Origin of the sequence: Pseudomonas sp. Irchel 3A5 (assembly GCF_900187575.1) — a bacterium.
Lineage (GTDB): Bacteria > Pseudomonadota > Gammaproteobacteria > Pseudomonadales > Pseudomonadaceae > Aquipseudomonas > Aquipseudomonas folii.
On sequence record NZ_FYDU01000014.1, the window covers coordinates 114,149 to 218,821 of the forward strand.

A 104,673-nucleotide genomic window follows, 5' to 3' on the forward strand; every position below is an offset into this window, starting at 1 on the left:
GCCCGTGGGTACCCGGGTTGAAATAACCTACGTCACCGCCCGCCCAGCTCCAGAACGAAACCTCGTTGATGGGCGAGAAAAACGGTGCGTCCACGCCTTCGTCTTTCATCAGTTGGGCAACCGCCCCTGCAAACCGGGCGAAGCGTTCCACGAACTCGGGCCGCCAGATATCAAGCCCGTCGGGATAACCGTAATGACACAGATCCCACACCACCTGCACGTTGTGATCCCGCGCCGCGCGTAGCATCGGCAGAAAACTGCTCCAGTCGTAATCGCCCGGCCGGGACTCGATCAAATGCCAGCGCAGTCCGTCGCGGGCGCAGGCAATTCCCAGTGCAGCCAGTTGGGCGTAATCCTTGTCGACGCCTCGGGCGTGGCCGGTTTCGGCGAGCATGTCCAACCGCCGACCATCCCGGCGGCGGTGGGAGGAACACTCATAACCAGCCATGACAAAAGAATTGAACAGCCGAGCGCTCGTCATTGCGGCCACCTGTGAAAACACTCCTGGGGCCACGCCTGCTGGCAGCGCATCAGAGGGACTCGACTGCGTGGCTTTGCGCCACGTTAGACTCCTTTTCGATACGTTGATAAAGCGCCAGCGCCTGCCCAACCACTTGATCCATGTTGTAGTACTTGTAAGTACCCAGTCGACCCAGAAAGGTGACCCCTTCGGTTTCATCCGCCAACGCGCTGTAGCGCTTGTACAGCTCCGCATTTTCCGGACGCGGGATCGGGTAATACGGATCGCCCTCAGCACACGGAAACTCATAGCTGATGCTGGTTAACGGGTGCGTCTGGCCGGTCAACTGCTTGTACTCGGTAATCCGCGTATAGGGCACGCTCTGATCGGGATAGTTGACGACGGCCACCGGCTGAAACTGCTCGACAGGCAACGTCTCGTGCTTGAACTCAAGGCAGCGATACGGCAATCGACCAAAGCAGAAGTCGAAATATTCATCGACCGGCCCACAGTAGATGATCTCCCGATAGCTGACCTGATCCCGGGCTGCTGTGAAGTCAGTGTTGAGAAGCACGTCGATGCGCGGATGATCGAGCATGTTTTCGAACATCCTGGTATAGCCATGCAGCGGCATCATCTGGAAAGCGTCAGTGAAATACCGATCATCATCATTGGTGCGTGTCGGCACACGGGAGGTGACTGACTTGTCCAGCTCCGAAGGGTCAAGGCCCCACTGCTTGCGGGTGTAACCCTGAAAAAATTTCTCGTACAACTCGCGCCCGATCTGGTTGATCACTACGTCTTCGGAGGTGCGAATATCCGCGACAGGCTCCGCACGTTCTGCCAGAAAGACCTCCGCTTCGTGCTCGTCCATTGCCCGGCCGTACAGCGTATTCAAGGTGGTCAGATTGATCGGGATCGGCAGCAGATGCTCGTCGACCTGCGCCAGCACCCGATGCTCATAAGGACGCCATTCAGTAAACAGAGACAGGTAGTCGACAATGCGCTTCGCATTGGTGTGGAAGATATGCGGTCCATAGCGGTGGACCATTACTCCGGCTTCATCCGTATGGTCATAGGCATTGCCAGCGATGTGTGAGCGCCGGTCGATTACCAGCACATTTTTACCGAGACCTTCCGCCAGACGTTCGGCTATCACCGATCCGGCAAAGCCTGCGCCGACGATCAGATAGTCGTAAACGCGGTTCTCGCCCACCTGCGACGGACCTTTTTTTGCGTTCTCAATGGTTACCGTAGGCATTCGATCTGCTCCTTCATGACGGCGCAGGTTTTATCCCACGACATGCCATCCAGCACTGTGTCAGCGCTTCGGTTGAATGAGACGTCAGCCTTGGATGTCAGCGCTGCCTCAATTCCTGCAATGAATGCCTGTGGTGAATCGGCGATGGTCACGACACCTGAATCGCCGTAGCCGCTGATTACATCGCGAATCGGCGTGGATACCACCGGACAGCCGCCCGCCAGGTATTCCGGAGTTTTGGTGGGACTGATAAATCGCGTCGACTCGTTGATTGCAAACGGCATCAACGCCACGTCCCATCCCGACAGATACACCGGTAATTCGGCATAACTCTTGGGCCCCAGATAGTGAATATTGGGCTGACGCGGCAATGAGTCAGGGTCGATTTTTACCACCGGGCCAATCAGCACGATTTGCCAGTCAGGCCGTTGGCTGGCCAGCTCGCTCACCAGCTCAATGTCGAATCGCTCATCGATGACGCCGAAGAATCCCAGTCGTGGATAGCCAATACCCGACTGATCCGCAGGTTCGGGCAACCTGTCGCGAGCCGCTGCGAAGTGTGCAATGTCAACGCTGCTGGGCACAGGGTGAGCGTTGCCATGCTGAAGTTTTTTCGCCTCCCACAAACTGTAACCGCCGGTGAACACTACATCGGCCCTGGCCATCAACTGACGTTCTTTATCCAGCAGATCCGACGGTGCACCTTTGAAAGCCGACAGCTCATCCATGCAGTCAAAAATCGTCACGCGAGCCTTCAGGTGCTCGGTGAATGACAGGCTCATGGGCGTGAGATACCACAGCAATAATTCTTCGGCCGCATGCTCGGCCAGATACTCGTCAAGCAATTCGCGCTGCAGTTCCACCGCCTGCGCCGCGCTGGTGCCATGGGCAAAACGCGGCACGATGACAGTAATCCCCGTTGCCGGTTGCGAGACGTCGAGTGTCGGCTGAGGTGTGTCAGTGAAGATCGGCTCTTCAAAAAACAGCACGTCGTAATCCTTGGCCAAACGCGACATGACGTGTTGCGGTCGCTGATACACGAACCCCCAGCGCAGATGAGACAGGCATAGCAAGGTAGGTCTGGCCAGACTGATTGCCCTTGATGGGTTATCAATCTGCACCAGCGAAAGGGCGTCGTCAGGCTGCTCTGGAAAATTCATGTCGGATTCCTTTTGAAATATGGATCCGAGACTGAAGCCAGCATGATCGCGGCTTCGAAGACACTCGTCTGTTGAATGAAAGGCGGCCCGGTGATTCAGCATCACGTTCTGCGCGCTTCATGACTTTGAGGCCCGCCGTTCACGCAGCGTTCAACACGCCCGCAGGTAAAGCCGATGAACAGCATGTACCAGTGAGCAAACACCTTTGAACTCCTGCCTCGCCCGAGGCCCATAACCTCATACGCCTCACCGCCACGTCTGTGACAGTGGGCCGAACAACAGGCTCGGCAGGTAAGTAGTCGCCGTTCACACAGTGAATAAATGAGGCGAACTATGATCCTGGTGACGGGCGGTGCAGGCTATATCGGTGCTCACGTAGTGCTGGAATTGATGGAGCACGGCGAAGACGTCGTGATTCTCGACAACCTCTGCAACAGTTCACGTTCGGTCGTGGACCGGATCGCCAAAATTTCGGGACGACGACCTGTATTTATTTTTGGTGACGTCCGAAATCGCGGCCAACTCGACATGCTGTTCAACGAATACGCCATCGACGCCGTCATTCATTGCGCCGGTTTGAAAGCGGTCGGTGAAAGCGTGCGCGAACCGCTGCGGTATTACGACACGAACGTGGGCGGCAGCGTGACGCTGTGTCAGGCAATGGCAGACGCCGAAGTGTTCACGCTGGTGTTCAGTTCATCAGCGACGGTTTATGGCGACTGCGCGGTGATGCCCATTGATGAAAGCTGCGCCACGGGTCAGCCCTCCAACCCTTACGGCCAGTCGAAACTGATGGCGGAAAACGTCATGAACAGCATGGCAGCATCCGACCCTCGCTGGTCGGTGGGGCTGCTGCGTTACTTCAATCCGATTGGTGCTCATGCTTCGGGGGAACTCGGCGAAGCACCGAACAACACTCCGAACAACCTGCTGCCTTATCTGCTTCAAGTCGCCAGCGGCGAACGCGCAACCCTGGGCGTTTATGGCAATGACTACGCGACGCCTGATGGCACCGGCATCCGCGATTACGTGCATGTGATGGACCTTGCCGAGGGGCATCTGAAGGCGTTGCAGGCGTTACGTCAGTTACATGGCGTGCGGGTGTGGAATTTCGGCACAGGTCAGGGTTATTCCGTGCTGGAAGTCGTCAAGGCGTTCGAACGTGTCAGCGGTGTCACCGTGCCGCTGACTTACGAACCTCGCCGTGCCGGTGATATTGCGCGTTGCTGGGCAGATCCGGGCAAGGCCGCTGATGAGCTGGACTGGCGCGCCGGTCGCTCACTGGACTGCATGCTGGCCGATGCCTGGCGCTGGCAGTGCAGCATTCAGCCGGAGCGAATTGAAACCTTGGTGGGTTAGGTCTGTGCGTTGAGCCATTGGACTTAATCGAATTCAAATGCGCAGGCAGCATTGATTCCGCGTCACGGCGCTGGCAGGGTAGTCCACCTGAACTGACGTGGCGGCTGCCTGCGCCTCGTTTTCGAATCGTATAGACCGGGAGATTCGCGCATGAGCAATGCACCTTACGTTCCGCCCAAGGTATGGAAAAACGAAGCAGTGGGCGGCCAGTTCGCAAGCATCAACCGGCCCATTGCCGGGCCGACTCACGAGAAAACGCTGCCCAAGGGCAAGCATCCTTTGCAGCTCTATTCCCTGGCGACGCCCAACGGCATCAAAGTGACTATTTTGCTCGAAGAGCTGCTGGCGCTGGGGCATACCGAAGCGGAATACGATGCGTGGCTGATCCGCATCAATGAAGGTGATCAGTTCTCCAGCGGCTTCGTCGATATCAACCCCAATTCGAAGATTCCGGCCCTGGTGGACTACAGCGCCGAGCCGCCCATTCGCGTGTTCGAGTCGGGTTCGATCCTGCTGTATCTGGCCGAAAAGTTTGGTCGCTTCCTGCCCACCGATCCTGCGGGCCGCACCGAGACCCTGAACTGGCTGTTCTGGCAAATGGGTGCAGCGCCGTACCTTGGCGGTGGGTTCGGACATTTTTACGTCTACGCGCCGGAGAAAATGGAATATCCGATCAACCGCTTCACCATGGAAGCCAAGCGTCAGCTGGACGTGCTGGATCGCCGCCTGAGTGAAAGTACCTATCTGGCGGGTGATGAATACACCATTGCCGATATCGCAGTCTGGTCATGGTACGGCCAGGTGATTCTGGGCGGCCTGTACTCGGCGGCTGAGTTTCTGGCAGTGCATGAATACACCCACGTGCAGCGCTGGGCACATGAAATCGCCAAACGTCCGGCTGTTGTTCGGGGTACCCGAGTCAACAGAACATGGGGCGATGAAGCAACCCAAGTACCGGAGCGGCATGACGCTGCGGATCTGGATTGAGGGTGGCATCCATCTGAAGGGTTAGGAATTGCTGTAGGAGCTGCGAAGGCTGCGATGGCGTTGAATCAGGAGGAATGCTTCGCAGCCTTCGGCAGCTCCTACAGAAATGCATCCCAAGCAGGTTAATTCGTGGCGGGATCCTGGCTCACCCCTTCGCCGCCATCGCCGTCACTTCCACGCGCATGCCTTCGACTGCCAATGCAGCCACGCCTACGGCAGCGCGTACCGGCCAAGGCTTGGCGAAGAAGCGTTTGTATACGTCGTTGAATGCGGCGCGGTCGGCCATGTCGGTGAGGTAAATGGTCAGGTGCAATACCCGATCCATGGAGCTGCCGGCCTTTTCCAGCGCCACTTTCAGCGCTTGCAGTGTGCATTCGCTTTGCAGCGTGATATCGCCCAATTCCAGACTGCCGTCAGCATGAGTCGGGATCTGCGTGGAGACCAGCAAGCCACCAAAACCGGCTACGTCAGAAGAGATGGAATCCGAATCAGGGTCCGGGACGAAAGTAATGTCGTGGTTTGCCATGAAGGTCTCGTATCTGGAAAGTAAAAAGGTCACTGACTCATTTGCGTGAACAGTTTACAGCCCGACAGGCATAAAACGCAGGCATGAAAAAACCCGCCGAAGCGGGTTACTTTTCATCAATACCATTCCAACATCCTGTCAGTAGCCATCCGGGCCATGGTGGTCATCCTTTACCTCCGAAGCGCTTCCTGCGTTCCGGTTGATGGGTTTAGATTGCGCTTATGAGATCGATGGGTAAATGGACGATCGACGGCACGCGATGTAAGCCTTTCGCCATTAGTGGCGCTGTTTTTTCTTACATGATGGCACTGCCGGTTACTCCACCCTGTCCCAATAAGGCGGTGTACCAATCGCATTCAAAAAGTAATCCCATACGACCCGTACTTTCTGTGAGCGAAGGCGATTCTCGGGCGATATCAGATGGATCTGACTCGACAAAGGCTCGACACAACCTTCCCACTCGGGCAATAGCTGGATCAGCGCCTTGCTTTTGAAATGCTCCTGATTGAACAGCCACGACGGAAACAATACGATCCCCCTGCCCGCCAGCGCAGCCTCCATCAGCACCTGACCGTTATTGCTCCGTAACGGCCCGTCGACATCGATGACCTCTTCGGCATCATGTCCGGGATGGCGGAAATGCCAGCGCTGGATGCCGCTCACGCCCTTGTAAACGAGACAGGCATGATTGCGCAGATCCTGTGGCGAGGTCGGTTGCCCGTGCTTTTCCAGGTATTCGCTGCTCGCACACAACAAATAGCGCTGATCGCAGATTTTGCGGCCTATCAAGCCCGAGTCCGGCAGTTGCCCGACCCGGAAAATGATATCGGTACCCTCCAGAACGGGATCAATGAACGCATCAGTGACATTCAACTCGACACTCAGCTCTGGGTACTTTTCGTAGAGGCCATTCAACAGTTTCACGATGTGCAGATGACCAAAGGCGACGGGCGCATTGATCCGCACCAGGCCACGAATGTCGCCGACCTTGCCGTTGACCTCCTCGTCCGCCGCGTCCAGCAACTCCAGAACTTCACGAATCTGCACGTAGTAACGCTCGCCCGCATCGGTGAGCTTCACTGCCCGGGTATTCCGATACAGCAGCTGCTGCCCCAGGTCCCGCTCCAGCGCGGCAATGAAACGGGATACCGAAGAAGCAGGCACCTGAAAGTGCCGCGCGGTTGCGGAAAAACTGCCAGTGACGGCGACCATAGCGAAGAATCTATGGGCTTTGAGGTGCATGTGGAAAACTCAGGCGGCGCCTTTAAAAAAGACCTACAACTATCTGATTTGGAATACCTTTCTGAGCTCACGAGCACCGCGAGGCAGCGATGGCGTCCTGCCTGACACACCGCTTTCGCGGCCTCGCGGTGCTCGTGCGCTCCTACAGGTCCCATGTTTGCTGCGCGACAGCGCTGTGTCAGGGACACTGAGGCAACGCCTGCAGCCTTACGAAATTCAACAGATCTGCGCAAGGCGAATCCTGTCAGTTAAACCATCAATTGCTAAAACAGCAATAGTATTTTGCTTTTCAGCTCAATTGTGGCTTCTTTAGCAACAACCTACCATGGAGTCACTTTCATCTGCCGGGAACGCCCTGTACTCGCGGGCTTCTCGCCGGAACCAGATTCTGTCCATGGAGACTTTGATTCATGACTAACCTTTTTGCCTCCTATGACCTCAGCGGCCTGACGCTGAACAACCGTTTCGTCATGGCGCCAATGACTCGCTCACGCGCGCCGGAAGACATCGCCAACGAACAGATCGCGCTGCATTACACCCAACGCGGCACCGCAGGCCTGATCGTTTCAGAAGGCACGCCAATTTCTCGCGAAGGTCAGGGCTATCTCTTCAACCCCGGTATTTTCAGCGATGAGCAAATCAAGGGCTGGAAGCTGGTGACGGACTCCGTCCACAGCGTCGGCGGCAAAATGTTCGCCCAGCTCTGGCATGTTGGCCGGGTTTCCCACACCTCGATTCAGGTCGATGGCAAAGCCCCGGTAAGCTCCACGACCCAGCCAGCCCGTGGTGGCAAGGCGTTCGGTTATACCGAGGACGGCGAGCCCGGCTTCGTTGACACGTCTATGCCGCGCGCACTGACCACTGAAGAAGTCGGTCGAGTCGTTGGAGACTTCGCTCAAGCGGCTGCAAACGCCATCGATGCCGGTTTTGACGGTGTGGAAATTCACGGTGCGAATGGCTATCTGCTGGAGCAGTTCCTGAATCCGCAGGTTAACGATCGTACGGATCGCTATGGCGCGAAAAACCTCGATGATCGTCTGCGTTTCGTGTTCGAAGTGGTTGATGCCGTCAGTGCCAGAATTGGTAAAGACAAGGTCGGGATTCGTATCTCGCCGTACGGTCAGCTGTTCGATATGCCGATCTATCCTGAAATCGATGAAACCTACGCGGCACTGTGCGCGGGTATGAATGAGCGCGGCATTGCCTACGTCCACGTCATGGACCAGACCCACTTCTTCATGGCCGGTGAAAGCTCCGCGGCACAGGAAGAAGCGCTGCGGGAATTGCTCAAGGATTGCAAAGCCAAACTGGGCAACACCGCACTGATCCTCGCAGGCGACATGACCTTGGAGCGCGCTCAGGATCTGGTGGACGCCGGCTTGATCGATCTTGCTGCCTTCGGCCAACCCTTCATCGCCAACCCGGACCTCGTCGCCCGTCTGAAAAATGGCTGGCCGCTGACCACTCCGGATCGCGACACCTACTACGGTGGCGATGCCAAAGGCTATGTGGATTACTCGCCGTACCAACCGGCCTGACGCAGCAAACGAAGGACCTGTGAGAGCAAGGCTTGCCCGCGATAAGAACGCCGCGGTCTATCTGATAAACCGCATTGCCTTTATCGCGGGCAAGCCTCGCTCCCACATGAGACGGCATTTTTTCCGCGGGACCGGCTTTAGCCGGGAAAGCGATATTCCTGACAATACACATCTGTCGGCTGTACCGGCCTCTTCCCGGCTAAAGCCGGTCCCACGACATAGCCCCCGTACTGAGATCACACCTGTGGGAGCGAGGCTTGCCCGCGATAAGAACGCCGCGGTCTATCTGATAAACCGCAATGCCCTTATCGCGGGCAAGCCTCGCTTCCACATGAAATCGCATTTCTTCCGTGGGACCGGCTTTAGCCGGGAAGGCGATATTCCTGACAATACATCTGCAGGCTGTACCGGCCTCTTCCCGGCTAAAGCCGGTCCCACGACATCGCCCCCGTACTGAGATCACACCTGTGGGAGCGAGGCTTGCCCGCGATAAGAGCGCCGCGGTTTATCTGATAAACCGCATTGCCTTTATCGCGGGCAAGCCTCGCAGAGAATGCATTTCAACAGTGAAATCCATTCCAATCCAGAAAGTAGCAGCACACTGCCGACGCGCCGCCATCGCGCAGCAAACTCACTCCACCTTCGCCAGACCCGCTGCATCGTAACGCTCACGAGCCTCACGAAAACCCTCCGCATTGCCCGCCACCCACATCCACAGCGGAATCATCTGCACCAGCAATCCGCGACCTAGCTCAGACAATTCGTAGTCGACACGTGGCGGCACTTCATTGTGATCACGACGTAAAACCAGACCATCCCTTTCAAGCTGACGCAGGCTGCGGGTCAACATCCGCTGTGTCACGCCATTCATGCGTCTGGCGATTTCCGCATGCCTCAGCCGCCCGTCCACGCCCAGCGTGTGAACAATGCCCAGTGACCAGCGATTACCCGCGTGGGTCAGCACCTCTCGCTTCAAACCGTCGTCTTGCGCACTCAGCGCTTCGCAGGCCGCTTGCGATTGTCTGATGATTTCTTCGTTGTCCATTAGCCCCCCCCAGGATCACTCGTGTGCCTACTTATGGCCGCGTCTCAATGGTGACAGGATAACAACCACTCGCCTTTGAGCCGCTATCCGGAGGAAATTCATGCAACTGACCACGCCCGTGAAAACCGACAATATTCTTGTACTGGGAGCCGGGGAACTGGGCACACAGGTCTTACGGGAGCTGGCTGCGATGACCGCTGACAGCGGAAAAGCGCGCATTACCGTTCTGCTACGCCCCTCCGCTGTCGCCACTCAGGACAGCTCGAAAAAATCTGCCCTTGAAGAGCTCCAAACCCTTGGCATCCATTTTTTGCAAGCCGACGTGATCAACGATTCTGTCGAAGCACTCGCCGAGCATTTCCGGCACTTCGATACAGTCATCAGCTGTGTTGGCTTCGTTGCGGGCGCTGGCACCCAACTCAAGCTCACTCAGGCGGCGCTCAAAGCTGGCGTAAAGCGCTACGTGCCGTGGCAGTTCGGCGTGGACTATGACGTGATCGGTAAAGGCAGCCCGCAGGACCTGTTTGATGAACAGCTCGAAGTCCGCGAACTTTTAAGAGCCCAGCGCACAACCGAATGGCTGATCATTTCCACCGGGATGTTTACCAGCTTCCTGTTTGAGCCCGCCTTTGGTGTGGTCGATCTGGCCGAAAACACGGTTCACGCTTTGGGCACCTGGGACACGCAAGTCACCGTCACCACACCAGAGGACATCGGCAAGCTGACGGCAGAAGTCATCTTTGCCGAACCCCGCCTGGTTGATCAGGTGGTGTTCGTCGCAGGGGATACGCTGAGCTATCGGCAACTGGCGGACATGCTCGACGAAAAGCTAGGGCGCACGCTGTCTCGCGTGGAATGGAGCGTCCCGCAACTGAACGCCGCTCTCGCCGCTGCGCCGGACGATTCGCTCTGCAAATACCGGGCGGTGTTTGCCCAGGGTAAAGGCGTCGCCTGGGATAAAAACCGCACGTTCAACGCCACACACGGTATTGAACTGACCACAGCGGCTGACTGGATCGAGCAGAACCTAGTGTCAGCCAAGGGCGCGCTTGTGTAGCACCTGCCTTAAAAGGTCGTGACCACTCACCAGCAGAATCCCGGCGAGCACCAGTGCCGAGCCGATTACAAAGGAGGATTCCAGCGTTTCGTCCAGTAACCACACGCCAAACACCACGCCGAATAAAGGCGTCATGAACGACAGCACGCCCAGGCGAGAACCAAGATAGCGGCCTAGCAGCCAGAACCAGACGAGGAAACTCAGGAATGAGACGCCGATGGTCTGATAAGCCAGGCTGCTGACCGCAACGGTAGTCAGGTTGATGCCGGTTTGTCCGGTTGCCAGAGCCATCATCGCAAGGATCACGAAAGCCCCTGCCAACTGATAGAACAGCGTCAGCGGTGCGGGTGCATCTGACAGTCTGGAGCCGCGAATGGTGAGGGTCGTACCCGCCCAGAGAATAGCCGCCAGCAGACCCAGTCCGTCGCCAACCCGCTGATGCAGCACTGATACGCCGGGGGCTGCGGGGGCGTAGAACGCCAGGACGACGCCAGAGAATGCAATGAGGATTCCGATCCATTGCAGCAACGTCAGGCGCTCACTGCGAAACCGAAAATGCAGGCCGATGGCGACAAATATCGGCGCGGTATAAAGGAAGATCACCATGTGCGCAGCCGAGGTATAGAGCAGCCCTTCGCCTACCGCAAGGTACTCCAGCGCAAACAGTACACCGACCATGATCCCGGCCTGCCAGGTGCCGCGGCGTTTCATCTGCTGCCAGCGCAGCATCAACAACACGCCCACCATCAATGCCGCAAAACCTGAACGCAGCGCGATCTGGAAAATCGGCGCAATGTCCGGTGCTGCAGCCTTGATCGCGACTTGCTGCAGACCCCATACGGTACACAGCACGGTCATCATGACCGCGGCCTGACCGTCGATGGGTTTACGAATATTCACGGGGCTCGATCTCACGCTGTATTGACCGCGGCATTATGAGGTTTGGCAGAAGGGAAATGTGAAGATCTGAATTGATTGCCCTGCGGGTGACTCGAGGTTTGCCTGCAAGCGCTGATCGTGGGACCGGCTTCAGCCGGGAGAGCGGTATTTCTGCAGATGAAGACTCAGCGTCTGTCATGGCCTCTTCCCGGCTAAAGCCGGTCCCACGTCATCAGTGATTGCCGTGGGAGCTGTGCTGTCGCGCAGTAGCCATCGGATCTGTAGGAGTGAGCTTGCTCGCGATGACGTCAGTTCAGGCGATAAATTCGCAGACCCAATGACCGGATCGCGAGCAAGCTCACTCCTACAGGATCCCGCGTTTGCTGCAACACTGGGCCAGCTCCCACGGGGATTTAAGCTAGCAGGCCAGCATAAAATCTCCCAAAGAAACCACATGATGCCACACCTACCCCCGATCAACCCGCCCGGCATAACACCCTCTGCGCGCGTTATGAACATGGATGTAGCTCACATCGGGATTGGCAAATATCTGCTCAATCACCGCTTCCATCGCTACACCCTCCACGACGTCAGCCTCGATCATCATTCCTTCAGCGTCATAGCCCCGCAGCGATAGCAGGCGGATACGCATCGACTCAGGCACTTGATTGATCGTTTCGTAAGTCTGGCTAGCCCCTTCGCGTATGAAAATCGCGTGTGTGGCTCGGTAAGGGGTCATGGCTGGCTGGCAGACGTGATTCAGTAACAGGACCGTCTGGCCAACTTCCGCATCCAGCAATTCGATGCGGTCAGGGAAGCCTGGTTTTTTGTCGACGTGGTAGCGCATCACGCCCAACGATTTCAAGGCGTCATCGGATAAACCAAAAAGCGCCTGATAAGGTTCCGGGGAGAGGCCTGTGATCCGAAAAGTCATGCTGAGCTCCTGCTGAGTGGGAGCCTTTATCAAGCCCGCAACCCAAGAGCATCACACCCCGCTTCTTGCTGTCCAATCCGTATTGCAATCAAAGTGACATCTCACCATTCACGGCTTTTCCCCTGGCTTGTGTGATAATCCCCGATTCGCTCACCTTCCTCCTTACAGAGAACTGCGCATGTCCTATCGGGCACCTCAGGACTTGGCCCTCGACCTTGCACTCTCCGCCCTGCTTGAAGCCCAGGTGCGTGATGGGCATTACGCAAGTCTTGAAGATGCACGTCAGGCGACTCTGCGGATCATGCAAGTTCCCGAGGCCGGAGCCCGGGATGTGACGGCCGAGCAAATCGGTGAGACGGCGCTGCATGACTCCATGGACTTTGCTCGTCTTGCCCTTTCGGCGGTAAGCGGCGTTGGTGTCTGGACCTATGAAGTGGCCAGTGACTGTTTCTACTGCGACGCAGGCATCAGCGAGTTGTACGGCATTGACCCGGTACGGGCGGCGAGCGGCATCAAACGTCAGGATTTTCTCGCCAACGTACACCCCGACGACCTGGCCGCCCTGCGAAAGACCATGGCGGGCGGGCTGGTCAACAGCGGCGATCTCGAACTCGAATACCGCATCGTTCATCCTGACGGCTCGGTCCGCTGGGTGCTTTCTCGTGGCCACACCTATTTCAGTAATACCGGCGAACCGGTGCGGCGCACAGGCGTTGGCATCGAGATGACGGCCCAACGGTTGCTCGAACAGCAACTGCGACAAAGTCAGAAAATGGAAGCTGTCGGCCAACTGACGGGTGGTCTGGCTCATGATTTCAACAACCTGCTGACCGGGATCATCGGCAGCCTGGAGATGATCAGGCTGCGGATCGCGCAGAATCGCGTCGGCGAAATGGACCGCTACCTCGACGCGGCTCAAGGCGCCTCGCGTCGAGCGGCGGCGCTGACCCATCGACTGCTGGCCTTCTCGCGCCGCCAGACCCTGGAGCCCGTCGCAACCGACGTCAACCGGCTGGTCGCAAGCATGCTTGAGCTGATTCGCAGCACGATCGGCCCTGCCGTGCAGGTGCAAGTCCACAACGACACCCATCTGTGGCCGACTCAGGTCGATCCAAACCAGCTGGAAAATGCCCTGCTCAACCTGTGCATCAATGCCCGCGACGCCATGCCCGAGGGCGGCACGCTGACCATCCGTACCGGCAATTGCACCCTGCAGGCCAAGGCCGCCGCCGAACGGGATTTGCCGGTAGGCGAGTACCTGACCTTGAGTGTCTGCGACACCGGCAGTGGCATGAGCAGCGACGTGATTGCCCACGCGTTCGACCCTTTCTTCACCACCAAACCCATGGGGGAAGGCACCGGCCTGGGCCTGTCGATGATCTACGGTTTCGTGCGTCAGTCGGGCGGCAGCGTGCATATTCATTCGATCATCAATGTGGGCACTACCATGACCTTGTACCTGCCAAGGTCCCGGGCCGAGGCCGCGCCATCCGATACGCCGTTTGCCCTGGCCACACCGCCGCTGGCCAAACGCGGCGAAACGGTATTGGTGGTTGATGATGAACACACTGTACGCATGCTGATTCGCGAAGTGCTGGAGGATCTGGGCTATACCGCCATCGAAGCGGAAGACGGAGCCAGTGGGTTGCAAGTGCTGCAATCCAGTCGACACATCGACCTTCTGGTCACTGACGTCGGCCTGCCTGGGGGCATCAACGGCCGTCAGGTAGCAGACGCCGGACGCAGCCTGCGTCCCGACCTGAAAGTGCTGTTCATCACCGGCTATGCCCATAATGCACTGGGCTGGGGAGAGCAACTGGAACCGGGCATGCATTTGCTGACCAAGCCGTTTTCCATGGATGAGCTGACCAGTCGCATTAAAAGCGTCATTACCGACTGACGTTCTCTGCCGGTGCTTTACCAAACCTTTACCTGATCCAGACCTCCGCTTACATGAAACGGGTGTTTCATACGTCCATGGCGAACCCACTTACTTTCGCCAAAGGAGACACCATGTTTTCGAAGATGACCCAAGTCCTGATTCTGTCCGGTAGCCTGCTTGTTGCCGGGGCCGCTACCGCTAATGAACGCGACGTGATCGTCCCCGTTATCGCCGGTGCAGCCGTGGGTGCGGTGTTGGCTACCGTGATAAGCCACTCAAGCCGGGATCACGACCGCCCGCGCTATCAGGAATACCGGCCACAGCCGCGTTACCAGCCGCAATATCAGGCGGTACGTTATGTCCCGGTGCGTCCGGTTGAATACCGCCGCTACGACCCGCCCCGTGGCGGCTATTACGACCACGGTCCCCGCCGGGATTATGATCATGGCCGTGGCCGTGACCGCTGGTAAGGCTTGATCTGCAAGCCGCTGTCATCTGGCAGCGGCTTTTTTCATTCTTCGCATTCCGTCTCCGGGATCGCCTGTGTATGATCGCCACAGGCCAATGCTGCCTGCCGCTCGCTCCCATCGGGAAAGGTGAAAGCATGTTTTCTTCCGAATCCTGCCGCATCTCTTGATAGTCCAGGTTTGGCAACGCGAGCACCAGAAAGCCTAGACTCCAGGAGCTTTCATGTTTTCCATCGAACAAGCCAAGCAAATGGCCAAGCGTCTGCGCGCTGATCTGGCCACGTCCAGTCAGGAAATATCCCACTCTGCCGCACTCGAACTGGTCGCCCATCAATTGGGCCACAAAGACTGGAACACCGCGTCCGCGCTGCTCACCCAGGAAGTTGCCCCAACGGGCATTGCCTTCGACAAATCGATCCCTATCCTGCGATCGTTTGACGAAACCAAAGCACGGGAGTTTTACCTGGACTTCCTCGGTTTCAGCGTTGAATTCGAACACCGGTTCGAAGCAGACCTGCCGCTGTATCTGGGGATAACCCGCTACGGCCTGCAATTGCACCTCTCCGAACACCACGGCGACGCCAGCCCCGGTTCGACGGTATTCATCCCGATGCAGAATATCGAACTGCTTCGCGATGAACTGCAGGCCAAGCGCTATGGATACGGTCGGCCGGACATCGTCGAGCAAGGCTGGGGCAAAGTGCTGGAGGTTTACGATCCGTTCGGCAATCGGCTGCGGTTTTGTGAGGGGTGAAACAGGCAGCGCCCTAAAATAGACATATAAACTTCTTACTGAAATATCCTTTGTGTAGGAGCCAACTTGTTGGCGAGGCAGCGTGTCAGTCATTACGTCTCGCGAACAAGTTCGCTCCTACCAAGGACGGGGTATGCCAGATTTATAGCTGATCAACAGTCCTCCCCCTCACCCCAAAAACACACCACCCGTCCTGCTCTTTACACATTCTTGGAATTTATCCGGGAGCCCCCGCCTCAGACCTACATACCAAGAACATTTGTAGGCTGCCTTATGAACTCTCTGCGCAATTTTGCTGATCGCCTGAACCCGGCAATGCATTCAGATGCGGATGCCAGAACCCTCTACCACCAGCTGTTGAGCGATCCCCAGCAGGTGGATACCCGTACGCTTCGCCAGTTTCTCGAAGTCCACCTTCACGAAGCCCGGCAATGCTCGGTGGATCTTCCTGAAAATCTCAGCGACATGCCCGCGTGGATGGAGGGCAAGGCCAGTGTCGTCGCCAGTGCGTACAGAGAGTATCTCGAAGGGCGACATGCCGGAGCTGGCAGACAGTTCTTCGGAAACAAGGCTCACGCCCTTTATTTTCTGCGCCAGGTAGCGCCCACCAAGCTCGTGGACGGGGCCTGGCTGTATGCAGCGATAAAACACACGGACGATTGGCGCTATCACGGCCTGATCCGTACTTATCTGGAAGAACTGGGAGACGGCGATCCCGCGCTGAACCATGTGGTTCTGTACCGCAAGCTTCTGGCCGATCACGACTGCGCGCCGACTGAACCACTGGAAGACGTGCTGTACGTACAAGGCGCGATTCAGCTCGCACTCGCACAACTGGGCGACGAGTATCTGCCAGAGCTGCTCGGGTACAACCTCGGCTACGAACAGCTTCCGTTGCACTTGTTGATTACGTCGTTCGAACTCAACGAGCTGGAAATCGATCCGTACTATTTCACGCTGCACGTCACCATCGACAACGCCAGTAATGGGCACGCTCACAAAGCGGTACAAACCGTTCTTGACCTGTTGCCGACCGACGACACCCGGGATGAATTCATTGAGCGGCTGCGCGCTGGCTATGCCCTGAATGAACTGGGTACCGGCACGAAAGAAGTCATCGCCAGCTTTGATCTGGAGAACGAAGTCGTGGCCATGCTGGAACGCAAGCGTTCCTTTGGTCAGTACATGCACTCCGATTATTGCCGCCTGGACGGACTGACCATCAATCAATGGCTTGGCGAGCCCGGACGTAGCCGAGCGTTCCTCACCGTTCTTGAAAACAAAGGCTGGATTAAACGCAATCAGGACCCGACCCAAAGTCGCTTCTGGCAACTGATCGACGGCCCGGGAGCGGTGATGTTTGGCGTGTTCAGCGGTTATGAAATGCAACTGCTGCGGGACTGGATTGCTGGGGATTGGGCTGACGAAAGTGCATCGGCCAACAGCAATCCGTTTCGCGCACGGTTCCGACGTCGGGCGACTCCCGCCTCGGTATCAACAAAGCAGCCCAAGGCCAACGGTTCAACTGAACGACTGATCAGCCTGCTGTCTCCTTCTCAACATTCAACGCCTGATGGGCTGATTGCCACCCGGGCATACTCCAGTCAACTTGCTCAAGGATCTTTAGCGTGATGGACCACACCACTGCATCGTCGTCGTTTACGGACGCCACCAATATTGAAGAGCAGACCCATGATCTGGCACTTGTCCAACTGGGTCGCCGACTCCAGGCCGACGAGTACAAATTCGTTACCGTGACGCCGCTGACCCATCAGCGTAATAACGAGCGCGAGCAAAACCGCAAGGCGCGTGACCTGCGCGATATCTTTGGCTGGAACCGGCCGTTTGAAACGCAACTGCTGCCAGAGGCGGAAATTAAAGCGCTATTGGCCAGCGGGATCATCCGCGCACATGCTGGTTTGTTGCTCAGCGAGGTGCGCTGGTCGAGCTTGCAGGACCTGCTTTTCGTGCACTCAGGTTTCCCGACCATTTCAAACGATGCTGTCTTTTTCGGTCCCGACACCTACCGCTTCGCCCAAGCCATTGAAGAGCATCTGAGAACCTCGATGCACCCCGTGCGAACGGCAGCAGATATTGGTTGTGGTAGCGGTATGGGAGCCATCCTCATCGCCAAATCCAGACCCCACGCGCAGGTGCTGGCACTGGACATCAACCCGACGGCTCTGCGGTTTACTGCGGTTAACGCTTCGCTGGCCGAAATCGAGAACGTGCACGCCTGGCACAGTGATTTGCTGGAAAGCACTTCCGGCGAGTTCGACCTTATCGTCGCCAACCCGCCCTACATGCAGGACAGCCAGAAACGAGCCTATCGCCATGGTGGCGGACGCTTGGGTTCAGAGCTTTCGGTGCGCATCGTTGAGCAAGCGATGGACCGGCTGGCGCTGGGCGGTAGCCTGCTGCTTTACACCGGCACGCCGTGGGTCGATGGGGTGGATCTGTTCCTGGAGCACGCCCTGCTGTTGATTGATCGCCCAGGTTTCGCGTGGTCATACCGCGAGATGGACCCGGATGTATTCGGTGAGGAACTGGAGACCGAAAACTACGCTCAGGCAGAACGAATTGCTGCAGTGGTGTTGACGGTTACCCGGACGGCGTGACCGATCCTGGCAAGACGGAGATTGTTGCGTGGGGCCGGATTCATCCGGGAAGGCGTCGTTCCTGATCACGCAAATGTTGTGAATGTAACGGCCTCTCGCGAATGAATTCGCTCCTACCGGTTGGGCGTGGCCTCGGGTTCGCGATGAGTCCGTGGACCTGACTTATCCGGGAAGGCGGTGTTCCTGATTACGCAATCTTGTGAATGTACCGGCCTCTCGCGAATGAATTCGCTCCTACCGGTTGGGCGTGGCCTCGGGTTCGCGATGGGTCCGTGGACCTGACTTATCCGGGAAGGCTGTGTTCCTGATTACGCAAATCCTGTGAATGTACCGGCCTCTCGCGAATGAATTCGCTCCTACCGGTTGGGCGTGGCCTCGGGTTCGCGATGAGTCCGTGGACCTGACTTATCCGGGAAGGCGGTGTTCCTGATTACGCAAATGCTGTGAATGTACCGGCCCCTCGCGAATGAATTCGCTCCTACCGGTTGGGCGTGGCCTCGGGCTTGTGATGGACTGGTGGGACCGGATTTATCCGGGAAGGCGACGTTCCTGATCACGCAAATGTTGTGAATGTAACGGCCTCTCGCGAATGAATTCGCTCCTACCGATTGGGCGTGGCCTCGGGTTCGTGATGAGCCCGTGGGACCGGATTTATCCGGGAAGGCGGCGTTTCTGATGAGCCGCTCAATCATAAATAATCTTCTGGTAGACCGGGGTTTGCTTAGCACTGTGTTTGATACGCCGCACCGAGCTGCCGGTGATCAGTTGCCCGCCCAGAAGAAGATTGCCACAAGGCGATCGCGGTTCGAAGAGGCGCTGTCTTAATACCCTGATTGCTTCCGCACCCAACTCATCGCGAGGAACGTGGAGTGTAGTGAGAGGTATGTCGTTGATGTCAGCCAGATTGAAGCCATCCATGCTCATGACCGAAACGTCCTGAGGCACCTTCAAGCCCGCACTCTGTAGAGCTTTAACAGCACCGGCTGCCATGAAGTCGCCACCGGCAAGAATCGCGGTAGGTCTGTCATCGGGTGCGCAATCGGCGATAAATGCCGCCACCCGCGCTTCCGCCTCGGCACTGCCGAAGCCCTCAGTAATGATCTGATGGTTCGCGTCGACAAACTCGAGATTTTGCTCCTTCCAGGCATCGCGAATGCCGCGCATGCGCAGGTCCATCGTGTAGCGCCTGAGGCACTGCAACGTCAGTACGTTTCGATGGCCCATCTGAAACAGATAATTGATCGCAAATTGACCGATCAATAAGTGGTCGGGCGATATGGAAGGCAGGCGCATGCTGCGATCAATGCAGTTGATCAGCACGGCAGGCTTACTGAGATCAGCTGCAAGTTGGTGAATATGTGGATCATCAATCCCGATCAAAATCGCCGCATCGGTTTCTTTCTGATTCATCTTCTCCAGAAACAGCAATGCGTCGCTGTCGACTTCCTCAAGTTCGCAATAACGAACTCGAACATCATGCTGTGCAACCGCCTGCGTGATGCCTTGGATAACCTTGTAGTAGAAGATATCCGAGCGGACATTGAAGGCACGCGAGGGTGCAAAGATGGTCAGCCCGTTAAGCAAAAAACGGCCATTGGCGAGGTCTTCCATTACTCCACGCTGACGCGCCACCGCCAGCACTTTCTGCCTCGCCGCTGCGCTGGTATTTGATTTACCGGCAAGCACTCGGGAAACCGTCGCGATCGACAATCCCGTCTGCGAAGCGATCTCGGTAATGCGCAACTTTCCCACCGCGACTGATCCATTGAGACAATTTATGTAAAAGCTTTCATATCAGAAAAAGGCCAAAAGTCCTAGCGTGCTTTGATATCAGCCAATCAACCCGCCATGAAAATGTAAATTTATACATCATTAATTCTGTACGGGGCACAAGCTGTTGCCCTAGCGTAGAGCCTCAAATAAAAACAAAACGCCGGAAAATCCGGCACAGGCGAAGAATTGATGACCATCGATATCGACCGCAATGCTCGACTTTCGGCCAAGCGAAAATTCATCCCGCACCTGCGTTGGTGGATGCTCTCTCTGTTTCTACTGGGCGTCACCGTCAACTACATCACCCGCAATTCACTGGGCATATTGGCTCCGGAACTGAAATCCACGTTTAGTATGTCGACTGAACAATACTCGTGGGTGGTTGCCGCTTTTCAACTGGCTTACACCCTCTTCCAACCGATATGCGGATGGTTGATCGATGTTATTGGGTTAAAACTCGGCTTCGTGGTGTGTGCCGTCATATGGTCGGTGATGTGCCTTTTGCATGCCGGCGCAGCGAGCTGGGTACATCTGGCGATCCTGCGCTTCTTCATGGGTGCCTCGGAGGCTGCCGCCACACCCGCGAATGCCAAAGCAATCGGCGACTGGTTCCCCAAAAAGGAACGGCCTATCGCTGCAGGCTGGGCTGGTGTCGGCTTCTCATTGGGGGCCATGTTAGCGCCGCCCATCATCTATCTCGCCCACGTATCGCTGGGCTGGCAGGGGGCATTTTTAATTTCCGGTGGCATCGGTCTGGTGTGGGCCGCCCTCTGGGCCTGGCTTTACCATGCTCCCGCCATCCACCCTCGCCTTTCGCCCTCTGAACGTGAACACATTCAACAGGACGGCGAAAAAACCGGCCAGCAAATGCCGTTTTTCAAAGCGCTGAAAAAGATCGGTCGGGACAAGCGGTTTTACGGTATCGCCCTCCCCGCCTTTATGGCCGAACCTGCCTGGGCAGTCATGAGTTTCTGGGTGCCGCTGTACCTGGCCAGCGAACGAGGCATGGACCTCAAGCAAATCGTCCTGTTTGCCTGGGTGCCCTTTCTGGCAGCGGACCTGGGCAGTATCGCCAGCGGTTATCTATCCCGCGCCTACCTCCGAATATTCAAATGCACGCGGGTCAACTCAATCGTTGCGAGTTCGATCACGGGCGCGTTTCTGATGTTTTCATTAGCCGTCATGACTCAAGTGAAAGACCCCTATGTGGCGATCGCGCTGATTTCAGTCGGTGGTTTTGGTCATCAGATTATCTCCTGCATGTTGAGCGCACTGGTGGTGGAGACCTTTGATCGGGACGAATTGGCGACGGTTAACGGCATGCGGGGTTCTTGCGCCTGGATTGCCAGCTTTATCTTCTCGCTGATCATCGGGGTCAGCGTCGACAAAATAGGCTTCAACCCACTATTCATCGCCATGGGGCTCTTCGATTTTATAGGGGCAATTTTCATGATTATGTTTATCGCGGACCGTAGCCAATCCAAACCCAAACCCAAATCTGAAGTGGTGCACCCACAATGAAATCACTCAAAACCTGGAAGTTGCACGCTCAGCAACAAGGCTATGTCGAGCTGCTGGTCGAGGGCCGACACGTGTTCCGCATCTATATGCTCGAAGACGGTTTGGCCCGTGTCCTGCTGATGCGCGAAGGCTCATTGGCACTGGATAGAACCTGGAGCATTGCGCCGAAAGAAGATGTCGCCTGGGAGGGACGCTCTCGCGACTCTGTAGCCGATTTTTCCTTGCCCGCGTATCAGGTCGAAGCGCTTCAGGACCGACTGATCATCACCACCCAGACACTGCGCGTCACCGTGCATCAGCCGCTGTGGTTGCAGTGGGAGTTCCACGACGGACTGGCCTGGAAGCCACTGGTTTCGGATCGCCCCACCGGTGCCTATTCGCTCAACGCCCATGGTGATGGTGTGGAGCATTTCCAGTTGCGCGCACCTGAACACCGCTACTATGGCCTCGGCGAAAAAACCGGCGATTTGAACCGCACCGGCAGACGTTTCGAAATGCGCAATCTTGACGCCATGGGCTACAACGCGGCGAGCACCGACCCGCTTTATAAACACATTCCCTTCGTCATTACCCATCAGCAAGACGCAAGCTTCGGGATGTTTTACGACAACCTGAACACCAGCCTCTTTGATCTGGGCAACGAGCTGGATAATTACCACCGTCCCTATCGCCGCTACAAAGCGGATGCGGGGGATCTCGACTATTGGGTCCTCGCAGGCCCCCGCGTACTCGACGTGACCAAGGCCTTCGTCCGCCTGACCGGACGCACATTGTTCCTGCCTAAATGGAGTCTGGGCTACAGCGGCTCAACCATGCATTACACCGATGCCGACAACGCTCAAGAACAGCTACTTGGATTTCTGGATCTCTGCCGTCAGCACGAGATTCCTTGTGACTCATTTCAGCTGTCGTCCGGGTATACATCGATTGGTGACAAACGCTATGTGTTCAACTGGAATTACGACAAAGTCCCGGCACCAAAGGCGCTGGCGCAAGCGTACCGTAATGCTGGCGTCAGACTGATTGCCAACATAAAACCGTGTCTGCTGCAGGACCATCCACGCTACTCCGAAGTGGCCGAGCAGAGGCTGTTTGTGACCGACTCGGAGTACGACCAGCCAGAACGGTCGGTTTTCTGGGACGACGAGGGTTCGCACCTGGACTTCACCAATCCGGAGGCGATTCGCTGGTGGCAGTCAAACGTCACCTCACAGCTTCTGGAAATGGGCATTGATTGCACGTGGAACGACAACAACGAGTATGAGGTGTGGGACGGCGAGGCACGTTGCCAGGGTTTTGGCCGCGAGATAGCGATCAAACATATCCGGCCGGTCATGGCGCTGTTGATGATGAGAGCCTCGCTAGAGGCGCAGCAGCGATTTGCTCCGTCAGAGCGCCCTTACCTTATCTCTCGCTCGGGTTGTGCCGGGATGCAACGCTACGTTCAGACCTGGAGTGGCGACAACCGGACCAACTGGAACACCATCCGCTACAACACCCGTATGGGTCTGGGCATGAGTCTGTCGGGGTTGTACAACGTAGGGCACGATGTCGGCGGGTTCTCTGGCAATAAACCAGATCCCGAGCTGTTTGTTCGCTGGGTGCAGAATGGCGTGATGCACCCCCGTTTCACGATCCATTCCTGGAACGAAGACGGCACTGTAAACGAGCCATGGATGCATCCCTCGGTAACTGATGCGATCCGGGACGCCATCCGCCTCAGATACCGGTTGATGCCTTATTTCTATACCTTGCTGTGGCAGGCGAGTCACGAAGACGAGCCCATCCTGCGGCCAACCTTTCTGGACCACGAGCACGACCCGCAGACGTTCGAAGAGAACGACGAGTTCCTGCTGGGCCGGGACATACTGGTTGCCAGTGTCGTGGAGCAAGGTGCACGCCAGCGCGAGGTGTGGCTACCCATGAATGAGACGGGCTGGTGCGACTGGCACACCGGTGACTGGTACGAAAGTGGCCAATACGTGTCTCTCGATGCGCCGCTGGAGTGCTTGCCATTGCTGGTACGTGGAGGCGCTGCCATCCCCGTCGGTGAATGCCATCAGCTTAACGACTCATCCCTTGATCGGCATCGCGAGCTGGTGATTTTCCCTGCACCTTCAGGCTCCGTCAGCGGGGTTTTGTTCGAAGATGACGGCATTAGTCATGGGTGGAAAAACGGCAGCCGCCTGATGATCAACTGGACCCTTGAATATGGCCCCGATTTCATCGATTTGCAGATCGCTAAAACAGGGAGTTTTCGTCCAGCGTGGGAGCAGCTTGAGGTGTCGCTGAAGGTTGCGGATGCAAGAACTTTGAGGATCAATGGCAATAGCCGAACTACTTTAGGATTGGCCGAAATTCCGGATCACGAACTTCATTGATCCGCTGAGATACTGCCCTCTCGATCCAGGAGGGCGGACTCAAATGGAATGTTCAAGACTTTCTTATCGTTGCATGACCTTCCCGCAATGAATGCCGACTCGCGAGAAAATCTATCGCTCAAACAAACTGATCAGCGATTGTTCTGAACCACGTTGAAATAATCGCTTCGGCGCAATCGCAAACTGTAGACCCATACCACAACCAGAAGAAGTGCCTGCCCGGCTGATGGCAGCACATATATGACCCTGTTGAACATGCCTGAATGTCGATAAAAAATCTCCGGCATCATGACGGGGGCCAGGAACACACCGAAGAACAGGGCCACCAACAGATACCCTGATGATTTTTTGCTACGAGCCCACAACAGCACACTACCCACCATCAACAAGATGAAGATCATCACAACCGGAAACAGCTGGTAGATGGGAAAATCGCCAAACCACGCACTTTCCCAACCCTCGGTCACCAACCAGTAAGCGATCTTGAACGCAATAAAAAAGCAGTAGAGAACGGCGACAGCAACCAGAATTGGCCGCTGGGTTCTTCGTGCCGGTTGCTCGGTAAGGTCCATCTTATTGATCCTGATAATGCGAGGGGCACCCATTATGAAACGACATTACGGTTTTGAAAATCCAAAACAGCGATTGCGTACCAGACGCAGGCTGTGAATCCCTCTCGTCTTGAGGTCTGTTCTGGCATATCTGATATGGACGAGCAGCATATGCTTAACGCGACGCTAACGGCCCAGGCTGGCACTTAACGCCTGACAAAGAAGTTATCTACCCGGAAAGCAGCAACGAACGCAAAACCCTCTACTTCGAAGAGCGCTAGAGAGGCTCCGATTACAACCGTTCACACCAGGACCCTGGGTAATACGGCATGGCGATCATTCAGGACGAACGCATTCGTAGACTCCAGCTCAAGAAAATACCAATGTATGAATTGATCACTTTTCTGAGTGAGCTTGCTCGCGATGCGGGCTGTCATTAACACCCGATTGCCATACAGGACAAAGCTTAAAGCCAGATCGGCACAACAGACGCAACCAGCAACGCCCCCAAAGCCCCATTCAAGACTCGCCACTGACGCTCACTCTCCAGCAACCTTGACAGGGCCAACCCAGCAAAGCACCACAACGCCAGCGACCCCATCGAAAACACCCCAAATATCAAACCCAGCAACAGCGCCAGCGACCCCGCTCCTTGGGTCAGTGAAGCAAACGAAGCAGCAGCACTGAACGTCATCGCCCAAGCCTTGGGGTTTTGCCAAAGCAGCCAGATGCCCGCAAGAAAACTCCCAGGCCTTTCACTAGTCCCTGCTGTGCCAGGCTTACCCCGCCGCGCGACCTGCCAAGCAAGCCAGAGTAGATAAAGCGAGCCAACCAGTTTCATTGCCAATTGCAACGAGGGTGCAGCCAACACAAGACCACCCAAACCGCCCGCCGCTGCTACAGCCATCGTAGCCAAACCAAACGATATTCCGCATAGCAACGGAAGCGAGCGCACCCAGCCAAAGTTTGCACCAGATGCCGTCGCCAACGTGGTCGCACCACCCGGGCTAATAGTGGCGACCAACACAAAGAGTAAAAGCGGCAATAGAGGTTCGAACATAACGAGTCTTCCTGGAGGGTCTCGACTTAATACCGAGTTGCCGACTAGCATGGAAGCTAATGTTTCTAATCCATTGCATTACGAGTGCTTATGCCATGCGTGCTCTAGACCTTGTGCTCCTGCGCAGCTTCGTCGTAGTTGCCGAACAACGCAGCATGACCGCCGCAGCTCAACTGCTGCACGTCACCCAAGGCGCCGTCAGCCAACAGATCAGAAGGCTCGAAGAAGTGCTTGGCGCAGCACTACTCATCCGCGACCGACGCGGCATCCGCCTCGCACCTACGGGAGAGCGCCTGTTCATCAAAGCCCAGCAAATGCTCGCGCTTAACCAGCAGATCTGGGCCGACGTAAACAGCGGTGCCATACAGGACCAAGTACGCTTGGGCATGCCTTACGACCTGGCAGGTGCCTGGATTGCGCCGGCGCTCAAATCGTTTATCGAAGCCCATCCCCAAGTGGAACTGTCCTTGAAATGCGGCGCGTCAACAGACCTGAAAACCGAAGTCGACAACGGCTCACTGGATCTGGCGATCATCGAAGAAACCGTCGCCGACGCTAGTGGCGAATGCCTGTCGATCGAACGTCTTGTCTGGGTCGGCGCCAGCGGAGGAACCGCCTTTCTTAAAACGCCATTAGCGGTATCTCTGGTTGCGGATACCTGTGCGTTTCGCGAGCCAGTAATTGCAGCACTCCGGCAGCAGGAACGGTAATGGAAGATGGTGTTTGAAAGCGGGAGTCTTGAGACTACTGTGGCGATGGTTAACAGTGATTTGGCGGTGTCGGTATGGTTGAAGTCTGCGGTGCCACCGGGCTTGGAGATTTTACCGATGGAGGCGCGGCTGCCAGAACTACCGGGGTTTGTGATTTCGCTGCTCCGACCCAAAGGGACTGCGAGTGCCGCAGTTGAGGAGCTTGTTCGTTGTGTTCACGGGCGAGTCCGATCTGGGTGACAGGAGCCTGGGGCTGAATGCAAAACCCGATTGACCCAAGCCCCTTTGGAGGTTTCAGGATTCGCCGCCGAGTCGAGACAGGCTTGCCGCAAGTTCGTCCTTGCGGAACGGTTTGGAAAGTCTCGGAATATCGGCATCAAGCCCCTCACGTTCGGCATAACCCGAGACCAGAAGAATCGCAGTTCCAGGCCGGGAAGTACGGACCAGTCTGGCCAGATCGGTGCCACTGATGCCTGGCATCAGGTGGTCCGTGACGAGCAGGTTGAATGGCTGTCCGGCGTCGAGTAATTGCAAAGCCTCCTCGCCTGATGCGGCCTCAATCACGCGATAGCCCAGGTCCGCCAGCATGTATGAAGTGCTTGCGCGTACCAGTTCTTCATCGTCGACCAACAGCGCAACGCCGCGCACCGATTGTCGCTCCGGCGCCTCGACGATGCGCAAGGCTGCTGCCGGTATGGTCATACTGCGCGGTAGCCAAAGCTCAACGTTCGTTCCAAGGCCGGGCAAGCTCTGAATCGTGAGCGCGCCGTTCAACTGGGATGCCAGTCCATGCACCATCGAGAGGCCGAGACCCGTTCCTTTGCCGACGCCTTTCGTCGAAAAGAACGGCTCCACAGCGCGGGCGAGCGTCGCCGCGTCCATCCCCGTGCCGGTGTCTGCAACAGACAGGCAAAGATATTCGCCAGTCGGAAGCCTCGAGCGGTGGCCGGCACTGACCCACTCAGTGCTTGCAGATATCCGCATCGTGCCACCCTCAAGCATCGCATCGCGCGCGTTTACGGAGAGGTTCAGGAGCGCCATTTCGAGCTGGTTCGGATCCGCCATCGCTGCTGGCAGATTCTCCGGAGCATCGACGACGACCTTGATTTGCGGACCCGTGGTGCTGGCCACAAGATCGCCCATGTCGCTGACCAGCTTCGAAACGTCCACTGGAACCGCCTGCAACGGTTGACGACGCGCGAAGGCAAGCAACCGCTGCACGAGTGTTTTCGCACGATCCGCTGATTGCAGGGCACCTGAAATCAGCCGCTGTTCTCGCTCGCCGCCTACGGCTCTTCGCTGAAGCATGTCGAGAGTGCCAACGATCGGGGTGAGCAGGTTGTTGAAGTCGTGAGCTACGCCGCCGGTAAGCTGCCCCATTGCTTCCATCTTCTGACTCTGGCGCAACGCTTGCTGGACTTCTTCCCGTTCGGCGATGGCCTGGGAGATCCTCGCTTCGAGCGTCGCATTGAGCTCTCGCAACTCCTCCTCGGCCGCCTTGCGGGCGGTCACATCAACCACGGTGCCGGTAAAGCGCAGGCAGCGGTCGGCCGCATCAAATACCGCCCGGCCCTTGGCCGCTACCCAGCGAACAATGCCATCCTCGCAACCAATGGTGCGGTAGTCCACTTCGTAGAGGGCACGGCGCTCAGGGTCGACGGCTGCTGCGAAGGCCTCGCTCGTTGCTTCCCGGTCATCGGGATGCAAGCCGTCATAGAAGTTCTGCAACGTGACCGGCACATCAGCGGAGATGCCGAACATGGCCTTGGTCTGTGGCGGCCAGATGAGCGTGTCATGAACCAGGTCCACGTCCCAGAAGCCAATATCAGCATTTTCCACGGCAAGTCGCAGTCGCTCCTCGCTTTCGCGCAGGCGCATCTCGGCGCCCACCCGTTCGACATGCGCCCAGCAACGCTCGACGACTTCCCTGACCAGGGATATTTCGGACAGCTGCCAGTCCCGAGGCTGATCTTGATGAACCGCCATCATTGCCGTCAGTCGGCCGTCCTTCACAAGCGGACAGCAAATGATTGCGTCGATGCCGATGGCTCGAAAGGTCTCAAGGCCTTCACCGCGGCCAAGCTCTGCGACGACGTCACGTATGATCAACGTGCAACCCGCACGCATGTCATCCGCAGCCCGAGGCCCAAAAAGGTCGAGGCTATAGGCGCCAACCGAACTCTGAATACCGGGCGCATTGTAGTCGCTGCGAATCCAGAACCGGTCGTGGTCGATGTCCACATCCGCATAGGCGCAGCGCGATACGTTGAGCTTGCGGCCGAGCAATTCGGTCGCGGCAAGCATCGCGTCTTCGGCATGCTGGATATTAAAAAGCCGGTTGTCGAGTTCATCGAAGAAGCGCAATCGCGACGCGCTCTCTTGCAACGCCGCCTCCGCCTGGTGCTCGGCCGTACGGTCGCGGAAGATTTTCACAAAGCCGCCATGGTCCATGGCGAGGGGCATCATCAATCCCGATCCCCAGAAGCGCGTACCGTTTTTGCGAACGTGCCAGCGTTCATTGACGGCACGCCCCTGCTCCCCGGCAACTTTGAGTTCATTGTGGAACACCCGCCCGGCCTGATCGGTGTCTGTGTAGAAAAAGTCGCCATTGCGACCCTCTACCTCCTCGGCGTCGTAGCCGACCACACGCTGGGCACCGATATTCCAGCTCGATATCGTCCCGTGCGCGTCGAAGGTGATAATCGCGAAGTCCTCTGCACCTTCAACGATCTGGCAGTATCGCGCCTCACTGACCCGAATCGCAGCCTTCGCCCGGGCACGGTGCACGACGATCCCCACTGTCTGGACAACGAAGTCAACGATCTGAATATCCGACGACAGCGGCTGACGCGACTCATGGTGATACATGACAAAAGCGCCGAGCTCATTGCCCTGCGCCGAGCGTATAGGGAATGACCAGCAGGCGTGCAGGCCATGTTCGATGGCCTTCTCCCGGAATCCGGCCCACAACGGGTCGTTCGCGATGTCGGACGTAAGCACTGGCTCGCTCCGAAACGCCGGAGTGCCGAAAGAACCCGGGTTGCGGCCGACAATGACGTCTTCTACGGCGTCATTGTAGGCGTCGGGAAGGCTTGGGCCTGCGCAATGCTGCAACTGCTGCCCTTTCTCATCCAGAAGCAGGATGCTTCCCAGGAAACGGGATGTGGACAACGCTTCCACCTCGCGAACGATCGCATCCAGTGCGACGTTGAGAGGCGTCTCTTCGACGGCCAGTTTCAAAATACGGTTCTGTGCATCGCCCAACGCAGCAGCGCGATTGCGTGCCTGGGTGAGGCGCGCATTCTCAATGGCAATCGTCGCCAGGCGCGCCAGACTTTCCAGCCTTTTGATCGTATCGGGATCGTGGTCGCGAACATCCGACCAGTAAGCGCCAAGCGCCGCGACCGAAACAGGTTGGCCTATAGGCACCATCACCATGCTGCGGACGAAAGTTGGTGAATAGGCGTCCTGAGGGATGCGCGGATCGAGCCGGACGTCACGGATGGCGACCGTCTCGCTGTGATGCATGACCCACCCCGAAATGCAGTGGTCCACCGGGAAAGTGAGACCTTGCCAAAGCGGTGACACTGCATCTTCCGCGACATAAGAACAGCGTCCGTCATGTTCAATGACGACCGCAACGCCTTCCGCTCCGACAGCGGCACGCGCCGTGTCGCGAAGCACGGCGACGACCTCTTCTACAGACCGCGCCATCACCAGTCGTTCACTGGCGTCCAGCACATGTGACAAGCGCTCATCGACGCCTGGAACTACCGGAACAGATGGCAAACGGATCTCCCAACGACGGCCGCAAAATCTATGTTCCACGGACGGGATTAAAATGAATGATGCTAAAGAGACACTATATAGACCATCCCGTCTCGTCGTGCAGAAATGCGACCATCGAGCATCTCGCTAACGTACTTCCAGTCTTATGCCCCGGTAAGCGCAGCCGCGATAGCCTCGTTGAAGGCCGGGATATCATCCGGAGTACGTGAAGTGATCAAGGTCCATCCATTGGCTTGGCATTGCTTGACCTCGGCATCAACCCACCCTGCCGCACCGGCATTTTCCAGATCGAGCTTGACGCTAGGGTATGAAGTGAGGGTCTTGCCAGCGATCACACCAGCGTTGATCAGCAACCACGGCCCGTGGCAAATCGCAGCGATGACCTTACCCGCATCCGCGAATTCCTTGACCAGACGCTGAGCATTCTCATCCAGTCGCAGCGTATCAGCATTGACCGTGCCGCCTGGAATCACCAGCGCATCAAAATCCGACGCCTTCAGCCCGGCCAGCGCAGTCTGCGACTCGACAGTGCGATCTTTCTCGGTGTCTTGAACAAATGTCTGGGCAGTACCGCCTTCACTCGAGCCATGGGTGACCGAAGCACCCTGAGCTTTGAGCGCTTCCAGCGGTTTAATCAGTTCGTCCCGCTCGATCCCCGTGTTGGAGGTGATGAACAATACGTTTTTACCTGCCAGTTGGTTACTCATAATGGTCACTCCGTCCTCTTATCAAGGTAATGAAATTGAGGCGTGCGGGTGGTGATTCATCCGACGCGTTGAAGATGGGAGGCCAGAGCGGTTTTGAAAGTTCAGCTGGATTTATATTGGTGTGATTGGGCGGGCGAAGCTTGAAGACAAAGTCCCGGTTAACTGTGCGGCGTGTGGTGTGGTTTTCGACACGCACATTGACCAGCGTCCAAACCTGCGCAACGATCTGGTACTACTCACTGCCGAGGCAATGAACGTTGAATCATAAAAAATTACTGGGCTATCTGCCTGACGATCTGGTTGAGCCGATCACCCATGACGTTGCGCGGGTGACTGCATGGGAGATGCTTGGCCCTGAAAAAATCCCCCATGAGCTACTGACTGCCCAGGTGCTCAAGAAGGTGTTCCTGCGTTGGGATTGTGTGTTGCAGGGCCCTCGTGATGAGGCCGGCCCACACTACAAAGACCTGGTGGGCCTGACGATGGCGGCCGTGCTTCATCGTCATGGATTTCACGACGAGGCATTGACCCAAGCTGCGCTGGAGGCGGTCGACAGGCTTAATGAGCAGGTCGTGCTGAGCGATACCTTCGAACGTAACAGCGATGCCATCAAGGCGCTGCTGACTTCGCCACCGACACCCTTGGTACGACGCCCGTCGTTCGACAAAGACGTCACGTTCTTGCGAGAGGGCGACGTCCTGTCAGTACAGATCGGCGAATGGTTTTATGCGATCTACGTCCATAGCATCCTGGGTAATCACGAAGCCCCGGTGGTCGAGATTTACGATTTCGCCTCACGCCAGCGGCCAGGGCCTGAAGACCTCCGGCAATGCAAGGCCAAAGGGCAGCGCTACAATGACGGCACGATGCGTATCGCACAGCACGCGCCTTATGGGCTGCGGGATGTGCCGGACAGGGCCAGGCAGTTTCAGATCATCGCCAGCGGCTTGCCCGCGCCCCGTGTTGATCATTTACAACCGTCGATTGGTTTGTTCGCCGTAAGCGACCCGTTCACCCTCCTGGAAGATATCCAGCGCGCCTTCGGTCACGATTGAAAGCTCCCAGATTGAACAGCTCCCTTAGCGTTGCATCGCCTCCAGGCCAACGCCCGCGACGTAACGCACCTGCTCATCGGTATCCTGTGTTGCCCGACGTAGCGCCTCGATGGCCCGACGCGCGTCGTCGGGCAGCAAGCCACGGTTATTCAATCCACTCACCGCATGACGACGAATAGCAACGTGGGGTGAATCCAGTCCGCGCAAGGCTTCGGTGACATCAGCAGTAGTGGTATCGATTTGGTGGTAGAACTCTTCAAATTTCTCTTCAACCGCAGCCCGAACCTCAGGACGTTGATCAAGCAGACGCTCAAGGGGCCTGTAATCCAGCACCGGTGGCTGCACGCTCCGCCAGCGGAAACCGTCAAGATTAGCGCAAATCCCCGCGACTGCGACGTCGGGCGCTTGCTGCATAAGCCAGTCAAAATCCTCAAGGTAACCCAAGGCCGTCGCGCACCAGTTGCGGGTCGGTTGCTCAGGGGCTTCAATTGCCTGTCGGCGCAGGGCCTGGATCACGGGCTCATCAGCAATGCCGGCCAGCCCGAGAATTCGCGCGGCAGCGGTAGGTTCTTTATGCCTGTTGAGCTCCTCGATAAGCGCTGCCTGTGCGGGACGGCCGTTGGCAATCAACCACGGCTCTGCGTCTTCCCCGGAAACACCATCAAAACAATGTAAGCGGCTGACGTAAAACGCGGCCTGCTCGGCGAGCGGCAAGGCAGCGACTTCGCGCAGCTGGTTTTCAATGGCCAGTTCGACAGGGAAATTCTCCTCGAACTGCTGGCGCGTCATGCTGCGCTTGGCCAAGGCGGTATAGCCACCAAAGTCATGAAAAATCACCACGAAGCCGGGCGTCACACCAGGGTGCCCACTGAAATGGCGGCCCAGCGCCCTGGCGGCACGGCTGACCGTGACCAGAAAGCGTCGCTCCGCCGCTTGCCATTCGCGCGGACGAAGCCAATTGGCATAGGCTTGCAGCTCATCATCAAGCGGCTTGAACTGCTCAGTCGCGCAGATTTCCCAATCCCAGCGCCAGTCCGCCGGGTTCCACTTCACCGAACTGAAGCTTTCATCGTCGTCATCAGGGAAGTCTTCGCTGAGCGCCTGCAGGCTGTTTGCCCCAAAGCTGGGCAGCGACAGAACGCCTTCTTCTTCCCGGTAGCTGGCATGAAACGCTGCGGCGTACACAGGGCTGCCGCCTTCATCGAGCAGCGTTTGCAATGTTTGTCTGGCGGCGTCGAACAGCGCCTGTTCCAGAGCTTTCCAATTCATCATTCAGGTCCTTGCTGACAAAGTGAGTTCAGCCCAGCAGGTCGAGCATGCCCTCAAGGGTGCTTTCCAGACGGGCTAATTCGATATGCGTGCCATCGCCATATTCGGCGGTACGCAGCGCACATTCAATAATCACCGCGAGCCCCAGAGGTGCTCGATGGCCGGGGTATTTGCGCAGCCTGAGTTCGACCCGGGTCGGGCTTAGCCAAGTGCTGCGGTCTGCTGACCACAGAGGATCCTTGAAGCCAAACACCACGTCGCCGTTTTGGGTATCGATGATTTGCGGCGGGAACAGCCAGTGCGAGTTGCCCGCTTCCCACGGGGTCGCCTGGACTTGATAGCGACCGTCGGGAGACAGGGACAGTATTTCAATGTCGCTCATGAGTGTGCTCCTGCAACTGTGCCTGAGTGACTGGAATCACGGCGCGCCGAACATCATCGTCCAGTACATGCCGGCTTCGCTGTTCGATTTCGAGGGAGTGCTGGTATTGATTGAGCTGACCAAAAACGTTAATAGAATCAAGGTCTGTGGCCGGTAGGCTTACCTTGGAGCTTGAGTTGTCTCTTTGTTCATCAACACATTCGACGCTCCTTTCGGCCAGAAGTGGACCTTCGATTTCAAAGGCAAGCATCTGCCGTAGTAGGATGCAGCTTTAAGCAAACGTAGCCTCGTCATGGATGTTAAAGCGCTCGAACAAAGCAACGTCTTATCGATCACAGTGGATCAGGCCCATCGATATTTCGAGATGGTTGTTAGCGCGGACGACGAGACCAAATACAAGCTGATGGCATGGAACGCCGACGGCAATGAGCTAACCATCCGGCTTGGCGCTCTTCATGTTAACAATTCGAGGGTACTTGGAGAGCTTGAAGGGATAAACATTGTTGAGAACGTTCTATTCCTTGAGGGGGATTTTGGGGATATGGCTATCCATGCGACTACGGTTTTGGTCGAAAAGCTGATGTGACTATTTCGCGAGAGGCCCGTTTTGGCGGAATGCAGCTCTCCGTCTGCGAAAGCACTTGTCCTGACACACGCCAGCCTTTGGCAGTTTGTAGCAAACAACACGTAACCATCTCAGCTTCCCCAGATCCCGTGGGACCGGATTCATCCGGGAAGGCGGCATTAAAAGCGACGATGATGTGGCGGATGTACCGGCCTCTTCCCGGATAAATGCGGTCCCACAGGTCTGAACGGCCGCAAGATCTCTTATAAAAAATCACGTATTAACAGCGGTTTCTTAGTCGCAAACGTCGACTCATAAATAGCGTCATCCCACGCACCACGAGCGAGGAATGCATTTGCGCTGAAGGCTCGGGCTTTGCCCAGTTGATTTAGAGAAGCGCTTTCCATAGGTCAGTCTAAAAAGCAGACATTGCGACAGATCGACACCGGCCACCGTACGACTGACAGACACCAAGCCTGCCAATCTCCGGTGAATCCGAAGCATTAGTGCGCTGACACGCAGCGTCCAATGCTTCGACAGCGATAGCTAACTTCAGCCTGCGCCGTCAATTGCAGCTACCACGTCAGATGAGTGTCAGGCTCAAGCCTGCTCATCCTGTTCGTCTTCATCATGCTTGAGCGCAGGCTTCATACCTGGCTGAGGTGCGTGCTCGGCATTCGGCGCGATTTCTTCGCCGTGATTCTTTTTCTCTTGCTGAACTTTTTTGTCGTGGGCAACGTTACGTGGGTCGGTCATGGGGTTTCCTTGATTGGGCAAATGATTCAAATACCCATCGACGCGAAAAGCTGAATCTGAGCGCCCGGGCAAGATTTGGAGTTCGCTGGGGATAGAGCGTTCAGTGCAATTCAACCCCGTAACTGCCGAGCAATGCCAAGAGAGCAAAGATCAAATCAGTGCCACACCGTCCCAAGGTCTTTAAAGATTGCAGAAACCTTAACGCTTTATTCCGCGAGCAAGTTTTCTGCAATCCAGTTGCAAATCATCCAGGTATGGACTGATGCTCGCCAGTTCCATTAGATCCAGAAGCCCTGCGGAGGCTGTCCTGATCGGCCGCCACTCGTCATGATCAAATATAAGTCGATCGTGACAGTGGAAAGCAGCCTCGGTAAGGCTATTGCATCGCTCCCAAATGTCTCGCAGTCGTGTATTGATCTGCGCCGGTAACGCGCTGCCACAGATTGAAAGAAAGTCCTTCAACGGAAGTATCATCAGTGTGCAGCTACCCAACAGAGAGCAGGGAATCAAAATGGCTGAATACCGTTACACGAGCGCGGACAGATTGAGTCAGCTCAAGACGCTGGAGTCAGCGCTGACCGAACTGATACGGGTCATTAACTCCACACCGGCGATGACTTACGTTGACGATTATCGTCTGGCGCTGGCGAAGACCGTTGAGCTTCAAAAGGAGGGCTTTAACCAAAATCAACTGTCAGCCTTGGCACGAGGCATACCGGATGTTTTCAATCGACATAAGGAATGGATACCTCCCATGCATCAGATTGAGACGGGCGAATGGGTTGAGCACGAATGGTGGAAGTTGCTTGATGAAAAATTACAACCTGTCCTGAGTCTTGCCAAAACGTTGAAAACGCTCGGGTACTACTAATTACCCAGACAACAATGTGGATTTATTCGCTTCCGATTTTGATGGCTTCGTTTTTATACCCGCTCGCGGCCAGAATCATTGATAGCACTTCCTCTGCAATCAGCCGCTTTCGATGGGCCTCCTCAACCGCGCCCTGAACGTCATGCCTTGTTCCGAAGTCATAAACAATACTTCAGTCATGCTCCTCAAGGTGCCTTATGAGTTTGATACCCGAACTGAACAGCGAAGCTCATGTGCTGATATGCGGAGCCAGTCGAGGTATCGGCCTGGCACTGTGCGCGGCCTTGCTTGCTCGCGATGATGTGACTCAGATATGGGCCGTAGCGCGAAAAGCCAGCTCCTCCAAAGAACTGGCAAGGCTTGCGGAGCAATATGGCGACCGTCTGCAACGAGTCGACTGCGACGCGCGTAATGAGCAATCTCTCGAAGCCCTCGTGAGCGAGACGCTTGAAGGATGTGATCACCTGCACCTTGTCATCAGTGCGCTGGGCATTCTTCATCAGGACGGCGCAAAACCAGAAAAGGGTCTGGCACAACTGACCCTCGCGGGTATGCAAGCGAGCTTTGCGACCAACACGTTTGCGCCAATCCTGCTGCTTAAACACCTGCTCCCGTTATTGCGCAAACAACCCTCTACCTTCGCGGCGCTCTCCGCCAGGGTTGGCTCGATTGGCGATAACCGATTGGGTGGCTGGTACAGTTACAGAGCCAGCAAAGCGGCGCTCAACCAATTGCTGCACACGGCCAGTATCGAACTGAAACGCCTGAACCCTGCCTCTACTGTTCTGGCAATACACCCAGGCACGACTGACACGGATCTGTCCAAGCCCTTTCAGGCGAACGTACCTGACGGCCAACTGTTCGAGCCGGCTTTCTCGGCGGATCGTATTATCGAGTTGGTAGGCGCACATGGACCGTCCGACAGCGGGACCTTTTGGGCGTGGAACGACCAACCCATTGTCTGGTGAATTTTTTCACTCACAATCCAAGACTATGAAGACCTGGCGACATATGAATTTGGCCCACGAAGGCATCCGAGAGTTTCTTATTAATGGCGTCGTTGTGGGTGATCTTCCTTTACCCACGCACTATGCCCAATTGGATCGTCTTGATGATTTTCAGGCTGGCTTCCGGACCCACGGGAATACCGGCGAAAGCCTGGTATCCGACACTGAAGGCGAATGGAATCCCGACTGGTATGTCCTCGCGCTGACCGGGCTGGATGATCCGGTTTTTATTGCAGCGACCGAAGCTTCAAGGGGCTATCCCGTCTATACCGCAGTCCACGGCGCAGGCCGGTGGGACGCGATACAGATAGCGTCGAGCCTCGTGGCTTTTCGCCGTTTGCTGGAAGCATTGGCAGAAGTGAAGGATGACACCGTCGAATTCAATCGCTTGATCATGGCCGAGATCGGCTCTGGGAATCGGTACTGGCGTGAAGTCATCGATGCGCGTCAGGAAGCAGAGCTGCTGGAGCAATCCACACCCGAAATCAGTGCCTATGATCCGGCTGATTTTGAAAGCGGCGACTTGATCGTTACTGCCTTTGGTCCTCATAAGCTCAAGGTCATTCAGTTGATCAGCAAAGCGGGCAAATTGTCATTGAAGGAAGCACTGGCACTTGCCGACGCGCCTGAATTCAAGGCAGGAAGAGGCAAAAGACTTCAACTGCGCCAATTGCGCGACCATCTGGAGGCCTTGGGCGCAACAGTGGAGTTTCGGCCCGATTGACAGCTAAGCGTATTCCCGACTCGCGCACGTCCATCGGCCGTCAACGTCATTTAGCTTTCGAAGAATGGGATCGAGCGATGTACGTATTTGTGGTCAGGATGTATCGGGAACACGATTGCCCTTGCACGTCCTTATAAGCGCTCATTCGTTCAGTATTACCTCAGCCAGTCGCGACTAATGGCTCGTCGTTGAGCTAAAACCAGATACGACCCTACAAACCGTTACGGAGAAAGCCAGATGTCACGCCGCATACTCATCACAGGAGCCAGTATCGCAGGCTGCGCCACCGCTTGGTGGCTGGCCCGGCAGAACTGCGATGTCACGGTCGTCGAGCAGGCGCCAGCCTTTCGGGACGGTGGGCAAAATGTAGATGTCCGGGGTCCGGCCCGGGAGGTGCTGCGCCTTATGGGGCTTGAGCAAGCGGTTAGAGATCACAATACTGGCGAGCGTGGAATAGCGTGGGTCGACGACCAAAACAAGACCATGGCTCGTATTGACCTGGCGGATATGGAAGGAGACGGCCCTACCGCCGAGCTGGAGATATTGCGCGGCGATCTGGCCCGTATTCTTTACGAAGCATCATTGCCTCACACCGAGTATCGCTTTGGGGAGCGCATCACTGCTGTTGTGCAGGATGAGAAGGGAGCGATTGTCAGGTTCGAGGGCGGCACCGAGGAACGCTTTGATCTGGTTATCGTAGCCGAAGGCGTTGGCTCAAACACCCGCGATATGGTGTTCCCCGGGGAGAACACACCACGCTGGATGGATCTGGCGACTGCATTCTTCACCGTGCCACGCGCCTTGACTGATAGCGAGACCGCACGTTGGTATAACGCTCTCGGCGGTCGAAGCGCAGGCGTTCGCCCCGACAATTGTGGTACCACCCGCGCCTTCTTCAACATTCAGGGGCAACGACACCTGGCAACCGTCAGGACTATCGCCCAGCAGAAGGCTTTTCTGAAGACGCATTTCCAAGATGCGGGATGGGAAGTGCCACGCTTGCTTTCGGGCATGGAGGCAGCCGACGACTTCTGGTTCGACGATCTGCGCCAGGTAAAGATGAAGCGATGGTCGGCTGGTCATGTGGTTCTCACCGGCGACGCTGCCTGGTGTGTCACCCCACTGGGAGGGGTTGGTGCTTCGCTGGCCCTTGTAGGTGCATACGTGCTGGCTGGCGAACTCTCGAAAAACGATAGTCATTCTGCTGCGTTTGCAGCTTACGAAAGCATCCTGCGACCCGTTGTCGAAAAGTCGCAGAGCATCCCAAAGATCGTCCCCCGCCTGACCCACCCTCGCAGCCGCGTGGGGATCACTTTGCTCCGTGCCGTGCAGCGGATTGTTGCAAGTCCTGTTATTAGCAAGCGTGCAGCGAAATCGCTTACTCCAGCTCTACAATCGTTCAAACTCCCGCGCTATTAGCCGCACTCAGAGTTTTTCCTGTGCATGCAAAAACACTCTTCACTGGCTGCATTGGGTCGATTCTGTTGAAAAAGTCGGCCATGGTTTCCTCAGCAAAAAAGTATGCGTCCGAGATTGAAATTTTCACTTTCGGCAGAAGCTTCCGGACTCAGATTTCACGTAGCAGCGTGCAAAAAAGGCGTTTCACCAGTCAATGGTCAGGCCGTTTTGGGCGGACCGACTTTTTCAACAGAATCGGCCAAAAGCGCCCTGTCGCGATCAGAAACGTTTGACGACAACACGTCCCTCTCGCACTCTGCTTTACCCCTTTCGCTCACCAGGCTCCCCATGACACTCCCGACCGTAGTGCTGCTCGACTCCTGGCCACAGCCGGGTACATCGCCCGAACCCGTGGTGTTCGCCACGGACACACAGCTGTGTTTACGGTACTGCACCGATGGGGAGGACATAGTTGTGATTCATTTCCCCTTGGTAAAAAAAATCCAGTTCGGCTGGCCAAACGACGAGGCTTTGGGCGGCCATCCACTTATTGGACTTGGCCTCAAGCATTACCAGATTCATCGAATAGATAATTCGCCCTGGCTGGCAGAGCTTGAGCAGAGAAACGCCATTCATCCGCGACACGATAAGCAACTGTTTGTAGAACATGCCATCCATTATGTCTTTACGTTTCAGGACTCAACTTTGGAATGCATCGTAACTGAGGAGCCGTTCTGGCATCCAAAGGTACAAGTCTTTACTTCGGAGCAGGAGGCAAGGGATGGCTGGCGCAAACTGATAAATGAAGTGGGAACATGAACTCAACAGTCAGGAGCGGATGACCGCTCTCGGTTGGAAGTAGCCATCCGTGAGGCAGCAATCGGCCAATAGCAGACAAAGGACGGAAAATAAGCTGTCCGTTATTCCTACGCGTACGACAGAATGTGACCTTCCCTTATACTCTTAGGCCTTGCACTCCATGGACGACAGTCGTTTCACCCCGCAGCAGGTGGCGTCGCGATCTGGTAATGCTCAGCTGGATAAGGATGTAAGGCAATGGCTAGTGGGCCTGCCAATCGCTGAGAGACTCGATTTTTTAAAGCAACTTTGGCCACTGAACTTCCGGTATTCACTCAGACTGCTCCAAGCAGCACAGCTACCGAGGCAAGAAAACGAATACATGTTCAGGCACTGGCTGCGTGTTGGCCATCACAATACGGCGCAGGAACTCATCAAGCGGTTACAGCCGGTTCTTGGGGAAAGAAAATTCTGGCAGATTGCTTCACAAGAGACGCTTTCACCGACTATGCGCGAATTCATGAATTACTACAGCCTCGGACGCCTGAACTCGCAACCCGAAGGAAAATAAACCTTTAGCCTTCTAGAAAATCTGTTTTCGGCGCCCCGGATACTACGGCCATTAGTGGCGACTGTTATCCGCTGGGTTGATTTATGCTCTTGGTGATAGGCAACCATCAGCAATCGGGGGGAAGATGAACGAAGAGTTCAGCTATGTCTGGCTATTGCCGCTTCTTGAGAAACCTTTCGAAACGGCTGCACTCGATTTGCCAGATGCGGTAAGCGCTCTTAGCAAAAAATATAAGCGACCTGCCGACATTGCGTTGCAGCCGCTGGTGATCACAGCCTTGACGTCGCATTCCGAATATTGGTCAGGACTGGCGCTTAAATGGCTGGAGGATGGCTTTCCTTTAGACATTGCGCTGACCGCGATCTTGGCTCAGTGCACCGAGGACAAAACGCTGTCTCAGTCCCGCCGTCATAGAGCACATAGACTTGTTAGCCGGTAAAAATCATGGGACTGAATCCTATGTCTGGCTGTTACCGGCCGAGGCTGTGTAAAAACGTTTTCGAGTGCGACCGGTCCTCAAAACCGGACTGAAGTGCGTCCGGATCGGTTACAGGAGCGAGACACACCGCGGTGTTGGGCCGAATGGCCCGAAGAATATCCACAAGGCGCCACTCTGCAAATGCCCCGCTACCTTAATGCCTGGCGCCTGGCGCCTGGATGATCTCAGAAGCGGTCATCTAGGTTGAGCGCTATCCGGACGACGTCAAACCTGCTCAACAATGCGGTGCCGTCAGTGACACCAAGAATCTGATCGATTGCATTCGCTGGATAATTGGGAGTGTCATCGCCAAAACTTCCACCAAGGACGAACTCGTTTCTCATCCATCGTTGTGCTTGTCTGCCTGTAAACAGCAGTTGCGATCGCATGAGTCTGCGCCGCCATCTCATCTAACCAATCTTGAGGCCCGATCCAATGATCGTGAACTGCCTCCAGAAACTCCCGATCCAAAGGCAGCCCGGAAGCATCGCCAACGACCGTACTGAAAGCCTCGCATTTTGGACACCATGCCGTGGTCTCAGTAAAGCGTGTCACATCAGCCGAAGGAAATACCGCATAGCAACCAAAGCAAGCGCAATCGTTGCTGATGAGAATTTCAGCCTGATTGCGGTTCGCGTGATCATGCGCGCTGTAAGTGTCGGGCATTCATGCCTCCATCGCAGTGCGCCAGATTAATTGAGCGGCGATCACAAGGCAGTCAGGCGATCAAGCTGCTCTGCTGAAGGAAATCCTAGTGTCCGATAGCGAGGTGGATAGCCAGCTTCTGTAGTCAGCAGATCGCCAAGCTCGGATTCAAGTTCGCTCCATAGAACGGTTTTGACTGTCGGTTCCCCACCCTCAAAGGGTTCAACCAACACGATGCAATCACTCTTGGGCAATAGGGTCGGCACACCTTTTGTCCAAGTGCTCATCGATACGGTTTTGCCGTTCTGGTCAGACAGCTCGTAGAGAAGGTACGAGGCAACAAACACATCGACGCTCGTTTCCAGATTGACCTTATCGAGCAACTCTTTCTGATTACTGTAGCTACCCTGGAGCAGCAGATGTTCCAAAGTGGCCAGACGGCTATTGACCGCTTCATCATCAGGGTGAAATGGGACGATATCGCGCCCGTCATAGGTATAAATGTCGGTGGAGACTGCCCTGCCCCTCTCAAGCGCTTTGAAGCCAAGCTCGACCATCTGACGGATGCCTTGCTCGTCCTTGTCGCCCGTGACCATCAAGACGTCACGACTGGGGATCATGAACACCGGTCGACCTTTAACGGGTGCGCGCTGTAGAACATCTGGCAACAAGACTCTGCTGCTGTCGTATCCGTCCGCCCACTCCGCGGAGTAAAGCCCAGGGATAATTTCACCAAAGGCCTCGGGCGTAGCATCGCGCAAGTTCTCAATGGAGATCGCCACTGCCTCATCCATTGTGACACCCCACTGCGCTTCAGGGCCGCTGGTAAGGGTGGCGGTGGACTCGGGAGAGTCGACGGCAAGCATAATCACACAGTCGCGGCCCAAGGGCTGATAAACGACATCGTGCCGCTTGTCGCTATGATTTCTGGCGTGCTCCAGTCGAATTTCCTCAAGCATGGCAAGATTTCGAATCACCGGACGTAATTGCGATTTCACGTTTTCAAAGACCGTCCCGGTTCTCTGGCCAGACACCAACAGCGTCGATACGTACCCACTCAGAATTGCGACCTTCTGGGTCTTGTCTCCATTTTGATAGTCGTGAAAGGCGTTATGAAGATTGAAGTAAGAGCCATTGTTATGACGGATGCGGAACTCGCTAGCCTGAAAGTCCATGGCCTCGCTGTAGCCAGCCTTGCGGGCTGAATCGATAAATTTTTTGGCAAATTCTTCCTGAGTCAGAGGACGACTGAAGATTTTGTCGAGCAGGGATTTGAGCATGCACAGGATCCTTCGTGTCAGCAGGCATTTATAAACCGAGTGGGTTGGGCGCGGCTAAACTTGTTCACAGCTTGAAAACGGCTGCTTTCTATATCGACGGGTCTCAGATGAAAAACAGGGTCGTACACCTGGAGCTAGTTTCATGAATCCTACAACCCGGACGGGCGTTATTTTATTGTAAATGCCCGCCTTTCACGACAGGCAGACACCAGCCAGAAACTGCCCCCCAGAAAGCTAACGCCGAGCGGTCACTCGTCAAACAACGTCCAGCCATGGCAAATGCCGACAAAGTCTTTCGCCGTAAAAAATAATGTCAGTTCCTCTGGGTTAAATTCTTTGTAGAGCCAGTGCCCGGGTACCGGGCCTCTCGTTATCACGTATTCCAAGCGGTATTTCTGGACAGCTCCAAAACTGCAGGAGCGTGAGTTCAACTCAAACCTGTCACCTCTGTTGAGCGCCCATAGCTTTTCAACAAGGCAATCATCAAGCGCCGCCTCTCCAGCTATCTCAATGAGATGCTGTGAATGAAGTTTCTTTTGAAGCCTAACGCTTCTGGCCATGCATCAACCTACCTATTAATAGTCCGGGCATCGGCATCATGATACCGGGACATGATGAACGATTTGGTTAGAAGCGGGCATTTCGGATGTCGCTTGATTTGGGGGGATTTCACTCCGTGGGTGGTTCTCGGTATCGTGGGAAATTTGGCGGTTCTCGTTATTACGGTCCAGTGAGACTCCTCGTGGTGATGGGCAATATGATATGTACTAACAGGCGGTTCGCAGCCATGAGCCGTTGACAGCGAAACGAATCCCGGAAGTAAGTGAGTATTTTTATGAACGAAGGTTGGCAAAACGACGATTACCTCATCGTCCTCACGCAGGATGAAAGCTTTGCTGCGATGAAAGCCTACCGGTTTGACCATTATCTGCCGGGTTACACGCTACTGGGCCTGAGGAGTTGGGACGATTTTATAGTCATGGACTCTTGCGGTGTAATCTTCACGCTGCCGACCCTGCCGCTCGATGCGTCCTGTGTTGCGCCGTTTGAGCTGCCCCAGCAGATTTCGCTGGAGCCTGACGAGCAGTTCACAGGGAAGATCAAGTGGTATGTGAAGCCGTTAATCTTCGGGGGAGATCCAACAGACAAAACGAATATGGCGTGGGTCACTCATGAACAACATGCTGAACTTGTGGCTTGGTGGAACGAACAGTACAAGCGCGCCAGAGCGGAGCATTTGAGCGATAACGTTTAAGCCAAAATCCGAGTCCTCGACCTTCTGCGCAAAACACTGCTTTCAATCTCAGGGCGCGGGCTTTTCTACTGTGGAAACGATGCGGATTTTTTCAGCAGAACGGGCCAGAAGCTGCCTGATTTGCAAAGGATTCAGTGCACTCTCAACATTAGGTATCAGGAATGATCAAGCGCGCTGCAATTACGATACTGGCCTTTCTCATCGCACTCCCATCATTCAACTGGTTATTTGGTGAAGCGGCAGTGATGTTTGAAATGGCAAACACGGGAGCCACATCAAGAACAGAGCTGGCAGACGACTTCGGTCTTGGCATCATTGGAATCATGGTTGTCTTGCCAGCAACCATAATCGGCGCAGTCATCACAGCCTCATTTGTCTGGTGGAAAATGAGGCCCCGAGAGTGAGGCTAAATGCCTGGCCAACCCACAGAGCCGAATCGCTAAAGCGAGCGGCTGAAAGAAGCGCTTCACGAGGCGATTTTCCTTTAGATCCGAATGTTGGTTGCCGCTGTGAAAATAGTGAAATCTACCCGTTTTGACGATGTCGACCTCGATCTGGAGTATGAGTACTGTGGCTATAATTACAGCGTGCAGCACGAAGCGGATATGTTCCTGATCAGAACTTACGATGATGAGCCTGGGCGGGCGATAGTCATAAGTCCGGCTACGATGCATAGCAACGATCATCTTGGACAGCTTGTCTCTTTCTTGCAGACGGAGTTAGGGGTCTCCAGGATCAGGCTCTATAAGAAAGACTTGGGGAGCTACGCCGAGATCGATCCTGAGACGTTAGCGTTCCTTACCGTTTGAGTTCGGCAGCGATTGCACGGTTTGGGGAGGTGAAGCGGACACTTCGGACTACTCAAGGGCTACGCAGACCTGTTCGAACCACGCCGCAAAGGTTGGCCAGCTTTCGTCTGTACTTCCGTTGTGTGACCAGTATCGAACAGCACCCGCCTGCGAGATGCAGAAGTAGTCGCTGTTATCCTCAATGAAAGGCAACCAGTCCCGCGACAATCCCTGAGCCCAGGCGGCTTCGGCAATTTCAAAGATATCCAGATGGCTGCATCCGCTCAAAATCAACGCGGGTTCAAATACGGCGTTTGCGACATCACTGCCACCTTTCAGGAAATGGATATATTCATCAGGAAAGCGAAAATTGAGCCTGCTCTGCGCGTCAGCAATTTCAGCATCTGTTGGAATACGAAAAGGATTGTCTGTCATTCGTTCAAGTCCGGGTGTTGATCAGTATGGTGCGGTGGGCTTATCAATCAGAACGTGCAGGAGTCCGCTTTGGGTCGGGAATAGCCTTTCCTTGCGTGACAAGCAGAAATCGGCGATTTACTGCCTGTCGATGGAAGAACGGATGATGTTTACCCATCGCCTGCACGACCGATATAAATCGCTGGTGGATCGCTACGCGGACAGCAAGAAGAGTGCCCAGCGCTCAAGGCCCTGGTAAGCCAGCATTCAATTTGAGCTCAGCACACCTCTACAGATTACGCAGTCAGTAAAGGCCTGTGGCACTATCAGGTTCAAATACCGGAACCTGGTGCACGCTGACCATGTTGTAGTTGAGCAGGAAGCCGACGCCGCCCTCGGACTCCATCACTTCAGCCACCCAGCCAATAGGGTTGATGAACAATGAGTTGTCGTGGTTCAGCACCCCGATAGCCGCAGTGGTCTCATCAAAATCCCAAGCGACATCGCCCCAGTGCCAGCCCTGCCCTTTTACATACTGGTTGCCTAGCAACGCGCCAAGCGCAAATATTTCACCCTCGGGCAGCTTGGTGCCACTCGCCTTGCAATCACGCACCCGCTCCGTAATCGCTTCAACCACATCAACCGGAGCATGATCCTCAGTAAGGTTCAGTAAGCCGAGCCCCTGTTGGGTCAACATTTTGAGTTCCTCTGCCAACTCGGCAGGCACCTTGGTGATTTCAGCCATTTCTATTCCTTCGTTTGAAAACCCGCATCCATTTCAATATTCGCACAAAGTATTGGTTTTTACTTGTCAGCCTAATCAGCGGATACCGAGTACTCGAAAGGTTGCAACAGGTCGGTTGCTGCCCAATGCATCAGGCAACAATCGGTCAAAGGCGACCGGTCATTCCCTCCTGATAAGCCGTACTTTTGAAGATACTTTTATTAGACGTCAGGCTTCAGAGCCGTTCATCCTTGAGTAATCGCTTGATCAGTTGTTCCGTCTCATACATTTCAGCGAGAAAGTGCTGATCATGATGACTGGTGGTTTCCAGGTAGCCTCGCGTGCAGTTCAAGAGCCCCTTCAAACTCACCACCAGTTTCTGTTTTGAATCCGTATCGATTAACGCAAGGCTTGTCTCGTACCGCTTCAAGTAATCAGCTACGGCGACTTCATCAGACACGATGCATTTGTCTCGAATTGCCGCGATGGTTTTTTCGATTTGCTGTTTCACGTTCCGCAAGCTGTCTGAAAGCACCTTTTACTCCCGCTACTGTTCACCTGTGGTTTTCTGACCAGAAGGGCGAAAATGCCAGCAACTGCCTGACTACCGTATTCAATTCCGTTATCGGCAATGGGAATTGCCGCCAAAAAAAAGATCGAATTCCGCGCCAATCTTCGCAACGCTCTCTATTTAACCAGACGCTAAGTTTCACCCCCACCCAACCCCTCATACCGCTCCTGAATCCGCCCCAACTCCCCCGACTTCCGCAGTTGCTCCAGCGCCCTCCTCCACCTCGCCACTAAATCATCATCACAATCCAGACTAAACGCGATGTACAACGAAGACCTATACACCTCCACCGGTATCTGCCTCAGCGTACCCGGCGGGATTTTCAGTTGGCGGGTGTAGTAAGCGACGCCTGCATCGGTGTCGCCGACAATGATGTCGGTGCGTCCGGCGAGGAGCATGCGGTAGAGCTGAGGGCTCTGGGTGGCGGTTTTGTCGAGGTTGGTGAAGTTGAGGGATTGCAGGGTGTCGGGCACAAGACCGGCATGTCGGGTAGTGACCATGGGCGCCTGGCGGAGTTGTTCCAGGGTATTTAACGGCGGAGCATCGGCCATTTGGTAGGGGTGGATGGATTCTTCGACGATGGGCCCGACCCATTTGTATAGCGGCTCGCGCTCGGCGGTGCGAAACATGGAGTACATGATGGTTTTGGGACGGGAGTTCAGTGCGTAGCTGGCGCGCATGCTGGGTAGGAGCACGAAGTCGAAGTTGTCCCCGGTGAGGGCCATGATTGCCCGGACGATTTCAGTGGTCATGCCGGTAAGCTGGTTGTTTTCCACATAGTTGTACGGCGCCCACTCCTCGGTCACGACCTGATAGTGATCGGCCCTGGCGGGCGTGCCGAATAATAAGCAGAGGCAGAGCATTGTTGCGTTGAGTATTGAATGTCTCACGTGTTCTGCCTGGTAGGCTGTGCGCGGCACGGATGACCTTGTCTGGAAGGTCAAACTCAGCATAGACCCTTCCAGGCATCTAACCCCTTTAACCACGCCGCAAACGGTGAGATTCATCACGTTTATTCAGTCATAAAACTGGATATAGCGGGTTGAGCACCTCGCAGGAATACGGACTTCAGGCGGGTAAAAACAGCGTAAAAACAGTCCCGGTGCTGTCACTCGTCACGGATACCTGTCCGCCATGGGCTTGCATGATTGAACGCACGATAGCGAGGCCCAGTCCGCCTGAGTCGCCCGGTTGGTTGCGGGAAGGATCGCAGCGATAAAAACGCTCGAAAAGATGCGGCAGATGTTCTGCGCCAATAGGCTCGCCGATGTTGTGGACGTATACCTCTAAACCGCCCGAGCTCAGCGTGCTGCCGATGGTCACGGGGGTGTTCGATGTGGCGTAGCGCAGGGCGTTGGCGATCAGGTTGGCCAGCGCACGGCGCAGTAATTCCGGGTCGGCGTTTAGCGTGCCCTGGCTCTTATCAAACACGGAATAACTATCTGAATAAACCTGGTCTTTCTGTTGGAGCGAGGCTTGCCCGCGAAGAACGATAGCGCGGTGTGCTTGACTTACCGAGTCGACGGCTTCGCGGGCAAGCCTCGCTCCAACAAGCCCATGTTTGCTGCACGACAGCGCGGTGTCACTGACACTGGGGCGGCTCCTATTGATCAGCTCAATACCGCGGTCTTCGCCCATGCCTTCGAAGTAATCACACAACTGTGCGACCAACGCGTACAGGTCGATCTGTTGACGGTTGATCGAGGCTTTGGGCTGTTCGGTACGCGCCAGGAACAACATGCTGTCGATCATGCGCGCCAGACGTTCGTATTCTTCCTGATTGGAAACCAGCAGCTCCTGATAGACCTCGGGCGAGCGGCTGCGACCCAGTGTTTGTTGGGTTTGCCCCATGAGGTTGCTCAGCGGCGTGCGCATTTCATGGGCGAGGTCTTCGCTGAATCGGGTGAGCTGGGCGAAGCCGTCTTCCAGACGGGCGAGCATCTGGTTGAGGGCGTGACTCAGGGTGCTCAGTTCGTTGACGTCCTTGAACGCCTGCAACCGCAGGTGCAGGTGTTGCACGTCGATGCTGGCCGCGCGTGTCGCCAGTTGTCGAACCGGACGTAGCCCCCGCTGACTGACCATCCAGCCCAGCAGGAACGCCGATACCGCGCCGACCAACAAGGCTATCCAGATCTTCATGCGGTAGGCGCCGAGCATTTGTTCGCGCTCGTTGACCAGCTTGCCCGCGATCAGAGTGAGGTGTCGCCCGCTGCTCGGCACATCGAACCACGCCAGTCGCAACGACTTGTCACCCGGGCTATCACCCAACTGTGGCGAAGACGCTGGCGGCAACTCCGGCACAGGCAGGGCCAGCGGGTTGACGTCGATAAGCAATTGGCCCACGTCATCGACAATCCACAGCACGTTGTCGCGATTGCCCAGCATGTTTTCGTAAAGCTGCGGGCGTCTGCGCAGGGTGTCGATGCTGTCGCTGTCAGTTATGAGGGCCTGCATGCGCTGCACGCGCCCAAGGAGCGCTTGATCATCGCGCCAGGTGATTTCGCGTTGCAGGGATTGATAGAGGTAAAAACCGACAGCCCCTAAAAGCAGCACGCTGACCAGAGAGAACATAAAGGCCAGGCGCAGGCTCAGCGTTCGCGGCCACAGGGTCATTGTTGCAGCTCCAGCAGGTAACCGATGCCACGAACGGTGTGGATAAGTTTCGCCCGGTAAGGGTCGTCCACCTTGGCACGCAATCGCCGGATCGCGACGTCGACCACATTGGTGTCGCTGTCGAAATTCATTTGCCAGACATGGGACGCAATCAGCGCACGGGACAGGACTTCACCTTCTCGACTCAGCAGAAGATGCAGCAGCGCGAACTCCTTGTTGGTCAGGTTCAGGCGCTCGCCATTGCGGGTGACTTTGCGCTTGAGCAGGTCGAGGTGCAGATCGGCGATCTGAAACTGTTCGACTTCACGGGGCGGACCGCGACGCAGCAAAGTGCGAACCCGGGCCAGCAGCTCCGCGTAGGAGAAGGGCTTTACCAGGTAATCGTCGGCACCCAGTTCGAGGCCTTTGACGCGATCTTCCACGGCATCGCGTGCGGTGAGGAACAGCACTGGCGTCTGCCATTTACGGCGAATGATCTGCAGCAGTTGCCAGCCATCGAGGCCGGGCAACATGACATCGAGGATGATCAGGTCGAACTCGCTTTCCTGGACCAGATGCAGCCCATCCAGACCGTTCAAGGCCACTTCCACCAGATAGCCGGACTCCCCCAGCCCTTTGCGCAGGTAATCCGCTGTTTTCGCTTCGTCTTCAACCACCAGGATACGCATTAAGTCCTCCGCCACTGATGCATAGCGTAAGCCGATCCACCGCTCTATCTCATTACAAATACGTAATCCGCAGGCAATCAGTTTGTGCGGAAGGCTTGGGCAGTATGGCTGGCAATTGCTCAGCCGAGCCTGAACCGGAGATTTTCATGCTGATCCGAAGCGTCACCTTTTCTTTACTGACATTGGCCATGGGGTCCGGCGTTGCGCTGGCTGACATGCAGAACGTCGCTCAGCGTCCGGATGTCACCTTGAAGCTGACCAATGACCTGCTGAATGCGACGCTGGCAGCCTGTCATTCCGATGGCAAAACCGCCGTCGCCGCGGTGGTTGATCGCGGCGGCAATCTGGTTGCAGTGCAGCGCGACGATAACGTCGGCCCGCACAACACCCTCGCAGCGCAACGCAAAGCCTTTACTGCGCTGTCGACCAAAACCCCGACGCGGTTGCTGTCCGAACGCGCTCGTAACAATCCCGAAGCCGAGAACCTCAACACCCTGGATGAGCTGCTGCTGTTAGGCGGTGGTGTGCCGTTGAAAGTGGGTGATCAGGTCATCGGAGCCATTGGCGTTGCCGGCGCTGGCGGTGCGGAAGTCGATGAAGGCTGCGCGCTGCAAGGCATCGCTCACGTTTTACCCAACCTCAAATAATCTGGAATATCTCGTATGAACATGCTGAAAACACTGATCGCGGGCGCTGTATTGAGCAGCCTTTCGTCCATTGCACTGGCGGCGGGTAATCCGCTGAGCGTACACGTGCTGAACCTGCAGGACGGCCTGCCCTCCTCCGATGTCAGCGTGACGCTGGAAAAACAGGAAGGCCAGGGCTGGAGCACGCTGAACAAGGGTGTAACCAACGAGCAAGGCCGGATTACCGGGCTGTACCCGGAAGGCAAGACGCTGGAAAAAGGCACCTATCGCGTAACGTTCAAGACTGGTGAGTGGTTCCAGAAGCACCAGACGGCAAGTTTTTTCCCGGAAGTGCCGGTGATCTTCAACGTGGACGGCAGCTTGCCGCATTACCACATTCCGTTGCTGATCAGCCCTTACGGCTTCTCGACGTATCGCGGGAGCTAGTTTGCGAGACATCAGATCTGCGTAATCAGCACTCGCGTCTCGCCAACAAGTTGGCTCCTACCGGGATCCGGCCCCCCCTGTGGGAGCCGGGCTTGCCCGCGATTCAGGCGCCGCGGTGTATCAGGCATACCGCGTCATCGTTCATCGCGAGCAAGCTCAGCTCTAACGAAGCATCGCATTCCCTTGTAGGAGCTGCCGAAGGCTGCGAAGGCACTTCCTGACACACCGCTATTCGCAGCCTTTGGCAGCTCCTACAGGGATGTACGGGGATTAATTACAAAGTAATGGCGTCAACAAAACGTCTAAAAAACGCATTCGCTGCACATCACTTTTGCCAACCGCCGAACGGGTGACGGTTTCCCGACACACGGTCACAACTTTCACGCGACTCCGTGTCATATCAGAGTGCTGGCCGATTGGAAATTGGCAGACAAGCAAACTTAGCCTGTGACCGGAGATAACCCCATGATTTTCAACGTCCAAAATTTTGGCGCCAAAGGAGATGGCGTCACGGATGATACCGCTGCCATCCAGAAGGCAATTGACGCAGCAGCAGCGGCAGGCGGTGGGCAGGTTTACATTCCGCCGGGGACGTTCATTGTCAGTGGGGGTGAGGAACCGTCGGACGGCTGCCTCATGCTCAAAAGCAATGTGTACATGTATGGCGACGGGATGGGTGTTTCGAACATCAAGGTGGCTGACGGCTCGGACACGAAAATCACCGGTATCGTCCGCTCGGCCTATGGCGAAGAAACCCACGACTTCGGTCTCAGCAACCTGACCCTCGATGGCAACCGGGATAACACCACCGGCAAGATCGACGGCTGGTTCAATGGCTACATTCCCGGCCAGGAAGGTTACGACTCCAACGTCACCCTGGACGGCGTCGAAATCAAGGACTGCTCCGGTTACGGTTTCGACCCCCACGAACAGACCGTCAACATGGTCATCAAGAACAGCGTGTCCCACGGCAATGGCCTGGACGGCTTCGTGGCTGACTTTCTCAGCAACAGCACGTTCGAGAACAACGTCGCCTACGACAACGATCGTCACGGCTTTAACGTAGTCACCAGCACTCACGACTTCACCCTGACCAATAACGTCGCCTACAACAATGGCGGCGGCGGGATCGTCGTGCAGCGCGGCAGCGAGAACATTCCTTCGCCCAGCAATATCGTCATCACCGGCGGCGAGGTTTACGGCAATGGCGCTGAAGGCGTGCTCATCAAGTTGTCCAGCGATGTCACCCTCAGCGGCGTGAATATTCATGACAACGGCAGCGCCGGGGTGCGGATCTACGGCAGCAACAACGTTGATGTTACCGATAACACCCTCAGCAACAACGCGCTGAAAGGCGGTGTACCGGAAATCATCATCCAGTCCTACGACGATACCCTTGGCGTCTCCGGCAAGTATTTCAACGGCAGCGACAACACGATTCAGGGCAACACCATCACCGGCAGCAACCTGTCGACCTACGGCGTGGCAGAACGCAACGAAGACGGCACCGACCGCAACGCGATCATCGGCAACACCATTGGCCATACCACCAAAGGCGAGACACTGGTGTACGGCGACGGTAGTTACGTAAGCGCCACCGTTCCAGTAGTCACTGTTCAGGGCACGGAGGGCAACGACACGCTGATCGGCAGCAACGCCAATGAAATCCTTTACGGTGCAGCCGGTAACGACGTGATCAATGCTGGTGCCGGAGCCGACATCCTGGTCGGCGGCGCGGGCGTCGACAAGCTCACCGGCGGTGCGGGCGCGGACACCTTTCGCTTCGCCAGCCAGTCCGACAGCTATCGCACTGCGACTAACAGCTTCGTCGACACCATTACCGATTTCGATGTCACCCAGGACAAGATCGATCTGGCCGACCTGGGCTTCACCGGTCTGGGCACCGGTCGGGGCGGCACCTTGCAGGTCAGCTACAACGCCAGCACCGATCGCACCTACATCAAGGATTACGACGCGGACGTCAACGGCAATCGCTTCGAGTTGATTCTGAGCGGCAATCTCACCAGCACCCTGACCGCCGATAACTTCATCTTCAACCGGACAGTGACCGGCACCAGCGGCAATGACACGTTGCAGGGCACCGCTGCGGCAGACACCCTCCTCGGCCTGGCCGGTAACGACAGCCTGGCTGGCGGCGCGGGCGATGACACGCTCAATGGTGGCGCGGGCATGGACACCCTCAGCGGCGGTGCGGGCGCGGACACCTTTGTGTTCTCCGAACGCACGGACAGCTACCGCAACTACAACGCAGGCGGCGCTAACCTGGGTGACCTGATCACCGACTTTGATCGCACCGCCGACAAGATCGACGTCTCGGCACTGGGCTTTACCGGTCTGGGCGATGGCAAGAACAACACGCTGTATCTGGTGCTCAACGACGCCGGAACCAAAACCTACATCAAGTCGCTGGAAGCCGATGCCAACGGCAACCGCTTCGAGATCGCGCTGGATGGCAACTACCTCGACAAACTGACCAACGCTAACTTCGTCTTCGCCACTGCGCCTACCACCAATCAGGCTCCGGTAGTCGCGACGCCGTTGCTGGATCAGAACGCGACGGAAAATACCGCCTTCAGCTATGTCGTGCCCGCCACCAGCTTTACCGATCCGGACAACGACAGCCTCAGCTACACCGCCTCCCTCGCCGACGGCAGCGCCCTGCCCGGCTGGCTGACCTTCGACGCAGCCACTCGCACGCTGAGCGGCACGCCGGACAGCACCGCTTCGGGCAACTACTCAGTGAAGATCACTGCGACTGACGGCAGCAACGCCACAGTCAGCGACAGTTTCACACTGGCGGTGCAGGACGTTCCGGGTGCGCCGATCATCATCAATGGCACACCAAACAACGACACGCTGACGGGCACTTCGGCCAACGAGCAATTGCTGGGCGGCGCAGGTAACGACACGCTCAACGGCGGCGCGGGCAACGACATTCTTGTCGGTGGTGCCGGTGCGGACAAACTCACGGGTGGTGAAGGGGCTGACGTTTTCCGCTTCACCTCGAAGATGGACAGCTACCGCACCAGCACGACCAGCGCCAGTGACCAGATCCTCGATTTCGATGTGGCCGCCGACAAGATCGACGTCTCGACCCTGGGTTATACCGGCCTGGGCGATGGCCTCAATGGCACGTTGCAGGTGATTTACAACGCATCGAACAACCGCACTTACCTCAAAGACAACGCGGCTGACGCCAACGGCAACCGTTTTGAGGTTTCAATGGCGGGCAATCTGGTCAACAGCCTCACGGCCAGTCATTTCGTGTTCGCCGACCAGAACACGCCGAGCAATGTCGCGCCAGTGGTAGTCATCCCGCTGCTGGACCAGAACGCCACTGAAAACACCGCGTTCTCGTACACCGTGACCAGCAACAGCTTCGCCGATGGCAACAAGGATGTCTTGAGCTACAGCGCCACCCTGGCAGACGGTACAGCGCTGCCTTCCTGGCTGAGTTTTGACGCCGTCAACCTGACCTTCAGCGGCACGCCAACGGGCACAGCGGCGGGCAATTACGACGTACTGATCAAAGCCACTGATCCTGCAGGCGCGTCGGTCAGCGACACCTTCGCACTGGTTGTGGCGGATGCACCAGGCAATACCATTGCGGGCACCGACAACGCTGAAACCCTGACCGGTACGTCAGGCGCTGACCTGATTCTGGGTCTGGGCGGCAACGATACAATCCGCGCCGGTGCCGGGGCGGACATCATTGACGGCGGCGCCGGACGTGATTCCCTTTACGGCGGCGAAGGTGCCGACACGTTCCGCTACAGCAACGTGCTCGACAGCTACCGCGACTACGACGCAGGGGGCATCACGGCCACGGACACGATCTATGACTTCACCCAGGGTGTGGACAAGATCGATGTCTCGGCTTTGGGCTTCCTCGGGTTGGGCGACGGCAGCAACGGCACGCTGTACATGACCCTCAATGAGGCGGGCGACAAGACTTACGTTAAATCCAGCGTACCTGACGCCGATGGCAATCGTTTCGAGATCGCCCTCAGCGGTAATTACCTCAACACGCTGACCGCCGACGACTTCGTTTTCGGCGCACGTGCCCCGCAGGACATTCTGTACCTGCCGACACTCGGGCAGTCCAACGCGCGACTGCTGCGCATGACCGAGGACGATGATCAATCCGGCACGTCAATGCTGGTCAACGACCTGAGCAAGTACACCACTTACGACGTGCGCAGCCAGTTCAACGATGCTGATGGCAATGGCATCGACATCGCAGTGGGTGGCAGCACCGTTAACGGTATGTCCACACTGGGCGCTGAAGAGCTGAAATTGTGCTGGTGGTTGTCCGACACCAACGAGCCAGGCCCGGCACTGTTGCGTGCCGTTGCGCTGCTGCAGAACCAGCTCACCGAGCTCAAGGCCATCGATAACGTCAAGATGGGCATCATCTGGGGTCAGGGCGAAGAAGCGGCGCAGGAGATTGGCCGGGCAACTGACAAACAGGCAGCAGCGGCTGACTACAAGGCGGCAACGCTGGCGGTGTTCGACTACCTGCACGCGCAGGTCGGCAGCTTCGATGTGTACATGATGGAAACCGGTCACTACGACCAGGACGCTGCCCGCGCACGGGGTTATTCCGAAGAGAAGATCGCGCAGATTGTTGAGGGTGTGGACTATGTTCGCGCCACTCAGGAAGCCATCGCTGCGGAGCGCACCGACGTCAAACTGGCTGTCGATTACACCGACCTGCCCTTGCGTCATGAAGTCGATCCGCTGGTGTATCCCGATGACGTCTGGCACTTGCACGAAGAGTCGGCAGAAATCGTCGGCCAGCGTCTGGCCGACTACATCGCCGATGACCTTGGTTTCAAGGGCAACCCGAACGACAACAACAGCGTGCAGGACATCTTCGACAACGCTCATAACGAAGGCGGGATGATCTTCGGCACCGATCAGGCCGACACGCTGGTTGGCACCTCGGGCAACGACACGCTGGATGGCGACCTGGGCGCTGACACCATGACCGGTGGCGACGGCAACGACATTTATGTGGTCGACAACGCCTTCGACAGCGTGGTGGAAACCAACACCTCGCCTGCGCAGATCGACACCGTGCAGGCCTCGGTCAGCTGGACCCTGGGCGACAACCTGGAAAATCTGGTGTTGACCGGCGTCTCGGCAATCGACGGGACAGGCAACGCGGTCCGCAATTTCATTACCGGTAACTCGGCCAATAACGTGATCAACGGTGCGGCCGGCGCGGACAGCATGAGCGGCGGCAACGGCAGCGACACCTATTACGTGGACGACATCGGCGACAACGTGATCGAGACCAACAGTGACAAGGTGTCGGGCGGTACCGACAGCGTGCACAGCAGCCTGGCGACGTACACGCTCACGGCGAACGTTGAAAATCTGTATATCGACAGCAATGCAGCGGCCAACGGCATCGGTAACGCCCTGGACAACATCCTGTTTGCGGGTGCTGGGGATAACGTGCTGGAAGGGCGTGACGGCAACGATACGGTTTCGTTCGAGCGCGCACTGGCGGGCATCACTGCAACCCTGTCGACCTCAGCGCAACAGAACACTGTGGGCTCGGGGCTGGATACCCTCAAGGGCATCGAAAACCTGACCGGCAGCGCCTATGCCGACACCCTCTCGGGCAACAGCAGCGCCAACGTGCTGAATGGTGGCGCGGGCAATGACACGCTGGTGGGCGGCGGGGGTAATGATCGATTGATAGGCGGTGAAGGCACGGACAGTCTGACGGGCGGAACAGGCGCTGATACTTACGTCTTCGGCTCGCTTTCTGACATGGGCACCGGTGCATTGCGGGACGTCATCAGCGGCTTTAAAACCGCCGAAGGTGATCAACTGGACTTCACCGGTCTGGACGCCAACCCTCTGACCACCGGGATGGACGCCTTCAAGTTCATCGGCAGCAACGCCTTCGACACCGCAGACGCCACCGGCCAGATCCGCTTCGCCGACGGCATCCTCTACGGCAGCCTGAACGCCGACGCTACAGCGGAGTTCGAAATCCAGCTGGTCGGCGTCAAGGAGCTGCACGCCAGCGACTTTACGGCCTGATCAGTAAGTGGAATCCGGTGTGGCTTCTGATATCAGGGGCTGCATCGGATTTCTACACATTGGTCTGTAGGAGCTGCCGAAGGCTGCGAAGGCGTTTTGCCTGATACAAATCGGTTCGCAGCCTTCGGCAGCTCCTACAGGTTTCAGCGTAAATCAGGCAACACATAACTATCTGAATGAATACTATCCCTGTGGGAGCCGGGCTTGCCCGCGATAAGGTTTCGGTAACCTGTCTACCAGATCTCGGTGCCTGTATCGCGGGCAAGCCCGGCTCCCACAGGATGATGCGATCCCAATATTGGCGCGATGTCGTGGGACCGGCTTTAGCCGGGAAGAGGCCGGTACAGTCGCTGCACCTATGTCGTCAGGTATGCAGCTTTCCCGGCTAAAGCCAGTCCCACGTCGTCACATCAACCTGCGCGCAAACCAGGATCTACCACCTGGATCTGCGCGAGCTGGAAAATGGCGCCACCCCTCAAAACAACCGCTGCACCTGCTCCATAACGCCGCGATTCATCAGGCCGGTGTGGGTATGCAGGCTCACATAGCTCTGCAACATGTCGAGCTTGGCGTTGAGCAAATCACGACGAGCCTGAAACACGCGCTGTTGTGCATCGAGGATATCCACGGTCGAGCGCACACCGCCCTGAAAGCCTTTCTCGGTCGAGGTCAGCGCTTGCTGGCTGGACTCCACCGCCCGCTGCATGGCCTTGCTTTTGGCAAACCCGGCGACTACTCCCACGTAATCCGTCTCGATGTCTTCCGCCAGTTGCTGGCGCTGCACGTCATAGTCCGTTTGCGCGCCAGCCAGTTGCGCCTCGGCCTTTGCCACCGACGCTCGAGTCGAGCCGCCGCGATACAACGGAATGTCCAGCTGCACGCCCACGTAGTAGGTGTCCTGACGGGGATCGAGGTCCTGATACTGGCGGGTTTCTCGACGCGTCAATTGAGTGGTCAATGACAGCGTTGGATAATGCCCGGCACGCTGTGTGTCAGCCTGTGCCTCGGCCACTCTCATGGCCGCCAGACGTGCTGCCAGTTCCGGGCTGGCGTCCTTGGCAATGGCCGTCCAGTAAGGCAGATCCTGTTCAGCCGGGATCGGGCTGGCGGCGGCAAGCTCTTCGCGCATGGGCTGGATATCGTCAATCGGCACACTTGCTCGACCGGACAACGCTCTTAGCGCTGCGGTTCGCCGCGCCACGGCCTCTGTCTCCTGCGCCTCGACAAGGTCCAGACGGGACTGCGACTCATAAATGTCGGTGATAGCGCCCTGCCCTGACTTGAACAGTTTTTGGCTTTGCGTCACCAGACCGCTGATCGCAGCTTTTTGCTGAGCGATCAGCTTGATCTCGTTTTCGGCACGGGCGACATCGAAATACCCTTTGGCAACCCGGTCATAGAGACTCTGATTGGCGACGTCGAACTGCTGCGTACCCAACACCCCTCGTGCCTTGCCCTCTTGATAGGCGGCCCAGCGGCCTTTGTCATACAGCGGTTGTTGCGCGGCCAGCGTGACGTTGTTGGCCTGGTAATCATTGCTGTTCACATAGCCGTTATCGCTGCCGCCATCGGTGCGGCCGCCATTGCCATAGCGCGAGGTCAAAGACACCTGCGGAAGAAGACCGCCACGACCGATCGCCTCTTCCTGCTGTGATGCGTCATAAGCATGGCCGGCCGATTTCAGAGTCGGGTCATTAAGGCGTGAGGCATCGTAGGCCTGGGTAAGGCTCAACCCGGCCTCAACGGCCCATGCAGGATTGAACACCACACAACCAGCCCAAAAACCTGCCACTAAAAAGCAACGGGAACGGCGAGAACACGGGATCATGCTCATTCCTCTTTGAACGCAGCGAGCATTCGTTCGCGCAGGGGCTTCATCAGGTAATTCATCAGCGTGCGCTCTCCGGTCACCACCGTGACATCGGCAAGCATGCCGGGACGCACCAGCAACCCGGCATTTTGCAGCGCGACCACCGTCTCGGCAGGGATCTCGACCTTGGCGGAGAAATACGGCCGACGGGTCTGTTCATCAAGCAACTGATCTGCCGAAACCGTGCTCACCACGCCTGTTACAGTGGGCGTATCAACCCGTTGCAGCGCCGTGAAATGAACATTCACCGGTAATCCCGGGCGCAATTTGTTCGCCATCAACGGTTCGAAACGCGCCGTGATTGCCATCGGCGCGTTCAGCGGCACCACTTGCATCAGACTTTGCCCGGCCTGCGCGACACCGCCCACGGTATGAATCGTCACGTCCATGATCTGCCCGGAAACCGGTGCACGAATGGCACCGCTTTCAACTTCAAACTGCAAGGCACTGATCTGATCGGCAAAACCTGCTGCCTCGGCGGAAACCTCACTGAGCTGGGTCTCGGCATCGCGACGAAACTCCTGTTGGGTCTGAAGCATCTTGAGTCGGCTTTCATTGATAGCCTGACGGGTTTTGCCCACATCACCCTGCCCGGACGAAATCTGACCTGCCAGCAATGCGCCGTTGCGCTCAGCTTCGTAAAGCTTGCTGCGCGGCACATACCCTTCACGCGCCAGCTCGCGCAGGCCTTCGAGCTCCTGTTGCTGGAACTGCATCTGCGCATCGAAATTGCGCTTCACGCCTTCGTAGCCGCGTAGCTGCTGCTGCAACGACTCGACTTCGTGCTCGATGATTTTCAGGCGGCTGGCCAATTCAGCGCGACGGGTCTCGAACAACTGAGTTTGCAACGCCATGGCCGCCTTGATGCGTGGCTCTTGGGCACGCTCCAGCAATTCAGGCGGCCACTCGATGGTCGGGTTACCCAGGCGCTCGGCAATCAACCGCGCTTCCACCGCACGATCATTGAGTAATTTGCCTTGGGTGACATCCAGTTGCGACTGCGCGCGCAAGGTATTGAACTGCACCAGCAATTGGCCCTGACTGACGTGATCGCCGTCGCTGACCAACAGCTTCTCCACCACGCCACCCACCAGGGACTGCACGGTTTTACGTTCACCCGCGACCACCACCGTGCCGCTGCCCACAACGCCCTGATCCAGCGGCGCAAGGCAGGCCCACAATAGAAAACTGCCCAGCGCGACACAGAGAAAGATGACCCCGTAACGCGCAGCGCCGCCCGCGTCGGTACTGGCCTTGGGCGCTGTGCCGGGATTGCGCACGCTGACGGGACTGTCGACGCGCACGTTGGCGCCTGGATCAAGATCACGCATCTTTATTGGCCACCCTGACCGGAGCAGGTTTATCGGCAGGCATCAATGCCTTGAGCACCTGATCCCGTGGACCAAAAGCCTGCTGGGCACCGTCCCTGAGCAGCAAAATGTGATCGACCACGGCCAGAATGCCGGGTCGATGGGTAATCAACACCACCGTACTGCCCGCAGCCTTGAGTGCCTTGACCGCCTGGATCAGCGCCAGCTCACCCGCTTCGTCCAGATTGGAATTGGGTTCATCGAGGACAATCAATGCAGGGTTGCCATACAGCGCACGGGCCAGACCCAGGCGCTGCTTTTGACCGCCGGACAAGCCGAGCCCGCCGGGGCCCAGTGGTGTGTCGTAGCCTTGGGGAAAACGCAGGATCATGTCGTGAATGCCCGCATGACGGCTGGCCGCGATGATTTTGTCTGCGTCCTGCTCACCGAAGCGGGCAATGTTGTCCGCGACGCTACCGGCAAACAGCTCGATGTCCTGAGGCAAGTAGCCCAGATGAGGGCCTAATGCATCGTGAGTCCACTGACTGATTTCGGCGTTATCCAGACGCACCGAACCGCCCAGCACGGGCCAGACGCCGACCATCGCTCTGGCCAGCGTGGACTTGCCGCTGGCACTGGCGCCGATGACTGCAAGCACGTCGCCTTTGTTGAGGGCGAAATTGATCCCGCGCAGGATCGGTTGCGACGCCCCCGGAGGTCCGGCATAGAGTTGTTCCAGCCGCACAGCGCCAGTGGGTGGTGGCAACGGCATGCGCAGTCGTTCGCGGGGATGCTGAGTCAACAGCTGACTCAAGCGCTGATAACTCTGGCGCCCTGAGCTGAACTGCTTCCAGGAACCGATCGCGATTTCAACCGGAGCCAGCGCGCGACCGAGCAACAGCGACATCGCAATCATCATGCCCGCCGAAAGCTGGCCCTCAAGCACCAGCAATGCGCCCAGCCCCAACGCCAGCGACTGCCCGGAAATACGTACGAATTTGGTGGCCGACGTGATCTGTGCGCTGCGGTCGCTGGCTTGCGACTGGGCGGCGATGATCCTTTGTTGCAGCAGACTCCAGCGCTGGCGCAACGGACCGAGCATGCCCAGCGCCCTGATCACCTCGGCGTTCTGCAACGTGCTGTTGACGTACCCCGCCGAACTCACGCTCACGCGGTTGGCTTCACCCAGACTGGCCCGCGTCGCCAGTTCGCCCCATAGCGCAAGCCCAATCAGCACAAGGGCGAGCACCAGGGTCAGTAGACCGAACCAAGGGTGAATAACGAACGCTACCAATAGAAAGATCGGCAGCCATGGGGCATCCAGCAAGGCAATCAAGCCCTGCCCGGTGATTACCTGGCGAAGGCTGGTCAGATCGCTGAGGACTTGCGCCGGATTGGCGTTGTGCTCTTGCAGGCTGCGGGCAAATGCGGCATCGAACACACGCTCGCCCAGCGCCTCATCCAGACCCGCACTCATACGAATCATCACGTGGCTGCGCACCCACTCGATCAGCCCGCTGAACATGAACAACGCCAGTGCAATCAGGGTCAGCATGACCAGTGTGGTTTCGTTCCGGCTGGTAAGCACCCGGTCGTAAACCTGCATCATGTACAACGACGGTACCAAGACCAGCAGGTTGATCACGCCACTGAACAGCGCCAACGACCAGAACACCCGGCGATAGCAGAGCAAAGCGGCATCAATGTCATGACGCGGATCAAGCAGGAAGCGCATAGGGTATCGACCGAAAAGAAGAGTCAGTGTATTGATCGCAATCCATGCGATCGGGTTTTAGCTGGACGTAAACCCAATCCTGTAGGAGCTGCCGAAGGCTGCGAAAGCTTTCAGCCTGCCACACCGCTATCGCTGAATTGGAATGCTTTTTACCTGTAGGAGCGCGCTTGCCCGCGATCGCGCCAGCACAGTCGACATCTCCATCAACTGACAGACCGAATCGCGGGCAAGCGCGCTCCTACAGGTCCTATGTTTGCTGCGCGTCAGCGCGGTGCCATTGACACCAGCGTAGCGCCTGCAGATTCAATGTTCGCTGCGGCGCGTCAATGTCCCGGCAATCCGCAAGTGATTGACAGCACTTGGCCAGCTTAGTGCCTGTTTGGTGGGCTTTTTTCTGCGGGATTTGGGATAAGTCGGGCAACACACTGATCGCGAACAGGCAGGTCCGAAGCACCTTCAGCCAGGGACCTGCCGTTCATTGTGTGACTTAGAGGAAGGTAAACACCGATTCGGCCGCCAGACGTGACTTCGGCAGCGTGGCGTTGAAGTCGGTTTCGCTGCGATAGCCCAGGCTCACGATCACCAGGCTGGTGAAACCCTGAGCGCGCAGACCGAGCTCTTCGTCGAGTTTCTTGAAGTCAAAACCTTCCATCGGCGTGGCATCCAGCCCAAGCGAAGCCGCGCCCAGCAGCAAGGTGCCCAGCGCCAGATAGGTTTGTTTTTCCATCCAGTGCTGTACGTCTTTCTGGTCATAGCGATGCATATCGACATAGCCGCGACGGGTTTTGTCCTGACCAGCCCTGGCCTCGGCATTCTGAAAGCGACCGTCCAGATCCTCCTGATCCAGCACAGCGTGCAGGTGAGCCTCGGTCATCTCGGTGCGGGTGCAGAGCACGATGACGTGAGACGCGTTGAGGATCTTTGCCTCGTTATAGGCAAAACCATCCTGCGCACCTTTGGCGATGCGCGCCTTGCCCTGTTCGTCGGCGGCCACAACAAAATGCCAAGGCTGCGAATTTACCGACGAGGGGCTGAGGCGCAGTTGATCCAGCAGCGTATCAATGCTGGCCTGAGGGATTTTGCGGGTCGCGTCGTAGGACTTGGTGGTGTAACGGCTCTTGGCGAGGCTGGCGAGTTCCATGGTGTTCTCCGGTCAAAAATGCTTAGCGAGTCGGTGCTGGCGCTGCGTTGATTTTCACCCGCAACAGGCTGTAAGGCTTCTGACGAAGGTCTTTACCCTCTTGGAAACCGGCCTGGCGATGCAACTGGTTGGCGGTGAAATACAGATAGCCATCCGGACCGATGGACAGGGTATCCGGCCACAACACCCGAGGATCGTGAACGATGGTTTGCCAAGTGCCATCCGCAAGTCTCTTACGGATGCCGTTGTGCTCGTAATCAGTGGCATATACCGCCCCGTTCGCGTCCGATTCGAGGCCATCGGAGGCACCTTTTTCACCAAGATCCTGAACAGCTGCGTCTAGTGCCTTTTCGCTGACGCTTGCATCACGCAAGAGCCTGGTCGGTACGGAATACAGATGACGGCTGGACAGCGGACTGAAATACAAAGTCTGGCCATCTGGCGACAGTGCGATGCCATCAGAGGCGACCCCTGGCGCTTTCTTCTTGCCATCAGCGCCCTTGGTCATGAGGGCCTGCCCCTCGACGACGGGGATGAACGACGGATCAACGGACGTCGACTTCGCACCGCTCAAACGCCGTGTCGCCTTGCCGGTAGCGATGTCCATGACAATGATTGCTCCTGGCCCACTCACGGACGAGTCGGTGACATACACCGTGCCTTCCTTGCCGGTGCGGAAATCAAAGCGCATGTCGTTGACGTAAGTGCTCGCCAGAATGACGTTGGCCGGGAAGACCAGCGTTTTCACCACCTTGTTACTCGCCAGATCGACCGCTACCAGTTTCGCGCCTCCAGGCTTGGGGGCGGCAAAGCCGGGGGCAGCCGTGTCCAGCAACCAGACGCGACCCTGCCCGTCTGCAACCACGCTTTGCACACTGATCAGGCCCTTGGCCGGATCTTTGGGATCCTCCTTGTTGATCTGCGCGTTCGGCCAAGCCTGCACGTTGCCGTCCCGAATTTCCGCGACGGTAAAGGGCACCTCATCGCCCCAGCGCGGGAAGTTGACGAAAATACGGCCGGTTTCGCTCACAGTCACGCCCGTGGGCATGGCGTCGTGGAACGCGAAGACTTGCTGCAATTGGCCAATGGACTTGTCGGCCGGCGCGCTTGCAGAGAAATCGCCTGCCGGTGCCGCCAACGCTGTTTGAGCCGTCATGGCCACACCGAGCGCCAAGCCAGAAACAGCGAAAAAGGACTTCTTGAACACGAGCATTCTCCCGACTGCCTGCTGAACGCAGGCAGCCACTGACATATTGATAAAAATCAGAAGCCTTCGAGGACGATCTTGCCCTTGGCTTTGCCGCTTTCTACAACAGCATGAGCACGACGCAGGTTGGCGGCGTTGATCGTGCCGAAATGCTCGCCAAGGGTGGTTTTGAGTACACCTTGATCAATCAGGTCCGCGATACGATTCAGCAACTCGTGCTGCTTGATCATGTCCGGGGTTTCGAACAGGGAACGGGTAAACATCAATTCCCAGTGCAACGACAGCGCCTTGCGCTTCATCGGCACCACGTCGAGGGTCTTCGGGTCGTCGATCAGGGCCAGTTTGCCTTGCGGACGCAACGCTTCGATCAATTGCGTGAAGTGGCTATCCGTGTGGGTCAGGCTGGCGACATGAGTGACCTGGCCAACGCCAATCTGCTCCAGCTGCGCCACCAATGGCTGGCTGTGGTCGATGACATGATGCGCGCCGAGCTGCTTGATCCACGCTTGAGTTTCAGGACGTGAAGCAGTGCCGATCACGGTCATTTTGGTCAGTTGACGGGCCAACTGGACGAGGATCGAACCAACTCCACCCGCTGCGCCGATGATCAGCAGACTTTCGCCTTCGCCACCGCCCTCTTCCACACCCAGGCGATCAAAGAGCAATTCCCATGCAGTAATGGACGTCAACGGCAGTGCAGCCGCGTGGGCGTTATCGATGGATTTTGGTTTGTGGCCGACAATGCGCTCGTCTACCAGATGGAATTCGCTGTAGCTGCCGGGGCGCACGATCGAACCGGCGTAGAACACTTCATCGCCCGGCTGAAACAGCGTCACCTCACTGCCCACTTCGCGCACCGTACCAACGGCGTCCCAACCGACAACCTTCGGTTCGGTCGCCCCTGAACCGGCGCGGATCTTGGTGTCCACCGGGTTGACTGAAACAGCGCGGACTTCCACCAGCAAGTCACGAGGGCCAGGCGTGGGTTTGGGCAGGTCCATGTCGAGCAGAGCGTCTGGATCTTCAATCGGCAGACCGTGTTGGGTAAAGGCGATAGCTTTCATGGGAAATCCTCTGAAGCAGGTTTTAAAAACGTGGAGCCATACTCACCTTCTCTACGACAAAGAAAAACCCCTAAAATGCGCCAACACTTTCACAGCCGGAGTGAAGATGATCCGCATCGATGACCTTGCCTTGTTCGTGCGTACGGCGGCGCTGGGCAGCTTCTCCAACGCGGCACGAGAAGTCGATCTGCTGCCGGGGCAAGTGGCGGCGGCGATCAAACGCCTGGAGCGCGAGCTGGATGTACGCCTGTTCGCCCGCTCCACCCGCAGCCTGCGCCTGACCGTTGAGGGTGAGCAGTACCTGCCCAATGCGCAAACGGTGCTCGATACCCTGAAAGACGGTCGCGAGAAACTCCGCCGCGAGAGCGCCGAGTTGCGCGGCGTGCTGCAAGTGGCGGCGCCTTCGGACCTGGGGCGCAACATGCTGCTGCCCTGGCTGTCCGGGTTTCGGCGCGAGCATCCAACGCTGTCGATGCGGCTGTTTTTATCCGATCAGGTGGCGGACATGTTCCGTGATCCGGTTGACGTTGCGATTCGCTACGGCGTGCTTGAAGACGCCCATTACATTGCCCTGCCGCTTGCGCCGTGGAATCGACGGGTGCTGGTGGCTTCGCCTGACTATCTGCAAAAGCATGGACGGCCACAGACGCCGGATGATCTTTTGCGTCATGACTGCCTGCTCTACACCCTGGGCGGACGGAGTTATGACAAATGGCGAGTGGGTGCGAGGGTGATGTCGGTGTCGGGTCCGCTATTCTGTGATGACGCCGATGTTGCGCGGCGCTGGGCGGTGTCGGGGGAAGGGATTACCTATAAATCGTGGCTGGACGTCAGTGACGATATCAAGGCCGGACGGCTGGAGATTTTGCTGCCGGATTATCCCGGTGAGCCTGTACCTTTGAATCTGGTATGCCCACATCGCAAACAGTTTTCCCCGGCGATTCAGCAATTGCATTCGTTGTTGAAGGGCAAGTTGGCGGAGCTGGAGCAGGAGTTGCCTGGGCTGCTTTGACCCCGAGTTACCGCAGGACCTGTAGGAGCTCACGAGCATCGCGAGGCAGCGATGGCGGTGTGTCAGGCTAGCCGCCATCGCTGCCTCGCGGTGCTCGTGAGCTCCAGAGAGCAACGTCCGATCATATATTGCGTGTTATTTGATGAGATCCACTCATGCCAAGAACCACTGAACGACTGCTACTCAGACCACCCCGCCCGGACGACCTGGCTGCGATGTTCGCCATCTACAGCGATCCGGCCACCAACGTGTTCAATCCCAACGGCCCGATGAAAGTGCTGGGGCAGGCGCAGGTTTTTCTGAATGCCTGGATGTGTCACTGGCAGGTACAGGGTTATGGCTGGTGGGCGGTGGCGACTCGGGACGCGCCGGATGAAATCATCGGTTTCGGCGGTGTGGCGTTGATGAAATATCTCGACGTTGAGCGGGTCAACCTCGGGTACCGCTTCGGTGTACCGGCGTGGGGCAAAGGTTATGCGACGGAACTGGCCAGCGCGACGTTGGACTATGCGTTCAACGAACAGCGGCTACCGAAGGTCTACGGGCTGGTCAGGCCGACACATCAGGCCTCGATTCGTGTGTTGGAAAAAATCGGCATGAAACGTGTTGATGTGCTGGACGACGTGCCGGGGCAAGCGCCCAGTCTGGTGTATCTGGCGAACCGGCGTTGATGTCGCGGCAAGCCTTGAAGCTTGCCGACGACATTCAAGGTATCAATGCATCTTGCTGTGATCATGCATCGCGCCATGATCCGGCGCATTCAAGGCTCGGGCAGTGGCTTCAACAGCGATCGACTGTCTGACCCCTTTGCCATCCTCGATGATGAGCGTCAGCGGGACTTTATCGCCCTCTTTCACCTGAGCCGTCAGATTGATCAGCATGATGTGATAGGTGCTCGGGTCCAGCACCACTGACTGGCCCGCAGGCAAGGCAACCGAAGTCACTTCCTGCATGCTCATCACATCGTCCTTCATGCTCGATTGATGAATCTGCACGAGTTTCGCCACCGGCGACTGAGCCTCCAGCAACTTGCTGTCGGCACTGGCCGTCAACGTCAGAAACGCTCCCGTGGACGCCTGCCCCGGAACTGTCGCACGGACCCACGCATCTTCAACGACCGTTTGCGCTGAAGCCTGAGCGGCGAGGCCCAGCAGCGAAAGCCCCAGCAGTGCTTGCTTGAGAAATGTTTTCGGGCGTTCAAGGTTCATCAGCAGACCTCCATGACAGTCAGCAGATCTTCTGTGCACTGTTGGGCAGAAAGGGAGTGGGACAGGCCGAGGCGCAGCACGCCACGGGTGTCGAAGACGTAACTGGTGGCGGTGTGAGACATGGTGTACGTGTCACCGCTCGGGACTTTCTCGTAGAACACGCCAAACTCTTTGGCCGTGGCGGCGGTTTCTTCGAGGGTGCCGTACAGCGCCACAAAGCTCGGATCGAACGCTTTGACGTAGGCATCGAGCATTTGCGGCTTGTCGCGCTCCGGGTCCACGGTGATGAAGATCACTTGCAGCGTATCGCCATCCGGGCCCATCAACTTTTTGATCTGCGCCGCACGTGCCAGCGCTGTCGGGCAGACCGCCGGGCATTGGGTGAAGCCGAAAAACACCATCGGCATCGTGCCGCGAAAACTCGACAGGGTTTTCACGTTGCCCTGCGGGTCCTTCAGTTTGAAGGTCCGGCCGAGAATCTTGTCGCTCAAATCCTTGCCGTACTTGAACGACAACTTGTTGGAATCACCGCAACCGGCGAGCGCGCCCAGACTCAGCACGCTCAAGCCGCCGATAAGCTGGCGGCGGGTCAGTAATGTGTTCATGTGTGACCTCTTGAAAAACAACGGACGCAGTAAAATGCTCCGTCGCTCAAATTCTCTGTGCTGCTAAAGCCGCGTAGGTTACCTGTGACATTTCCTACAGTCGCTGTAGTAATGTCAGAAAATGCTTCATGGCCTTTCTACGTGGCCCGGACTGCGCACAAAGGCGACAGACGGTGCGCGATACGTGACGATGAGATCGCAAATAACCAATGCGAGCAGGCTCCAGCCCAACACTGGCAAGCAAATGCCGAGTCCCACTGCAGCCAACAACCATGCGATTTTGGCAAAGAGGCCGGACTGACGCCACGCGTCCACGACCGTTGGCTGCCTTACGAGTGTTGGCCTGCGCCGCCACCACATCAGGTAACCGATGATCACCATCACCACCAGTCCGCTGGCAAAAAACACCAGAATCAACTGATTGGCCAGCCCGAACAGCACGCCCATGTGCGCGTCGATGCCCCAGCGGGTGAGCTTGGCAGGCAACGTGTACTGGGAGAACTCAACATGATCGACCACCGCCAGGGTATTAGGATTGATTGAGACTGCATCGACCTGAGTCGGCCAGCTGCGATCAATCTCGGCGACCACCCAGGCTTTATCCGGCTTGCTCGACGGGCGGATTTCCACCTTGGCCGCTTCGATATTGGCACTGCGAGCAGTCGCCAGCACGCTATCGAACAGTGCAGGATTTAATGTGCTGTTCAAGGCAGCAGGCGCCATGTGCATATGATGTTCGGCGTGTTCGTCCATCGGCATGTTCATGTTCATTGCGCTGTCGGCCGGTTTTGCCAGCGTCGTCGCAACACTGGGCGTGGACCAGCCGTAATAAGCGCGTAGCACACCAATGTTGTCGCCCGCGTATTGCGACCAGGTCAAACCGGTTGCCGAGAAAAACAACAAGCCCAGCATCAACCACACCCCAGCGCTGGCATGCCAGCTGCGCAAACCACCGCGTAGCGTCCTGGCACGTTTGCGGCGCACTGCCCACAACACAATGCCCCCCGCCGCCGCGACCCACAGCCAGGAAGCGGCCAGTTCGCTGTAGATGCGACCGACATCACCGAGCAGCAAACTGCGGTGAAACTGATCGATCCAGGTGCGCAGCGGCAATATTCCGCTGGTGCCGTAAACCTTCATGTCGCCGCGAATCTCTCCGCTGACCGGGTCGACGAACAACGCGCGATGCTCCGACTCCCCCAACCCCGGAACGTTGAACATCACGCGGGTGGTATCGCCCTGATTGGGCGCAGGACGAACTGCCGCGACAGTCGGCCCCGGACCGGCAGCCTCCTGAGCCAGGCGCACCTGGGCTTCGAGACTCAAGGTCGGACCCTGGGTTTCGGTGTGCAAGGCATGGGCGTAGAGGGATTTTTCGATCTGCGGCGTCAGGGCATAAATAACGCCGCTGAGTGCCGCGACCAGAATGAAAGGCCCGATAAACAGGCCAATGTAAAAGTGCAGCCGTTTCGTCAGGGCGACAAACGCACTGGACGAAGACTGTGCAGGTAAAGCAGACATAGGGCTCACCAACGGCTAAACGCGCCCGGCCGGGACAAATCCCGGCGTGGCAAAAAATCGATATTGGTTTTTAACGGCGAGTGGGTGCCGTCAGGGAGCCTGGGGGTTGAGGCCGGGGAAACACTGGCGCGACGTAAGGCCCGGCCAGAGTGAAGGGAAGATAAAACGAGGACTGCGAGTGCGGATCAACCAGCTCAGGGCGACGAAGAAAATCATCGCCAGGGTCAGCGTCCCGGCGAACGAGCAGTCGCCAAACAGCGATTGCAGGCTGCCCGGCGTCGCCATGGTTTTACTGGTGCTGTCCATCGGCATCGGCATCGGCATCGGCATCGACATGCCCATCGACATCTCGTGATGCGCGTCGCTTATGGACGCCGTGCCGTGATGCTCATGGTGGGAAGGTGCCGCTGCGGGCTCCCCGGAAAACGCACCCATCATCTGGCCATGACTCATGGCGCACGCGAGCCCATTGAACAGGATGAAGGCATACAGCATCCAGGCAATGGGCGAGCGATGGGTTCGGAAGAAATTCATGACGGCTAATTTAGCATTTCAGCTGGAGGTTAGACAGGACGCAGGTCAATGGTTGATCGCAATCTCGTTGGAGCGAGGCTTGCCCGCGAATGGGACGACGCGATGTTGCAGGAAGTCTACGTTATCGTTCTTCGCGGGCAAGCCTCGCTCCAACCAGGGTTCGATCGCCACAAATACATAACCGAATAGAAAGTGATCTGCACCAGCACTCGCTGAACAATCGTCAAATCGCCAAGACGCAGGAGCAGATCTTTACTATAAAGTTCACGACTGATAACGATTTGTATTTACTGTCGTATTCACACCTTGTTAGGATCGCGTCATCTTGCGCGCCCCCCAAGTTGTATATGTTCACCATAAATGGCGGGACGGCCCTGCCTGAGAGCTGGCGAACATCCTTGAGAAAAGCCCCGAAAGCGGGCTTTTTCTGCGATCAATCTCTGCTTTCTCGTTACGTATTAACAGTATGAATACTCAGCGTTGCGATGATTTTGTCGAACACGGCTTTAGCCGAAAACCTCGCGGTTTTGACTCGATAAAAACTCATGGAGCTAGCGTCCGAAGCTTTTGACTCATCAAGGATATCGAGCATGACCCATAACAACACCAGCTTTGCCAACATTCGTATGGCACGCCGAAGTGCGATCGCCACCGCTCTCCTCTGCGCACCACTGGGCGCATTAGCCCAAGAGACGAGTAACACCGCTGAGGACGAGGCTTATCGCCTGGCGCCGATCATCGTTAACTCCAACGTAACTGTGAATGAAGACGCCAACTCAGTGGTTGCGCAGGAACTGTGGGTGGGCGGCAAAGTTGCCACCAGCATTCTAAATACACCTGCTTCCGTTTCGGTCATCACCCAAAAGGAAATGGAACAGCGCAGCGTCAACACCACCGAAGAAATCCTGCAATACACCCCTAGCGTCATCACTGACTACTACGGTACTGACGACCGCAATGACTACTTCACTATTCGCGGGTTTCAGGCCTCGACCTACCGTGACGGGATGACGCTGGGTTCGATGCGTGGCGTACGTGAAGAACCCTATGCCTATGAGCGCGTCGAGGTCCTGCGTGGTGCCAACTCCACACTGTTCGGCCCGGCAGATCCGGGCGGCTCGGTGAACTTCGTGACTAAAAAGCCGCGCTTCGACAGGTTTGGCCAAGGCTACGTCACTTATGGCTCCTTCGATCACAAAGAAACGGGTATCGATGTGGGGGATTCGCTGAACGAGGATAAAACCCTGGCCTATCGCTTGACCGGCAAGTTTCAGGACAGTGAGCGCGAATACGACCACTCTCAGGACGACAACCAGTTCTTGATGGGGGGCCTGACCTGGGCACCGACCGAATTTACTTCGGCTACCGTGATTTTTGATCACCTCAAGACCAAGAGCTCGCCCAACAGCGGTGGCTATCCGCTGGACAAAGAGTACGACCGCAGCAAATTCTTTGGCGAGCCTGGCTACAACTTTCATGATGTCGAGCGCAACACCATCAGCGGCAATATCACGCACGACTTTGACAATGGTTTTGTTCTGCGCAGCAACCTGCGCTATAGCAAGCTGACGGACGACTTCGGCTACGTTTATCTTGATTCGACCAACCGTACAGGCACTACGGTTAATCGTTTTCTGTTTGGTACAGACAATGAAGCCGAGCAGGTCAACGGCAACGTGATGCTGCAATATGACGCGCGCTTCCAGGACATCGACAGCAGTTCGATCGTAGGGGTGGAATATCGCAATGACGAAAGTAAGGATACTTCGGTCTATACCTTGACCACGCCAATTGATGTTGCAAACCCGGTGTACACCGGCGTTCCTCGTAACGTGGCGCCGTACAGTCGCAACAAACAGGATTACACGACCAAATCCGTGTTCGCGCAGCAGAATCTGTCCTTCTACGACCGCTTCATCGTTACCTTGGGTGCGCGTAATGACTCTCTGGACCTATCCAGCACTGACATTACAGATACCAAAGTCTCGGATAGTTTCTCGGAGAACTCTGTCCGCGGAGCATTGACGTACATCGTCACCGACGAAGTTTCCACCTATGTCAGCATGGTGGAGTCTGTTTCACCACCAACAGTTGGCGTCACTCCGCAGCGCGGCAAGCAGTATGAGCTGGGTGTGAAGTATTCGCCGATGGGTATGAACGCGTTGTTCTCGGCAGCTGTTTATGACCTGACTCAAGAAGACGTTTCCATCGCTGTTGTTCAGTCTAACGGCACCATCGAGCAGGAAACCGTTGGTGAGTCCAAAGTTCGCGGTCTCGATCTTGAGGCCAAAGCCGAGTTGACTCAGAACCTGAGCCTGATTGGTGGCTACTCCCTCATGAAGTCGGAAGTGATTCGCGGCACACTGTTTGACGGCAGCAACCTGAAGGGCAATCAGTTTGCCGCTGTGCCACGTCATTCGGCTTCGCTGTGGAGCTACTACAGCTTCCCCGGCACAAAAATGAGCGCAGGCCTGGGGGCTCGTTATATCGGTGCTTACTACTTCAATGCGGCCAACACTGGCGGCATGAGTGACGCAACCACACTCTTTGATGCAGCGTTCAAATACCAGATCGCCAAAGGCACCGATCTGGCACTTAACGTAAGCAACATTATGGATGAACAGCATGTGGTTGGCTCCGGTACTGCGGACTTTTACAACCCTGGTCGCGAAGTCACGGCGAAATTGAGCTACAGCTGGTAGCAGATGTTCAGGGCGTGGCTCGTTCCAACAGGTTCTTGATTCAAAAGCATCCTACCGGTTCGGGCAGGCAACACATTCCGGTAGGAGGCAACTTGTTGGCGAGGCGGCGTGTCAGGCACAACTTCTCGCGAACAAGTTCGCTCCTACCGAGATTGCCTTTGGCTGTTGGGGCGCGCTTGCAATCAAAGCTGCGCTTCAACTGCTGCCTTATCAATCACCGACCACACCTCAATAATCCTCCCCTCGCGAAACCGGTAGAACACGTTCTCGCTGAACTGCACTTTCCGGCCATTGACCGGCAAGCCCATGAAGTCGCCAACCGGGGTGCAATCGAAGTCCAGGCGAGCGGCGATGTGTTCGGCGTCGGCGATCATAAATCGTATGTTGAAGTGCAGGTCCGGAATCTGCCGGTAGTCTTTTTCGAGCATTTCGCGGTAGCCAATCAGGCCCACGCGCTGGTCGTTGTAATGCACATCTTCATCAACAAACTGGCCCAGTGCAGGCCAGTCCTGCTGGTTCAGGCAGTCGATGTAGCCTCGGTAGAAGTCACGCAGGTCGCTATTCATCAAACACCTCCGGCAATAAAAAAGCCCCGATCTGATGGCTCAGACCGGGGCTTTGGGTTCAAGCGTTTACATCAGGCAAGGTCGAAGCGATCAAGGTTCATCACTTTGGTCCAGGCCGCAACGAAGTCGCTGACGAACTTCTCTTGCGCATCACCCGCGGCATACACCTCGGCCAGCGCACGCAACTGGGCGTGGGAGCCGAACACCAGATCGACGCGAGTGCCGGTCCATTTGACGGCGCCGGTCTTGCGGTCACGGCCTTCGAACTCGTCCTTGGCGTCAGACACGGCGCGCCACTCGGTGCTCATGTCCAGCAGGTTGACGAAGAAGTCGTTGGTCAGGGTTTCCGGACGCTGAGTGAACACGCCATGTCGGGTTTGGCCGACGTTGGTGTTCAACACGCGCAGGCCGCCTACCAGCACGGTCATTTCCGGCGCGGTCAGGTTCAGCAGTTGCGCCTTGTCGACCAGCAGGGCTTCAGCCGACGAGCCAAAACGACCCTTCTGGAAGTTACGGAAGCCATCAGCAACAGGCTCCAGGAAACCGAACGACTCGACATCCGTCTGTTCTTGCGAAGCGTCGGCACGACCCGGCGCGAACGGAACGGTGATCGCATGACCGGCGTTTTTCGCCGCTTGCTCAACGCCCGCAGAACCGGCCAGTACGATCAGGTCAGCGAGGGAGATTTTCTTGCCGCCTGCCTGGGCACCGTTGAACTCGCTCTGGATGCTTTCCAGTTTTGCCAGCACATGCGCCAGTTGCTCCGGCTGGTTGGCTTGCCAGAATTTCTGCGGCGCGAGACGCAGACGCCCGCCGTTGGCACCGCCGCGCTTGTCGGAGCCACGGAAGCTGGACGCCGCCGCCCAGGCAGTGGAGACCAGTTGCGAAACAGACAACCCAGAAGCCAGGACTTTGGCTTTCAGTGCTGCCACGTCGTTTTCGTCTACCAAGGCATGATCAACATCTGGAATCGGGTCTTGCCACAGCAGTTCTTCGGCCGGCATTTCCGGGCCGAGATAACGAGACAGCGGCCCCATGTCACGGTGGGTCAGCTTGAACCAGGCGCGGGCAAAGGCGTCGGTCAACTGGTCCGGATTGGCTAGGAAGCGACGGGAAATCGCTTCGTAAGCCGGGTCAAAGCGCAGGGCCAGGTCGGAGGTCAACATGGTCGGTGTATGGCGCTTGGACGGATCGTGAGCGTCGGGAATCAGACCGGCACCTGCACCGTCTTTTGGACGCCACTGGTGAGCACCCGCCGGACTTTTGAACAGTTCCCACTCGAAACCAAACAGGTTTTCCAGGTAGTTGTTGCTCCATTGGGTCGGTGTAGTGGTCCACGTCACTTCCAGACCGCTGGTAATGGTGTCGCCACCTTTACCGGTGCCGAAGCTGTTTTTCCAACCCAGGCCTTGTTGCTCGATGTCTGCGGCCTCGGGTTCAGCGCCAACGTTGTCAGCCGGGCCAGCACCGTGGGTTTTACCAAAGGCGTGACCGCCCGCGATCAGGGCGACGGTTTCTTCGTCGTTCATGGCCATGCGGCCGAAGGTTTCGCGGATGTCTTTGGCCGAGGCTACGGGGTCCGGGTTGCCATCAGGGCCTTCCGGGTTCACGTAGATCAGGCCCATTTGCACGGCGGCCAACGGGTTTTCCAGGTCACGGCCCGGCGCGTCGTTACGGCTTTCTTCTGTGCCGTGCTTGTCTGCATCGGCCACCAGCACGCCTTCGCCTTCAGGCTGCGCTTCCTTGCCGTAGCGGGTGTCGCCGCCCAGCCAGGTTTTTTCGGAGCCCCAGTAAACAGCTTCTTCCGGTTCCCAGACGTCCGCTCGCCCGCCGGAGAAACCGAACGGCTTGAAGCCCATGGTTTCCAGCGCCACGTTGCCGGTGAGGATGATCAGGTCGGCCCAGGAAATCTTGCGACCGTATTTCTGCTTGATCGGCCAGATCAGGCGGCGGGCCTTGTCGAGGCTGACGTTGTCGGGCCAGCTGTTGAGTGGCGCAAAACGTTGTTGCCCCGCGCCAGCACCGCCACGACCGTCGGCGGTGCGATAGGTCCCGGCACTGTGCCAGGCCATCCGAATGAACAGCGGACCGTAGTGACCAAAGTCGGCTGGCCACCAGTCCTGCGAGTCAGTCATCAGCGCGCGCAGGTCTTGCTTTACAGCTTCCAGATCGAGGCTTTTGAAGGCAGCGGCGTAGTCGAAGTTTTCGCCCATCGGGTCGGAGAGCGATGAATGCTGATGCAGGATCTTCAGATTGAGTTGATTCGGCCACCAGTCGCGGTTGGTCGTACCGCCACCTGCAGCTGCGTGATTAAAGGGGCATTTCGATTCATTCGACATGTTCTATTTACCTTTGGTCGAGTTCATGCGCTACCCGGCCCGTTCCGGACTTCAGGCGGCGATGTGGTTCATCACGGCACAACATGCATGGCCAGCTCTGGATCAGCGTATCGCTGTCGCCACACGGAAACTCTAAATAAACGGCGACTGGCTCGCCAGCGCCAGAACAAGCCTAGACGGCGTTTGAGCAGAGAGCTAATAAGCTAAGTCTTGGGTGTCGATAGACATACTCTGTCAATCGATAGATAAAACTTGAAGGTATGGGCTTTTTTAAGCATTCCGCCGTGGGAATGACATCACGCGGTCGCGCAGAACAGCAACGTGCCCGGCGCTTCGTGGAAGGTTTCCGAGTCGGCTGTGGGGTGCAGAAGATTCTCGGTATTTCGATGCGGTTGAGCCGCGCTGTCTCAGGGCGAACCGAGACCCGTGGGACCGGATTTATCCGGGAAGGCGGCATTCTGAACGATGCAAATTCGTTGAATGCACTGGCCTCTTCCCGGATGAATCCGGTCCCACGACTCTGGGCGTACGTTCAGATATCGATAGCGCCTACATGCTTCAGCACAACGTTCTCAAACCAGCTTGTCCAACGGCTCCCCTGCCGCTTTCCCAGCCCCCTTCCTGAGCGAACTCTGTTCTTTCATTGCGGCGATTTCCCGCGCTGCCTGTGCCTGGTCGAATGAGCCATCCCATTTGGCAATCGCGATGGTGCCGATGCCGTTACCGATCAGGTTGGTCACCGCCCGCGCTTCGTTGAGGAAGCGGTCAACACCTAACAGCAACACCAGGCCCACCAACGGAATATCGCCGATCACTGACAACGTTGCTGCCAGGGTGACAAACCCCGCGCCTGCAACGCCCGCCGAACCTTTCGAGGTCAGCAACAGCACGCCCAGCACCACCAGTTGGTCCATCAGGGTCAGCGGCGTGTTGGTTGCCTGCGCCACGAAGATCGCCGCCATGGTCAGGTAAATACAGGTGCCATCTGAGTTGAAGGTGTAGCCGGTCGGCAAGACCATGCCCACCACGGATTTTTTGCAGCCGAGTTTCTCCAGCTTGACCATCATCCTTGGCAACACCGCTTCGGTGGAGCAGGTCCCGAGGGTGACGAGGATTTCGTCCTTGAAGTAGCGAAGGAATTGCAGCAGCGGCAAGCCCGACCAGCGCGCCACGCTGCCCAGCACCACCACAATGAAGAATAGGGTCGTGACATACAGCGCGATGATCAACTGCCCCAACGACATCAATGTGCCGATGCCGTACTTGCCGATGGTGAACGCCATGCCCGCCCCCGCGCCGATCGGGGCGAGCTTCATGACCATTGCAACAATGCGAAACAGGGTTTGCAGCAACAGATCGATGACATTGACCAGCGGCTTGCCGGTTTCACCCAACTGCACCAGCGCAACGCCCATCAATACCGAGACCAGAATCACCTGGAGCATCGCGCCTTTGGCGAAAGCGTCGAACAGCGTCGTTGGAATGATGCCGAGGAAGAACTCGATCACCCCGCCCTGCGCCGCAGCCGCCTGGGTGTAGCCGTTGACTGCGCTGGCGTTGAGGGTGTTGACGTCGATGTTCATGCCCACGCCGGGCTTGAGCACGTTGACCACCACGAGGCCGATGATCAGCGCCAGCGTCGATAGGACTTCGAAATAGATCAGCGCCTTGCCGCCAATACGACCGACTTCCTTAATGCTTCCCATTTTGGCGATGCCGACTACAACGGTGCCGAAAATGATCGGCGCCAGCAGCATCTTGATCAGTTTGATGAAGCCATCGGCGAGGGGTTGCAGCTTTGCACCGATGTCAGGAAGGAAGAAACCGATGGCACCGCCGATGACGATGCCTATCAGTACCTGGACATACAGCTGGCCGTACCAGCGTGTAGGTGTGTCGCTCATGAGAACCTCGATCTTGTTGTTGTATGAGGATTTTCATCAATCCGGGCCTCTGTAGGAGCTGCCGAAGGCTGCGAATCGCGGTGTGTCAGACACAACCTTTTCGCAGCCTTCGGCAGCTCCTACAGGGGTAAGGGTTAATTCACTATCAAGCCCCCTCACCCAGCTCGCGCATCACGGCATACAGCGCGGACTTGGCTTCGAAACCGACGCCCGGGATGTCCGGCAAACCGACGTAGCTGTTCTCGACTTCGATGCCATCGGCGAAACCACCGAATGGCTGGAACACGTCCGGATAGGACTCGTTACCACCCAGATGCAGGCCTGCCGCGAGGTTCAGCGACATCTGGTGGCCGCCGTGAGGGACCACGCGGCGCGATGACCAGCCCAGCTCTTTCATCACATCCAAAGTGCGCAGGTACTCCACCAGACCGTAGGAGAGCGCGCAGTCGAACTGCACGAAGTCGCGATCAGGGCGCATGCCGCCATGGCGCAGCAGGTTGCGGGCGTCCTGGTGGGAGAACAGGTTTTCACCGGTCGCCATGGGCAGGTCATAGTGGTTGGCCAGTTCAGCCTGCAGCGCGTAATCCAGCGGATCGCCCGCCTCTTCGTACCAGAACAGGTTGTATGGCTTGATGGCCTCGGCGTAGGCAATCGAGGTTTTCAGGTCGAAGCGACCGTTGGCGTCCACGGCGAGACGACGGCCATCGCCCACCACTTCCAGCACGGCTTCGATACGGCGAATGTCTTCATCCAGTGGCACAGCACCGATTTTCATTTTCACCACGTCGTAGCCGCGGTCCAGATAGCTCTGCATTTCGGCCTTGAGCTTGGTCTGGTCCTTGCCCGGATAGTAGTAACCGCCCGCCGCGTAGACCCAGACTTTGTCATCGGCAACACCGTCGCGATAACGATCAGCCAACACGCGATACAACGGCTTGCCTTCAATCTTCGCAACCGCGTCCCACACCGCCATATCGATGGTGCCGACTGCCACTGAACGCTCGCCGTGGCCGCCTGGTTTCTCGTTGGTCATCAGGGTTTTCCAGATGGCGAACGGGTCGAGGTTGTTACGCTCGTGGTCGATCAGGCTGTCTGGGTCCGCTTCGGAGATGCGTGCCAGAAACCGGTCCCGCATCAGCGCGCCCTGCCCGTAACGCCCATTGGAGTTGAAGCCATAACCGATCACCGGTTTGCCATCGCGAATCACGTCCGTGATCACGGCGACAACCGAGCAGGTCATTTTCGAAAAGTCGATGTAGGCGTTGGCAATAGGCGATGCGATAGAAACGGTTTTCTCGCGAATGTCCACGATGCGCATGGAGAGTCCTCTCTGATTATTAGGTGGCCGCTGCTATCAGCTGGCTGCCAGAGAACTCTAGGGCTAGCGGCCCAGGCGCAGCCAATGCTTATAATCGAGTACCTCATGCACAGGTGGCATCGCCCATGGAACTCGCTTGGCTGGAAGACTTCGTCGCACTGGCAGAACTGGAAAACTTCTCCCGTGCGGCCGACTCACGCCATGTCACCCAACCGGCGTTCAGCCGCCGGATCAAGTCGCTGGAAAACTGGATGGGCGTTGAGTTGTTTGAACGTACCACCCATGGCGCGACGCTCACCGATGTCGGCCGACAGATGCTCGGCAACGCGCAGGACATGACCCGCCGCTTGCACCAGATGCGTCTGGACGCCCGGGAGCTTGCGGGCAAACAGCTGCGCACGCTGTACTTCGCGGCGACTCATTCACTGTCGTTCACGTTTTTTCCCGGCTGGATCAGAAGTATCGAGCGCGATGCGCCCATCGAAGGCGTGCGCCTGCATTCGGACAACATGCGTTCCTGTGAACAACTGCTATTGAATGGCGAGGTGCAATTCGTGCTTTGCCACCATCACCCGGACGTGCCGCCACGATTTGCCAGCGAGCAGTTTCTGGGTAAAGCGGTGGGCCTCGATGTGTTGCTGCCGTTGTGTGCGCCGGGGCAGCGCAGCGTGGAGTCCAACGACCCGCTGGACTATCTGAGTTACACCGCGGATTCCGGGCTGGGCAGAATCATCAATTGGCGGCTCAATCGCTCGCAACCCGAGCAACCACTGCAAACCCTGTTCAGTTCCCACCTGGCGGCGGTGCTGCTGTCGATGGTACAGGAAGGCAAAGGCATGGCCTGGCTGCCGCGCACATTGGCGGAGTCGGAAATGATCCAGAACCGCCTGGTGCGGGCGCTGGAAGAAACCTGGGACATCCCCGTGGAAATCCGCTTGTTCCGCGCCCGCACACCGCTGAGTGATTTCGCCGAGGCGTTCTGGAATGGGTTGGGGTAGAACCAGCAGCGACGTGGGACTGGCTTTAGCCGGGAAGGCGGCATTCCTGACACCACAAATGTATCGGCTGTACTGGCCTCTTCCCGGCTAAAGCCGGTCCCACGTCAGTTCATTGCCGCGTCTCAGATCCTGATCAACTGAGGTACTATCGACGGCTCTTTGTAGCCAGGGTGCATTTGCCGGATGTCTTCAACTGATTCCCTTCCCGCCGTTCTTGCTGGTCCTCTGTTGCGTCGCCTTGAGCCTCAGCGTCTGGTGATGTGGCTGGTGGGTTCGCGGCCGTTGACGTTGACCCTTTGCCTTCCGGACCGTGATTACCCGCTGAATGAACAGCAATGCCAAGTCGTTCCAGTAGGCCGCAGCGCCTTCATTCACCTGATCGACTTGCCGCTGGATGACGCCCTGCCCTGCGATGTCGCCATTGCCTACGACCTTTTGATCGATGGCCAGCAAGGCATCGCCGAGTGGGCACCTCACTTGCTGTACGCCGACCGGTCCCTGCCGGATTTCGTGCTGCGCAGCGAGATCGAACAATTGCTCCATGGCTCGTGCCGTAAGCCCCATCATGCGTCCGATGAAGGCCTGCTGTGCGCCGACCGGCTGCTGGCGGCCAACCCTGGTGCCGAGCATCGCCCGGCGCTGTTGATGATGAGCGGCGATCAGGTCTACGCCGACGATGTGGCCGGGCCGATGCTGCGCGCCATTCATGCATTGATTGAACGCCTGGGTCTGTTCCATGAGCGCCTCGAAGGCGCGATCGTCGACGACAGCGCCGAGCTCTACAACCATCCGGCCAGCTACTACAACCGCGCCGACCTGTTACCGGCATTGAAGAGCAACGACACCCTGCGCGAACGGTTCTTCGGTGGCGCGCGCAAGCCGATTTTCACCAGCAGCACGGCTGATAATCATCTGGTGACGTTCTCCGAAGTGCTCGCCATGTACCTGCTGGTCTGGTCGCCGGTGCCGTGGACGTTGATCGCCCCGAAGCCCCCGGTTTTCGAAGCCGGTGAACAACCTCGCTATGAACAGGAACAGCAGCGTATCGACGCTTTTGTCGACGGTTTGAGTGGCGTTGCACGGGTTTTCGCGCATTTATCCTGCCTTATGATCTTTGACGATCACGACGTGACGGACGACTGGAACCTCTCGGCCAAATGGGAAGAGACTGCCTACGGCCACCCGTTTTCCAAGCGCATCATAGGCAACGCGTTGTTGGCCTATTTGCTGTGTCAGGGCTGGGGCAACAACCCGGATGCCTTCCCTGATTTACTGGCGCAGACGCAGCAACTGGTCAGGCAAGCGCCTGATGCAAACGGCTACCTGCAGAGCGAAACCCTGGATACGTTGATCACCCGTTTACTGAAGTTTCAGCAATGGCATTACGTGCTGCCCACCTCCCCTGCACTGGTGGTGCTCGATACCCGTACCCGGCGCTGGCGCAGCGAGTTCAACCTGCATCAGCCTTCCGGCCTGCTGGATTGGGAAGCGCTGAGTGAGCTGCAACAGGATTTGCTCGATCACCCTTCGGCGATCATCGTTTCACCCGCTCCGGTATTCGGCGTGAAACTGATTGAAACTGTGCAGAAGATTTTCAGTTGGTGTGGGCACCCCCTGCTGGTCGACGCCGAGAACTGGATGGCGCATCGGGGCGCTGCGCAGGTCATCCTGAATATCTTTCGTCACTCGCGCACGCCGGGCAATTACGTGATCCTGTCGGGGGACGTGCATTACTCGTTCGTCTATAAAATCCTGATTCGCCATCGCACCGCCAACCCGCATATCTGGCAGGTCACCAGCAGCGGCTTGAAGAATGAATTCCCGCAAAGCCTGCTGGACTGGTTCGACCGCCTGAACCGCTGGCTGTATTCCCCTCGTTCGCCACTGAACTGGTTTACCAAACGACGCCTGATGCGTGTAGTGCCGCGTATCCCGGAGCACAGTAAAGCCGGGGAGAGACTGTGGAACTCGGCAGGCGTGGGTCAGGTGTTTTTCGATGCCAAGGGCCGACCGACCGAGATTTACCAGCTCAACGCCAACGGTCGTGAGCCGACGCGGTTTATCGAGCCAGACGCTAACACCTAGCCGCCGATATGCGGCGAGCGCTCGCTCCAATCCATGCAAGGATAAGCCAGCCTTCTGCGCTAACCGCGCATCACATCAACATCGACGCCCAGTTTGACAGCGACTCGAGGATTGGCGATTGGGGCTTTGCTGGCGGGGAAAGTTCGACATTCCTGAGTTGAACACATTCCTGTAGGAGTGAGCTTGCTCGCGACAGCGATCTACCAGTCAAGGAAACCTCGCCTGATAAAACGCTATCGCGAGCAAGCTGTTGTGGCTCACTCAGTTGCTACAGAGGACGCATTCCACCCCACGTTCTCATCATTCGTTCAATCGATAGTCACCATCAAAATTCGCAAGTTCTGCTTTGTGCGGCAAAGGAGGAGGATGGCCACATACCGAACCGCCTGTGAGGAATACGCGATGAGAATTTCTACCCTGCTGACTCTTGTCGCCGTATTGACCGGCGGTGCTTTTGCCCCTGCCTTCGCCGCCGAACAAGCGACTTGCCATTTGCAACCGGTTGCCGACAGCAGCACTGGCTTGCAGCATTCTCAATCGGTGGGTGTGCTGTACAGCGAAAATACGGTCAGCACCCTGAAATATCTTGAGCAGTACCATTCGGTCGCGTTGAACGGCGCGAAGAATAACAACCTTGATTCAAGAATCCGTGAAGCGTTCGTCAACAGTTCCGATCCAAAACTGGCGATCGACTGGCTGAAAGGTTCGCTGCAAAAAGAATTCGCCTCGGTGACTGTCTACGACAACCTTGATGCGGTGATGCAGGCCAGACCCGATGTGGTGGTGATGCTCGACACCTATAACCGTCTGGTGACCCAACGGAATACTCAGGTTGAAGCACGGTTTGTCGCTAAATTCTATGATGCCAATCTGCAATACATCGGCAAGGCCGAAGGTTATGGCGGCAAGGAAATGACTTCGGTGTGGGTACATGACAAGGCCGCCGCTGAAATCGCTGCGCAGATTGATCAGCAGCGTGTGCTGCAATTGAATGCGTTGAAGCAGTTCGATGCTTCGTTGAAGGCGCTGGTTGTTTCGGGGCAGGTTGCTGTTAACTGAGTGAAAAATACTACGACCTCTGTAGCTGCCGAAGGCTGCGAAAGCATTTCGTCTGATAGATTGCAATCGCAGCCTTCGGCAGCTCCTACAGCGACACTGTCTCTACCTCATTGCAGCGACCCTGCCACCGCCCCGCGTATCGCATCCAGCAACATCGCAAATGCCGGATTGTCATTGTCCGACCTCCAGATCAAGTGCAGTTCGCTTTGCACGCCCTCGCCCAGATCAATGTCGCGAAACGTCACGCCTTTGAACACCACGCTCGCCGCGCAGCGCGGCACCAGGGCCAGGCCCATGCCGGCGTTGACCAGCGCCAGAATGGTCAGCGATGACCCCAGCCATTGCACGTACTGCGGTGCTACCCGCGCCGAACGGAACATGCCGGTCAGCAATTCGTTGAACGGCGGATAAGCGGCGTGGGAATACATCAGGAAAGGCTCGGCATCCAGATCCGACACTGAAACCGTTTCAGCAGTAGCCAGCCGATGAGTGCTGGGCACCGCCAGCACAAATGGCTCGCGCACCAGGCACTCGGTGGCAAAACCGGGTTGCAGCAACGGTGAACGAACAATCCCCAGATCAATGCGTCGCGCCCGCATGGCTTCGTGCTGCTGGTAGGTGTTCATTTCTTCCAGCGAGATTTTCACCTGCGGCTGCTTGAGCCGCGCTTCGGCAATCACCTTGGGCAGAAACTCATACACCGCGCTGCCGACAAAGCTGATGGTCACCGAACCGATATCCCCTTCAGCAAACCGCTTGGCTGACGCGGCGGCCTGCTGGGCACGCTCCAACAGGTTTTGCGCCTCCACGAAAAACGCCCGCCCCGCCGCTGTCAACGCCACGCTGCGAGTGCTGCGGGTAAACAGCGCCACGCCCAAATGATGCTCCAGCAACTGAATCTGCCGACTCAGGGGCGGTTGGGTCATGTTCAGGCGTTCGGCGGCGCGGCGAAAGTTGAGTTCGGTGGCGACGGTGGTGAAACAGCGCAACTGGGCAAGCTCAAACATTGATTCATTCCAGGTATCAATCAAGTGCCAATCTAGATTAGACCGGAACAAAGACTGCGTCCATGATCGACTTGTCCCCAAAAAAATAATGATCGGGAGTCGCCTCAGTGAACACAGTCCATAGTCCGACGGACGCCTCAGCGCTTGCCCGGGCAGCCGCCAAGGTCAAGCGCCACGTCCTGCCCCTCTTCGTCATCATGTTCATCGTCAATTACATTGACCGGGTGAACATCGGCTTCGTCCGTAGCCATCTGGAAACCGATCTGGGCATAGGCGCAGCCGCTTATGGCCTGGGTGCCGGGTTGTTCTTCGTCGGCTACGCGATTTTCGAAGTGCCTTCCAACATGCTGCTGCAACGCTACGGCGCTCGCGCCTGGCTGACACGGATCATGTTTACCTGGGGCGTGGCGGCCATGGCCATGGCCTTCGTGCAAGGCGAAACCAGTTTCTACGTGCTGCGCTTTATCCTCGGCGCGGCCGAAGCGGGCTTCTTCCCCGGCATCATTTATTACTTCACGCAGTGGCTGCCAGGCGCTGATCGCGGCAAGGCCATGGCGATCTTCCTCAGTGGCTCCGCTATCGCGTCAGTCATCTCCGGCCCGGTATCGGGCGCGCTGCTCAATGTCAGCGGGCTGGGCATGCACGGCTGGCAGTGGATGTTCCTGATCGAAGGTTTCGCCTCGGTGGTGCTCTGCGCCTTTGTCTGGTTCTGGCTGCAATCACACCCCAGCGAAGCCAAGTGGCTCAGCACTGAAGAAAAAGACGCTTTGATTGGTGCCATTGCTGCGGAGCAGCGTGAACGCGAAGCCTCGCAGGCCATCAAGCCGTCGATGTTCAAGCTGCTGGCTGACAAACAGATCGCGCTGTTCTGCTTCATCTATTTCTCCATCGCCTTGACCATTTACGGCGCAACGTTCTGGCTGCCGAGCATGATCAAGAAGATGGGCAACATGGGCGACTTCCAGGTCGGCCTGTTCAACTCGATCCCGTGGATCATTTCGATCATCGCCATGTATGGCTTTGCGGCCATGGCCAGCAAATGGAAATACCAGCAGGCTTGGGTTGCGGTGACATTGGTGATCGCTTCTTTCGGCATGTTCATGTCCACCACGGGCGGCCCGGTCTTCGCGTTTGTAGCCATCTGCTTCGCAGCGATTGGTTTCAAAGCGGCCTCGGCACTGTTCTGGCCAATCCCGCAAGGCTATCTGGATGCGCGAATCGCTGCGGCAGTCATCGCTCTGATCAATTCCATCGGCAACCTCGGCGGCTTCGTTGCGCCGACCGCGTTTGGCTTCCTTGAGCAAACCACTGGATCCATCGAGGGCGGCCTATATGGCTTGGCGATTACTTCACTGGTAGCTGCGGTGGTGATCTTTTTCGCCCGCACCAAGCCTCGCGGCGATGCGCCAAGCGTGCTCGGCGGCAAGCCTGACGACGCCGATGCGAAAAAAAACATGAATAAGCCTCAAGCCCTGACATCGGGAGCAGCCTCTTGAAAATCAAACGCGTAACCGTCACCCCAATCGCTTTTCGCGATCCGCCTCTGCTCAACGCCAGCGGCATTCACGAACCCTTTGCACTGCGCTCGATCATCGAAGTTGAAAGCGATAACGGCTACATCGGTTTGGGCGAAAGCTACGGCGATGCTCCAGCACTGGCGATCCAGCAGCAACTGCAGACCCAGTTGATTGGCCTTGATCCGTTCAACCTCAACCAGTTGCGCACCATCGTCCAGGCGACGGTGGCGGCCAATAAACCGGCGAGCATTGCCGGTGCCGAACTGGCCCCCGGCTCCCACGCCAGCAAAGCGGTAAGCAATGCCTATTCGGCCTTTGAAGTCGCGTTTCTGGATTTGCAGGCGCATTACTTGAATGTGCCGCTGGTGGACCTGCTGGGCGGAGCGATCCGTGACGAAATTCCGTTCAGCGCCTACCTGTTCTTCAAGTACGCGCAGCATGTGGATTCGCCTTACAAGCCGGATAATTGGGGCGAAGCCCTGAACGAGGAGCAGATCGTTGCGCAGGCTCGGCGGATGATCGAGGAGTACGGTTTCAAGAGCATCAAGCTCAAGGCCGGCACTCTGCCGCCGGAGCATGAAGTGTCCTGCATCAAGGCGCTGAAGAAAGCCTTCCCCGGCTATCCGTTGCGTATCGACCCTAACGGTAACTGGTCGCTGGAAACGTCGATTCGCATGGCCGAACTGCTGGGCGACGACTTGCAGTATTACGAAGACCCGACGCCGGGTCTTGAGGGCATGTCTGAGCTGCACAAACGCACCGGTTTGCCGCTTGCGACCAATATGGTGGTGACGGACTTTGATGAGTTCCGCCGTAGCGTTGCGCTCAACAGTGTGCAGATTGTGCTCGCCGACCACCATTACTGGGGCGGCCTGCGCGACACGCAAGCGCTGGCCAAAATGTGCGACACCTTTGGGCTTGGGGTTTCGATGCATTCCAACTCGCACCTGGGCATCAGCCTGATGGCGATGGCGCATGTAGCGGCGTCAGTGCCGAATCTGGATTACGCCTGCGACACCCACTACCCGTGGCAGGAGCCGGACGAGGAAGTGATCAAGGGCGGCAAGCTGCCAATCGTCGATGGCTGCGTGAAAATCACCCGCGCGCCGGGGCTAGGACTGGAGCTGGATCAGGATCAACTGGGCAAGCTGCACGACCAATATCTGACCTGCGGCATCCGCCAGCGCGATGACGTGAAACAGATGCAACGCTACAAACCGGACTGGAAGGCGGTAAAACCGCGGTTCTGATGTACGTAGAGTCACCAGACAAACCTTTAGCCCGACACTCCCCCTGTGCCGGGCTTTTTTTGCTATCGACGCCGATCCCCGTAGGAGCTGCCGAAGGCTGCGAATCGCGGTATGTCAGATAAATCGCTTTCGCAGCCTTCGGCAGCTCCTACAAAGTCGGCTTCTCACGCCAACGCGGGCGCAGCCATTCTCACATCCCGACGCGCCAGCGCCAGGTAGAACGCGCCGCCCAGGAAGCAACCGGTAAACCACGCAAAGTTGGCAATCGGCTTGAACCACGGCACGAAGGTGAACAGCAGACCGATCAGGGTCGCGACCAGCAAGGCTTTGATAGCTACCGGGTTGAAGCCGTTGGTGTACCAATAGCGACCCGCCGGGGTGTCGTCGAACAGTGCGTCCACATCGATGTACTGTTTTTTGATCAGGTAGAAATCCACCAGCAGGATGCCGAACAGCGGGCCAATAAAGGCGGCCAACACGTCCAGGGTGTAGTGGATCACTTCAGGGTTGTTGAACAGGTTCCACGGGGTGATGAAGATCGAAGCCACTGCCGCGATCATACCGCCCGCACGCCAGCTGATTTTGCTCGGAGCACAGTTGGCGAAGTCGAAGGCCGGGGATACGAAGTTGGCCACGATGTTGATGCCGATGGTCGCCGTCACAAAGGCAAATGCACCCAGCAATACGGCAACGGTGTTATCGATACGGGCCACGGTGGCGATGGGGTCATGAATCATTTCACCGAACACCGGCAAGGTGCCGGAGACGATCACGACCGTCACCAGGGAGAACGCCAGGAAATTCACCGGCAAGCCCCAGAAGTTTCCGCGTTTGACGTCAGCCATGCTCCGGCAATAACGACTGAAGTCGCCGAAGTTCAAGGTAGGCCCGGAGAAGTACGACACTACCAGCGCCGTTGCCATGACCACCTGACCGAATGCTTCCCAGCCACTCAGGGATTTTTCCGACAGGGTAAAGCTGATGTTGCTCCAGCCCGCCTTCCAGACGATCCAGCCTGCCAGAATGAACATGACCGCGTAGACCACCGGCCCCGCCCAGTCGATGAAGCGGCGAATCGAATCCATGCCGCGCCAGAACACGATGGCTTGCAGCACCCACAAGGTCAAAAAGCCCATCCAGCCGAGATACGACAGGCCGGCGAATTGCACCTGAGCAAGACTTTCCATCGACGGAAAGAAGCGCAGCACCACAATGACCAGCGCGCTGGACGCCAGATAGGTTTGCACCCCGTACCAGGCGACTGCGATCAAGCCACGAATCACCGCGGGAATGTTTGCGCCGAACACACCGAATGCCAATCGGCAAATGACCGGATAAGGCACAGCGGCTTGCTGACTCGGCTTGGCGAGCAGATTGGCAATGACCTGAATGATGCAGATCCCGACGAGTAAGGCGATCAGCACCTGCCAACTGGCCAGGCCCAGCGCGAACAGGCTGGCGGCGAACACATAGCCGCCCACGCTGTGCACGTCGCTCATCCAGAACGCGAAGATGTTGTACCAGGTCCACTTCTGCTTAACCGGGCCAAGATCTTCGTTGTACAAGCGAGGGCTGTAGCCCTTTGGAATTTCTGGATTCATCGCACGCACTCTCCTCTGATCGATGCCGCTCCGGAGACTGCATACGGAGGCTGGCTTTATTTGTATACGATCTGAAAGGCATGATGCATGCCAAACCACAAGAATTGGCTCGTAGAGCAGGCAGTAGAAGCGTTATGTGATATTGATCAATACCAATGAAAGCCAGCAAATGCGCGATTAAAGTGCATGAATGCGCACTGGCAGTGCATACAATCAGGTGTTGCAACACACCAAGTGAGTGATGGCAAACCGTACAGAGTTTGTATACGATCACCTCACATTCACCGGTTAAAGCGGCCCTATGAATCCTCTCTTCCTCGCCAGTCCTGCCATGAGCGATTCGACGTTGAGTCGCGATGAACAGATTTATCAGGACATTCTTGAAGCCATCGTCGAGCACCGACTGTTGCCGGGCACCCGTCTGCCGGAAGATGCCCTTGCTGAAGTGTTTGCCATCAGCCGCACCGGTATTCGCAAAGTCCTGCAAAGACTGGCACTGGAGCGACTGGTGACCTTGCGCACCAATCGCGGCGCGGAGGTCGCTCAGCCGACCGCCAAAGAAGCTCAGGATGTGTTCGCCGCCCGCCAGTTGATCGAGCCTGCGCTGATGCCTGCCGTGGCTGAGCAGATTGATGCCGCGCAACTGAAGACGCTGCGCAGACTGGTCGATCAGGAGCACGAGGCCCAGCGCGAAGGCCTGCACAGCCGAGCCATTCAATTGTCTGCGCGCTTTCATGTGCAACTAATCGCACTGGCCGACAATCAGGTGCTGACCGAACAGGTTGCCCAGTTGACCACCCGCTCATCGCTGATCATCGCGGTTTACGGTTCACGGCACAGTGTTGGCTGTGACTGTGGCGATCATGAGGAACTGCTTGGGTTGCTCGAAGAAGGCAAAGGCGCTTCGGCTGCGCAATGGATGGGCAAGCATCTGGCAAGCATCCGCGCCAGCTTGCAGGTCGATCAGGTGACGCCGGTTGAGCCGGACTTCAAAACCATTTTCAAGCGTTGATCCGCGAGTCGAGCCTTCCATGAAAATCCAGGTCATCAATCCCAACACCAGCCAGAGCATGACGGCGAGCATCGGACGCGCCGCACGCGCAGTGGCGCGCCCCGGTACAGAAATCATCGCCTGCTGCCCTGATTCTGGCCCGGAATCCATCGAGGGCCATTTCGACGAAGCCATCGCAGCCGTGGGGGTGCTCGAAGAAGTCCGCAAAGGCGTCGCCGCGGGATACGACGCGCACATCATCGCCTGCTTCGGCGACCCAGGCCTGTTGGCGGCACGGGAGTTGGCGCGCGGTCCGGTGATCGGCATTGCCGAAGCGGCCTTTCATGTCGCCAGCCTGATCTGCACACGCTTTGCTGTGGTCACCACGCTGACGCGCACCCGGATCATCGCCGAGCACCTGCTGCGCAATTACGGTATGACCGAGCATTGCACTTCGGTGCGTTGCGTCGATGTACCGGTGCTTGAGCTGGAAAGCATGGGTGAGCAAGCGTTGGCAGAGCGCATTGCAGAACAGGCGATACAGACCCGGGATAACGAAGGTGCGGGGGCTATTATTCTCGGTTGCGGTGGCATGGCGGACTTGCCGGGGCTGGTCAGTGAACTGACGGGTTTGCCCGTGGTTGATGGTGTCGCCGCGGCTGTGAAGCTGGCCGAAGTGCTGGGCGAACTGGGGTTAGCCACGAGCAAGCATGGGGATCTGGCCTTTCCGCTGGCCAAACGCTTTACCGGTCGGTTTGCGCATTTCGGCCGTTAACCAGACTCACTTCGAGAAGCGCGCGGCAGCGATGGCGTCCTGTCTCATGCACCGCGTACAACCCTCTCGCCAACAAGTTGCCTCCTACCCCACACCGCGCCAACCGGTAGGAGCGAACTTGTTCGCGAGGCGCCAGGCCTGATTCACCGCGCACAACCCTCTCGCCAACAAGTTGCCTCCTACCTCACACCGCGCCAACCGGTAGGAGCGAACTTGTTCGCGAGGCGCCAGGCTTGATTCACCGCGCACAGCCCTCTCGCCAACAAGTTGCCTCCTACCTCACACCGCGCCAACCGGTAGGAGCGGACTTGTTCGCGAGGCGTCAGGCCTGATTCACCGCGCACAGCCCTCTCACCACTAAGCGTGCACTCCCAGGGGGTCTGATGTCCGCTACGCGATAAGCCCGACAAACAACTGCTTCCATTAAGCACCAATAAAGATATATCGATAGACCGTATCGATATAAGGCGTTATTAAAAACGTCGTTATGCTGCCGCCTGTTTTTTTCTGGCAGTCGCCCTTTTTGTTGTGAGATGCAGTAATGGATTTTGGTGGCTTGGGTTTGGTTGTTGCGGGTCTGGTAGTGGGTTTCATCGTCGGAATGACGGGCGTGGGCGGCGGCTCGCTGATGACGCCTATTCTGTTGTGGTTCGGGGTTAACCCGGCGACGGCCGTTGGTACTGACCTGCTCTATGCAGCCATTACCAAATCCGGCGGTGTGTGGGTTCATAAAAGAAACGACAACATCGACTGGAAAATCACTGGCTGGCTAACCATGGGCAGCGTCCCGGCAGTGCTGCTGACGCTGTGGTTTCTCAGCACCCTGCACGCCGCGCCGGATGCCATGAACGCGGTGATCAAGCAGGCCTTGGGCATTGTTCTGTTGCTGACTGCCGCAGCGGTGTTCTTCAAGAAACGGCTGCTCGCGTTCGCCCACAATCGTGCAGGCGGCAGCTATAACCCCAGCGGCAAGAGCCTGAATGCGCTCACGGTCTTTACCGGCCTGATTCTCGGCACCATGGTTGCACTGACGTCCATTGGCGCTGGAGCGCTGGGCACCGTGGCGCTATTCATTCTTTACCCCTTCCTCGCCACCCGCCGTCTGGTCGGCACAGAAATCGCCCACGCCGTGCCGCTCACGCTGGTTGCAGGTCTGGGCCATGCAGGGATGGGCAACATGGACTGGGGGATTCTCGGCTTCCTGCTGCTGGGTTCGTTGCCGGGAATTTATCTGGGCAGCCATCTTGCGGGCCGGGTGTCGGATGACATCCTGCGTCCGTGTCTGGCGATCATGCTGGCATTTATTGGGTACAAGTTGGTGTTCTAGATTTTGTTGGAGCGAGGCTTGCCCGCGATGAGCATGCCGCAAATATCAGGTCAATCGCATCCATCGCGGGCCAGCCCGGCTCCCACACGAATCTGCGTTCGCAGTCACGTATCCACGCAGTTCTGCAATCCTCTGTTCATCGCTAACTTATGCGATGTCACAAAGACATCACACAACTGCCCTATAACCCAGTCTCCGATGTTTCTATCGACTGGGTTTGCCTGCCGTGAAAAAGTTAATACCTGCCATTTTCCGCCGACGTTCCGGGGCTACTACTGTCCTGCGCCGCTTCAGAATCACTCAGCGTCTGGTGCTCTGTTTCGGAATCACTTCGCTGCTCACCATCGGACTAGGGGCGTTCTGCCTGTTCCAGATGCAAGAGATCCGCAAGCAAGGTGAAACCGTGGAAAGTGGCTCGCTGCCCAGCATCGCCATGGCCGATGCGCTGGCGATCACACTGATCAAAATGCGCAGCGAAAGCATCCGCCTGATCGCCAATGCGGACGACCCCGGCGCGGTTGTTACCAGCAAGATCAACGTTGAAACCCTCAAAAATGACGCCGAGAAAGGCTTCTCCGATTATCTGGCCCACGTTAAAGACAGCACCGAACGAGATTCCCTCGTCGCCTTGCAAGATGCTTATAAAGCGTTCATCCCCGGCCTTTATGACGAGATCGCGCTGATCGAGCAGCGCAAGATTGAAGACGCACGCATGCTGGCCAATACCATGCTGTCCTTGCAGGGCGACCTGATGGACATGCAGGTGCAACTGCTGCGCGAACTGAACAAGCAAAGTGCAGCGACTGCAGTCGACAATGCCAGTGCCAGTTACGCCCAAACGCGGATTATCGCGCTAAGTGCCATCGCGGCGGTACTGACCCTGACCTTGTTACTGGCCTGGCGTTTGAGCGTCAGCATCATTCGTCCGGTCCGCCAGGCATTGAAGATTGCCAGTACCATTGCCAATGGCGATCTCAGCCCGCAACCGATCCCCGAAGGCAAGGACGAAACGGCTCAGCTGTTGACCATGCTCGGCCAGATGCGCGGCAATTTGCACACCACCATCGAGCAGATCTACGCGGCGGCCAATCAGCTATCGCAGTCGGTGCAGGAAATGAGCAGCATCGCCGAATCCGGGGCGGACAACCTGAAGCTGCAGAACAGCGAAATCGAGCAGGCGGCAGTGGCGGTCAACCAAATGAGCCAGGCGGCTATGGAAGTCGCCAGCAATGCCAGCAACACAGCAACCGAATCTCTTGCGTCGAACGCAGCAGCGGCCAACGGTAAGGCGCGCCTCGCCGACACTATTGGCTCGATCAAGGAACTGACCGGCAATGTGCTGGACACTTCGCATCAGGCTGAAGGGCTCGCTGAGCGCACCTTGAGCATCAGCAAGATCCTTGATGTGATCCGCGCGATTGCTAACCAGACCAACCTGCTGGCACTCAATGCTGCCATCGAAGCCGCCCGTGCGGGTGAGGCCGGACGGGGGTTTGCCGTGGTGGCCGATGAAGTCCGTTCCCTGGCGCAGCGCACCAGTGCCTCAACCACGGAAATCGAAGGGCTGATCAATAGCGTTCAGCAAAGCACTCGGGAGACCGCCGAGGCGCTGCGGCTCACGGCGACGCAAGCCAACGTGACCCTCGAACAGGCCGCCGCGACCGGCGAAGCGTTGACCGTAATCATCAGCTCAACCTCCACCATCAACGATCGTAACCTGCTGATCGCCAGCGCGGCCGAGCAACAGGCACAGGTAGCCGGTGAAGTGGACCGTAACCTCAGCAGCATTCGCGAGCTGTCGGCCCAAAGTGCATCCGGCGCGCACCAAACCACGGCTGCCAGCAATGCGCTGTCGGTGCTGGCGACGGATTTGAACATCATGGTTCAGCGTTTCGTGCTTTGAATAAATCGATAGGAGACGCTTAAAGGGAGAGGTAATAAATATTTACCGCGCCCCCATTTATTCGTAATGGCACATTGCTTCAATATTGCAGCAACCCCAAAACCTCGGGGCAGATTGCCAAAAAGGATATGAGCATGCTGAAAGCCGCTGTATGGACTGCAACACTCGCCACTCTGACGTTTGGTGCCATGGTTCAGGCCGATGTCAACGTCAAGCTCGGTAGCCGGGAGCGTGTCACTCAACTCTTCGCATTTCCGAACAATTGCAACGTCATCTGTTATCGCAACTGGACGCTGGAACAGACCGTCGAGCACTATCTGACGCAAAGCGTGCAGCGCGATGGCTACACCGGCAAAGTCACCGTCACTAATGACAACGATGTGATCTACGCGCAGATCAGCGGTGTGCCAGAAGGTTATGACAAACCCCTGTCCCAACTGCTGGACGCGGGAGACCTGGCTTACAGCGGCGCGCAAAAACTCCTCGCCTCCGGGCCTGACAAGTGGCAGTACAACTGGTACTTGTTCCTGCCGCTGGGCATGGCGCTGGAGAACCGCAAAAGCGTTGAGCTGCTGCACTTTCCGCCAGACTATTCCCTGACCCAGGCTCAGGATTATCTGAAGTCCAATACCACCGACCGCTGGGCACAGCTCCTGACCTACAACGGTATCCCGACCGCGCAGACGCCGGGTTATCAGACCATCATCGATATCGCGCCAATTGCCGCGCCAGCCTCGGCGGGCAGTTCGCTGGAAGGTGTGTACAGCTACTTTCAGGATTATCAGACCACCATGGTCAAGCAGTTGAGCCAGAACGCTGCAGGTGCGTCGCTGCCAATGGTTGCGTTTGGTGCGCCGGTGCGCAACTGGATCAAGCAACAGTACTCAGCCAGCGTGCCGGTGCTGGGCCTGGCAACCATCAGTCCGAATCCTGGGCAGAATGTGCCGGTGCTGGGCTCGAACCATCCGAGCTACATCTGGTACGCCGCAGACAAGGCCAACTATGGTGGCGATGAAGTCAAGGCAGATGCCGCCGGATTGGCGGTCATGGGCCAGGATTTGAGTGCGGCCTGCTGGCAGGCGGGGATGGGGCAAAAACCAGGCGCGGACCCGAAGGCTACCTTGAGCAACTGCACGCAGAACTGGCAGGTCACCAACAAGGCCAAGACCTGTGTGCTGTTCTACACCGATGTGCGCAAGCTGACACAGGCACAAGCTGACGCCAAATGCACGACGAGCTCTGTATCTCGCTCGTTGAAACAGTTGCAGAAGCCACTGACGGCGCCGGCGGTTCATCCGTATATGTAACGCCCGCAGGAATCATGACGTGGGACCGGCTTTAGCCGGGAAAGCTGCCTGTCAGACGCCACATATTCAGTGTCTGTCCGGGCCTCTTCCCGGCTAAAGCCGGTCCCACAACTGCTTACTCCCCCAATGGACGCAAACGGTACTGCGGCGGCAATTGCTCAAAACCGCTGATGGTCGCGTTCAGGCTTTTCCAGCGGCCGTCCTTGATGCCGTAGATGCAACCGTGGATCGAGAGGCTCTGCCCGCGATGCCAGGCGTTTTGCACAATGCTGGTATGGCCGACGTTGGCCACTTGCTGGATGACGTTGAGCTCGCACATACGGTCAACGCGCTCTTCCTCGGTGGGCAGTTCTGCCAGGGTGTCGCGGTGCTCGTAATACAGATCACGAATCGTGCGCAGCCAGCCATCGATCAGGCCCAACTGGCGGTCCTGCATCGATGCGCGTACCCCGCCGCAGCCATAGTGGCCGGTCACCAGAATATGTTTGACCTTCAGTACGTCAACCGCGTACTGGATGACGGACAGGCAGTTGAGGTCGGTGTGCAGCACGACGTTCGCGACGTTGCGATGCACAAACAGATCACCCGGCAGCATGCCGACGATCTCGTTGGCAGGTACGCGGGCGTCCGAGCAACCTATCCACAGGAATTCCGGGGTCTGCTGACGTGCCAGCTTGGCAAAAAACTCGGGATCTTCCTTGGTGATCGCATCTGCCCAACGTTCGTTGTTGTCGATCAGGTCTTGTAGCTCGTTCATGTGTCATGCCTCGAAGATGTGCCAGCTTATGACTGGGGCTCGACGGTCCGGGTCACTAACTTCTGTTGTGCAGATTCCCGATCCGCTCGTGCAAGCAAAGTGAATCTTCAGAATAGGTGCCGGTCCACCTTTCAAGCCCCTGAATAACGAGGATTCGCCATGAATGATTCCCGCCGCCCTTACGGTGCAACTCAACCCGAGCCGATTGACGATAACGAAGATCGCATGGGCTCAATGCGTGAGCTGGATTTCGACGACAGAGGCGACGATGCACGCATCGGCGACTTGATCCCGGAAGACGAGCTATCCCGCGAAATCCCTGAGCAGCGAGTGCGCGAAGCAGGCCTTACCGGCGCGTCGACTCCGGATCATCACCCGACTGACGACGATCTGGACCCAGAGATTCTGATCCGCGAAGACGGCGCCCGCTCCGCCGAAGAAGAAGGTGAAGACAGCCCCGCCGACTTCGATCTAACGGTAGTCGACGAAGATGACATTGGTGGTGGCGATGGTCTGGATGAGGCTGAGCTGGGCCGACTGGATCCGCTGGACGGAAAGCCTGAAAAGCGCGAGTAACCTGAGACATATAAAATCTGTAGGACCGGCTTTAGCCGGGAGGGCATTATTTCTGGCGACGGATATTAAGCGAATGTCCAGACGCCCTCCCGGCTAAAGCCGGTCCTGCGACATGGCGTCATTCGCGAAGTGGCCGGTACATCCGAAGGTTATGTATCGCTCAAAACACCGCCTTCCCGAATAAATTCGGTCCTACCGGGAAATATGTCTGGTCGGTATTCCGGGTTACTCAAACAACGTGCACGCCATGACCAGCGCATCTTCGCGGCCGCCAGCAACCGGGTAGTAATCCCGGCGGCGGCCGATTTCGTTGAAGCCGAAACGTTCATAAAGGCGATACGCAGCGCGGTTGCTGTCACGCAGTTCGAGGAAGCATTCCCGGGCATTCAGCTGGTAAGCACGTGACATCAAGTGTTCAAGCAGGCGCAAACCCAGACCGCGACCCTGACTCTCCGGTTTAACGGTGATGTTGAGCAAATGCGCTTCATCAATGATGACTTGCACCACGCCATGACCGACTTGCTGGGAGCCTTCGAACATCAGCCAGATTTCGTAGGACTTGAGGCCATCAAGAAAAATGCCGCGAGTCCAGGGATGGGTGAACGCTGCGTATTCAATCTTCAGCACAGCGTCCAGATCCGCCTCCGTCATCGGGCGGAAGGTTATTGCGTCACTCATCGATCGGTTTCCAGCGCGCCATCAGCCGACGCATGGCTTTCCAGACATCGGCCTTGCGTTGCGGCTCGTCCATCAGTAATTCCAGACCCGGCAACGCCCAGGCAGAACCCAGGCCTTCAACCTCGAGTTCACTGTTATAAGCCTCGGCGTTGGCCTCACCAGCGAAGCGCACCGATGGCAGACCTACCAGCCAAAGGCAGGCACAAGGCGCCTCTTCCAGACGAGCCGAGACAAAACCCTGAACGAAATCACGAGCCGCTTCAGGACCTTGATCAATCTGGCCGCGGCTCAGCAAAGGCCATCGCACCGGTTCACCGATAATCTGCGGACTGTCCGGCAAACCGGCAGCGCGCAGCATGTCCTTGAGCAGCAAATAAGCCGGATCACGACTCTGAAACGCCTGGCCTGTGGGTAACTCCACCAGCACCATGCAGCGACCAGCGCGCAGCAACTGCAACGAAAAACGCGGCGGCGGCACAACGGCAGCCTTGACCGGCGCGGGAGTGGCCTCCTCTTCGGCAACCGCAGGTTTTCGGGTATTGGTGGCCGCAGGTCTCGGTACTTCGATCTTTGGCCGTACTACAGGCGCCGGACTCGCCGCAACGGCACTCGCCACTTGATTGACCGCAGCCTCTGGCACCGCGATATCCGCCACCGGTTCAACCTGTGGCGCAAGCGGAGCAAGCAGCTCCGGACGTGACGGAGCGGCAAAAGGCAGTTCGGTGCGCGGCAGCCAATTGACCACCTGCATGGCAGTCAAATAAGCGCGGCGGCGGGACTCGTTGAGCAAAGGTCAGCCACCTGTGGATAAGTTAGGACGGCGATTCTACAACTCTTCGCACTTTCCCGCCGCAGTTGATCGTCAGGAGGTGAAATCCGAAGCCCCGGATGCAGTACAATCGCCGCTTTTATTTGCCAACAGTCGGCCTTCCAATGATCGAACCTAAGCGCGTCTTGCGCGCACTTGCCGAGCACTGGGCGCTTCTTGAGCCGCTGTGCGAACATTTCGACCAAGGCACTCTGAGCCTGAGCGAATTGCGCTTGCAGCTGGCCGCACAGCAACTGGACAGCACACCCCAGGACATCACCAACCTGCTGGATGTGTGGATTCGCCTGGATATCCTGGTGCCAGTGGCGAAAAGCCCCAACCGCTTTGAACTTAACGCACAGATTCACGACTTCCTGTCGTACCTGCGTCGCGAGCACCGTTTGGGCCTGTGCCTGGAAATCGAAGCCTACCTGCGCCATCTGGAGCGTCTGGCAGGTTATATCCAGGACGCCTTTGATATCCGCGACGCCAATGACCTGGCCCGGCAACTGCGCTTGCTGGACATGCGTGTGCGCGACGTCCTGAAAAAGCTCGCCAATGACGAACAGGCGTTGGTGGGGGTTGCTGATCGCGCCAAGACCAGTGATCGACAGATCCCGCTGCGTCAGCGTTACGCCGAAGTGCTGGCGACCTGGGACGAATACGTCGAGCCGATGATTCAATTGGTGAACGCTGACGGCGCTTTCGAACAAGGCGTGCGCAAGGTCGAGAACGTGCTGTTGCGCTTGCTGACTGAACAGCAACGCCTGGGCCAACTGGTCGACGACGACATGCTGCTGCGCACCCATGCGCGCATCCTTGAAATGCAGACCAGCGCTCAGTTGACGCTGCGTCATGCCCGCGAACTGTTGCTGCCGCTGCGTGAAGAAGCCCGCCGTCACAACGCAGTCACTCGTGGCGCGGCACTGGCGTTGTCGGCGATTCGCCGTAAAGGCATCGATGCTGTGCCACAAGCGGCCATGCCAATGTTCACCCGTCCGCAAAGCACCTTTCTGGGCAGTGCAAACCAGGTCGAGGCGTACGTCTACGCGCTGGCACGCTTTGAGCCGAAACCGGCGAAGTTTCCCAAGGCGGGGGGCGGCAAACGCAAAGGTGATTCACCGCAAGCGCCGCGTACCGTCAAGGAAATGCTCGAGCGTTGCGAAGACGCCCTGCCGATGCCGGACCTGATGGTCTGGCTGCTGGAGCAGGAGCCGAACGGCGCAACCGACGAATTGCTGTACTGGTTCTCGCGCCTGTCCCGCGAGAAACGCTTCACCCGCGAACGCCTGGAGCGTCGCGACTACTTCACCCAGGAGCATCAGGTCAGCCTGCGCTCCTTCGCCCTGCTCGCCAGCAGTGATGAGCAAACGGGGAACCCAGCCAATGCATCTTGATCTTTCCGAAATGTCCCAGCTCGCGCCGATCTTCCGCGAGCTGTTCAAAGGTTTCCACATCAGCCGTCGCGACCCGGAGTTGTACGCGCAATTGTCAAACGCACAGGATCAATACCGGACGCTGTTCAAGGCGCTGGGGTTTGAACTGGTGTGCGACACCCGCGGCTTTTATTACTTCGTTCCGGATCAGGCCGCTGCGCAGGTCAACAAGACCGCGCAACGTCTTGCGCTGTTCACGTTCATTCTGGTTGAGCACCTTGCCGACCAGGGGCGCGACCCGGTAGCCGTGCTGGACGGCGGCAGCCTTGGGCGCGATGAACTGCCCTCGATGCTGGAGAAGTATCGCGACCTGTTCTTGCAGGCCGAAGTGCAGACCCAGGACGAGCTTGAAGAGAAAATCATGCGCCGCATGACCCAGCTGGGTTTCGCCGCTGAAGAAACCGGTATCTATCGCTTCCTGCCGCCGATGCACCGCTTCCTCGACGTGTGCCTCTCGGTGCAACAGGACCGCGATCTTGCCGCTAGCCTGCACAGTGTGCTGCCGCTGCCCGTGCCGGTACTGATCGACGAAGACAGCGATGAAAAGCTGCTGCAAACCGATGACCCACTGGACCTCGCCGAATTCGAAGACGTGGAAGAGACCGAAGAGCAGGCCCTGGCCCGCGCTATCGCTGACGAGCAACAGGAGATGGATGCATGAGCCAGGAACGCTACGGCATCCGCCGCTTTGCCCTGCTGAATACGGCCGGTTACAGCCTTGGGCTGTTCCCGCTGGAACACCCGCTGTCGGTGTACGGTGCCAACAACCTTGGCAAAAGCGCCTCGATCAACGCACTGCAATTCCCGATTCTGGCGCGCATGTCGGACATGAGCTTCGGCAAGTACAGCCTGGAGCAGTCCCGCAAGTTCTACTTTGCGTCCGACACCAGTTACATTCTGGTTGAAGTTTCCTTGCCCCACGGTCCGCACGTCATTGGTGTGGTCGGACGTGGCCCGGGTGGTGGTTTCGGTCACCAGTTCTTTGCCTATGCGGGCAAACTGGATCTGGGCCACTATCAGAAGAACGATACTTGCCTGCGCCAGAAAGAGCTGTTCAGCAATCTGGAAAGCCAGGGCCTTAAAGCCTACGAACTCAAGCCTGACGAATTGCGTCGCTTGCTGGTGGGCGGTCACACGTCCATACCTCTGGACCTGACGTTGATCCCGCTGCGTTCAACCAGTGAACAGAGCCTGAAGACTTTCCGGGCACTGTTCATCAATTTGCTGCACATGCGGGAAATCACCGCAGCCAAACTCAAGCAGTTGTTCCTCGATGCGTTCGAACACAGCCTGCGTTCCGGTAGCGTGGATTACATCGCCGCGTGCGAAGAAGCATTTCGCGACGTGCGACGCATGGAGCAGGACTACAACTCGCTAGTCAAAGCGGGCCCACTGGTCGAAGCCCTGGCGGCAGGTGTCGCTCAGCGTGATCTGTTGCGCGGCAAACTGCATCGCCTCTCGCCACTTCTGGATTCGTTGCTCGGCACGTGGATGGACTACTCCACCGCGCGTAAGGAAGAGCTGGTTATTCAGGCCGAGCATTACCGCAGCCAGCAGGATGATCTGCAGAATGATCAGCGCGGTGGCACTCAGGAGCTGATGCGTCTGGAGCGGGAAATCAGCAGCATTCAGCGCTGGATCGGCGAGCTGGCGGTCCTCAAGAACCGATTCGCGCTGATCGACGACGCCAAAGTGCTGGAACAACAGTTGCTGGCCGCCAAGGATGCTCACGACGAACTAGCCGGTGCTTTGGCGCAATCCCGTCAGTTCAGTGCCGAAGACCTGGACGAACGTCTGCGGGATCTGGAAAAACGCCTGAAGTCGGTGAAGCAGCAACTCGATCATGCGGACAACAACAGTTATGCACGCCTGCGCGAAGAGTTCTCGCAGCCTGACGTAGAACGCCTGATGCGCCTGTTCAACAGCGCCCTGTTCAGCTTGCCACTGGGTGAGCAAGGCATTGCGCTGGATGATGGCGACGCGTGGGTCAAATCCCTTGAGGCGATCCTTGATAGCTTCAAAGGCGACCAGTTCCAGGTGCCGGGTCTGTCGATCAATCTGACCAACATCGAGCCACCTGCCCTGCAGGCGCTGGCTGATCGTGCTGCGTTGCGTGATCAGAAAGAACGTCTCGAGAAAGAGCTGAAACAGCTCAAGACTCAACAGGCTGTGGCTTCTGACCGTGCAGCAAGCAAAACGCAAACTGAAGCCCTGTATCAACAAGTGCTGGATGCTCAAAAAGCGTTGGAAGACTTCCGTCGCTGCCAGACCTTGAGCGCCGAGGAAGCCGAGAAGCATGAACAGTTGGCACAGATGGAAGCCGCGCAGGATGAACTGAAGCGCTCCAGCGATGCGTTCACCGAGCGCGTCCAGCAACTGTCTGCCAAGCTGCAACTGGTCGCACGTCAGATTGGCGACCTGGAGTCCAAGCAACGCACGCTGGATGACGCCTTGCGTCGTCGTCAGTTGCTGCCTGCCGATCTGCCGTTTGGTACGCCTTACATGGACCCGGTGGATGACTCGCTGGACAACCTGTTGCCGCTGCTCAACGATTATCAGGACAGCTGGCAGGGTTTGCTGCGCAGCGATGGTCAGATCGAGGCCTTGTATGCCCAGGTCCGCCTGAAAGGTGTAGCCAAGTTCGACAGCGAAGAAGACGTAGAACGTCGCCTGCAGCTGTTGATCAATGCTTACGCACACCGCACCGACGAAGCCTTGACCTTGGGCAAGGCCCGTCGCGCAGCCGTGACGGACATTGCGCGCACGTTGCGTAATATCCGTAGCGACTACGACAGTCTTGAGCACCAACTGGCCCTGTTCAACCGCGAGATCAACAAACGTCAGGTGTCCAACCTGGCCAGCTTCCGCATCGTGCTCGCTCCCAACAAGGAAGCGCTTAAGCATATCGACCAGATCATCCACAGTGCTGGCCAGTACGAAGAAGGCGAAACGCTGTCGGTGTTCGACCTGAGCCAAAGCGCTGAGCAGGACAACAAGAACGAAGAAGCCAAGGAGTATCTGGCGCGTCTGGTAGCGGCAAACCACAACCAGTTGGGCTTGAAAGACCTGTTCGAACTGGCTTTCGAGATCACCAAGGTCAACGGCCAGCCAGTGATCCATACCGACATCGACGGCGCGGCATCAAACGGCACCACGATGACCATCAAAGCGCTGACCAACATGTATTTGTTGCTGCACTTGATGGATCGCGATCAAGCCGGTCGTGTGCGCTTGCCTTACTACCTGGACGAAGCGGCGGACATCGACGAGAAAAACCAGGCAGCGCTACTGGAGACGAGTTTGCAACTGGGCTTCGTACCGATTCTGGCGAGTGTGAAGCCGCAAGTCTCGGCTCATGTGGCGATCGACCTGGAAGGCGGCAGCGGGCCTAACGGCATCTACATTGATGAGGCAGACTGGAAGTACATCCGTCGCCGTGATGAGGTGAAGGCGACTGTTTCGGAAGTCGCAGAGGAAGCGGCCGAATAAGCTGAGTCCCGGATGAGCAAAAAGGCCGCATGAAAATGCGGCCTTTTTTGTGGGCGTTTCGTGGTTCGGCGTTCGTTAAATCTTGAACTTGCCCACCATCTGATTCAACTCGACAGCCAGACGCGACAACTCCTGGCTCGCAGCATTGGTCTGGTGAGCGCCGTCGGCAGATTGGAGGGACAGATCACGAATGTTGACCAGGTTACGATCCACTTCGCGGGACACTTGCGCCTGCTCTTCTGCAGCGCTGGCGATGACCAGGTTACGGTCAGAAATTTCACCCACGCTGCGGGTGATTTCCTCAAGAGCATCACCAGCACTGCGCGCAACATCCAGAGTGCTTTGAGCGCGGCTGCTGCTGTTCTGCATAGAAGCCACAGCCTTGCTGCTACCTTGCTGAATGCCGCTGACCATGACTTCAATTTCTTGCGTGGACTGTTGAGTACGATGGGCGAGCGCCCGGACTTCGTCAGCTACCACCGCAAAACCACGTCCGGCCTCCCCGGCGCGAGCAGCTTCAATGGCGGCGTTCAGGGCCAACAGGTTGGTCTGCTCAGCGATGGCGCGAATTACATCCAGAACCTTACCGATATCTTGAGTCTGGGCAGCCAGACTGCGAATCTGCTCGGAAGTGACTTCGACATCCGTGGTCATCTGCTGGATAGCATTAACCGTTTCCTGCACACGCTGGCGACCTTGCATGGCCGAGGTGCTGGACTGCTGCGAAGCAGTGGAGGTGTTGACTGCGTTGCTGGCCACTTCTTCGACAGCGGCCGTCATCTCGTTGACGGCAGTGGCGGCCTGTTCGATTTCGTTATTTTGCTGCTGCAAGGATCGCGAACCTTCCTCGGTCACCGCATTAAGCTCTTCGGCCGCAGAAGCCACTTGAGTGGCCGAGCCGGAAATACGCTGCAGGGTGTCGCGCAGGTTCATCTGCATGGTTTGCAGCGCTTGCTGCAGGCGCGTGACTTCATCACGACCGTTCACTTGAGCCGTAGTCGTCAGATCACCACGCGCAACGTCTTCCGCGGCACGTACCGCCTCACTGAGCGGACGAACGATGCTGCGAGTCAGTAGCACTGCCAGCAGGACCGTCAATACGGCAGTCAGAACCAGGACGGCAATGATGATGTTACGTGCGCTGATGTACTCACTCGCAGACTCTGCAACGGCGGCATCTGCGCCTTGGCGATTAAGCTCCAGCAGACTGTCGACCAGTGGTGCCATCTGATCTGAATACTTCTTGAGCTCACCGCTGATCAAACCTGGAATCTCAGCGTCACGCTTGGCGAGTGACGCCTGACGCAGTTTGTCTTGAGCGACAAGGTAGTTGCTCAGCGCTTCTTTGAACTGCTGAAACTTCGTGCCTTCTTCCGAGCTGCGAACCAAAGGAGCGTATGCAGCGACAATCGTATTGGCTTTCTTGGTCAGGACTTCAAGGCGGGCTTCTGCTTTGTCGATATCCGCCTGAGTGCGATTGACCATGATGAGATAAGACATGGTACGGAAGCGCGAGGTGGTATCAGCCAACTCTCCCAGCAGCCGAGTGGACTTCAGCCAGCCTCCGCCGAGGTCCGTAGTGTTTTTGTTGAGGCCAGACATTTTGTCGAGACTCATCACACCGAGGAACAGAACGAATAAGGCCATGAGGGAGAAACAGAGAGCGGCGCGAAGGGCAATTCCAAGATTACGCAGTGTCATGCGGGCTGAACTCACAGAATGAAGTTAGCAAGCTATCGGCTGCGTTACGGGAAGATGAAGGTGTATCCGTATGTTTCATTTAGCAGCGGTAGGAGCGAACTTGTTCGCGAGGCGACGGTACATCCGCAGCTTATGTATCGCCTGACACACAGCCCTCCCGAATAAATTCGGTCCTAACAAGGCTGGCGCATGAACGCCGGACCGGTAGGAGCGAACTTGTTCGCGAGGGGGATGGTGCATCCGCAGACTGTGTATCGCCTGACAGGCAGTCCTCCCGAATAAATTCGGTCCTACCGAGGTTGGCGCATGGACGCTGGACCGGTAGGAGCGAACTTGTTCGCGAGGGGGATGGTACATCCGCAGCCTGTGTATCGCCTGAAATGCAGCCCTCCCGAATGAATTCGGTCCTACCGGGTTGGCGCATGGACGCTGGACCGGTAGGAGCGAACTTGTTCGCGAGGGGGATGGTGCATACGTGGCCTGTGTATCGCCTGAAATGCAGCCCTCCCGAATGAATTCGGTCCTACCGAGGTTGGCCAGAGCGCGCGCATAACCCGCTAATTTTTTCAGACACACAAACAAAACCCCTGAACGCGTAAGCGATCAGGGGTTCTGGAATTTAATCTTGACGATGACCTACTCTCACATGGGGAAACCCCACACTACCATCGGCGATACATCGTTTCACTACTGAGTTCGGGATGGGATCAGGTGGTTCCAATGCT

At 57.2% G+C, this 104,673-nt stretch carries 90 protein-coding genes, 1 rRNA gene and 1 pseudogene (1 of these 92 running past the window's edge); 44 read left to right on the forward strand and 48 right to left on the reverse strand.

What is annotated here, in order from left to right; all coding sequences use genetic code 11:
* The 3 genes in view from CKW31_RS22015 to CKW31_RS22025 are tightly spaced (at most 49 nt apart) and all read right to left on the reverse strand, a layout consistent with a single transcriptional unit that may run on beyond the window.
* A protein-coding gene (locus tag CKW31_RS22015) for a beta-glucosidase (RefSeq protein ID WP_095100061.1) crosses the window boundary here: on the reverse strand, positions 1-481 show its 5' portion. 635 nt of this gene lie to the left of the window's left edge; 481 of the gene's 1,116 nt are visible here — the first part of the coding sequence; its start codon is at positions 479-481; its stop codon lies off the left edge, out of view.
* Between the two features lie 49 nt (positions 482-530).
* Positions 531-1,721 carry a UDP-galactopyranose mutase gene (glf, locus tag CKW31_RS22020; protein WP_095100064.1) on the reverse strand — a complete coding sequence of 397 codons (1,191 nt, stop codon included), beginning with the start codon at positions 1,719-1,721 and terminating at the stop codon, positions 531-533.
* A complete protein-coding gene (locus tag CKW31_RS22025) occupies positions 1,709-2,881 on the reverse strand; it encodes a glycosyltransferase family 1 protein (RefSeq protein WP_095100067.1) in 1,173 nt (390 codons plus the stop codon). Before CKW31_RS22025 ends, glf begins: the two co-directional genes overlap by 13 nt.
* A 333-nt stretch (positions 2,882-3,214) precedes the next feature.
* On the opposite strand from CKW31_RS22025, the gene galE reads away from it, so the two are divergent.
* Positions 3,215-4,240, forward strand: coding sequence for a UDP-glucose 4-epimerase GalE (galE, locus tag CKW31_RS22030; RefSeq protein WP_095100070.1), 1,026 nt, complete (start codon positions 3,215-3,217; stop codon positions 4,238-4,240).
* 150 nt (positions 4,241-4,390) lie between these two features.
* The gene (yghU, locus tag CKW31_RS22035) at positions 4,391-5,227 is read left to right on the forward strand and encodes a glutathione-dependent disulfide-bond oxidoreductase (protein WP_095100073.1); all 837 of its coding nucleotides are present in this window, start codon (positions 4,391-4,393) and stop codon (positions 5,225-5,227) included.
* Between the two features lie 145 nt (positions 5,228-5,372).
* On the opposite strand, the gene CKW31_RS22040 is transcribed toward yghU, so the two are convergent.
* Positions 5,373-5,753: a RidA family protein gene (locus CKW31_RS22040; protein ID WP_095100076.1), complete on the reverse strand. Its 381-nt coding sequence runs from the start codon at positions 5,751-5,753 to the stop codon at positions 5,373-5,375.
* 315 nt (positions 5,754-6,068) lie between these two features.
* A complete protein-coding gene (locus CKW31_RS22045; protein ID WP_095100079.1) occupies positions 6,069-6,995 on the reverse strand; it encodes a LysR family transcriptional regulator in 927 nt (308 codons plus the stop codon).
* Between the two features lie 410 nt (positions 6,996-7,405).
* Between CKW31_RS22045 and CKW31_RS22050 the strand changes: the two genes are divergently transcribed.
* The gene (locus CKW31_RS22050) at positions 7,406-8,533 is read left to right on the forward strand and encodes an alkene reductase (RefSeq protein WP_095100082.1); all 1,128 of its coding nucleotides are present in this window, start codon (positions 7,406-7,408) and stop codon (positions 8,531-8,533) included.
* 631 nt (positions 8,534-9,164) lie between these two features.
* On the opposite strand, the gene CKW31_RS22055 is transcribed toward CKW31_RS22050, so the two are convergent.
* Positions 9,165-9,578: a helix-turn-helix domain-containing protein gene (locus tag CKW31_RS22055; RefSeq protein ID WP_095100085.1), complete on the reverse strand. Its 414-nt coding sequence runs from the start codon at positions 9,576-9,578 to the stop codon at positions 9,165-9,167.
* Positions 9,579-9,678: 100 nt separating this feature from the next.
* Between CKW31_RS22055 and CKW31_RS22060 the strand changes: the two genes are divergently transcribed.
* Positions 9,679-10,635, forward strand: coding sequence for an aromatic alcohol reductase (locus CKW31_RS22060; RefSeq protein WP_095100088.1), 957 nt, complete (start codon positions 9,679-9,681; stop codon positions 10,633-10,635).
* Here CKW31_RS22060 and CKW31_RS22065 read toward each other — a convergent pair.
* Positions 10,612-11,535, reverse strand: a complete 924-nt coding sequence (locus tag CKW31_RS22065) for a DMT family transporter (protein ID WP_095100091.1) — start codon at positions 11,533-11,535, stop codon at positions 10,612-10,614. The two genes, CKW31_RS22060 and CKW31_RS22065, sit on opposite strands and share 24 nt — an antisense overlap.
* A 445-nt stretch (positions 11,536-11,980) precedes the next feature.
* Positions 11,981-12,448, reverse strand: coding sequence for a DUF1203 domain-containing protein (locus CKW31_RS22070; protein ID WP_095100094.1), 468 nt, complete (start codon positions 12,446-12,448; stop codon positions 11,981-11,983).
* Positions 12,449-12,626: 178 nt separating this feature from the next.
* Here CKW31_RS22070 and CKW31_RS22075 point away from each other — a divergent pair, with 178 nt between their 5' ends.
* The 5 genes from CKW31_RS22075 (at position 12,627) to CKW31_RS22095 (ending at position 18,169) form a co-directional block, all read left to right on the forward strand.
* Complete coding sequence (locus CKW31_RS22075) at positions 12,627-14,348, forward strand: PAS domain-containing hybrid sensor histidine kinase/response regulator (protein ID WP_095100097.1); 1,722 nt, start codon at positions 12,627-12,629, stop codon at positions 14,346-14,348.
* 113 nt (positions 14,349-14,461) lie between these two features.
* On the forward strand, positions 14,462-14,800 hold the full coding sequence (locus CKW31_RS22080; RefSeq protein ID WP_095100100.1) for a hypothetical protein: 339 nt from the start codon (positions 14,462-14,464) through the stop codon (positions 14,798-14,800).
* A gap of 220 nt (positions 14,801-15,020) precedes the next feature.
* Entirely contained in the window at positions 15,021-15,551 is a 531-nt protein-coding gene (locus CKW31_RS22085; RefSeq protein ID WP_176469945.1) for a glyoxalase superfamily protein, read from the forward strand.
* 273 nt (positions 15,552-15,824) lie between these two features.
* The gene (locus CKW31_RS22090; RefSeq protein WP_095100103.1) at positions 15,825-17,183 is read left to right on the forward strand and encodes an iron-containing redox enzyme family protein; all 1,359 of its coding nucleotides are present in this window, start codon (positions 15,825-15,827) and stop codon (positions 17,181-17,183) included.
* Positions 17,183-18,169: a class I SAM-dependent methyltransferase gene (locus CKW31_RS22095; RefSeq protein WP_095100106.1), complete on the forward strand. Its 987-nt coding sequence runs from the start codon at positions 17,183-17,185 to the stop codon at positions 18,167-18,169. Before CKW31_RS22090 ends, CKW31_RS22095 begins: the two co-directional genes overlap by 1 nt.
* 684 nt (positions 18,170-18,853) lie before the next feature.
* On the opposite strand, the gene CKW31_RS22100 is transcribed toward CKW31_RS22095, so the two are convergent.
* Entirely contained in the window at positions 18,854-19,921 is a 1,068-nt protein-coding gene (locus CKW31_RS22100) for a LacI family DNA-binding transcriptional regulator (protein WP_095100109.1), read from the reverse strand.
* Positions 19,922-20,131: 210 nt separating this feature from the next.
* Between CKW31_RS22100 and CKW31_RS22105 the strand changes: the two genes are divergently transcribed.
* Together CKW31_RS22105 and CKW31_RS22110 are read left to right on the forward strand one after the other, a co-directional pair.
* The gene (locus tag CKW31_RS22105) at positions 20,132-21,463 is read left to right on the forward strand and encodes an MFS transporter (protein ID WP_095100113.1); all 1,332 of its coding nucleotides are present in this window, start codon (positions 20,132-20,134) and stop codon (positions 21,461-21,463) included.
* Positions 21,460-23,844, forward strand: coding sequence for a TIM-barrel domain-containing protein (locus CKW31_RS22110; protein WP_095100117.1), 2,385 nt, complete (start codon positions 21,460-21,462; stop codon positions 23,842-23,844). Before CKW31_RS22105 ends, CKW31_RS22110 begins: the two co-directional genes overlap by 4 nt.
* Positions 23,845-23,975: 131 nt before the next feature.
* On the opposite strand, the gene CKW31_RS22115 is transcribed toward CKW31_RS22110, so the two are convergent.
* Together CKW31_RS22115 and CKW31_RS22120 are read right to left on the reverse strand one after the other, a co-directional pair.
* A complete protein-coding gene (locus tag CKW31_RS22115; RefSeq protein ID WP_095100120.1) occupies positions 23,976-24,416 on the reverse strand; it encodes a hypothetical protein in 441 nt (146 codons plus the stop codon).
* Positions 24,417-24,861: 445 nt separating this feature from the next.
* Positions 24,862-25,455: a LysE family translocator gene (locus CKW31_RS22120; protein WP_095100121.1), complete on the reverse strand. Its 594-nt coding sequence runs from the start codon at positions 25,453-25,455 to the stop codon at positions 24,862-24,864.
* A gap of 95 nt (positions 25,456-25,550) precedes the next feature.
* Between CKW31_RS22120 and CKW31_RS22125 the strand changes: the two genes are divergently transcribed.
* Positions 25,551-26,165 (forward strand): LysR family transcriptional regulator, encoded by a 615-nt coding sequence (locus CKW31_RS22125; protein ID WP_176469946.1) that lies wholly within the window; start codon positions 25,551-25,553, stop codon positions 26,163-26,165.
* Between the two features lie 294 nt (positions 26,166-26,459).
* Here the strand turns inward: CKW31_RS22125 and CKW31_RS29895 are convergent, their stop codons facing one another.
* Together CKW31_RS29895 and CKW31_RS22155 are read right to left on the reverse strand one after the other, a co-directional pair.
* Complete coding sequence (locus CKW31_RS29895; RefSeq protein ID WP_256582695.1) at positions 26,460-29,879, reverse strand: PAS domain S-box protein; 3,420 nt, start codon at positions 29,877-29,879, stop codon at positions 26,460-26,462.
* Positions 29,880-30,097: 218 nt separating this feature from the next.
* Positions 30,098-30,661, reverse strand: coding sequence for a type 1 glutamine amidotransferase domain-containing protein (locus tag CKW31_RS22155; protein ID WP_095100130.1), 564 nt, complete (start codon positions 30,659-30,661; stop codon positions 30,098-30,100).
* Positions 30,662-30,918: 257 nt separating this feature from the next.
* On the opposite strand from CKW31_RS22155, the gene CKW31_RS22160 reads away from it, so the two are divergent.
* A complete protein-coding gene (locus CKW31_RS22160) occupies positions 30,919-31,716 on the forward strand; it encodes a hypothetical protein (protein ID WP_095100133.1) in 798 nt (265 codons plus the stop codon).
* A gap of 24 nt (positions 31,717-31,740) precedes the next feature.
* Here CKW31_RS22160 and CKW31_RS22165 read toward each other — a convergent pair whose 3' ends face one another.
* Both CKW31_RS22165 and CKW31_RS22170 read right to left on the reverse strand, forming a co-directional pair.
* Complete coding sequence (locus tag CKW31_RS22165) at positions 31,741-32,985, reverse strand: DUF4303 domain-containing protein (protein WP_176469948.1); 1,245 nt, start codon at positions 32,983-32,985, stop codon at positions 31,741-31,743.
* 28 nt (positions 32,986-33,013) lie between these two features.
* Entirely contained in the window at positions 33,014-33,367 is a 354-nt protein-coding gene (locus CKW31_RS22170) for a hypothetical protein (RefSeq protein WP_095100138.1), read from the reverse strand.
* Between CKW31_RS22170 and CKW31_RS29900 the strand changes: the two genes are divergently transcribed.
* Both CKW31_RS29900 and CKW31_RS22175 read left to right on the forward strand, forming a co-directional pair.
* Entirely contained in the window at positions 33,357-33,524 is a 168-nt protein-coding gene (locus CKW31_RS29900; protein WP_176469949.1) for a hypothetical protein, read from the forward strand. The two genes, CKW31_RS22170 and CKW31_RS29900, sit on opposite strands and share 11 nt — an antisense overlap.
* Before the next feature lie 135 nt (positions 33,525-33,659).
* Entirely contained in the window at positions 33,660-33,953 is a 294-nt protein-coding gene (locus CKW31_RS22175) for a hypothetical protein (RefSeq protein ID WP_095100140.1), read from the forward strand.
* A 579-nt stretch (positions 33,954-34,532) separates the two neighbouring features.
* Here CKW31_RS22175 and CKW31_RS22180 read toward each other — a convergent pair.
* Positions 34,533-34,688: a hypothetical protein gene (locus CKW31_RS22180; protein ID WP_080238097.1), complete on the reverse strand. Its 156-nt coding sequence runs from the start codon at positions 34,686-34,688 to the stop codon at positions 34,533-34,535.
* A gap of 511 nt (positions 34,689-35,199) precedes the next feature.
* Here CKW31_RS22180 and CKW31_RS22185 point away from each other — a divergent pair.
* The 7 genes from CKW31_RS22185 to CKW31_RS22220 all read left to right on the forward strand — a co-directional run bounded on the left by CKW31_RS22185 (position 35,200) and on the right by CKW31_RS22220 (position 40,496).
* The gene (locus CKW31_RS22185; protein ID WP_141230175.1) at positions 35,200-35,559 is read left to right on the forward strand and encodes a hypothetical protein; all 360 of its coding nucleotides are present in this window, start codon (positions 35,200-35,202) and stop codon (positions 35,557-35,559) included.
* A gap of 197 nt (positions 35,560-35,756) precedes the next feature.
* Positions 35,757-36,527 carry an SDR family NAD(P)-dependent oxidoreductase gene (locus CKW31_RS22190; protein ID WP_095100146.1) on the forward strand — a complete coding sequence of 257 codons (771 nt, stop codon included), beginning with the start codon at positions 35,757-35,759 and terminating at the stop codon, positions 36,525-36,527.
* A gap of 43 nt (positions 36,528-36,570) precedes the next feature.
* Positions 36,571-37,290 carry a hypothetical protein gene (locus CKW31_RS22195; protein WP_095100149.1) on the forward strand — a complete coding sequence of 240 codons (720 nt, stop codon included), beginning with the start codon at positions 36,571-36,573 and terminating at the stop codon, positions 37,288-37,290.
* Positions 37,291-37,527: 237 nt separating this feature from the next.
* Positions 37,528-38,709, forward strand: a complete 1,182-nt coding sequence (locus tag CKW31_RS22200) for an FAD-dependent monooxygenase (RefSeq protein ID WP_095100152.1) — start codon at positions 37,528-37,530, stop codon at positions 38,707-38,709.
* Between the two features lie 102 nt (positions 38,710-38,811).
* Entirely contained in the window at positions 38,812-39,507 is a 696-nt protein-coding gene (locus CKW31_RS22210) for a hypothetical protein (RefSeq protein ID WP_256582693.1), read from the forward strand.
* A gap of 160 nt (positions 39,508-39,667) precedes the next feature.
* Complete coding sequence (locus CKW31_RS22215) at positions 39,668-40,057, forward strand: hypothetical protein (RefSeq protein ID WP_095100158.1); 390 nt, start codon at positions 39,668-39,670, stop codon at positions 40,055-40,057.
* A 124-nt stretch (positions 40,058-40,181) separates the two neighbouring features.
* On the forward strand, positions 40,182-40,496 hold the full coding sequence (locus CKW31_RS22220) for a hypothetical protein (protein ID WP_095100160.1): 315 nt from the start codon (positions 40,182-40,184) through the stop codon (positions 40,494-40,496).
* Between the two features lie 342 nt (positions 40,497-40,838).
* Here the strand turns inward: CKW31_RS22220 and CKW31_RS22225 are convergent, their stop codons facing one another.
* The 3 genes from CKW31_RS22225 to CKW31_RS22235 all read right to left on the reverse strand — a co-directional run bounded on the left by CKW31_RS22225 (position 40,839) and on the right by CKW31_RS22235 (position 43,020).
* Positions 40,839-41,201: a hypothetical protein gene (locus CKW31_RS22225; protein ID WP_095100163.1), complete on the reverse strand. Its 363-nt coding sequence runs from the start codon at positions 41,199-41,201 to the stop codon at positions 40,839-40,841.
* A gap of 41 nt (positions 41,202-41,242) precedes the next feature.
* Entirely contained in the window at positions 41,243-42,460 is a 1,218-nt protein-coding gene (locus CKW31_RS22230; protein ID WP_095100166.1) for a DUF1444 family protein, read from the reverse strand.
* Between the two features lie 248 nt (positions 42,461-42,708).
* Positions 42,709-43,020, reverse strand: coding sequence for a hypothetical protein (locus CKW31_RS22235; RefSeq protein WP_095100169.1), 312 nt, complete (start codon positions 43,018-43,020; stop codon positions 42,709-42,711).
* A gap of 275 nt (positions 43,021-43,295) precedes the next feature.
* On the opposite strand from CKW31_RS22235, the gene CKW31_RS22240 reads away from it, so the two are divergent.
* Positions 43,296-43,715, forward strand: a complete 420-nt coding sequence (locus tag CKW31_RS22240) for a hypothetical protein (RefSeq protein WP_095100172.1) — start codon at positions 43,296-43,298, stop codon at positions 43,713-43,715.
* A 148-nt stretch (positions 43,716-43,863) separates the two neighbouring features.
* Here CKW31_RS22240 and CKW31_RS29905 read toward each other — a convergent pair whose 3' ends face one another.
* Together CKW31_RS29905 and CKW31_RS22255 are read right to left on the reverse strand one after the other, a co-directional pair.
* Positions 43,864-44,076 carry a hypothetical protein gene (locus CKW31_RS29905; protein WP_176469950.1) on the reverse strand — a complete coding sequence of 71 codons (213 nt, stop codon included), beginning with the start codon at positions 44,074-44,076 and terminating at the stop codon, positions 43,864-43,866.
* Positions 44,077-44,572: 496 nt separating this feature from the next.
* Positions 44,573-44,938: an SMI1/KNR4 family protein gene (locus tag CKW31_RS22255; RefSeq protein WP_095100181.1), complete on the reverse strand. Its 366-nt coding sequence runs from the start codon at positions 44,936-44,938 to the stop codon at positions 44,573-44,575.
* A 91-nt stretch (positions 44,939-45,029) separates the two neighbouring features.
* On the opposite strand from CKW31_RS22255, the gene CKW31_RS29910 reads away from it, so the two are divergent.
* Positions 45,030-45,176, forward strand: a complete 147-nt coding sequence (locus CKW31_RS29910) for a hypothetical protein (protein WP_176469951.1) — start codon at positions 45,030-45,032, stop codon at positions 45,174-45,176.
* A gap of 45 nt (positions 45,177-45,221) precedes the next feature.
* On the opposite strand, the gene CKW31_RS22260 is transcribed toward CKW31_RS29910, so the two are convergent.
* The 5 genes from CKW31_RS22260 to CKW31_RS22280 all read right to left on the reverse strand — a co-directional run bounded on the left by CKW31_RS22260 (position 45,222) and on the right by CKW31_RS22280 (position 49,493).
* Positions 45,222-45,662 carry a hypothetical protein gene (locus CKW31_RS22260; RefSeq protein WP_176469952.1) on the reverse strand — a complete coding sequence of 147 codons (441 nt, stop codon included), beginning with the start codon at positions 45,660-45,662 and terminating at the stop codon, positions 45,222-45,224.
* 214 nt (positions 45,663-45,876) lie between these two features.
* The gene (locus CKW31_RS22265) at positions 45,877-46,176 is read right to left on the reverse strand and encodes a hypothetical protein (RefSeq protein ID WP_095100184.1); all 300 of its coding nucleotides are present in this window, start codon (positions 46,174-46,176) and stop codon (positions 45,877-45,879) included.
* A gap of 167 nt (positions 46,177-46,343) precedes the next feature.
* Complete coding sequence (locus CKW31_RS22270) at positions 46,344-47,075, reverse strand: ABC transporter substrate-binding protein (RefSeq protein WP_246475417.1); 732 nt, start codon at positions 47,073-47,075, stop codon at positions 46,344-46,346.
* A gap of 205 nt (positions 47,076-47,280) precedes the next feature.
* Complete coding sequence (locus tag CKW31_RS22275) at positions 47,281-48,825, reverse strand: ATP-binding protein (protein WP_256582694.1); 1,545 nt, start codon at positions 48,823-48,825, stop codon at positions 47,281-47,283.
* Positions 48,822-49,493: a heavy metal response regulator transcription factor gene (locus CKW31_RS22280; protein ID WP_095100187.1), complete on the reverse strand. Its 672-nt coding sequence runs from the start codon at positions 49,491-49,493 to the stop codon at positions 48,822-48,824. The genes CKW31_RS22275 and CKW31_RS22280 overlap by 4 nt, the downstream gene beginning before the upstream one ends.
* Positions 49,494-49,642: 149 nt before the next feature.
* On the opposite strand from CKW31_RS22280, the gene CKW31_RS22285 reads away from it, so the two are divergent.
* The 3 genes from CKW31_RS22285 (at position 49,643) to CKW31_RS22295 (ending at position 56,647) form a co-directional block, all read left to right on the forward strand.
* Entirely contained in the window at positions 49,643-50,140 is a 498-nt protein-coding gene (locus CKW31_RS22285; RefSeq protein ID WP_371856802.1) for a heme-binding protein, read from the forward strand.
* Positions 50,141-50,155: 15 nt separating this feature from the next.
* Entirely contained in the window at positions 50,156-50,566 is a 411-nt protein-coding gene (gene uraH / locus CKW31_RS22290; protein WP_095100190.1) for a hydroxyisourate hydrolase, read from the forward strand.
* Between the two features lie 465 nt (positions 50,567-51,031).
* The gene (locus CKW31_RS22295) at positions 51,032-56,647 is read left to right on the forward strand and encodes a putative Ig domain-containing protein (protein ID WP_095100194.1); all 5,616 of its coding nucleotides are present in this window, start codon (positions 51,032-51,034) and stop codon (positions 56,645-56,647) included.
* A gap of 475 nt (positions 56,648-57,122) precedes the next feature.
* On the opposite strand, the gene CKW31_RS22300 is transcribed toward CKW31_RS22295, so the two are convergent.
* The 6 genes from CKW31_RS22300 to CKW31_RS22325 all read right to left on the reverse strand — a co-directional run bounded on the left by CKW31_RS22300 (position 57,123) and on the right by CKW31_RS22325 (position 64,974).
* Positions 57,123-58,481: a TolC family outer membrane protein gene (locus CKW31_RS22300; RefSeq protein WP_095100197.1), complete on the reverse strand. Its 1,359-nt coding sequence runs from the start codon at positions 58,479-58,481 to the stop codon at positions 57,123-57,125.
* Entirely contained in the window at positions 58,478-59,848 is a 1,371-nt protein-coding gene (locus CKW31_RS22305) for an HlyD family type I secretion periplasmic adaptor subunit (RefSeq protein WP_095100200.1), read from the reverse strand. Before CKW31_RS22305 ends, CKW31_RS22300 begins: the two co-directional genes overlap by 4 nt.
* Entirely contained in the window at positions 59,841-61,562 is a 1,722-nt protein-coding gene (locus CKW31_RS22310; protein ID WP_095100203.1) for a type I secretion system permease/ATPase, read from the reverse strand. Before CKW31_RS22310 ends, CKW31_RS22305 begins: the two co-directional genes overlap by 8 nt.
* Before the next feature lie 487 nt (positions 61,563-62,049).
* A complete protein-coding gene (gene nfsB, locus CKW31_RS22315) occupies positions 62,050-62,703 on the reverse strand; it encodes an oxygen-insensitive NAD(P)H nitroreductase (protein WP_095100206.1) in 654 nt (217 codons plus the stop codon).
* A 22-nt stretch (positions 62,704-62,725) separates the two neighbouring features.
* Complete coding sequence (locus CKW31_RS22320) at positions 62,726-63,859, reverse strand: L-dopachrome tautomerase-related protein (RefSeq protein ID WP_095100314.1); 1,134 nt, start codon at positions 63,857-63,859, stop codon at positions 62,726-62,728.
* Between the two features lie 107 nt (positions 63,860-63,966).
* Positions 63,967-64,974: a zinc-binding alcohol dehydrogenase family protein gene (locus CKW31_RS22325; RefSeq protein ID WP_095100209.1), complete on the reverse strand. Its 1,008-nt coding sequence runs from the start codon at positions 64,972-64,974 to the stop codon at positions 63,967-63,969.
* A gap of 106 nt (positions 64,975-65,080) precedes the next feature.
* Here CKW31_RS22325 and CKW31_RS22330 point away from each other — a divergent pair, with 106 nt between their 5' ends.
* Both CKW31_RS22330 and CKW31_RS22335 read left to right on the forward strand, forming a co-directional pair.
* On the forward strand, positions 65,081-65,986 hold the full coding sequence (locus CKW31_RS22330) for a LysR family transcriptional regulator (protein WP_095100212.1): 906 nt from the start codon (positions 65,081-65,083) through the stop codon (positions 65,984-65,986).
* A 155-nt stretch (positions 65,987-66,141) separates the two neighbouring features.
* A complete protein-coding gene (locus tag CKW31_RS22335) occupies positions 66,142-66,657 on the forward strand; it encodes a GNAT family N-acetyltransferase (protein WP_095100215.1) in 516 nt (171 codons plus the stop codon).
* Between the two features lie 42 nt (positions 66,658-66,699).
* Here the strand turns inward: CKW31_RS22335 and CKW31_RS22340 are convergent, their stop codons facing one another.
* The 4 genes from CKW31_RS22340 to CKW31_RS22355 all read right to left on the reverse strand — a co-directional run bounded on the left by CKW31_RS22340 (position 66,700) and on the right by CKW31_RS22355 (position 69,854).
* A complete protein-coding gene (locus CKW31_RS22340; RefSeq protein WP_095100218.1) occupies positions 66,700-67,194 on the reverse strand; it encodes a copper chaperone PCu(A)C in 495 nt (164 codons plus the stop codon).
* The gene (locus CKW31_RS22345; RefSeq protein ID WP_095100222.1) at positions 67,194-67,799 is read right to left on the reverse strand and encodes an SCO family protein; all 606 of its coding nucleotides are present in this window, start codon (positions 67,797-67,799) and stop codon (positions 67,194-67,196) included. The genes CKW31_RS22340 and CKW31_RS22345 overlap by 1 nt, the downstream gene beginning before the upstream one ends.
* A 126-nt stretch (positions 67,800-67,925) precedes the next feature.
* A complete protein-coding gene (locus CKW31_RS22350) occupies positions 67,926-69,329 on the reverse strand; it encodes a PepSY-associated TM helix domain-containing protein (protein WP_371856800.1) in 1,404 nt (467 codons plus the stop codon).
* An 81-nt stretch (positions 69,330-69,410) separates the two neighbouring features.
* Positions 69,411-69,854: a hypothetical protein gene (locus CKW31_RS22355; RefSeq protein ID WP_095100228.1), complete on the reverse strand. Its 444-nt coding sequence runs from the start codon at positions 69,852-69,854 to the stop codon at positions 69,411-69,413.
* 590 nt (positions 69,855-70,444) lie between these two features.
* Here CKW31_RS22355 and CKW31_RS22360 point away from each other — a divergent pair.
* Entirely contained in the window at positions 70,445-72,556 is a 2,112-nt protein-coding gene (locus CKW31_RS22360) for a TonB-dependent siderophore receptor (protein WP_095100231.1), read from the forward strand.
* 182 nt (positions 72,557-72,738) lie between these two features.
* Here the strand turns inward: CKW31_RS22360 and CKW31_RS22365 are convergent, their stop codons facing one another.
* From CKW31_RS22365 to CKW31_RS22380, 4 genes are all read right to left on the reverse strand, one after another.
* Positions 72,739-73,122 (reverse strand): ester cyclase, encoded by a 384-nt coding sequence (locus tag CKW31_RS22365; protein ID WP_371856801.1) that lies wholly within the window; start codon positions 73,120-73,122, stop codon positions 72,739-72,741.
* 71 nt (positions 73,123-73,193) lie between these two features.
* On the reverse strand, positions 73,194-75,461 hold the full coding sequence (katG, locus tag CKW31_RS22370) for a catalase/peroxidase HPI (RefSeq protein WP_095100237.1): 2,268 nt from the start codon (positions 75,459-75,461) through the stop codon (positions 73,194-73,196).
* A gap of 572 nt (positions 75,462-76,033) precedes the next feature.
* Positions 76,034-77,365, reverse strand: coding sequence for a C4-dicarboxylate transporter DctA (gene dctA, locus CKW31_RS22375; RefSeq protein WP_095100240.1), 1,332 nt, complete (start codon positions 77,363-77,365; stop codon positions 76,034-76,036).
* 145 nt (positions 77,366-77,510) lie between these two features.
* Entirely contained in the window at positions 77,511-78,683 is a 1,173-nt protein-coding gene (locus CKW31_RS22380; protein WP_095100242.1) for a mandelate racemase/muconate lactonizing enzyme family protein, read from the reverse strand.
* Between the two features lie 125 nt (positions 78,684-78,808).
* On the opposite strand from CKW31_RS22380, the gene CKW31_RS22385 reads away from it, so the two are divergent.
* Together CKW31_RS22385 and CKW31_RS22390 are read left to right on the forward strand one after the other, a co-directional pair.
* The gene (locus CKW31_RS22385) at positions 78,809-79,681 is read left to right on the forward strand and encodes a LysR family transcriptional regulator (protein WP_095100245.1); all 873 of its coding nucleotides are present in this window, start codon (positions 78,809-78,811) and stop codon (positions 79,679-79,681) included.
* Positions 79,682-79,864: 183 nt separating this feature from the next.
* Positions 79,865-81,766, forward strand: a complete 1,902-nt coding sequence (locus tag CKW31_RS22390; protein WP_095100248.1) for a hypothetical protein — start codon at positions 79,865-79,867, stop codon at positions 81,764-81,766.
* On the opposite strand, the pseudogene CKW31_RS30135 reads toward CKW31_RS22390, so the two are convergent.
* A pseudogene (locus tag CKW31_RS30135) lies at positions 81,766-81,858 on the reverse strand (transcriptional regulator); the annotation flags it as partial. The gene CKW31_RS22390 and the pseudogene CKW31_RS30135 overlap by 1 nt on opposite strands.
* Before the next feature lie 310 nt (positions 81,859-82,168).
* Here CKW31_RS30135 and CKW31_RS22400 point away from each other — a divergent pair.
* Positions 82,169-82,825, forward strand: coding sequence for an ATPase (locus CKW31_RS22400; RefSeq protein ID WP_095100251.1), 657 nt, complete (start codon positions 82,169-82,171; stop codon positions 82,823-82,825).
* 107 nt (positions 82,826-82,932) lie between these two features.
* Here the strand turns inward: CKW31_RS22400 and CKW31_RS22405 are convergent, their stop codons facing one another.
* A complete protein-coding gene (locus tag CKW31_RS22405) occupies positions 82,933-83,832 on the reverse strand; it encodes a LysR substrate-binding domain-containing protein (protein WP_095100253.1) in 900 nt (299 codons plus the stop codon).
* 107 nt (positions 83,833-83,939) lie between these two features.
* Here CKW31_RS22405 and CKW31_RS22410 point away from each other — a divergent pair, with 107 nt between their 5' ends.
* A complete protein-coding gene (locus tag CKW31_RS22410) occupies positions 83,940-85,328 on the forward strand; it encodes an MFS transporter (RefSeq protein WP_095100256.1) in 1,389 nt (462 codons plus the stop codon).
* Entirely contained in the window at positions 85,325-86,599 is a 1,275-nt protein-coding gene (locus CKW31_RS22415; RefSeq protein WP_095100258.1) for a glucarate dehydratase family protein, read from the forward strand. Before CKW31_RS22410 ends, CKW31_RS22415 begins: the two co-directional genes overlap by 4 nt.
* A gap of 164 nt (positions 86,600-86,763) precedes the next feature.
* Here the strand turns inward: CKW31_RS22415 and CKW31_RS22420 are convergent, their stop codons facing one another.
* Complete coding sequence (locus tag CKW31_RS22420; RefSeq protein WP_095100260.1) at positions 86,764-88,200, reverse strand: NCS1 family nucleobase:cation symporter-1; 1,437 nt, start codon at positions 88,198-88,200, stop codon at positions 86,764-86,766.
* A 301-nt stretch (positions 88,201-88,501) separates the two neighbouring features.
* Here CKW31_RS22420 and CKW31_RS22425 point away from each other — a divergent pair, with 301 nt between their 5' ends.
* The 5 genes from CKW31_RS22425 to CKW31_RS22445 all read left to right on the forward strand — a co-directional run bounded on the left by CKW31_RS22425 (position 88,502) and on the right by CKW31_RS22445 (position 94,503).
* A complete protein-coding gene (locus CKW31_RS22425; RefSeq protein WP_095100263.1) occupies positions 88,502-89,212 on the forward strand; it encodes a GntR family transcriptional regulator in 711 nt (236 codons plus the stop codon).
* A gap of 19 nt (positions 89,213-89,231) precedes the next feature.
* On the forward strand, positions 89,232-89,966 hold the full coding sequence (locus CKW31_RS22430) for an aspartate/glutamate racemase family protein (protein WP_095100267.1): 735 nt from the start codon (positions 89,232-89,234) through the stop codon (positions 89,964-89,966).
* 541 nt (positions 89,967-90,507) lie between these two features.
* Entirely contained in the window at positions 90,508-91,293 is a 786-nt protein-coding gene (locus CKW31_RS22435) for a sulfite exporter TauE/SafE family protein (protein ID WP_095100270.1), read from the forward strand.
* A 226-nt stretch (positions 91,294-91,519) separates the two neighbouring features.
* The gene (locus tag CKW31_RS22440; protein ID WP_095100317.1) at positions 91,520-93,196 is read left to right on the forward strand and encodes a methyl-accepting chemotaxis protein; all 1,677 of its coding nucleotides are present in this window, start codon (positions 91,520-91,522) and stop codon (positions 93,194-93,196) included.
* Between the two features lie 134 nt (positions 93,197-93,330).
* Complete coding sequence (locus CKW31_RS22445) at positions 93,331-94,503, forward strand: hypothetical protein (RefSeq protein ID WP_095100272.1); 1,173 nt, start codon at positions 93,331-93,333, stop codon at positions 94,501-94,503.
* Positions 94,504-94,618: 115 nt separating this feature from the next.
* On the opposite strand, the gene can is transcribed toward CKW31_RS22445, so the two are convergent.
* Entirely contained in the window at positions 94,619-95,260 is a 642-nt protein-coding gene (gene can / locus CKW31_RS22450; RefSeq protein WP_095100275.1) for a carbonate dehydratase, read from the reverse strand.
* Between the two features lie 159 nt (positions 95,261-95,419).
* On the opposite strand from can, the gene CKW31_RS22455 reads away from it, so the two are divergent.
* Positions 95,420-95,836: a serine kinase/phosphatase gene (locus CKW31_RS22455; RefSeq protein WP_095100277.1), complete on the forward strand. Its 417-nt coding sequence runs from the start codon at positions 95,420-95,422 to the stop codon at positions 95,834-95,836.
* 225 nt (positions 95,837-96,061) lie between these two features.
* On the opposite strand, the gene rimI is transcribed toward CKW31_RS22455, so the two are convergent.
* Together rimI and CKW31_RS22465 are read right to left on the reverse strand one after the other, a co-directional pair.
* Positions 96,062-96,514: a ribosomal protein S18-alanine N-acetyltransferase gene (gene rimI, locus CKW31_RS22460; protein WP_087273743.1), complete on the reverse strand. Its 453-nt coding sequence runs from the start codon at positions 96,512-96,514 to the stop codon at positions 96,062-96,064.
* Positions 96,507-97,304, reverse strand: coding sequence for an energy transducer TonB (locus CKW31_RS22465; protein ID WP_095100280.1), 798 nt, complete (start codon positions 97,302-97,304; stop codon positions 96,507-96,509). Before CKW31_RS22465 ends, rimI begins: the two co-directional genes overlap by 8 nt.
* 143 nt (positions 97,305-97,447) lie before the next feature.
* On the opposite strand from CKW31_RS22465, the gene mksB reads away from it, so the two are divergent.
* The 3 genes from mksB to mksF are packed head-to-tail and all read left to right on the forward strand — an operon-like array spanning position 97,448 to position 102,247.
* Positions 97,448-98,719 (forward strand): Mks condensin complex protein MksB, encoded by a 1,272-nt coding sequence (gene mksB / locus CKW31_RS22470; RefSeq protein WP_095100320.1) that lies wholly within the window; start codon positions 97,448-97,450, stop codon positions 98,717-98,719.
* Entirely contained in the window at positions 98,709-99,419 is a 711-nt protein-coding gene (gene mksE / locus CKW31_RS22475) for an Mks condensin complex protein MksE (RefSeq protein WP_027900171.1), read from the forward strand. Before mksB ends, mksE begins: the two co-directional genes overlap by 11 nt.
* Positions 99,416-102,247 (forward strand): Mks condensin complex protein MksF, encoded by a 2,832-nt coding sequence (gene mksF / locus CKW31_RS22480; protein WP_095100283.1) that lies wholly within the window; start codon positions 99,416-99,418, stop codon positions 102,245-102,247. The genes mksE and mksF overlap by 4 nt, the downstream gene beginning before the upstream one ends.
* 75 nt (positions 102,248-102,322) lie before the next feature.
* Here mksF and CKW31_RS22485 read toward each other — a convergent pair whose 3' ends face one another.
* Both CKW31_RS22485 and rrf read right to left on the reverse strand, forming a co-directional pair.
* On the reverse strand, positions 102,323-103,948 hold the full coding sequence (locus CKW31_RS22485) for a methyl-accepting chemotaxis protein (protein ID WP_095100290.1): 1,626 nt from the start codon (positions 103,946-103,948) through the stop codon (positions 102,323-102,325).
* Between the two features lie 623 nt (positions 103,949-104,571).
* Positions 104,572-104,673: ribosomal RNA gene (gene rrf / locus CKW31_RS22490) — 5S ribosomal RNA — on the reverse strand; the annotation flags it as partial.

Bases quoted from the DNA above. Each gene is read 5' to 3' on its own strand.
- CKW31_RS22210 (WP_256582693.1), top strand. From the start codon at position 38,812: ATGCGTCCGAGATTGAAATTTTCACTTTCGGCAGAAGCTTCCGGACTC.
- CKW31_RS22275 (WP_256582694.1), bottom strand. From the start codon at position 48,825: ATGACCCTGTGGCCGCGAACGCTGAGCCTGCGCCTGGCCTTTATGTTC.
- CKW31_RS22185 (WP_141230175.1), top strand. From the start codon at position 35,200: ATGGCTGAATACCGTTACACGAGCGCGGACAGATTGAGTCAGCTCAAG.
- CKW31_RS22125 (WP_176469946.1), top strand. From the start codon at position 25,551: ATGCGTGCTCTAGACCTTGTGCTCCTGCGCAGCTTCGTCGTAGTTGCC.
- CKW31_RS22455 (WP_095100277.1), top strand. From the start codon at position 95,420: ATGAATGATTCCCGCCGCCCTTACGGTGCAACTCAACCCGAGCCGATT.
- CKW31_RS22320 (WP_095100314.1), bottom strand. From the start codon at position 63,859: ATGACGGCTCAAACAGCGTTGGCGGCACCGGCAGGCGATTTCTCTGCA.
- CKW31_RS22175 (WP_095100140.1), top strand. From the start codon at position 33,660: ATGGATGTTAAAGCGCTCGAACAAAGCAACGTCTTATCGATCACAGTG.
- dctA (WP_095100240.1), bottom strand. From the start codon at position 77,365: ATGAGCGACACACCTACACGCTGGTACGGCCAGCTGTATGTCCAGGTA.
- CKW31_RS22485 (WP_095100290.1), bottom strand. From the start codon at position 103,948: ATGACACTGCGTAATCTTGGAATTGCCCTTCGCGCCGCTCTCTGTTTC.
- CKW31_RS22255 (WP_095100181.1), bottom strand. From the start codon at position 44,938: ATGACAGACAATCCTTTTCGTATTCCAACAGATGCTGAAATTGCTGAC.
- CKW31_RS22165 (WP_176469948.1), bottom strand. From the start codon at position 32,985: ATGAATTGGAAAGCTCTGGAACAGGCGCTGTTCGACGCCGCCAGACAA.
- CKW31_RS22305 (WP_095100200.1), bottom strand. From the start codon at position 59,848: ATGCGTGATCTTGATCCAGGCGCCAACGTGCGCGTCGACAGTCCCGTC.
- CKW31_RS22180 (WP_080238097.1), bottom strand. From the start codon at position 34,688: ATGACCGACCCACGTAACGTTGCCCACGACAAAAAAGTTCAGCAAGAG.
- katG (WP_095100237.1), bottom strand. From the start codon at position 75,461: ATGTCGAATGAATCGAAATGCCCCTTTAATCACGCAGCTGCAGGTGGC.
- CKW31_RS22080 (WP_095100100.1), top strand. From the start codon at position 14,462: ATGTTTTCGAAGATGACCCAAGTCCTGATTCTGTCCGGTAGCCTGCTT.
- CKW31_RS22445 (WP_095100272.1), top strand. From the start codon at position 93,331: ATGCTGAAAGCCGCTGTATGGACTGCAACACTCGCCACTCTGACGTTT.
- CKW31_RS22235 (WP_095100169.1), bottom strand. From the start codon at position 43,020: ATGGCCAGAAGCGTTAGGCTTCAAAAGAAACTTCATTCACAGCATCTC.
- CKW31_RS22295 (WP_095100194.1), top strand. From the start codon at position 51,032: ATGATTTTCAACGTCCAAAATTTTGGCGCCAAAGGAGATGGCGTCACG.
- CKW31_RS22340 (WP_095100218.1), bottom strand. From the start codon at position 67,194: ATGAACCTTGAACGCCCGAAAACATTTCTCAAGCAAGCACTGCTGGGG.
- CKW31_RS22045 (WP_095100079.1), bottom strand. From the start codon at position 6,995: ATGCACCTCAAAGCCCATAGATTCTTCGCTATGGTCGCCGTCACTGGC.
- CKW31_RS22430 (WP_095100267.1), top strand. From the start codon at position 89,232: ATGAAAATCCAGGTCATCAATCCCAACACCAGCCAGAGCATGACGGCG.
- CKW31_RS22230 (WP_095100166.1), bottom strand. From the start codon at position 42,460: ATGCTCAAATCCCTGCTCGACAAAATCTTCAGTCGTCCTCTGACTCAG.
- CKW31_RS22385 (WP_095100245.1), top strand. From the start codon at position 78,809: ATGGAACTCGCTTGGCTGGAAGACTTCGTCGCACTGGCAGAACTGGAA.
- CKW31_RS22260 (WP_176469952.1), bottom strand. From the start codon at position 45,662: ATGGCTGAAATCACCAAGGTGCCTGCCGAGTTGGCAGAGGAACTCAAA.
- CKW31_RS22330 (WP_095100212.1), top strand. From the start codon at position 65,081: ATGATCCGCATCGATGACCTTGCCTTGTTCGTGCGTACGGCGGCGCTG.
- CKW31_RS22425 (WP_095100263.1), top strand. From the start codon at position 88,502: ATGAATCCTCTCTTCCTCGCCAGTCCTGCCATGAGCGATTCGACGTTG.
- CKW31_RS22060 (WP_095100088.1), top strand. From the start codon at position 9,679: ATGCAACTGACCACGCCCGTGAAAACCGACAATATTCTTGTACTGGGA.
- CKW31_RS22325 (WP_095100209.1), bottom strand. From the start codon at position 64,974: ATGAAAGCTATCGCCTTTACCCAACACGGTCTGCCGATTGAAGATCCA.
- CKW31_RS22220 (WP_095100160.1), top strand. From the start codon at position 40,182: ATGAACGAAGAGTTCAGCTATGTCTGGCTATTGCCGCTTCTTGAGAAA.
- CKW31_RS22435 (WP_095100270.1), top strand. From the start codon at position 90,508: ATGGATTTTGGTGGCTTGGGTTTGGTTGTTGCGGGTCTGGTAGTGGGT.
- can (WP_095100275.1), bottom strand. From the start codon at position 95,260: ATGAACGAGCTACAAGACCTGATCGACAACAACGAACGTTGGGCAGAT.
- galE (WP_095100070.1), top strand. From the start codon at position 3,215: ATGATCCTGGTGACGGGCGGTGCAGGCTATATCGGTGCTCACGTAGTG.
- CKW31_RS22300 (WP_095100197.1), bottom strand. From the start codon at position 58,481: ATGAGCATGATCCCGTGTTCTCGCCGTTCCCGTTGCTTTTTAGTGGCA.
- CKW31_RS22195 (WP_095100149.1), top strand. From the start codon at position 36,571: ATGAATTTGGCCCACGAAGGCATCCGAGAGTTTCTTATTAATGGCGTC.
- CKW31_RS22115 (WP_095100120.1), bottom strand. From the start codon at position 24,416: ATGGACCTTACCGAGCAACCGGCACGAAGAACCCAGCGGCCAATTCTG.
- CKW31_RS22240 (WP_095100172.1), top strand. From the start codon at position 43,296: ATGAACGAAGGTTGGCAAAACGACGATTACCTCATCGTCCTCACGCAG.
- mksB (WP_095100320.1), top strand. From the start codon at position 97,448: ATGATCGAACCTAAGCGCGTCTTGCGCGCACTTGCCGAGCACTGGGCG.
- mksF (WP_095100283.1), top strand. From the start codon at position 99,416: ATGAGCCAGGAACGCTACGGCATCCGCCGCTTTGCCCTGCTGAATACG.
- CKW31_RS22120 (WP_095100121.1), bottom strand. From the start codon at position 25,455: ATGTTCGAACCTCTATTGCCGCTTTTACTCTTTGTGTTGGTCGCCACT.
- CKW31_RS22365 (WP_371856801.1), bottom strand. From the start codon at position 73,122: ATGAATAGCGACCTGCGTGACTTCTACCGAGGCTACATCGACTGCCTG.
- CKW31_RS22070 (WP_095100094.1), bottom strand. From the start codon at position 12,448: ATGACTTTTCGGATCACAGGCCTCTCCCCGGAACCTTATCAGGCGCTT.
- CKW31_RS22270 (WP_246475417.1), bottom strand. From the start codon at position 47,075: ATGCTCTGCCTCTGCTTATTATTCGGCACGCCCGCCAGGGCCGATCAC.
- CKW31_RS22040 (WP_095100076.1), bottom strand. From the start codon at position 5,753: ATGGCAAACCACGACATTACTTTCGTCCCGGACCCTGATTCGGATTCC.
- uraH (WP_095100190.1), top strand. From the start codon at position 50,156: ATGAACATGCTGAAAACACTGATCGCGGGCGCTGTATTGAGCAGCCTT.
- CKW31_RS22420 (WP_095100260.1), bottom strand. From the start codon at position 88,200: ATGAATCCAGAAATTCCAAAGGGCTACAGCCCTCGCTTGTACAACGAA.
- CKW31_RS22200 (WP_095100152.1), top strand. From the start codon at position 37,528: ATGTCACGCCGCATACTCATCACAGGAGCCAGTATCGCAGGCTGCGCC.
- CKW31_RS29895 (WP_256582695.1), bottom strand. From the start codon at position 29,879: ATGGCGCGGTCTGTAGAAGAGGTCGTCGCCGTGCTTCGCGACACGGCG.
- mksE (WP_027900171.1), top strand. From the start codon at position 98,709: ATGCATCTTGATCTTTCCGAAATGTCCCAGCTCGCGCCGATCTTCCGC.
- yghU (WP_095100073.1), top strand. From the start codon at position 4,391: ATGAGCAATGCACCTTACGTTCCGCCCAAGGTATGGAAAAACGAAGCA.
- CKW31_RS22310 (WP_095100203.1), bottom strand. From the start codon at position 61,562: ATGCGCTTCCTGCTTGATCCGCGTCATGACATTGATGCCGCTTTGCTC.
- CKW31_RS22390 (WP_095100248.1), top strand. From the start codon at position 79,865: ATGTCTTCAACTGATTCCCTTCCCGCCGTTCTTGCTGGTCCTCTGTTG.
- CKW31_RS22225 (WP_095100163.1), bottom strand. From the start codon at position 41,201: ATGCCCGACACTTACAGCGCGCATGATCACGCGAACCGCAATCAGGCT.
- CKW31_RS29905 (WP_176469950.1), bottom strand. From the start codon at position 44,076: ATGACTGCGCCGATTATGGTTGCTGGCAAGACAACCATGATTCCAATG.
- CKW31_RS22155 (WP_095100130.1), bottom strand. From the start codon at position 30,661: ATGAGTAACCAACTGGCAGGTAAAAACGTATTGTTCATCACCTCCAAC.
- CKW31_RS22055 (WP_095100085.1), bottom strand. From the start codon at position 9,578: ATGGACAACGAAGAAATCATCAGACAATCGCAAGCGGCCTGCGAAGCG.
- nfsB (WP_095100206.1), bottom strand. From the start codon at position 62,703: ATGGAACTCGCCAGCCTCGCCAAGAGCCGTTACACCACCAAGTCCTAC.
- CKW31_RS22170 (WP_095100138.1), bottom strand. From the start codon at position 33,367: ATGAGCGACATTGAAATACTGTCCCTGTCTCCCGACGGTCGCTATCAA.
- CKW31_RS22085 (WP_176469945.1), top strand. From the start codon at position 15,021: ATGTTTTCCATCGAACAAGCCAAGCAAATGGCCAAGCGTCTGCGCGCT.
- CKW31_RS22095 (WP_095100106.1), top strand. From the start codon at position 17,183: ATGGACCACACCACTGCATCGTCGTCGTTTACGGACGCCACCAATATT.
- CKW31_RS22190 (WP_095100146.1), top strand. From the start codon at position 35,757: ATGAGTTTGATACCCGAACTGAACAGCGAAGCTCATGTGCTGATATGC.
- CKW31_RS29900 (WP_176469949.1), top strand. From the start codon at position 33,357: ATGTCGCTCATGAGTGTGCTCCTGCAACTGTGCCTGAGTGACTGGAAT.
- CKW31_RS22075 (WP_095100097.1), top strand. From the start codon at position 12,627: ATGTCCTATCGGGCACCTCAGGACTTGGCCCTCGACCTTGCACTCTCC.
- CKW31_RS22380 (WP_095100242.1), bottom strand. From the start codon at position 78,683: ATGCGCATCGTGGACATTCGCGAGAAAACCGTTTCTATCGCATCGCCT.
- CKW31_RS22360 (WP_095100231.1), top strand. From the start codon at position 70,445: ATGACCCATAACAACACCAGCTTTGCCAACATTCGTATGGCACGCCGA.
- CKW31_RS22215 (WP_095100158.1), top strand. From the start codon at position 39,668: ATGGACGACAGTCGTTTCACCCCGCAGCAGGTGGCGTCGCGATCTGGT.
- CKW31_RS22110 (WP_095100117.1), top strand. From the start codon at position 21,460: ATGAAATCACTCAAAACCTGGAAGTTGCACGCTCAGCAACAAGGCTAT.
- rimI (WP_087273743.1), bottom strand. From the start codon at position 96,514: ATGAGTGACGCAATAACCTTCCGCCCGATGACGGAGGCGGATCTGGAC.
- CKW31_RS22355 (WP_095100228.1), bottom strand. From the start codon at position 69,854: ATGAATTTCTTCCGAACCCATCGCTCGCCCATTGCCTGGATGCTGTAT.
- CKW31_RS22025 (WP_095100067.1), bottom strand. From the start codon at position 2,881: ATGAATTTTCCAGAGCAGCCTGACGACGCCCTTTCGCTGGTGCAGATT.
- CKW31_RS22345 (WP_095100222.1), bottom strand. From the start codon at position 67,799: ATGAACACATTACTGACCCGCCGCCAGCTTATCGGCGGCTTGAGCGTG.
- CKW31_RS22335 (WP_095100215.1), top strand. From the start codon at position 66,142: ATGCCAAGAACCACTGAACGACTGCTACTCAGACCACCCCGCCCGGAC.
- CKW31_RS22405 (WP_095100253.1), bottom strand. From the start codon at position 83,832: ATGTTTGAGCTTGCCCAGTTGCGCTGTTTCACCACCGTCGCCACCGAA.
- CKW31_RS22050 (WP_095100082.1), top strand. From the start codon at position 7,406: ATGACTAACCTTTTTGCCTCCTATGACCTCAGCGGCCTGACGCTGAAC.
- CKW31_RS22105 (WP_095100113.1), top strand. From the start codon at position 20,132: ATGACCATCGATATCGACCGCAATGCTCGACTTTCGGCCAAGCGAAAA.
- glf (WP_095100064.1), bottom strand. From the start codon at position 1,721: ATGCCTACGGTAACCATTGAGAACGCAAAAAAAGGTCCGTCGCAGGTG.
- CKW31_RS22280 (WP_095100187.1), bottom strand. From the start codon at position 49,493: ATGCGTATCCTGGTGGTTGAAGACGAAGCGAAAACAGCGGATTACCTG.
- CKW31_RS22400 (WP_095100251.1), top strand. From the start codon at position 82,169: ATGAGAATTTCTACCCTGCTGACTCTTGTCGCCGTATTGACCGGCGGT.
- CKW31_RS22090 (WP_095100103.1), top strand. From the start codon at position 15,825: ATGAACTCTCTGCGCAATTTTGCTGATCGCCTGAACCCGGCAATGCAT.